Genomic DNA, 115343 nt, shown 5'->3' on the forward strand with positions numbered 1-115343 from the left:
CTTCAAAGACACTGCCTCAAAACAGTTATCCTTAAAGTCTCCCGGGCTTTTATCCCGCCGTGTAGCCAGCTTAGACGGAAAAATTTTTGATCCGCTCATTTAAGACTAGCTTGCTCCTCTCGGACTTGACATTTAAGGACGCTTAAATCGGAACCCTAGAAGCAGTTTCTCTGACCTTAGACGATCTCAATCCAACAAATGGTATCACAGACTACAGAAAGCTGATTTTTCCCGCTTGGATATGGTTTGCTGAATAATTAGGTGGGTATTAAAAACTTTCAGATGCCCCCCTTATTAAGGGGGATTAAGGGGGGATCGAACCTAAAATCCATTTTTAATTTAATTATAACCAGCTACTTATATAATAAAAAGTATCTCCAGAGAATGATTTTTCCTGTCTCTATGCAACACCCCTCTCTGACTCGCTTTGAACCGGCGACTACTCTTGATGAAATCTATTTAACTATATCTCCTGAACCCCTATTAACTCAGAAGGAAATAGATGCTTTTTATCGAGAAGAAATGAATAAGGTGAGAGGGGAAGATAAAATTCAGCGTCTAAAATTAGGGTTAAAACGGGTCATAGATACGCAACAATATTACAAAGCCTGTTTAATGGGACACACGGGGGTAGGCAAATCGACAGAATTAACTCGTTTAATTAATGATCCTGAGATTAAACAGCATTTTGAACCCCTGCGATTTAGTGTTTTAAGTGAACTCGATGCGATTAATTTCAGTCCCCTTGATGTGTTTCTCTTTATGGTGGTAGAAATTGTTGAGAAAACCGCTAAAATTTCTCGACAACCCAGTGATGAAAATTTACAAAAGCTTTGGGATTGGTTTAGTTCTGAAGAATTTACCCGAAAGGAAACCAGAGAAAGTCAAATCAAAACGGAAGCAGGAGCGGGAGTAAAGGAAGATTCTTTCTGGAATAAAATTCTCGGACTTTTTGCCTCTCTCAAGGGAGAATTCCGGTTTGCTTACTCGCGAGAGAAAAAAGTTATTGAATACCGTCTTTCCCGTTCCAGAGATTTAATTAATATTGCTAATCAACTCCTGAAAGAGTGTAATCAGAACTTACAGGAAACTATGCAGAGAAGCTGGTTAATTATTGGAGAGGACTTCGATAAAGCTGGTGTTTCACAAGAAGCGGTCAGGGATTTATTTTTAAACTATTCTAACATTTTCAAAGATTTAGACATTCACATTATTTTTAATATTCCGATTGGATTGTATAATTCATCTCCCGGGATTAACCTCACTTTTGGCCATAATCTCCTAATTCCCGATACTCCAGTTTTTTGCCAAAAAGATCATACTCCTAACCAAAAAGGACGGGAAGCAGTGAGAAAAGTTTTAGAAGCAAGAATTAAATCTAATTTATTTGAAGATGGACAAATAGAGCGGATTATTATTGCCTCTGGTGGCAATATCAGAGATTTATTTTATTTAGTTAGAGAAGCTTCTGATGAGGCAATTCTCAATCAACAAAATCTGATCATGTCTAGTCATATTAGCAGGGCAATTCGCAGTTTAAGAACAGAATATGAAAGACGTTTAGGCCAAAATCCTTATGATATCGATTCTGTTAGTTATGGGGATAAGGTATTATTGTTAAAACGAATTTATGATGCTAATCCAGAAGCACAAATTCCCAATGAGATATTATACGCTTTATTAAATGATCGTGCGATTCAAGAAGTAGATGGAGACGGGGAAAGATGCTTTATGGTGCATCCCCTTGTGGTTGATATTTTAAATGCTCAAGGTCATATTCCTACTGCTCCCGATGGAGGTGTCCCCGGTGGTACATCAAGTTAATCAAACTAATCAATCGGAGTTAGAACCGGGTACTATTTCCCATACAGCAGCTCGTTTGCTATTATGGGGACGAAGACCATCTAGAGGTTTAGCTAGGGTGGAATTTTATGATGAGTTTTCCCGTCAGCAAGTAGTTAGAGAATTAGAGAATAAACTGCAAGAACAAGGCATTATTTTTTATAAAATTGTCTTACCAATATGGGAAAAACCCTCTTTTGTCTTGAACTTCTTGTTAACACAATTGGCAGAATTGGAGTCGGGAGTAGTATCAATTACTGGTTTTGAAACCGCTTTTTCTGATGTTTCCCTAGTAGATGCCTTGCAATTAATTAATTTCAATCGAGAAAATTTAGCTCGCTTTAATCTCCGACAAATTTGGTGGATGAATCATGATTTTACTAACAAAGTTATTCGGTATATGCCAGATTTAAATTCTTGGTTTTTCCTGCGATTACTTTTAACAGAAAATTCAACCCAAGCTACCAAATATAATCAGCTATTTACCGATAAAAATACAGTTCATGATCCCTATAATTTACCAGGAACAGCAGTTAACTTTGTTGGTAGAGAACAGGAATTATCCCGGATTCATCAAGCTTTTCAGCAATCTTCCCTAATTGTTTTAAGTGGGATGGGAGGTTCGGGAAAAACTGAATTAGCTTTACAGTATGCTTGGCAACATAAAGGGGATTATCCTGCGGGTATTTGTTGGATAAATGTCCTTAACAGTGACCCCGGTTTAGCTATTTTATTTTTTGCCAGAGAATACCTGGGTTTAAACATCCCCAATCAGGGAACCTTAAGTGAACGAGTGCGTTACTGTTGGCAAAATTGGCCCGAGGGAAATGCTTTAATTATTTTTGATGATGTGCGTGACTACGACCAAATTAAATCTTATCTACCACCGGGAAAAGAATCTCGTTTTCGGGTTTTGATTACCACTCGCTTTAGTTACTTAGGGGTATCGCTATCAACGATAAACTTAGATGTTCTCACAGCAGCGCAAGCTTTAGATTTACTGCAAACCTACTTAGGAAAAGAACGTCTAACCGCGGAGTTAGAGGCAGCCAAGCAACTTTGTCAGTGTTTAGGATATTTGCCTCTAGGATTACAATTACTAGGCAGTTTTCTGAGACAAGAAACCACTGAAACTTTAGCAAATATCAAGGAAAAATTCCCGAAGAAAGGCTTAAAATATCTCAACTCTGATAAGGAGGAAGTCCGCAGTATTAAAACAATTCTGGAACTCAGTTGGCAACTGTTAGAAACAGAAGAACAAAAATTAGCTCTTTATCTCAGTTTATTTGCTTCGGCACCTTTTCCCAAGCACTTAATCATCAGTTTATTTTCTGATGAAGCTAAAGACGAGATAGAAAAATGGTTAACCGATAGCTTGGTTAAGCTTAATTTGCTGAAATCTTTAGGCAATCAATGGTATCAACTGCATCCCCTCATCCGTCTTTATCTACGGGAAAAATTAGAAGGTTCCGAGATAGCCAATACCGCAAAAAGTCGTTATTGTACGGTGATGACAGATACATCGAGAACAGTCCCCCAAACTCCTACTCTAGATATTATTCAAAATCTGACTCCCTTAATTCCCCATATTGAACAAGCTGTCAGGGAATATCCCCAATATATCGCTGATGAGGATTTAGTTTCGTCCTATACGGGTTTAGCTTGGTACTATAACGGACAAGGATTGTATGCTATTGCTGAACCTTACTGTCAAGCTTGTTTAACCGCAACTCGAACCCGCTTAGGAGAAAATCATCTCGATGTGGCAACTTCCCTCAACAATTTAGCACACTTGTACGAATCCCAAGGCAGGTACACAGAAGCAGAACCTCTCTATCTAGAAGCATTAGATTTGTATAAACGACTCTTAGGAGACAATCATCCCGATGTGGCAACTTCCCTCAACAATTTAGCACTATTGTACTATTCCCAAGGTAGGTACAAAGAAGCGGAACCTCTCTATCTAGAAGCATTAGATTTGTATAAACAACTCTTAGGAGACAATCATCCCCATGTGGCAACTTCCCTCAACAATTTAGCAGCATTGTACGATTCCCAAGGCAGGTACACAGAAGCAGAACCTCTCTATCTAGAAGCATTAGATTTGAGAAAACGACTCTTAGGAGACAATCATCCCGATGTAGCAACTTCCCTCAACAATTTAGCAGCATTGTACGATTCCCAAGGCAGGTACACAGAAGCAGAACCTCTCTATCTAGAAGCATTAGATTTGAGAAAACGACTCTTAGGAGACAATCATCCCTCTGTGGCACTTTCCCTCAACAATTTAGCAGCATTGTACTGTTACCAAGGCAGGTACACAGAAGCAGAACCTCTCTATCTAGAAGCGATTAAGATTGCTACCCAAGTATTAGGGAAAAATCATCCCCATACCCAAACAATTATGGAGAACTATAAAACTATGTTGTCGCAACTCCGGCAGGCAGAATTAAGATGAGTTAGAGTTTAAATGCTTGGGAAAATAGGGCTTGTAGGCGCAGGGATTTTCCATTATGAATATAATATCATGTCAAGGGGCTTTTGTCAAGAGAAAATTTTGACAACATCCAGAAAAACCTAGCCGATTGTAGGGGTAATTCATGAATTACCCCTACACCTATTACCTAGTCCAGTAACCCACCACCTAATCATCGACTATGATGGAATTAATCACTGATAACTGATTACTGATTACTGATTACTGATAAAGCTATGACACTCAAAGAACAACTAATTAAAGAAATCGAGCAGACACCTGACACCCTTTTGACTGAATTACTTGACTTTTTGCTCTTTATCAAAGAACGACATACTGCAATAGAAATTACAGAAGAAGAGCAAGCTAACATAATCGCTTCTGAATCAGCTTATCAAGCAGGAGACTATCTAACCCTCGAAGAATATGAGGCAACTCAAGCGTGAACTACAGAGTTATTATTCCGAAACCCATTCAAAAACAACTAAACAACTCCGGCAAGCAGAATCAGGATGAGTTAGAGTTTAAATGCTTAGGAAAATAGGGCTTGTAGGCGCACGGATTTTCCATTATGAATATAGTATCATGTCAAGGGGCTTTTGTCAAGAGAAAATTTTTCTGATCCGGAAGGAATTCAACCTAGATAGAAACTGAGGATCAGAGCCACTAAAAAAGTCATTAACAGGCATAAAATTCCGAAATAAAGGACGATTTTAGGACGGAAAGCTGATAGGAGGAGGATAAAAGCTTTAATATCAATGAGGGAAGCAACCAGTAAAAAAGCTAGAGTGGAACCCACGGACAGATTAGTAATTAAAGAACCGGGGACAAAAGAGCTAAGACTAGCATTAACAGCGAGAGTGAAACCAAAGAACAACTGCACGAGAATTTGAGTAGCGGGAGTATTCCCCCAGGCAATTAATTGACTCTGAGGTAATAATAGCTGAAAGACACTAGCGATCGCACAGCCAATAATTAATAATCCCCCTAATTCCAGTGCTTCATCGATAAAGTTATCGAGAAATAACTGCACAGAAATTGGCCAAGCTTGCCTATCTCTAGTTTTATACTCATAAACAAGACTGCCGACTCTTTGTAGGGGTTGACTGGCTGCTTCCTCTGGTAAAAAACTCCCGGAAAGAACTAAACTCGATTCTAGGGGAATTTCGCTATCGGTGCGGGGGTTTTCCCGATAGAAACTAAAGAGAGTGCCGATAACAATTGCCATTAACCAGACCGAAAGCGATCGATAGAAGAAAACACTAGAATAGCTGAAAGTCTGCCAAGTTAGCCAAAGAGTGACGATATTTAGGGTAGGTGCAGCGGTGAGAAAGCTAAACACCACCCCCGGGGGTACTCCCTCTAATAAGAATCTTCTAGCGACGGGAATCGTGCCGTATTGTCCGACGGGTAGAATTAATCCGATGGCACTGCCAACGATCGCTCCTAAGACTCGATTACGGGGAAATATCGCCGCTAATCGCTGTTTATTGACGAAAACCAGCAAAAAACTGGAAACGGCTGTCCCCAAAAGTAAAAAGGGAAGCGAGGTCAAGACTAAACTAAGAAAAAAAGTAACAGCGATAGAAATTTGATTCATGAATAGGGTTCAAGATCGGCAGCTATCCTACAAAATAGCAGATAAGGTAAAAAGTAAAAAGAGCGGTTTTAGATGCAACAATAGGTAGCTGGTTATAATTAAATTAAACATGGATTTTAGGTTCGATCCCCCTAGCCCCCCTTGATAAGGGGGGAAGCCAAAGGCGGGGGATCCCCCTTGATAAGGGGGGTGCCGATCCCCCCTTAGTCCCCCTTAATAAGGGGGGCATCTGATAATTTTTAATGCCTACCTACTTAGGTTAGTTTGTTGAAATCAAAAATTAAAAAGAACGTAAAGCGATTAATTGTGCCTCAGCTTTATGAAGGGATTCTAACCATTCTTTTTCGGGATCGCTATCGGCAACTATTCCCGCTCCCACCTGTCCCCAAACGGTGTTAAAATTCCCTTGAGTGGTCATTAATAGGGTACGGATGAGAATATTCAAATCTAAATGACCCCGTAGGTCAATATAGCCACAGGAACCATAGAATAAATTGCGTCGCATCGGTTCCAATTCTTCGATAATTTCTAGACAGCGAACTTTCGGACAACCGGTAATTGTTCCCCCGGGGAAAAGAGCTTTAATTAAATCAATAGCATGATACTTTTTACCTAATTTTCCTTGAACATTACTGACCAAGTGCATAACATGGCTATAACGCTCGATCGTCAGTAATTCATCCACATCAACCGATCCCCATTCACAAACTCTACCCAGATCATTGCGTTCTAGATCCACTAGCATAATATGCTCGGCCCGCTCTTTTTTATTAGTTAATAGTTCCTCGGCTAATTGTCGATCGAGTGCCTCGGTTTTACCCCGGGGACGGGTTCCAGCGATCGGTCTAGTGCTGGCTATTCCCCTTTCTAATTTTACCAATCTTTCGGGAGAACAACTAATCATTTCTCCCCAAGGGGTGCGCCAATAACTAGCGAAAGGAGAAGGGTTTATCTGTTGTAAACTGCGATAAATTTGCCATCCTTTTGCCCTAGTTGTGCTTTGAAATCTTAGGGATAAATTTGCTTGAAAAATATCGCCTTTTCTGATATAATCTAAGGCTTTTTTAACAGCTTTTTCGTAGTCGAGTTGAGAGGTATAAAAGATTAAGGGAGAGGGATGGGGATCGATCAACTCAAAATCGGGGTTAGTGGTTAAAGATTGTTCGTATTTATCTAAATCTTCGGGTTTAGTGGCAGCTAACCAGAGAATTTGTGCTTGGTGATCGAGAATGGCAAAACTATCCGGTTCATACCAATAAGCGACGGGAAAAGGGAGAGTATCAGCTTTCCTGTCCGGTAATTTTTCTATCTCCCAAGCTAAATCGTAGCCTAACCACCCCAACCAACCGCCATGGAAGGGAAGATGATCGGGAAGAACATCCGATCGGGTTTGGGGGAGTAAACTGCTTAAAAAGGGCAAAATTTCCCCTAGTGCGGGGGTCCAAAGCTGACGCGGGGAACCAGCACAAAGAGAGTAACGGGAAAGGGAATTACCCGGATAGGGACTTTCTAGTAAAGTAGCGATCGCATCTTGGCAGAATAAGCAGGCAAAAACCTCGGAACCAGTGCGCTGATGCAGAGGAAGCGATCGCCAATGCCATGCTAAAGGTTTTTGCATCTAAAATTGCGGGCCAAAATAGCTGGGAAATTGGGTATAACTAGGGTTTTGGTGTTAGTTGTGGGGGAGTTGATCTTTCCTATCTGCTAACACCTATTATCTTAGTCCTAAATGTTTGCTGCCTCCTAATTATCCCCGATAATCGAGGTCAATTTCTTTAGAACCACCGCGCTGTAATTGGCCTAATAATTCCCCTAACTGACTCCAAACCAAACCACCAATAAAGATAGTCATCGGGAGAGAGATAGCGTAGGCAACCCAACCATTGAGAATAAATATATCTAATCCCGAGGCCAGGAAAAGACAGATTCCTACACAAATACCAATAAAAGGAATTTGTAAGGCACTGGATTTTAAAAGATTTTGATCGTCTGAACCCTTATTTTTATACCAATTGTTAACCACTTGCTTGAGACTAGCTTCAAAAGCGGCCCCGCAGGTAATACCGATAAATAAACCGGCAAAAACTAGAAAATAGGGCGGTTGGGGCAGAAAATAATAATCCATAGAAAAAGTGATTAAGCGATGATGACCTTAAACACTTTAACGCGAACTGGTTTCTCGCGGAAGGACAGCGGCCACACCTTGGCTGGATAATTCCCGAAAAGCGCTCATGGCCACATCCAAGAGTCGCCGCGGTTGCAATTCTCCTTGAATTAAACCCCAGAGACGTTGCACTTCGGCAGTGTGGAGACGGTCATCTTCCGTTAAAGCTAATAGCAATTGACGACGCAGATAACGACCTTCTTCCGAGAGAAGAAAAGTGATGCCTAATTGCGCTGTGGGCAGTAAATCGAAGTTACTTTCCGAGCGAGCCATTGTAATCATGTTTTCTAGGCGTTGCCATTGGAATTTACCGTTTTTGAACAGTACATCCAGTAAACGCCGCCGCAGTTGGGGCGATTCCCCGGTCAGGAGACGTTTAGCGACGTAGGGATAGGCTACTTGGACGATTTTGAAGTTAGGATCGAGGGTAAGGGCCACCCCTTCTTGGGTGACGAGGGAACGAATAATCAGGGCGAATTTGGCGGGAATCCGGAAGGGATATTGGTACATCAATTCGGAGAAATCATCGGTAATAGTGCGGAAATTGAAGTCACCGACCCTTTGACCGATGGCATTGCCTAAAACCCGTTCTAGAGCCGGAATAATTGGTTTTATATCGGTTTCTGGGGTTAAAAATCCCAGTTTGACAAAGTTGGCGGCCAGGTTTTCGTAGTCTTTGTTAATTAAATCGACGACGCAACTAGCGAGGGTTTCTTTAGTTTCCTCCTCTAACTGGTCCATCATGCCAAAATCGATATAGGCCATGCGACCATCAAAAGTGGCGAAAAGATTACCCGGATGGGGATCAGCGTGGAAAAAGCCGTGTTCGAGGAGTTGCTGTAATCCAGAGGTTACGCCGATTTTAACGATACTATTGGGGTCTAATCCTAAAGCTTTGATATTCTCGGTATCGGTGAGTTTATAGCCATCAATCCATTCCAGGGTGAGGACGCGGCGACCACTATAACGCCAGTAGATACTGGGAACTTTAACTTCGGGGTTATTTTGGAAGTTGGTGGCGAATTTTTCAGCGTTGCGACCTTCGTTTTGATAGTCGATTTCCTCAAAGAGTTTGGTGCCGAATTCATCGACAATCAGGGTGAGGTCGTGGCCGAGATTGAGGGGTAATAAAGGACCGAATTTTTGGGCAGCCCAGCGCATTAGGTATAAATCGAGGCTTAAAAGCGCCCGCAGCCCCGGTCTTTGCACTTTAACGGCTACTTCTTCGCCGGTGGGTAGAATAGCTTTGTAAACCTGTCCTAAACTAGCGGCAGCCACAGGGGTGGGGGATATTTCCCGATAGGCTTTTTCTACAGGCATTCCCAATTCTGTCTCGATAAGGGCAAAAGCGATGTCGTTATCGAAGGGGGGAAGTTGGTCTTGTAGTTTAACTAATTCGTCTAAAAAGTCTTTGCGAACGAGGTCGGGGCGGGTAGAGAGAGCTTGACCGACTTTGATGAAGGTGGGACCCAAACAGGTGAGAATTTGCCTAAGTTCGCTGGCACGCTGGTATTTATTGGCTTCTTCTTGCTTTGTCCATTTGTCCCAGAGGAGACTGAGGAGAAATAATCCTAAAGACCAAGTAATCACGAAAGCGCGACCGAACAATTGCCAAGGTTTGTAACGGTATTGTTGAGCGATCGCTTCTGCACTGTAAGGAGTGAACTGTGTTTCTTCTCGTTTCCGGTCAGTTTGACTGTCTTGATGCCGACTCACTAGCTAATCTCTATATATCTTACGCCACTTTATATTGTAGCTAAGTTCTTGACATCAGTATACAAAACTACACATTATTTAATAATTGTTATAATTTCCTGAGAAATCATAAGTATTTATTGCTGGACTGCCGGGGAAATTCTCGGCTAGTGGATGTCCTCAAGTACCTGATGGATATTTTCAACAAGCTGTTCTATAAAGTTAACGGCATCATTAACCATATTTTCATCGATATTCCAGCGACTGCCGATTCCATAACTCGGGTCTATACTTTAGACGTTCATAATCTGAGATTTATTAAACTTCTGAAATCGTAGAATCAGCAAGGAATCCAGTTCTTTTTTATGGGTTCTTCGTTACTTGGTATGGTTCGATAGGGGGGCATAAATCGACTAAATCCTTATCTGGCAAGAGACTTAATTGATTAGTTCGCTCTAGAGCAAAAACAATTGACAAAAATCGCTAAATGCCTTTCTATATAAGGGTTCCATCCCTTATAACCCCCGTCCATTGCATAACACAAACCGAAGAGCCTTTTTATGTTTCAAATGGGCATCATTCAAACATTCATAAATGGCTGAAGAAAAGTCAGAACAGTTTTCATAATATTTACCATATAAACATTTCTTTTTGAACAATTTCCACAGCCTTTCAATTAAATTTAGATTAGGTGAATAAGACGGCAGATAGAGCAGTTATATTGACAAAGAAAGAGCTAATTCTTCAACAATTTTACATTTTTGATAGCGGGCATTATCTAAGACTAGAGTGATGGGAATCATTAGTTCTAAAGCAGCTATTTTTTCAAGGAGTTCACAGACTTGAGTTGCCGTAATATAAGTGTCATATGTTACCAGAATAACTTCATGAGTTATTGCATTTAATGCTCCTAAAACATTGAAGCGTTTACGCCCGCTCGGTGACTTAACAAAAAGTCTCTCAAAACACCAAACAAAACCGAGAAATGCTCCCATGACGAAGTGAGCGGCATCAACAAAAAAAACAGCCCTTTTTCCTTCTTTAGCCTCATTTAGTCTGGGTTCTAGCTTTTTTTCTTTGTATTCTTCTTGTTCATCTGGGTCAGCTTTAGAAGGAAGAGAACCTATTTTTAAACATTTCATTCCCAAGGATTTTAAGAATTTTCTTACTTGGGTAGGACTTCGTTTTATTCCCGTCAATTCTTCTATCCTATATACAGCTTCATTTATTGTGGCTGGTGGATTTTTCTCGAAGTATTTTTTGAGGGTTTCTTTTTGAGACTCTAATTCACTTTTAGGGCGATAGAAGTTGATTTCTTTTCATTTTTCTATTCCGCCCTCTTGCTCATCTCGAAGATAGGTTAATAAGGTATTTGGCGAGATTCCTGCTAACTGACAAATTTTTTGGTGCGGTATCTTTTGGCTTTTTAACCAGAGAACTTCCATCTTCAGTTGAACCCGGGGATGGGGATGATGAAATCTTTCATAATACAGTGAGTTCTTTTCTTCTTCCGTGAATTCTAGGTTAATCATGTTTTTAATGAGTGCTTTGCTTCTAGTTATGACTCTTAAACTATATTATTGTCCTTGAGTAAAAAATGCAAGTTGTAGCCGTGCAAAGTATATATCAGCTTCATCGGAAATTTTGGGTCTGAAACCCCGTCGTTCTAGGTTGGCTTTACGTTAGAATTAAAAGGCCAGTCTCGAAAACCAAGTGGACGGCGCAGCACCTTGAAAACTCGGCTTAGGGGGTTCCGACCAGAAAAGCTTGGCCGGGTAAAAAGTCGCGCGCAACAAGTACAAGAAGCTATAGGCGGTCAACGTACCGTGGGACACAGGGAATCGGGCTTCTGAAATGGGGCGAAAGTCTGTGGACTCTGTGTAAGACAGTACATGGTTTTTTAACTGTGGTATGCGACGGTGGTGGAAGCAGAAACTTAAATCGTGAGGTTTAGGAATCGCCGCACTTTTAGGGCGGCGAGGATGTCAAGGGCGATTTGGTTCCTTCGATCAACAATTGCGCTAAGTTGGCTTTTAATATCTTTAGCTGGTTTATTTAGTTTGCCGGCCACTTCTTCCCACAATTTCTTGGCTGAAATTAGTCTAATGGCCTCCGCTATCTTGTCCGGTTGTTGATAGCTTTTATAGCTGAGGTTTTCTCTAATTTCATCCTCTAGCCAATAATTACTATTAAGTTTGTTAGTGAGAAGATTTTCAATCATTGGTAGTACCTCGGAAATTGAGCGAGATTCTTGATCAAAAAAAGAACCGTAGTTTTGTTGAATTTCGTTCTCTAACCAAGAGCCAAGGCTCTTCTGGTTTCTGTGTGGAAACGGGGTCTATACTGATAGTTTCTTCAGCAAAATAGTCCTAAAAGTCTTTCCCAGTAAATATTTCACGATTCTATAAGCAAAAATTATCACACAAAGTCGAGAAGAGCCGAGCCAATACTAATAGCTATCAATCGTTGTTGTCGTGCGCCATCCAAGGAGACTTGAAAACGAGAAAAGGCAGAAGGTTCTGAACGTTGACCTCGATAAATTTCCAGCATTCCTAGAGCAACCACTTCGTGAATATAATAATCTAAAGGCAAAATCTCAAAAACCGCTGAGAGGTAAGATGAAAGCCACGGCAGCCTCTGTGGCCTCTCAGCCTATCGCCTGTGGCTGTTAGGTAGTGTCTAGCTAATGACCAACTTCCAGGCTGAGACCGTTCTGGGGAGAGGCCCCCGCTCTGAGCAGCTCCGGCAGATAGGAAACGGTTTTATCCCCCAAACAGCGGGACAGCAAATATTGCCAGAAAGAAACTGCCAACTTCCGGCAAGTCTTTTTCAGTCCCGTAAAGGTATCCCGATCTCGACGGCCATCGTCATGGCGGGTTCCCCCACTAAGCGCCGAGTCACATACTCTCGGATGTCAGATTCAGCCCCCTTGGTATGGAGTGGGACTTGGGCGGCATCTAACACTCGCAGTAACTCCTGTTTGTGAACACAGGACTGTTCCAAGGCGAGATTGAGGCTAACATGATGGGGGTAGCGCCGCCCAAAAATCTGATCAAAGCGCTGGTCGGTAATGATTCGGTAGTAGTGGCGTAGCTCTCTTGCTTACCTGGTATGAATTGTGTAAAATATTTATTAATAAAAATAATTGGAACCCGCTCAGTCTTTAAACCTCTAGCTTGCTCATGACTTTTCTGATAAATATCTTTTTCTGGCTCCTGTCTGGCTTACTCAAATATCAGTCTAGCGCCGAACAAAGTACCCCCCCTAGTTCACCTCTATTCCCCTGTCAAGCGTTGTGGTTCTCACCATACTATCAAGAATGGTTCTATTCCTAAGGGAAAACCCAAACGTCAAGGGAAAGAATGTGGTCGTCAGTTGGTGATCAATCCCACTAATAAAACCGTCTCTGACGAAACCAAACAATTAATTGATCAACTCTTGCTCGAACGAATTTCCTGACGAGGAATTGCTAGAGTAACAGGGGTAAGTTGGTCATGTTTACAAAATTATGTCAACAATAAACTGGCGGCTGTCCCCGGTCAAATCAAGGGTTCGGACAAACCAAAAGGTAAATTGGTTATAGAATGTGATGAGATGTGGTCTTTGGTTTTTTCTAAGACGATAAAGGTTTATATTTGGGGTTCTTCGTTACTTGGTATGATTCGATATGGGGGCATAAATCGACTAAATCCTTATCTGGTAAGAGATTTAATTGATTAGTTCGCTCTAGATCAAAAACAATTGACAAAAATGGCCAAATGCTTTTCTACATAAGGGTTCCATCCCTTATATCCCCCGTCCATTGCATAACACAAACCGAAGAGCCATATTTGGCAGTTAATTGATAGAAATACAAGGGAAATTATTGGTGGCTATGCGCGGAGATAGGAGTCGTCAATCAGCCAAAAAACTTTGGGGCTAGTTTACCCGGTGTTTACCGACAATGCGCGGTTGCTTACACAGACTTTTGGGAGTCCTATAAGACAGTAATTCCTCGTAAACGTCATCGACCGGTCGGAAAAGAAACTGGTCAAACCAATCCTATTGAAAGATTAAATAATACCTTTCGACAAAGGATTTCTCGGTTGGTGAGAGAGAGTCTATCTTTCTCTAAAAAAATGGAGAATCACGTTGGGGAACCCTTTGGTATTTTATCCATGACTACAATGCACAGCAAAGCAAAGGATTAAGCCGCCATCACTACTACCGAATCACCACCCACCTGTTTTTGCTCGGCCACCAGGTTCAGCAACCAGTTGAGCAAGGGGGTGCGTTCGCTTTCAGGGATCTCGATGGGAAGAAGCATATCCTTAAGTTAAAGCAGATTTTCGTCCTCAGTGCAACCTAAGTCGATGCTTTCTCACGAGTGCGGGTTCATTTTCTAGGTTGACTTCGGCTTCCTTACCAGCATTTATTGAGATGTTGCTAATTTTAGTCCCGACGGCAAGACTTTGGTGAGCGGTAGTTATGACAAAACTATCAAACTCTGGAATGTAGAAACAGACTGGGATTTATGGGATTTAGATGCTTTAATGGGGCGTAGTTGCGATTGGGTGCGGGTTTATTTAGAGAATAATATTAATGTCAGCAAGGAAGATAGGCCTTTGTGTGATGGGATTGGTACAAAGAATTAGCCCACCAATTTAATAATAAAGTTGATCTGTTACAGCCGATTGTTAATTTAGGTTTTTTTTCAGAGATAATCGCCACAAACAAAAACATAAATCGTAGTGGATTGTTTCAGCTAATTTGGTGTATTAGAAAAATGCTATAAATTCTATAATCTAAGACTTTAAGCCGAAATCTAGGCTCTTCTAGGTTCTGTGTGAGCATGGTATAATAGTAACACAGAACAGGAGGTGGGTTATGTGGATAAATTTTGATCAACTCCTCGATTTACCAAATGTAACAGTGGTCAATTATCAAAAAATTGCTCAGACAATTTTCCTAAAGCTTGCTCTTTTAAATGAAACAATTGAATGTCCGAATTGCCATCAAACCTTAGACAGAATCAATCAGACAGAGTATAATCTAGTCAGAGACTTGTCAATATTAGGTAATCCAGTATATTTAGAAGTACCACGCCGTCAGTTTCATTGTCAAAAGTGCCAAAAGTATATCAGCGAAAGACTGAGTTTTATGAGATTAAGACAGCATCATACAATTCGCTATGAATCGATGATTTATGAGAGAGTAAAAAATTGTAGCATCGAAGAAATAAGTCGAGAAGAAGGGTTAGGATGGTCAGAAGTTGAGTTAATATTTAATCACTGTGCTAAAGAACTAGAAAAGGAAGAGTGGGAAGCACCAGAACGAATAAGCTTAGATGAATTTAGTAACTTAAAAGGACATAAAGATTTCATCACAACGGTCGTAGATATGGACAAGAAAATTTTACTAGATGTGATTAAAGGACATAAGCAAGAAGAATTAATGGAAGCCTTAAAAGCACAGCCAGACGCAGTTCGGGAGAAAGTGAAAGAAGTGAGCGTCGATATGTGGTCAGGATTTACAGCAGTGATCAAGGAATTATTTCCCAATGCTAAAATCATCTATGACCGTTTTCATGTAATGGCTATCATCAATGACGAGCTTAATAAATTGAGAAAGTTAATGGGGGTGCATGAAAAAGGATTACCTCATTTATTATGGAAGAATAAAGAGGACTTAAAGGACGAGCAAAAACAACAACTAGAAGTTATTCTGAAAGAACATCCATGCTTAGGAATAGCCTGGGAAATGAAAGAAGAAATTAGACAAATTTATCAAAGTAGTAGAACGTTCAGAGGTGCTGAGAGAAAATTGGAAAAATGGATAAGAATAGGCGGGATATTATATGAAAGTAGTGCCAGGATGATCCAGAAGCATTTGCCAGGTATTTGTAATTACTTTGAAAATCAGACAACCAACGGATTAATTGAGGGAATGAATACCAAAATAAAGCTTATTAAAAGAATGAGTTATGGATTTACCAATTTTGAACATCTTCGACTTAAGCTGTTTGCTTGCTTTAATTCATAACAAAAATTAACACACGAAAACCAGAAGAGCCAAATCTATTGCCCTATTTTAGCTGAAACAGTCCAGTAGGGTGCGTTAGCCAAAGCGTAACGCACCAATTTAATAATTAGGGTCTGCTGAAAAAGTTTTTCCTGGGGGTAGGAGTCAGTAGCCGGTCGTCAGTAGCCGGTCGTTTCAGGCTTTGTTGCCCTTGTTTTTTGTACCAATTAATGTACTACAAGAAGGATAATGCAAGGTTTTTGAAAGTCCCAATCCTATTTTCTTGCACTAACATCGGACTTTAACAGGTCAAAAGCTTTATTTTAAAAGGGTTTTACCATTATTCAGCAAGCCCTAATTAAGTTGGTGCGTGGGGCGCGGATTGTTAATTTTGGTTTTTTGTGAAAGATTATCGCCGCAAACACGCACCCTACAAGATCGGCGATCGCACTAGGAGAGCAGTGCGATCGCTTTTTTAATGACTTCGCTGTTTCACTGCAACTGCTATAATTAATAAAATGTCAACAACCCAGAATAGATTAAACGCCAGAAAGATTCCAGAAGGAAAAGTATATGCAAGTGACCTTTGATCTACCTGATGATGTTGCGATACAGCTTCACTCCGTTGAAGATAAGCTACCGCAAATCCTAGCGTTAGGGTTGCGAGAATTTAAGGCTATTACTCAAGAAGGTTTTTCGGGAATAGCTGAAGTCTTGGAATTTTTGGCGAGTCTTCCCAATCCTGAAGCTATTATTGCACTACGTCCCACAGAAGCCTTACAAGCTCAATTATCTCTGCTCTTAGAGAAAAATCGGACAGGGGGTTTGACTCCTGACGAGGAAAAGCTATGGCAACATTATCAATATTTAGAGCATATTGTCAGAATGGCGAAAGCTAGGGCATTTTTGAAGCTTAAGGATTCTCAAACCCCATGAGCAAAACCTATATTCCTGTTGTGCTACGAAGACAGGTTTACGAACGAGCCAAGGGGTGTTGTGAATATTGTCTGATTCCTGATGTAGCTACTTTTGCGCCCCATGAGATTGACCATATTATTGCAGAAAAACATGGTGGACGAACTGAAGCAGAAAATTTAGCCCTATCCTGTACTCTGTGTAACAAGCACAAGGGGAGCGATCTAGCTTCTGTCGATCTAGAAACTGGTAAAATCGTTCCCTTGTACCATCCTCGTCAAGATCGGTGGAATGAACATTTTTACTTCAATGAGGCTGAATTTATGCCTTTAACTGCTGTTGGTCAAGTTACGATTCGATTATTACAGTTAAACCGTAAAGACAGAGTTGAGGAACGTCAGCTATTGCTACAAGTGGGAATCATGGAGTGAGTAGAGAGAGAGAAAAAATAGGTGCTAACTCAAAAAATTCACCAATGAGGTTGCGGGATCGTCTTAAGGTTGTAAGGACGGAAGACAGAAATTCATATTTTGTCCAATGTCCAATTATCCACTCTATCCACGAACAGGAAAACCAACTTGACATCCTCGCCGCCCTAAAAGTGCGGCGATTCCTAAACCTCACGATTTAAGTTTCTGCTTCCACCACCGTCGCATACCACAGTTAAAAAACCATGTACTGTCTTACACAGAGTCCACAGACTTTCGCCCCATTTCAGAAGCCCGATTCCCTGTGTCCCACGGTACGTTGACCGCCTATAGCTTCTTGTACTTGTTGCGCGCGACTTTTTACCCGGCCAAGCTTTTCTGGTCGGAACCCCCTAAGCCGAGTTTTCAAGGTGCTGCGCCGTCCACTTGGTTTTCGAGACTGGCCTTTTAATTCTAACGTAAAGCCAACCTAGAACGGCGGGGTTTCAGACCCAAAATTTCCGATGAGCGGTAGCAAGACGATCCACAACTCCACACCATTCACCCTCAACGTGACCATCATCGGGCGGAATGGCTCCGAACCGTCAAAGGACGGCAACTATGTCAGCGCATCGATCGCGCCCAACGCGAGCTATACGCTTCAATACGGCAACGACCAGAACCCATACATGAATGTCCTGAGGTTCTCGATCTCCGGGCAGGGCATGATGGACGATACACTGTTACAGAAGGTTCAACCGTTGTTAAACGAACTATAAAACTAGAATCAACACAGATAAATGTATTAGTCATTATTTTCTCTATTCATTCACAATTTCTTCCATCAATTGCTGATCTCTTTCTTCTCTCATTTGATGAATAATTTCAGTAACATCGGTTTCAAATGGTTTTCCCTGACGACGTTCATAAATAGCTTTTCGAGTCGCGTCAATTCGTTCTAATGCAATTTACCAAGAGGGGTGATCTTTGAGTTTTTTTCCTAACAATTCCTGTTCTTCTAGGGACAAGGATTGGCTCTTCTCGACTTTGTGTGATAATTTTTGCTTATCTAAGGTTAAATGCTTACTGGGCAAGACTTTTAGGACTATTTTGAAAGAAGAAACTATCAGTATAGACCTCGTTTACACACAGAAACCAGAAGAGCCAAGGATTTAATTGCATTAACTAGAGATTCCACGAGTTCAATATTCATTTTTTTACATCTTTGACCAAAATTATCGGTGTTTATGAAGAGTTACTATAGCCTAGCCTTTGAATTATAACAAAGAGACGCAAACTCCGTCACTTACGTCCCCAATTCATCATCAATCAAAGTTTACCGCTTGGATAACCGAGAAATAACCCGTTTAAAGTCATATCCCCCCGTAAGGAAAATTAACCCGACTTTTTTAACAATTGTCGGCAAAATTTTGCTTGCTTTTTTCACGGCTTTTTGAGATGATATTTTTATAAGACTTTATATACAATCGAGTGTTGGCAACCAAAAAAAATATAAACAGATTCCCATTATAAGAAAATTGTAACCGAAGCCAGCGCCCAAGTCAAGGGATCACTCCTTTTTTTTTGAGAAGTTTTCCAAGAAAAAAATCCAAGAGGCAGCCGGAGATATTCGGTTTTTCTTCACTTTTTGGGCGAAAAAACCCTTTTAGGATGCCTATAATAGGAGATAGAAAGGGTTAAAAACAAAAAAAATGGCGGAGAGAGTCCAGAAAATCCTTGCCCAGTGGGGAATTGCCTCCCGAAGAAGGGCGGAGGAGATGATTGTGGCCGGCCGGGTGAGACGGAATGGCAAAATCGTGCAGTTAGGAGAAAAAGCCGACCCCGAAAAAGATCACCTAGAGATAGACGGAAAAAAAATTGAACCGGGCAATCGTCCCCAAAGATTGTATATACTAATCAACAAACCCATTGGTGTGGTTTCTACCTGTAAGGATCCGCAAAACCGGCCGACGGTGATTGACCTTTTGCCCGACTCCCTCGCCAGCGAGACGGGGTTACATCCCGTAGGAAGGTTGGACATTAACACCACTGGGGCTTTACTCCTCACCAACGACGGTCAACTCACCCTCACCCTCACCCATCCCCGTTATCATTTGCCCAAAACCTATCGGGTTTGGCTAGATGGTGCGATTGATAGACTTGCTCTCCAGCGTTGGCGAGAAGGTATCCTCTTAGGGGGAAAAAAAACCTTACCCGCACAGGTTGAGATACTCAAGCAAACCGACCAAAAAACCCTACTAGAAGTTATTTTAGTGGAGGGAAGAAATCGGCAGATTCGCTCTGTAGCCGAAGAATTAGGTTATCACGTCCTGAAACTTCATCGCAGTGCTATCGGTCGTATTCAACTAAACTCCGGTAATAATTCCCCCTTACCCTTGGGTGATTACCGTTTTTTAACCCTTGATGAACTGAAATATTTAAAGAACCAGATTAACTAAGCTGAAAGTCAGCCCCTAATAGCGATATGTTTCGCCTTCTCCAATCACAACTCGACCCCCAGCATAAACAGCGCACCAAATTACTGGAAATCGGCGTTTATTTGCAAAAAAATCGCCTAGAACAGTCCCTTTCTCTCGAGGAAATTGCCCAGAAAACCTTAATCCCGCGCCATCGTCTAGAAGCGCTGGAAGCGGGGGATTTGGAGTCATTGCCCGAACCGATTTATATTCGTTGGTTAATCAAACAATTTGCTGATAGTCTGTCCCTGGATGGTGAGGCGATTAGTCGGCGTTTTCCCACCAAGGTCAATAACTTTTTCAGGGGAACAAAACCGTCTTTATCGCTGCCGAGTCTTCAAATTCGCCCGATTCATCTCTATTTTCTCTATTTAATCTTAGTTATTGGTTCCGTACAAACCCTATCCCACGTCCTGCAAAAATCGGTACTGCAATCGAATCGCTTACCGCCGCCTTCCTTGCCACAACAGCAAATTGTCCAACCGAAAAGCAATCCCCTTCAACCGGTAGCCAACAAAACCAGCAATAATCAGCAGCTGGTGGTGGGGTAAAACTGGAGGATGACTGCTGGCTGCGGGTGGTGGTGGATGGCAAGACAGAATTTGAGGGTGTACTGCCCCAAGGAAGCCATCGCACTTGGCAAGCAAACCGAGAATTAACCGTGAGGGCGGGTAATGCCGGCGGGGTTTACGTTGCCGTTAATAATGCCCATGCTAAACAACTGGGGCAACCGGGCAAAGTCGAGGAAGTCACCTACCGGGCAAATTGAGCTAATTTATGCAAAAGGTTTTTTCACCCCTCGATCGCCTTCAGGGAGGGTTAATCGGGGCATATATTGGGGAATCCTTGCATAATCAACCCCTAATACCAGCCTTTAACTATGAGGCTACACCAAGCACGACCCTGCTTTTACAAGCTCTGCAATCTCAGGAAGATTTGCCCATTGCGATCGAAGCTAGGCAGCAGTCGGAATCGGCGTTATTATTTGTGCTGTTGCCGGAGATTTTAACCTGGCCTGACCATGGGGAACGTTGGCAAGCTAGATTAAATTTTTGGCTGAAAAAGGGCTTAATTTCCGAGTTAACCCGACAAGAAGCGATAATTTGGGGAGAGGCAGTAGGTCTGTTATTAGAGGGAAAAAGGCCTTTAAATCAGTTAATGGGGCAACTACTAACTATTAACCCCAAGAATAAGCTATTAGAGCAGATTCAGTCAGCTTTAGGACAGAATCATCCCCTAGAGTCCATTTTATCGGCTTGGGCGAAAGATATCTCACCTTTAGGAATTGCCATCGCAGCTTCTCTCTATACTTTTCTGCAAACGACCGAGGATTTCGCCGTGAGCGTGCGTCGCGCTAATTCTAGTCCCTATCAACGGCAATTAACCACCACTTTAGCGGGGATTTGGGCGGGATTGTACAACGGTATCGAGGGGATTCCCCTAGCTTGGCGGCAAAATTTGCCGAAAGAGCCAGTTAAACAGCAATTAATGGATAAAGCTGGGGAAATCTATCGAATTTCTTTGGGTATATCTCCTCATCTTGTCCTATCTCCCCATACTGCCGTCGCTTACGGGGGAACAATCCAACCCCGTCCTAGCTTAAAATTGGTCTCTCAAGATAAGTAGGGTTTGCTGAAAAAGTTTTTCCTGGTGTGGGGTGTGGGGTGTGGGGTGTGGGGTTTTACCCATTTTCACCTGGTCAATTACCTAATTTTCAGGGAAAAAGTCCAGGGATTTTCCCCCCAATCACTCCAATGGTCGGCACTTTTTGAGGTCAAAAAAGTCTAAAAGCCTTATCCAGCAAAGTTTTTAGATTTATTCAGCAAACCCTACTTAGTTTGAAAGATATTTTGCACCATTTTTTTATCTAAACCTGCGGCAATTTTATCTAATTCTGTTATTTCCCCACTGTCTAAACTCCATCCTAAAGCGCCTAAATTATCCTCAGCTTGCCGAACATTTTTAGCTCCGGGTATAGGAATTGTTCCCTTACAGATACACCAATTTAAGGCAACTTGGCTAATAGTTTTATTTTTAGCTTGGGCGATAACTTCTAGGCAACTCATCAGAGGCGAAATAGCGGGAATTAATTGACCAAAAAGGAAGCGACGTAATCCTGGGGGTAAGTTTTTATTATCTCGATATTTCCCGGTTAATAACCCCAAAGCTAAGGGACTATAGGCAATAATTTTAATACCCAATTGCTCACATAGTTCCTTTAATCCCAAGTCAGCGAGAGGATAGGTAGAAAGGAGAGAATACTGTACCTGTAAACTGGTAATAGGAATGCCGCGACTGGCAAACTTTTGATAGGCAGACTTCAATCTTTTCGGTCCAAAATTGGATAAACCCACCCCTTTAACTAACCCCTTTTCCAGACAATCCCCCAATCCGTCTAATAATCCTCCCTCCTGCCATGGCGCATAATTGCCCGTTGACCAGTGCATTTGCACTAAATCCACCGGGCGGCCTAGTCTGGTTGCCGAAGCTTGACAAGCTTTCACCATGGCATGACGGGTTAAACGCCAAGGATAAGGGGCGAGTTTGGTAGCAATACGGATATGATCAGCGTTATAACCGGTATATTCCCCTGTAAAGCGTCCTAATAGCTTCTCACTCTGTCCGTTGAGTTTGCCTGTGCCGTAGGAGTCTCCCGTATCAAATAGGGTGACACCCCGCTCGACGCAGAGATTAAAAACCGCTTGTAACTGGCTATCCATACTCTCATCATAACCCCAGAGAAGACGATTTCCCCAGGCCCAAGTACCGCAGCCCATGGGGGAAGGGATAGAGTTTGATGTGTGACTTTCAAGGGATTCATGGGTTAGTTTCTCTGGGTTTTTTCTCAAGCTTTCAGCAAGATATTTTATACTAAATCTGGTTATTAAAGACTGATTATTTATTCCCATTTTTGCCTTCTGCATGAGTAGAAAACGGGTTTCTCGGAGAAACCCGTTTTCTGTACTAAATCGACTTGGGTTTTTGTTTAACAAATAATCCCCGGAACCAATAGTAAAAACTATCGATATAAGTAAAGATTACCGGCACAACCACCAAAGTTAATAGGGTGGAAGTGGTAAAACCACCAATAACGGCAATCGCCATCGGTGCGCGAATTTCCCCATCTGCACCTAAAGCTAAAGCAATCGGTAACATCCCGGCAATTGTGGAAACGGAGGTCATAATAATTGGTCGTAAACGAGAGACTCCCGAATCAATCACCGCCTTAAATTGCGGTTTCCCTTCCTGAAGACCACTCAAGGCAAAATCTACTAACAGAATCGCATTTTTAGTGACTAATCCCATCAGTAAAACTATGCCAATTAAAGCGTATAAACCTAACTCTTTTTGGGTAATTAAAAGAGCGATTAAAGTACCACCAATCGATAAGGGAAGGGAAGTTAAAATCGCTAAGGGATAGAGGAAATTGTTATACAATAAGACCAGAATCCCATAGATAGAAATAATTGCTAAACTTAACGCCCCCAAAAAACGAGCGAAGATATCGCGCATAATACGAGCATCACCAAAGGGTTCTTCTGTCACCTCTGGGGGTAGGTTTTTCATGATTGGTAAAGCGCGAATTTGTGTCACCGCACTTCCCAACGAAACTCCCTCTAAATTAGCTCCAATATTAACCTGACGTTGACGGTTAAAGCGTTGAATTTCCGCAGGTCCACTACCTAAGCTAATTGTCGCCACCGAGTTAAGCGGTACTAACGTCCCATTACTGCTAGGAACGCGCAAATTTTGCAGAGTTTCTATCTCACTGCGTCCATCATTGGCAATTTTCACCCGGATGGGAATTTGTCGGTCAGCAAGGTTAAATTTAGCTAAATTAAACTCATTATCGCCAATTAAAGCTAAAGATGCAGTACGGGCGATCGCTCTGACTGAGACTCCCTGATCGGCAGCCCGCACGGTATCCGGTTGAATAATGATCTCCGGTTTAACTAAACTTACCCCGGAACTGACCTCGACAAAACCGGGTAAAGCTCGCATTTCTCGCTCTAATTTTTGGGCAGTTTGGGTTAAAATATCGCCATTTTCACTTTTTAAAATAATAGCCACATCCTTAGTGCTTCCTGCTCCCCCCTGCGCCCGAAAAGTCACTCTAGCCCCCGGTATCTTCTGGAAATCCCGACGGGTTTGTTCCTCAAATTGCCGTTGAGTTAGCGATCGCTGTTCCTTAGGAACTAAATTAACATATATTAACCCCGTGTTTACCCGTCCCGAATCTCCCGGAATAGCCAAAACATTAGCGACGGCGGGATTTTTTTGCAGTAAACTATTCACCTGATTAGCCACGGCAACAGTATCATTCAAAGTCGCACCGGGAGCCAATTCTAGGCTTATTGTACTTAATCCAGTATCCCCGGAACTAAATAACCCTTTTGGAATCAAGGGAACTAACTGTAAACTACCGATAAAAAAGGCCAAAGCCGCCAATAAAGTCAGGATTCGATGACGTAAAGCCCAAGTTAACAAACTTTTGTAGGGACGAAAACGGGGGCGCGAGGAAGGATTATTATCACCAGTTTTCAGCTTTTTCGGCTGTAGAATATAGGCACTTAACATCGGGGTGACGGTGACAGCGATCAAACTGGAGAATAGGGTAGAAACCGCCACCGTAACGCCGAAAGGTTGAAAGAATTGGCCCGGCACACCGCCCATAAAAGCAACCGGCAGGAATACTGCTATAATTGCCGCCGCACTGGCTAAAACGGCTAATCCAATCTCTTTTGAGGCATCAAAGGCCGCTTGCAGGGGTTTTTTACCCATAGCTAAATGTTGATCGATGTCCTCCACCATACACACCGCATCATCCACCAGATTACCCAAAGCTAAAGCTAAGGCCAGTAGGGTCATACCGTTAAGGGTATAATTTAGGGACTGCATCACCCAAAAAGTCGGGAAAATCGACAAAGGCAGGGCTAAACCCGTGATAATCGTGGCACGCCAATTGCCTAAAAATAGACCCACCGTGATCACCGTCATGATGCAACCGATGATCAGATCGCTCAGAAGGCTTTCGTAACTAGCACGAATTGAGTCAGCACGGGTAAAAATTAATTGAAATTTAATATCTTCGGGCAGTTTTTTCTTTAAATTCTCGATTTCTTGGCGCACTGCTGTTTCTACCGTCACCAAGGTGCTGCCAGTCCCCCGTAAAATCGAAAAACCCACCACTGGCTGCCCATCTAAGAGGGCCATTTGTCGAGGATCACTGGAACTATCGCTAACTGTCCCTAAATTGCTTAGGGGGACGGTATCACCGTTAGGTAAAGAGATTTGATAATTCCTTAAATCTTCGATCGTTTCAGCGCTGCCGAGGGTGCGGACGGTTTGTTCACTACCACCGATTTCCGATCGCCCCCCGGGTAAATTAATATTAAAACTGCGAATTTGGTCATTAACCGCCGTGGCCGTGATAGCGTAGGCGATCAGACGACTGGGATCTAAATCTACACGCACTTCTCGATCGACTCCCCCAACGCGATCGACTCGTGCTACCCCCGGCACTCCCGTTAAAGCGCGGCCAATTTGACGATCAACTAGATCACTTAATTCGGCGATCGATCTTTTCGGGGAGGAGATGGTATAGTTCATCACCGCACCCCCGGCAAATTCTAAACGTTGGACAATTGGATCATTAGTATCTTGGGGTAAATCCTGCCGAATTTGCGCTATGGCATTGCGTACATCATTGGTAGCGCGATCGCTGTTAGTGCCAAGGATAAAGTTAACGGTGGTGGTGCTGCTGCCCTCGTTAATAGTAGAAGTAATTTGATCGATATTACCCAAAGCAGCCACCGCATCCTCGACTTTTTTGGTGACTTGGGTTTCCAATTCCTCTGGACCGGCGCCGGGTTGATTAACGGTGATAATCACGGCCGGAATGTCGATGTTAGGAGAGCGATCGATCCCTAATCCTAGAAAGGCAATGTATCCCATTACGGCCATAACCAGGGAGATCAGGATCGTCGGAATGGGATTTTTGATAGACCAATTAGAAATATTAAAAGCCATAATTTCAGTTATCAGTTATCAGTTATCAGTTATCAGTGGGTAAGTTATCAGTTATCAGTTTTTGGTTTTTGGTATTTTCTTGGCAGGTTTTTAGAATAGCCCAAAGCATTTTACCAATTTCCTCCGCATCATCATTGATACTTTGAAAGGCTCTTTCCTCTATGTAATTCGTGTCTTTCAATAGAGACAGCCAATACTTTGTTTCTAGACATTCCTTATAAGCTATTGACATTTTAGCTCGAAAATCAGCTTGAGAAATAGCTCCATTAGCTTCGGCAATGTTAGCCCCGATTGAAGTGCCACTCCTTAATAGCTGTTTTGACAAAACATATTCTTGTTTAGTCTCACACAAATATTTATAGCCTTTAACAATCCTAATGGCAAATTTATAAGCTTTATCATAAACTTTACTCTCCATCTGTTTGCCCCGCTACCGATCACTGATTACTGATTACTGATTACTGATTACTGATTACTGATCACTGATTACTGATTACTGATTGCTGTAATTTTGTCGCCATCACCGAGATAGGCTGCCCCTTTGACCACAATGCGATCGCCCGCTCGTAAACCCGTAAGAATTTCCACGCGATTATTCGGCATAATTTGACCTAATTGCACAGTTTTGGCGGTGACAGTGTTATCAGGTTCCACTAAATAAACTAGAGCTTGATTATCTTTTTGAGGTAAAACTGCGGTCATGGGGACGGTTAAACTATTGCTAGTATTCGTCACGATCGCACCTCGTAAAAACATCCCCGGTTTTAACCCTGTATTGTCGGTTAAATCGACTTTAACCGTTGCTTGACGGGATGCCTCATCGACGATGGGATTAATTTCGCGCACCTGTCCCGATAATTTTAAACTGCTATTAGCATCGGAAGTGATAGTAACGGGCGCTCCGACGCGGATTAAGGGCAATTGATTCTCAGGAACCCGTAATCTTAGCTCTAAACGCCCATTTTCGATGATTTTAAAGAGAGCATTTTGACCGTTGGTGGTGTCCCCGATGCGAGCATTTCTTTCGGCAATTTTGCCACTAACCGGAGAAATCAGGCGCGTCTCGTTTAATTGAGCTTTAACAATAGCTAAACGGCTTTGAGCTTCCGTTAATTGGGCTGTAGCTTGGGCGATCACTTCGGGACGGTTGCCCGCTTGCAATTGCGCTAGTTGCTGCTCTGCTTCTCCTAAACGGGATTGGGTCTGTTGTACGATCGCCGCTTTGTTTCTTTCTTCATTGAGGACCTCATCGAGACGATCCCGGGCGATCGCTCCTTCCGCTTCTAAACTTTGGTTTCTCTGGACGCGTTTTTTAGCCAAATCCCAATCCGATTGAGCTTGACTAATTTCAGCCTTTATGCGTTGAATAGTTTGGTTAGCTCTAGCGATCTCCTCTTTACGGCTACCCGCTTGCAATTCTGCCAAACGCGCCCGGGATTGGGCGACATTTGCCTGTGCTTGGGTTAATTGCGCTTGTAGGACGGTATCATCGAGACGAGCGAGAATTTGACCTTGGCTAACGATATCACCCTCATCGACAAAGATTTCTTTGATTTGTAGTCCCGTCGCTTGGGAAAGAATCGGGATTAATTCGTAGGCTGCCACGCTTCCAGTCGCTTTCAGGGTGCGGGCCACGGCAGTGGATTCCACCCTAGTGGTGGTTACTGTTTGTGCTGGTGCCTCATTTTTTGCCGCTACGGGCTGAGTATTGGGGTTTTGGGCTGTTTGGGGTCGATTAGCGAAACGAGTCGCCCCTAGGGTCAATAAAACCCCCAATCCCACGCCGATAAATAAACCCCTTCCTCCCGATAGCCAAGAGTTGGTTTTTGTCGGTTTTGGCGAGTATTCGGGTTCCTCTGGCTCAATTTCGGGTTTAAATGCGATAACTTCGGGAACTAGCGAATTATCGGCTGAATGCTGGTTATTTTCTAGGGTATCTGGCCGCACGGTCTGCCCTCTCGGTAGATTCTGGATAAAATGTTAAGTTTTGTATCCATTTATAATCTAACGGAAAAAGGTCACGGGTGGGGAAAGTGAGAAAGTGGACTTGCTGTGAAAATCCCAAATTGTCGTGGTTGGTGAGGATTCAGTAGGCAGTAGTCAGGAGACTCCGAGACAGTAGGCAGTATTCAGGAGAATTAAGAATGAGTAATAATCAATTAAATGGTTTATTTAGAGATTTTATGCCAGTTAATCTGGCTCTCCCCTACTTGTGGTCATAAGAAAAAGTTTTGACATCCTCACCGCCGTAAAACGGACGGCGATTCCCAAACCTCACGATTTGGGTTTCTGCTTCTTTCCCTTGCGGGGTTCCGCACCTGCCTGAACAGATTTACTCTGTTCTGGTCTTATGGTCGCTCTACAGACTGACACCGCAAGCCCTGATGCCAAAATATTTTTACTCGCGTTAATATCTCGGTCATGGTGAGTCCCACAGTCTGGACAATCCCACTCTCGAATATTTAACGGCATTTTTTCAGCAATATACCCGCAATTACTACATCTTTTAGAGCTAGGAAACCATCTATCTATTTCGATGTAATTTCTGCCGTACCAACGGCATTTATAGGCTAATTGTCGGGTTATTTCTCCCCAACTAACGTCAGATATTGCCTGAGATAATTTCGGGTTTTTGACCAGATTCTTGACGGCTAAATTCTCAACTACAATCGTTTGGTTTTCACGAACTAATTGAGTGGTTAGCTTATGTAAATGGTCTTTTCTGCTATCGGTGATTTGAGCGTGAATCTTGGCTACTTTGATTCTTGCTTTTTCCCGATTTTTTGATCCTTTCTGTTTTCGAGAAAGATTTTTCGCTGCTCTTCGCAGTCTCCGATAATGCTTTTTAAAATGCTTGGGATTAGACACTTTATCGCCATCGCTGGTAATCACGAGGCTACTAATTCCTAAGTCAATTCCGATGGCTTTATCTGTTACTGGTAATGGCTTAATTGTTGGGTCATCAAATCTAATTGAGATATGCCAACGTCCTGAGGGATGTAATCTGACTGTTACTGTACTTGGTTCACATCCGTCTGGTATTTGTCTTGACCATCGAATAGGTAAAGGTTCTGTGCATTTGGCTAAATAGATTTGTTTGTCTTTGAACTTAAAAGCAGATTTGGTAAATTCGGCACTTCCTCCCTGATGTTTTTTCTTAAAGTTGGGATACTTAGTACGACCAGCAAAGAAATTAGTGAAAGCTGTTTGTAAATGTCTTAACCCTTGTTGTAAAGGTACACAGCTAACTTCATTGAGAAAGTTTAATTCTTCTTGTTTTTTCCAATCGGTCAACATTGAAGAAGTTTGAGCGTAGCCTACTCTTTCTTGTCTTTCGTACCAAGCTTGTGTTCGTTCGTGGAGAGCTTTGTTGTAAACTAATCTTACACAGCCCAATGTGCGCCGCAATAGCGACTCTTGTGTTGGTGTGGGGTAAAATCGGTAGCGATAGCTTTTCCATATCCCGCATTCTAGCATATATCGTGTAAATGTGCTAATATTTGACGGTAAAGCCAACCTAGAACGGCGGGGTTTCAGACCCAAAATTTCCGATGAAAAAGTCAGAGATCCAAATTTTCCTAGCTCACGCTAGTGAGGACAAACCAGCAGTTTTGGCACTGCATGACCGCCTTAAGCAAGCGGGATATAAACCTTGGTTAGATAAAAAAGACCTGATTCCGGGTCAAATTTGGCGAGATGAAATTCCGAAGGCGATTAAAGCTAGTCAGATTTTTCTCGCCTGTCTGTCAGCGAAATCGGCTAATAAACAGGGATACATCCAACGGGAGTTGAGGATTGCACTTGATACCTTGGGACAGATGCTACTGGGGACAATTTTTTTTATTCCCATGAGGTTAGAAGAATGCGAAATTCCTGATCTGCGACTTGCAGAAGTTGGCTTGAATCTGCGAGACCTCCACTGGCTTGATTATTGGGAAGAAGACGGATTTGAGCAACTAGAAAGAGCAATTACCTATCAATTCAAGCTTGAACCAGAAGAGCCAAAACAACTGTTATCAGTATTTAACTTTGAGGTGGTGGGAGTAAATGCGAAGGGTGAGCAAATTAGAAAAGAGTCGAAACAGTCCCAATATTTCAGGGAAGATCTGGGCAAAGGCATCACCTTAGAAATGGTCGCCATTCCGGGGGGAACTTTCCTGATGGGAACAGAAGATGAGGAAATCGAAAGACTGGTGAAAAAATTTAATTGGGAAGGATTTAGAAGGGAAAGACCACAACATGAAGTAAATGTCCCACCCTTCTTTATGGGTAAATATCCCATCACCCAGGCTCAGTGGAAAGCGATCGCCTCTCGCACGGATTTAAAAGTTAAACAAGACCTTGATCTCAACCCAGCCTATTTTAAATACCGTCCCCATAGCGATCGCCGTCCCATGGAACAAGTCAACTGGTACGATGCGATCGAGTTCTGTGCGAGATTATCAAAACTAACGGTTCGGGAATACCGACTACCGAGTGAAGCGGAATGGGAATACGCTTGTCGTGCTGGAACCACCACCCCGTTTTACTTTGGGGAAACCATTACGGGGGAATTGGCTAACTACAATGCCACTAATACCTACGCCGATGAACCGAACGGAGAATATCGAAGCGAAACAACTCCCGTGGGACAATTTCCCCCAAACGCCTTTGGACTGTACGATATGCACGGCAATGTCCGGGAGTGGTGCGCCGATACTTGGCACGATAACTATGACGGTGCGCCGACGGATGGCAGTGTCTGGATAGAAAATGGTAATGATAATCGTTCTCCTCTGCGGGGCGGTTCCTGGGGCTACAATCCGAATTACTGCCGTTCCGCGATTCGCTACGACTACTACTTCCGCCGCGTCAACCGCATCAACAATTACGGTTTTCGGGTAGTCTGCATTTTCGGGAGAACTCTCTAACCCTTTTTCCTTTTTCCCCTTTTACCCTCATTCCCTATTTTTTCTTTTCTTTCCCGCCCTTAGGCGGGTCGATTTTGTAGGGGGCGAACTCGACCCATTTGGTCGATTTTTGCTTAACAATTGTCAAGGATTGTTAAGATGCGCTTACCCTGCACTTTTCCCCTAGTTCCCAAAACTAAACTCTAGGAATTTTTAGCCACTGCTAAAGAGGATGAAGTGAGGGCAGAAAAGAATTTAAGAGCATGGTGTCAACAGACTTGCAAAAATTAGGTGGGCATTGCCCACCCTAATCTTAGGATGGCGGTTTGTAGGTAGAAGCAACGGATAATTCTTTTAATTGCTTCGCTGCCACTGTTGAAGGTGCAGAAGTGAGTAAACAACTAGCTTGCTGGGTTTTCGGGAAAGCAATCACATCGCGAATTGATTCTTCTCCTGCTAACAACATCACCAAGCGATCTAAACCGTAGGCGATGCCACCGTGGGGAGGGGTTCCGTATTCAAAAGCTTCTAACAAAAAGCCGAATTTATTATAGGCTTCCTCTGGGGATAGACCGATGGTAGCGAAGACTTTTTCCTGTACTTCCCGTTGATAGATCCGCAAACTGCCGCCACCGATTTCAATACCATTAAAAATCATATCGTAGGCTAGGGCGCGAGCCTGGGCTAGATCGTCTAAATCTTCGGGATTAGGGGCAGTAAAGGGGTGATGCAATGCTTCTAGGCGTTTTTCCTCGGCGTTGTATTCAAACATCGGGAAATCCGTCACCCAGAGGAGGTTGATTTTCTCGGGATCAATTAATCCCAATTGTTCCCCTAAAACTAAGCGTAGGCGGGATAGGGATTTATTGACTGTATCGGTATCTCCTGCCCCAAATAAGAGCAGATGCCCCGGTTTTGCGCCAGTCTTCTCGATTAAAGCCTGTTTTTGTGCCTCTGTCAGGTTATCTTTAATCGCACCGATGGTATCAAAATCGTAGTCCTCGCGCACGCGGATGTAGGCGATTCCCTTCGCACCCGCATCGGTGGCTTCTTTGAATAAATCCCCACCCGGTTTGATTCTGACGTTAGAAATCGCCTCGTTACCGTTGGGAATCGGTAAAACTTTCACCGTCCCACCACTAGCGATCGCACCTGAAAACACCTTAAATCCCGAATCGGCAAAAATCTCCGCCACATTGACCAATTCCAAGCCAAAACGAGTATCGGGGCGATCGACCCCATAGCGATCCATAGCCTCAGCATAGGTTAAACGGGGCAGGGGCAGGCTTATATCGATATTTTTGACTTTTTTGAAGATATGAGCGATTAAAGCCTCATTCAGGGCTAAAATCTCGCTTAAGGAGAGAAAACTCATCTCCATATCCAACTGAGTAAATTCCGGTTGACGATCAGCACGCAGATCTTCATCCCGGAAACAGCGAGCGATTTGATAGTAGCGATCCATTCCCGACACCATTAATAATTGCTTAAATAATTGCGGTGATTGGGGTAAAGCGTACCATTGGCCGGGGTTGACACGGGAAGGAACCAGATAATCCCGCGCTCCTTCGGGAGTTGATCGAGTTAAAATTGGTGTTTCCACTTCGATAAAATGCTGTTCATCTTCGAGAAAACGGCGCATTTCCTTGACAACTTGGTGACGTAGTTGTAAATTCTGACTCATACGCTCCCGGCGTAGGTCTAGATAGCGGTATCGCAAGCGCACATCTTCCCGTACCGATTCACTTTCGGAACTGGAGACGACAAAAGGCAGTTGTTTAGTAACCCCGTTGAGAATCTCGATGCTACTGGCATAAATTTCAATTTCTCCGGTGGCAATGCGGGGGTTAAGGGATTCGGGGGGACGTTGACTGACTGTTCCCGTCACCTTGATGACATACTCGTTTCTGACGGTTTCAGCGATGGGGTAGGAAGCGGGAGTTCGTTGGGGATCACTGACGATCTGGACAATACCACTGCGATCCCGCAGATCAATAAAAATAACGCCACCGTGATCGCGACGGCGATCGACCCAACCGAAGAGGGTGACACTTTTTTCAATTTCGATCGCGCTAAGGTCGCCACAGTAGTGAGTTCGCATAGTCTAACTAGAGAATTACTTATATTACGAATGTAGTATAGAAAGGATGGGGCCAGAAAAAAATCAGACGGCCTTGCTCATTATGCCAGTATTTTGTCGCTCTTGTCCCCTTGTTTAGGGTATTTTTATGGTCTCTTAGTCCTCAGCTATCGGCTTTTCGCGGATCGGCTATAATTAACAAGGATCCTCTAGCAGTTACCGATTGTGAACGATTAAAATCATGAATTCCTTAGAAAAAAAAATGGTGGAACTGTTAAGAGAACTCAGGGAAGATCACCATGTTTCAGGGGTAAAAGCGGAATTCGAGACGGAAGGAACCCGACTGACGGAAGCGATGCGGTTGAAAGAAATTAGTCTGCAAGCGGGGGTGGATTTTAATCTGAAAATCGCCGGTTGCGAAGCGATCAGAGATATCTTTGATGCGGTTAATTTAGGAGTCGATCGCTTGATTGCTCCCATGGTAGAAACAGGCTACGCTTTACAAAAATATCTGCGGGCAGCTAGGAGGGTTTTAGCTGATCAAGGGGTGGAAGATGTGGAGTTATTGGTTAATATTGAAACGATTACTGCCTGTGAGAATTTTCAGGAAATGTTAGCGATTCCAGAGATAAAATCTCTCGATGGTATCGTCATCGGACGGATGGATTTAGCCTGTTCTTTGGGATTAACTCGCCGGGATGTCAATAGCGAGCAAGTTTTGGATCTGGCTTTACCTTTGGCAAAAAAAGCTAAGGCTGCCGGTTTGACTGTGGCTATTGGGGGTGGGGTGTCACTAGATTCTTTACCGTTTTTCAAAATGTTCTGCCAAGGACATTTTGACCGCTTCGAGACGCGCAAAGTTATCTTTAATTGTCCCCAAGCTTTGGATAATTTTAGTTTAGCTTTCCAAAAGGCGATCAAGTTTGAATTACTCTGGCTAGAGAATAAAAAAAATTATTATAGTGCTATTGTTCGTGAAGATGACCAGCGTTTAGAAATCCTCCATAATTTACTTTTTGGTTAAAGATACTGGTCCCTTGATTGATCGTTCAAAACTCGAGCTTCTCTCATCCTAACCAGTAATACTACATCCTGTTTAAAAGGTATAGGGAAGCAGCGGAGCAGGGAGCAGGCTCTCTTATTCTTGGTGTGTTTAAGTATCTAAGCACAATTAATTACACATCTAAGCCACTACTCCGTCAGACTTCTGATGTGAGGAAACAGTGAACTGAAAACTCAAATCCGATCCCTAATAGCTGTATCCCGTCTCGGAGTCTCGGAGTCTCGGAGTCTCGACTAGGAAATTAATTTTGCACGACTACTTAACTTATATGGGAGCGCTCAATCTTTGTGTCCTTCGTGTCTTTGTGGTTCGCACCACACCCCACACCCACCAACAAACTTTTTGCCGCAAACCCTAGATAGTTAACAGTTTCCCACCCCCATTAGCTAATCTGGATACTTTCCTCGCAGCACATCTGGTACATTTTGTCAAAAAAACTTTTTCGTTTTAACATAAGTACACATATTTTTGGCAAAAGATCTTTTTCGTCAGAGGAGCAATTGGCAAGTTTTTCCTGGGGACGAATTAGTCATCCTAGACTGGGTAAGGGTTTCAAGGCACAAAGACTAAAAATGCACAGAGTAACCCAATTATTATATTTTAGCAGCAGGCTGTAACTATTGCAATCTCGTTGACAAATAGGAATTTTTCTCAATTATTTTTTAAGAAAAGTAAAGATTAAGGAATGTAAATTTAAATCTTCTCAAGTATATTGGGATTTTGATAAATTTTGCTTATATAAAGCAGCCCTTAGCATTCAGCTTCTGAGAGCAGTTATCTTATTGGTGAAGTACAAAGTTGTTGTTTTGGGAAGTCTCCGAGCAAGGAGACGATGCCAAATCCAGTTAAGTAGGTAGTCGTTAAAAATTATCAGATGCCCCCCTTATTAAGGGGGGATTAAGGGGGGGACTAAGGGGGGATCGGCACCCCCCTTATCAAGGGGGGCAGGGGGGATCTGAGGCAAAATCTATCTTCAATTTAATTATAACTACTTACTTATAATTCATCTTTAGGAGAAACCCGATATTTTTCAGTGTAATTAGTCAATTTCCTTTTTATTATCAATCTAGCCGAGGGCTGACGGCTAATAGCTTTCTTTTTCCTCCGTTACCAGAGTAATACCCGTCCATTCTCCCTTATCATCATAAGAACGAATTAAGCGCTGTCTTTGAGTAGGAGAAAGTAACCAACCCACCTCTAAAACAAAAGGATGACCGGCAGTAATTTTCAGAGGTGTATTACAGGAGGCTCCATCGGGCAGCAACAGTATTTGAATCGGCAGCGGACCATTTTCAAACAACAATCTTTGTCCCTCGATACGAGCGCTAGAAGTGATTTGATTATCACCAAAAGTCAAAGTTTGCGAGAGATAATTATCCCCCTGACGCTCGATCGATATATGGGTAGAATAGGCAGCAGAATTATAAAAATCCCGTCCCGTTGTCACTGCTTGTCCTCGCCATTGACCCAGTAATTGCTCCACCGTTAACATCGGTCTTTCGGGTGACTGAGAATCAACTAACTTTTCCCGAATTAAAGTCAAGCGATCGAACTCACAGCGTTCATTAAATAACTGGACGATTCTTAATCGTCTTTCCCCAGAGATTAAGCCAAATTCTGCTCCGAATTGTGAGGAAAAACTACTAAAATATAGAGAACCTTGGCAAAAAGCTCCCGTCTGGCTAAATAGAATACCCTGATGGAGAGAACTATACTCTAAAATTAAATCTTCCGGCGCTCGATCGCTGTAGAGACGGCGGATCAATTGACGAATTGATCGATTATTATTAATGCCTTGCAAAGATACCAAAGTCGGGGTATCTTCGATCAAGTCGCCTTGGGGAGACAGACGGGTAAAAGAACCTTGCCATTGACCGAGATTTTTGAGTAAACATTCCCACTGGGAGAGCATAATAATTGAGGTAATTGGGGGAAATAGGACAAAATACATGGGAACAATTCGATTAATGCACGCCAAACTCCATCGAGTGCGCGTCAGCGAGGCTAACGTCGATTATGTCGGCAGTATCACTATCGATCGAGAATTGATTGAGCGGGTCGGTATTTTGCCGCTTGAAGAGGTGGATGTGGTCAATCTTAGCAATGGTAAGCGCTTTTCCACCTACGTTTTTCCCGGCCAAACTGGGGAAATTTGCCCCAACGGTGGTGCGGCTCTGCTCTGTCAACCCGGAGATATTTTGATTATCTATGCCTACGAACAACGTCCGAGGCAAGAAGTTCTCGAAAACGGTCATTTTGCCAAAGTTCTCGTCGCTGATGCTGAAAATCGCTGTCAGCAATTTTTTGAACAGAGCCTAATTCCCCGGGGTGATGGTCGGGGAGTGGAATTCTATAGTCAAGAATGCTGATTCTTGTCCTCAATTTGTTAACTTTCCCGTCATCGGAAATTTTGGGTCTGAAACCCCGCCGTTCTAGGTTGGCTTTACGTTAGAATTAAAAGGCCAGTCTCGAAAACCAAGTGGACGGCGCAGCACCTTGAAAACTCGGCTTAGGGGGTTCCGACCAGAAAAGCTTGGCCGGGTAAAAAGTCGCGCGCAACAAGTACAAGAAGCTATAGGCGGTCAACGTACCGTGGGACACAGGGAATCGGGCTTCTGAAATGGGGCGAAAGTCTGTGGACTCTGTGTAAGACAGTACATGGTTTTTTAACTGTGGTATGCGACGGTGGTGGAAGCAGAAACTTAAATCGTGAGGTTTAGGAATCGCCGCACTTTTAGGGCGGCGAGGATGTCAAAATAAGAATAAGTAATGTAAATTTTCTTAGAATCAGCCCCCATGCGTGTAATTCTCATGACCGGTAAAGGAGGCGTGGGTAAAACCTCCGTCGCCGCCGCTACAGGACTCCGCTGCGCCGAACTTGGCTATAAAACCCTAGTTCTCAGCACCGATCCCGCTCACTCTCTCGCTGACAGTTTCGATCTCGAATTAGGTCACGATCCTCGTTTGGTACGTCCCCATCTTTGGGGGCAGAATTAGACGCACTAATGGAACTAGAAGGCAACTGGGGCGCAGTAAAACGTTACATTACTCAGGTATTGCAAGCTAGGGGTTTAGATGGAGTGCAAGCGGAAGAATTAGCGATTTTACCCGGAATGGATGAGATTTTCGGCTTAGTTCGCATGAAACGCCACTACGATGAGGGTACTTATGATGTGTTGATTATCGATTCCGCACCGACGGGGACAGCTTTACGATTGCTGAGTTTGCCAGAAGTGGGCGGTTGGTACATGAGAAGATTTTACAAACCTTTACAGGGAATGTCGGTGGCATTGCGACCACTGGTGGAACCTTTATTTCGACCGATCGCCGGTTTTTCCCTGCCAGACAAGGAAGTTATGGATGCTCCCTACGAGTTTTATGAGCAGATCGAGGCTTTAGAAAAAGTTTTGACCGATAATACTCAAACCTCGGTACGTTTGGTGACAAACCCCGAAAAAATGGTGATTAAGGAGTCTTTACGCGCCCATGCCTATCTAAGTCTCTATAATGTTTCCACCGATTTGATTATTGCTAATCGGATTATTCCTGACAAAGTAACCGATCCTTTCTTTGCTCGTTGGAAAGAAAATCAACAGGGTTATAAACAGGAAATTTACGATAATTTTCATCCTTTACCGGTTAAGGAAGTTCCTCTCTACTCCGAAGAAATGTGTGGTTTACCCGCTTTAGAAAGACTGAAAGAAACTCTTTTTGCTGGGGAAGATCCGACTAAGGTTTATTACCAAGAAAACACTATTCGGGTAGTTCAACAGGAAAATAACTACAGTCTGGAATTATATTTACCCGGCATACCCAAGGAACAGATACAACTAAATAAAACTGGAGATGAGTTAAATATTCGCATCGGTAATCACCGTCGTAATTTAGTCTTACCCCAAGCTTTGGCAGCCCTGAAACCTTCCGGAGCAAAAATGGAAGATGATTACCTGAAAATCTCTTTTAGCAACGTGGTGAAAGTGTAATTTTCCCAGAGTAGGTGGGAAGCTTTTCAGTGATCAGTGATCAGTAATCAGTGAACTGAAAAATAACATCTGATACTAAATCTGGTTATGAAAGACTGATTATTTATTCCCCTTTTTGCATGAGTGCATGAGTAGAAAACGGGTTTCTCCGAGAAACCCGTTTTCTGTGCGTTACTCAACGGATTTAGTATGATAACTGATAGCTGTCTCCCATCAACCCTCTCGACTGGGAAATTAATTTTGCACGACTACTTAGGGTTTGCGGCAAAAAGTAGGGGCGAAGCATTCGGATAGAAAATCTATGATTTCAGCAATAGGTTATTGCCCGAATGCTTCGCCCTTACAGAACTTGAAAATCTTACAGATGCTTCGCCAAACAGGCCCCAAACCCCTTACCTAGTCCATATTTCACATTTATTCAGCCAACCCTACTGATGATTTTCCCAGAAAAATCAAGAGAGCAGTCTTTTTTCTAACCATGCCAGGACACTTTCAACATCTGCCACTTTTTCTCCTTCAGGTACGGGTGGACGTTGTACCATGACCACAGTTATTCCCAACTCCCTAGCGGCGATAATTTTGGCGTAGGTGGCATCACCGCCGCTGTTTTTACTCACGATCGCCCCAATCTTATATTCTTGTAAAAGAGAGCGCTCTGACTGTAAGGAAAAAGGCCCCCGTTCCAACAATAATTTTCCAATCGGTACGATGGCATCTGCTTCTGGAGGGTCAATCATCCGCATCAAAAACCAGATATTTTTTAGATGTGCATAACTTGCCAGTTCTTGCCGACCAATAGTGAGAAATATCCGCGGTGCTAACCCCGATAAAATACTCGCTGCCGCTTGATTGTTTTCTACTTCCATCCAATTATCTCCAGATACTTTTTCCCAAGCTGGACGACTTAACATTAATCGAGGAATACCACAATCCGAGGCAGCTTGAGCGGCATTAAAAGAAATTTGTGCGGCAAAGGGATGGGTGGCATCAATTAAACAATCAATGCCTTCTTGGCGTAGATAATTGGCTAACCCGGTGGCACCACCAAACCCTCCCCGGCGAGAAGGAGTTGTGAGGGTAATCGGTTCTCTCGTGCGACCGGCAAAGGAAGCGATGGCATCTATCCCCGGAATTGCCGCAATTTTAGCCGCTAATGCCGCCGCTTCCCCCGTTCCCCCTAAAATCAGCACTCTTTTATTTTTAGTCATCCAGCAATTGCCAAAAGGTTAACTAATTTTCCATCTTCCTATCTTGCCTTGCAAAGGAAAGAGATTGTTGGGGTTAGGTCACTCTACTTTTTCCCAAAAACGAGGAATCTGTGCTAAGTTACCAGAACGTTTATTTTCCCAGCAGATGCTCAGAACATAGACCATCAATCAAGACCAATTTAACTCTTTTTGTCGTTAGGACTTCCAAAAGTGACCAAAAACCAGCAAATTCTAGCAAAAATCGGGGGGGGGGTAGCCTTGCTCTCCTTCTTTCCTTGGGTTTAGGGCAACAAGCTTATGCTGTCACCCTCGTTGAGAACTTAAGTGAATCAAATGATGGCATAGGAAGTATAAACTTTAACTTTTGGAATGGATCAAGCTTTACCACTGGTAGTAGCAGTTACAATCTTCAGTCTGCTACTCTTTTGTTCCAACAATTAACCGCCAGTCCCAACTTGTTTGTTCGTCTCTATAGCAACAGCAGTGGAACCCCCGGCACTTTGATAACCAGTTTTACTAACCCGGCTTCCATTACCACCTCTCTCGCCAATAACACCTTTACCCTGGCTACTCCGTACACATTAGCCGCTAATACCACTTACTGGTTAGTCAGTGGTGTTTCAGATAATGTCGGGAATTATCAATGGGTTATACTACATCTTACGCTCAAACAGGACTCCCTGGCTGGACGATTGGTGATGGTTACGTTGAGAGTAACAATCAAGGGGGAGGTTGGACTTCTTTTCCTACTGATGGGCCTTACCAATTTAGCCTTGAGGGGACCGCTACTAACATCCCCGAACCGGGTTCCGTGGTTGCCTTGTTAGGATTGGGAGGATTAGGGTTAGCTTCTAGCCTGAAGAAACGGAAATAGGAACAGTAGGGTGGGGGCGACTCGATTCTCTTGTCTCGTGCCAAGGTTCCACCTGGCAATGGCAAAAGTCAGCGTCTCCCTCCCTTACCTGATAGGTTATAGCATTTTTCTTTATTCGTGGCAGACATCCTACTCCCCTCTCCCACCCCCGACCCCCCCGATGTCGGCGGGGCAGGGGGGTGAGGGCAATTAAGGGACTTGCGCTTTGATAATGTACCTTTTGGGCGAACGTAGTTCGCCCCTACATTGTGGACAAAATCCGTTACTGTAGGGGCGCAAGGCTTGGGCTCTCCGATAGATCAGGTTTGCCGATCACCCTAAGTAGGGGGAGAGCCTTCGAGATGTTAGGGACTTGCGCTTTGATAATGTACCTTTTGGGCGAACGCAGTGCGCCCCTACATTGTGGACAAAATCTGTTACTGTAGGGGCGCAAGGCTTGGGCCCTCCGATAGATCAGGTTTGCCGATCACCCTAAGTAGGGGGAGAGCCTTCGAGATGTTAGGGACTTGCGCTTTGATAATGTACCTTTTGGGCGAACGCAGTGCGCCCCTACATTGTGGACAAAATCCGTTACTGTAGGGGCGCAAGGCTTGGGCCCTCCGATAGATCAGGTTTGCCGATCACCCTAAGTAGGGGGAGAGCCTTCGAGATGTTAGGGACTTGCGCTTTGATAATGTACCTTTTGGGCGACGCAGTGCGCCCCTACATTGTGGACAAAATCCGTTACTGTAGGGGCGCAAGGCTTGGGCCCTCCGATAGATCAGGTTTGCCGATCACCCTAAGTAGGGGGAGAGCCTTCGAGATGTTAGGGACTTGCGCTTTGATAATGTACCTTTTGGGCGACGCAGTGCGCCCCTACATTGTGGACAAAATCCGTTACTGTAGGGGCGCAAGGCTTGCGCCCTCCGATCGATTGGGATATTATTCCCACGCAAGTCCCTTATCGCAACCGAATCGGCGGTTAGGACATTGACAATCTCCGAAACCCTCTCATACTAAATCCTGTCTCCTGTCTCCTAACCCCACCAACAAACTTTTTGCCGCAAACCCTACTTAAGACTTTTGCTATAGTTCTAGAAGAGGGCTAAAAAAATAGCAAACTAAGGAAATTTCTCCTTTGCTAGTTTTGCCGTGAACAACTATGTTAAAAAAAGTCAATTATCTGCGATCGCTATCCTGTTTCCTCGCTATAATCCTCTGGAGTAGTCCTCTCGGGATTAACTCTAGCCTCGCTGTCAATGATAATTGTCAACTCTCCGAATCAGAAATCAAACAACAAGAAAATCTGCGTCAAACTTCCCCCCAAGAATATAACATTTTATTGCAGAAATATGCTGAACAATTGCGCTTTTGTCGTTCCCGACACTGGTTACAGGAACAAGCGATCTGGTTACGTCTTTACTCCTGTGATACCCGTCCTGGATCGATAGAAAGTATCCTCGATCGCATCGTGGCCAAAGGTTATAATATAGTTTATCTGGAAGTTTTTGCCGATGGTCAAGTCTTGTTACCTCCTAACAATAATCCCACGGTTTGGGATAGCGTGATTAAAAATCCCGGTGCTGGAAATGTGGATTTATTAGCACAGGCGATCGAACAGGGACATAAACGCGGTTTAAAGGTGTATGCTTGGTTATTTAGCCTCAATTTTGGCTATGCTTATAGCTTAAAACCCGAGCGACAGGAGGTGTTAGCACGCAATGGTAAAGGACAGGATAGCACCTCTTTTGTCGATGATCAATCCCAAACTTTTGTCGATCCCTACAGCAATCAAGCGCGACAGGATTATTTAATTCTCCTAGAAGCGATTTTACAACGTCGTCCCGATGGAGTTTTATTTGATTATATTCGCTATCCCAGAGGAACTGGAGTCGATTCCGTGGCTGATAATGTCGAAGATTTATGGATTTTTAGTCCCGCATCCCGACAAGCTTTAATTAATCGAGGATTGAATAATAAGGGCAAATTTTTAATTGATCGCTATCTGACTCGTGGTCAAATTTCCCCTGATGATATCGTCGAAGCAGATCGCCTTTATCCCCAAGAAACCGCCCCTCTTTGGCAGGGTAGAATTCCCTTAGAAGAGGAGATGAAACAATCAGTTAAAACTCGTTTTGATCGCCTCAAATTAGAACTTTGGTTCCTGACGGTTGCCCATGCTGCCCAGGGTGTAATTGATTATATTAGTTATTTTTCTGCCCTAGTGGAACGTCAGGGAATTCCGGCTGGGGCAGTGTTTTTTCCCGATGGGAATCGTCTTGTGGGTAATCAAGGTTTCGATTCCCGTTTACAAGCTTGGGATAGTTTTCCCGCTTCCCTAGAATGGCATCCCATGTCCTACGCTAATTGTAACGATACTACCTGTGTGGTTAATCAGATCAAAAGAGTAGTGGCAAGCAGGGGAAATCAAACTCCTGTTATCCCAGCTTTAGCGGGTTTATGGGGACAACCCTATAACAATCGTCCCTCCTTAGAAGTGCAAATGGCAGCGATTCGCCTAGCTTTTCCCAGCATAGATAGTATCAGTCATTTTGCTTTTTCTTGGCAAGAACCACAATTCGATCGAGCCAGAAGATTTTGTCAAATGTAACCCCATTTACACCTCTACTTTTACTTCCTCTGTCTCTGTTTTTTCCTGTGGGGGGGGGACTATCAAAGGCGGCAGTTCCGGTTCGGCGGTGTTGAGAGTCGGTGTAATATCGACGTAGTTAATTACCGCCCCTAAAATTTTCACTTCCGCTTCTGTTAACTGGTCAGTTGCTTCACTCAAGAGACTAGAACGAGTTATGCCCTGGCGCGTTACCAGAATAATCCCGTCCGCTAGTTCTTCTAAGAGAAGAGCATCATTACAGCTAGACAGAGAAGGAGTATCGACAATCACCAGATCGAAACGGCCGCGAGAATCTTTGAGAATTAATTGTAATTCGCTCGATTCAATGATAGCTGCCGCTTGTTTTTGCGGACCGGGACTAGGCAAAATGGAAAGGTTTTCAATATTTGGGGCCAGCCGGATCGATTTACTTTTTGCCCCGTAGTAAAGTAGGGGTTCTCGGAAAGAATTGGGATCGGGAGTGACTCCGATTTCTTCGGCCTTAGAGGGACTTCTCAGATCTCCTTCTACTAACAGAGTCCGTCGGCCCGCTAAAGCGGCGGCGATGGCCAGATTATAGGCAGTGGCGGTTTTCCCCTCTCCGCCAGTAATACTGGTGACAACAACCACTTTCACCGTTTCGCCGCCGCCAACAAGTCGCAGGGTACTGCGTAAACGTTCGTAGTAGGGGAGATAATTGGCATTAGCATCGGCGAGAATCGGCTCGATTTCCTCGCCCTCTAAATTCCGGACAATGGGCAATTGTCCCAAGAGTAGTATATCCCGACTAACCAAAGCTTCCCGCAATTCTTGGGGACTGTGCAGGCGATCATCGATCACTGCTAACAGGAGAATCGTACCCAATCCGGCTAAAGTTCCCAAACCAGCACCCACCAAGAGAATCAAGGTACGATTCTTGCGGTTAAACACCTGTTCGATCGGTTGAGCAACCGGCGGTTGGGCGACGGTGAGACTACCCACGGTTTCCGCTTCTGCGGCCTGAGCATCCACCAGAGCATTGAGAATATTCTCGTAGATACCCCGTTGAAAGGCGACAGCTTGGGTTAAACGAGCTTGCTGTAGCTGTTTATCGGGGAATTTCTCGTATTGGGAGCGTAATTGCTGTTCCTGAGTCACCAAGGACTCTAATTGTTTCATTAAACCCTCGCGCTGGGTTTGCAGGGTGACTAATTGAGCCGCTAGTTGTTGACGGGTGGCATCGAGATTACTTTGCTGACGGATGCGACTGCTGGGAAGATCGGTCAGGATGCCATCTTTTCCGATCACCTCGGCGGCTCTTTTTTGTAAGAGAGATTCGTTAACTTCCTGTTGTTTGCGTAATTTAGCTACGGTGGGATGTTCGGGACGTAAATCCTTCTGTAGTCGCTCCAATTGGGTTTCCGTGTCCAAGATCTGCGCTCGGATACTGGCAATAATCGGGTCGGCACTAAGGGCCGAGGAGGTGTAAGCTTGATCGGGGGTTAAATCGAGTTGTTCACTCAGACTATTAATCTGTCCTTGAATGCCTTGCAGTTCTAGGCGAATTTCTCGCTGTTGCTGTTGACTACTGGTGATAGCGGTGAATAAACTCCCGTCTTGAATCGCCAATAAATCTGAACCCTGGGTACTAATGTAGCGATAAAACTTTTCTTCGGCTCTGGTTAAATCTTTTTGGACTTCGTTAAGTCGGACACTGAGAGCTTCTATGCGGGCCCGTAACTGGGAAGTATTCAGCCAGCGACTGTATTCCACCATTTCCTTCATCAAGGTTTCGAGAATTAACTCCGCCTTGGACTGGGAGTCGGCCGTTAACTCTAAAAGTACCTCTTGGGGTTGGTCGCTATTATTTTTTTGTCCCTCCGCTTCACCGGGGAAGGTTATTTTTAAATCCTGATCGCGAATTTTAACCATCTGTTCCTGATTAAATTGCAATTTTTTGGCCGCATTGACCAATACCCGGGGAGACAGCAGTAAATCGCGATCAATAGCCCGCCCTTGTTCTTGCAGTTGGGTTCCTGTACTGGTAAAAGCCGGCGGCGGCACCCGGTAGGCCAATTGTCCCACCGCCCGATAAAAGGTGGGGGGTTTCTCAGGATCGGGTAGGAAAGCAAAGATCACAGAACCGCCTAAACAGACGAGGAAGACGAATATTCCCACAAATTTGTTCTGATCTAGCGAGATGAGAAATCGTTTAACAATTGGTAGAGCCATAGCTTTTTAATGTATTCCCAGATTCTTTACATTTTAGCGGTCAAGAGTGATTCTCGCCCTTGAAATCCTAGCTTATGAAGTTGTGTTAAGGAGTGAAGGGAGCAAGTTGCCCCTCAATTATTGGAAGTTATTGAATTGATTGCCAAAGTCGAGAATTGTATTGGTAAAACTGGAAATATCCCGGATGGGTTGGGTAATGATATTAAAAGCGGCGAAAATCTCCCCTAACAGGGTGCGGGTGACGATAATTACGTCCTGATCTTCTAAGGGAACATTTTGGGATATATCTCCCCTAACTGCCGCTATCGGACTCAAAGTTTGACTAACAATTCCCCCTTTGGCACTATCAAAACGGAGCAGGGACACTTCATTGACATTAATCCGCAGGCGATCGGAAACCGGTAAACTAGCCACTACATCAAGGAAGCTACTGCCATTAGGAATCGAAACATTTCTCAGGGAAATTCCTGAAGGAATTGAGGGAGCTAAAACCCTGACGGTGATATTCTGCTGGGCGAGGGTGGTTCTAGCCACCAGGGTGCGATTATATCCCGTCTCTTGGCCGACTTCTAACTTGGAAACAATCACGGCATCACCTCCTTGCAAACGCAGATCTGGCAAGCGTTCCCCTTTAATTAAGGGAGTATAAAGGTCAAGTTTCTCCTCTAATACTGTACCATCGACTAAAACCCGACGGACAACGATCGAACGCAGATCGGCTCTGGGGGTGCCGCCACCCGCCGCCAAAAGTACCTGCGCTAGGGGAGTATTAGGAGCAACACTATAAAACCCCGGTCGCTGTACCTCTCCCAGAATGGTTAACTGGACGGGACGGGCAGTGGTTAAAACAGCAATCACTTCCGGTTCCTCCCGCAGGTATTTTCGCCCCAATTCGAGGCGGATCTTAGTTTGCACTTCGTCTAAAGTCAAGCCCAGCACCGGAATACGCCCTAAAATCGGCACCAGAAAATTACCATCGGGATCCACTGGCCCCGTGGAATTAAATTCGGGAAAATCGGGAACCGAGACAGTAATTTGATCGCCGATATCGAGTCGATAGGACTGAATTTGTCGGGATTGGCGATTATTGGGAGAGTAAACCGGTGGACTGTAGCCGGTAGGGGGAATCGTGTTTTCAGGAAAGGTGGGATTAGGCGGTTCGGGGGGCAAAAATTCCAACCCAGTTCCGGGTTGAGTCTGGGGTATGGACAAAGAACCCTGGGCCTTGAGGCTCTCGGAGGGAATTACCCATAAGAACCCTGTCAGACTAAACCCTGATAAGGCTATGGCCCCGGTTCTGAATAAACTAACTGGCAAAAACTTGTTGAGCATTGGTAGAATCATACAGATATATCAATTTATTTTCTGAGAGTTATCTAGTGGGAGAGGAACAAAGAAGCTATTAAGGACTAGAAAAGTGCCTTGAGCTAGTTTTTTTTAAACAGATAGTTGGGAGCAGAAAAACTACTTTTCTTTTTTGGTCTCAGGCAGAGAAGTTAATTGACTTAAGACATTTTGTTCTAAGTAACTTTGAACTTCCTTGGCGAGATTGAGAGCAAAGGGAGTGAGAGTTTGCAGTTCTTTCGTCGGTTCTAAGGGAATCAGCAAGGAAACGGCTATCCAGGGTACTCTCTGTCTTTTTAATTGCGCCCATTGGTCAAGCCAATACCAAACAGAGGGATCGTAATGACCACCACCTAGCCAAGCATACCATTGCACCACGGCAAAGGTATTTTGTGTCCAGGCACGATAGAATCGAGCCTTGGCCTTTCCTCCCGACTGGGTGGGGATTAATAGCTCGGTTGTTTCCCCCTGATTCCAACGACTAATCGAAGTGATATCCGACCATTCTAATCCTGGTTGATTTTTATAGTAGATCTGTGGCTTTAAAAGCACGGTGATCCTCTTGCCCTCAGGAGTTTCCACCACTTGCACCGACCATTTTCCCTCACCGATTTGTCCTTGCTGCTGATCGATGGTTTTCAGGTCAGAGAACTTGATTCCCGATTCTTGTAGAGTCCGCATTTTTTGAATGTTACCGATTCTTGGTTGATCCACCCAAGACCAATGGCCAGAAATTAAATTGGGCAGGATACCGCCTAAAATCAACAGCAGCAGCAAGCACAACAGTAGTGAATAATTACCCGGTAGCTTTTTTTTGATTTTATCTAACACTAAACTTACCTCGGCCGGAATTTTTCGACTAATCATCCTGGTTACCTTCCCCTTGAGCTAGGGACTTTTTCTTAACCGCCTCGCGATACTGCATGATTTGGAAGACCAAAAGGATCAGTAATAACATAAAGACGGAGTATAAATCACCCCCCCAGCCATCGTGGAGTAATTTGAAGTTTTCCTCTTGTCCTGTGCCGTGAAACCAAGCTAAAAGCGCGTTACGAACAATATTAGCCCCGACACTAATTCCAAAGGCACTGAGGAGCATAAAGCGGGTTTTACGACCGTTTTCGATGGTATCAGTCCAATGGAGCAGCAGGAGGGTGACGTAAAGACTGCTAAATAACATTTTCAGCCCCGCACAGTAGGGAGCGACTTCCACCATCCTGCCTTCTACCGCTACATAGATACCGTCAACGGAGACATCTAGGCCCGCTTGCTGGAGAATAAAACCAGCGCAAGCAGCAATAAAAACCTGTAGGGGTAGGGTATAGGGAGCGATCAGGTAGGGTATGGGATTAGGAGTCGCTAAAGCTGTTAAAAGCAGGGGAAATCCCTGTAATTTTAAACCTTCCGTTCCTTTTAACCAGAGACAGATTCCCGCTAAAATAATCGGGAAAGACATACTAACCCAAAGAGAGGAACCGAGGAGATAAAAAATCGCTCCTAGGGTTAACAAAAACGCTCCGAGGGGATGGGAGCGATCTTCGAGGCGTTGCCATTTTTTGCGATTCTGCCAGACAATATAGGCGGCATAGGGAAGGCCGATCAAGCCGTGGCTAAAGTATTCGTGTTCGATGCCGATCGATTTATTCAGCCAACCATCATACCAATGAAAGATCACCGGACCATAGATGACCGCCAAGAAACCGATAATCAGCCAAGATTGCCGATTTTTCTGGGAGACGGGGGATAAGGAAGGACTAATACCCATAGGACAGAGCGATTTAGTGACAAATTCTGAATTTATGTTACCCGATGATCGCAGTGATCTGTTCAACCACGATGTCAATTTGCTCCTCGCTGATACCGGGGTACATGGGCAGAGAGACAATTTCTTCACAGAGAGTCTCTGCATGAGGAAAGTCTCCCTGTTGATAACCCAGGTAGCGATAGGCCGGTTGCAGATGACAAGGAATCGGATAATGAATGCCGGTTTGAATACCGACGGCAGTTAATTGTTCTTGTAGTTGTTGGCGATCAACCGGACAATGGGGGAGTACGCGAATAACGTAGAGATGATAGACATGACCGGTCTCGGTTTCGTCTCGTATGGGTAAAATGCCCTTATCGGCTAAAGGAGCCAAAAGCCGGTCGTATTGTCTTGCCGCTCGCTGACGGGCCCGATTCCAGCCTTCCAGATGGGGTAATTTAACATTTAAAATGGCGGCTTGTATGCTGTCTAAACGACTATTAGTGCCGATATCGGTGTGAAAATACTTGCTCGGTGCGCCATAATTTCTTAAACTACGGGCTTTTTGGCTAATTTCGGGATCATTGCTCACTAACATTCCGCCATTGCCAAAAGCACCTAAATTTTTACTGGGATAAAAACTAAACCCCGCCGCCACACCGACACTGCCGGCGCGATAACCTTCTCTACTGGCTAAATGGGCCTGGGCCGCATCTTCAAAGATAGTCAGATTATGGCTGCGGGCAAAATCCTCTAATTTTTGGGGTGATACCATCTGTCCGTACAGGTGTACGGGTAGAATGGCGCGGGTGTTGGGGGTAATTTTTTGGGCGGCCGCTGCGAGGTCAATTAAGGCCGTATCGAGGTGACAATCAACTAAAACTGGTTTGGCCCCCGCTTGAATAACACCCATGAGGGTAGCGACAAAGGTATTAGCGGGGACTAGCACTTCATCCCCGGCACCGATGCCGTAAGCTTGTAAAGCCAGGGCAAGAGCAGCAGTGCCAGAAGCTACTCCCACAGCATACTCGACTCCGCAAGCTTGGGCAAAGGCGGTTTCAAATTCGGCTAAAGCTTGGCCTAAAACAAAATCTCCTCGGTCGATAACTGTTTGGATTGCCTCGGTAATTTTTGCTTGTAGGGGCCGATTTTGCCAAGTTAAATCAACAAAGGGAACTTTGATTAAATGGGAATTCATCTATTGCTTGTTTAGGGAGATATTATTAATTATCAAGAGACTAGCATAGGTTTGATCAAGTTGTCTAGATTTGTAGGCTCTCTTGTCCTTGTGTTCTTTGTGCCTCTGTGGTTTATCCTTAATCCTTCTGGGATAACCTGAGAAAAAGTATAGGCTAGGCTAGATTCTAACCCAGCTAAACCAAGAGAGCCGATTGGTATTCAGGGGGTTTGGCCTTGACTTGGCCAAAAGAATTAAGTTGACTGCCTAGCTATTTATTTTTGCCGCCAAACTTTGAAGATAATTACTAAGTGGGTGGGTGGAATTAAATATAAGATGAACGTAGGTTGGGCTTCGGCCGTGAGCTTTTGCCGAACGGTTGAAGCATGAAACCCAACGCCTCAAAGGATTTAGTATAAGAAGTTAAGAACGGGAAAAGGCCAAGAGTTTTCCCGGTTTGATAAAAAGAGAGATTAATATTAAATATTTGTAAACTTTTTTGCCTAAGTTACTTTTCTATGGTATGCAAATCTTTACTGCTCCGATTCGGGGGTTTCTTGGGGGGTGTCATCGTTGTTGGTTTTTGGTTCTTGTCCTTTAAAAATCGTGATAGATCGCCAAAAACCCTCTAAAAACTGATTAAAGGTCGTTTCATTGATTTTACCCGTCCAGAACAATAACACAATCACAATAAGAGCAAAGATAAAAATAATTGTCAAAACGCTGGTAATAAACTGTACCACTGGCACAGTATTGGCAAGCACCGCAAAGATAAAAGTAACCACAGCTAAAACCAGCAACAAAGCGAGACTAGGTTTCAGGAGATTGGGAGTTTCTGGCGTTTTGGGACTCATAGGGCGATTTTCTCGGCTTTTGCGGCTACGTTCCTCCCTTTCGTCGAGATGTCTTTCTCTTTCTCTCTTAGATTCCACCCCTTCTAAGATATCGCGGATATTGTATTTGCCGCGCAAACCGGGGAGAGTTGCTTCCACGCTGCCTTGGCGATCGAGTTCTATCAGATGGAGATAATCGACGGGAACTTCTACCCCGGTGGGTTTTTCCCCTTGCAATTCTCGAATCACTAACTTTTCCTGTACGGCTAAATTAGGGATAGTAGCGTGAATTTTCTGAAAATCTGTCTTAATAATAGCTAAAAGCGCATTAGCACGGGAACCCTGGGCTTTTATGCTGATGTAGTTATCTTCCTCGTCGGCACGCACCAAAGCTTTATTAAGATCCATTGTCAGAACCACACCACTACGCCAACGCATGGTTTTATAGATCATCTGGTGATTACGGACGATAAAGCGGGAAATAATGCTACCGGGCAGGATATCATAACGGTACTGGAAGTGTAAAGGTGCGTTTTCGTAGCTATCCACATCCGGTTCATCGATGGGTAGAAGATCGGTGATTAGATAGCGAGCGGGACTGTAACCATCAAGGGGAAAACAGAGTTCAAATTTTCCCATCAAATCCATCAAAAATCCGCGTTTATTTTCGGGATAACGTTGGGGTTGTTTGAGAATATCTTGCAGATCTGGCAGTGAAAGAATGCCCTTTTTTTGCACCATCAAATCGTGATTATTGAGAATATCATAAACACCGTCAGTTACCCATTCCGGGTTCAGGACATTGGTTTCATTCAGTCGCGGATCATCTTGGTAGTTGAGGACAATACCGAGATCGTGGAGAAACTGCACTAAACTTTTTTGATCGCTGGCCTCTTTAATCTCGGCTGTCTGACACATTTCCTGATACTTTTCGTAGGAAATAAAGTCATAACTCTCTTGCATCGTTTCTAGTTGAGTTTTGATCTGAAACCAACTATTAGGCAATAAATCTTTGATATGGGGAATAGCATCGATTTGGGAGGCGATTTCCTGCACAAGTTGCTCGATTCCCACACCGGTTTTACAGGAAGTGGCGATTAGCTTGGTGATTTGGGGATATTTTTTCCGGAGGGTGCGGATCTTAACTTGGGGGGGATTTTCATCGGCACAATTACCCACGATAATCACGGGAGAATTGCCTCCGTAGGTTTCAATGAGTTTTAACCAGTATTCCAGACGGTTTTGCTGTTCATTTTTGCGGTTGTCGAGGACAAGCAGATAAAGACTGCGTTTAGTCAGAAAAAACTGATGGGTGGTTTGCATCACTTTCTGACCGCCAAAATCCCAGATATTGAGGCGAATATCGGGTTTTTGGGGCAGTGGCCACCTTTCAATATTAATGCCGGGGGTCTTGGGTTCTCCGGAATTAAAGGTATTGTGCAGTAACCGCTTTAACAGGGAAGTTTTCCCCACATCCCCCTCCCCCACCAATAAAACTTTAAGCTCATTAAGAGGGCGTTTTTTCCCTTTATCCTTGAGATAATTAAAAATCGCCTGCGGGTTGCCATCATCCAATATTGTTTCACCCCATCCCTGACGAATAATTTCCGGGGGAACGTTGGTAATCGGGTTATTTTCGAGGACTAATCGCTTCAGGTTGACTAGGTGAGCGAGCGCTTCTGGAATCTCCCTGATTTGGTTATTTCTGAGGTCGAGGTCTTGCAGGGAGGTGAGTTGAGCGAGCGCTTCTGGTATCTCCCTGATTTGGTTATTTCTGAGGTCGAGGTCTTGCAGGGAGGTGAGTTGAGCGAGCGCTTCTGGTATCTCCCTGATTTGGTTATTGTAGAGAAAGAGGTGCTGCAGGGAGGTGAGTTGAGCGAGCGCTTTTGGTATCTCCCTGATTTGGTTATTTCTGAGGTCGAGGTCTTGCAGGGAGGTGAGTTGAGCGAGCGCTTTTGGTATCTCCCTGATTTGGTTATTGCTGAGGTGGAGGCTTTGCAGGGAGGTGAGTTGAGCGAGCGCTTCTGGTATCTCCCTGATTTGGTTATTGCTGAGGTTGAGGACTTGCAGGGAGGTGAGTTGAGCGAGCGCTTCTGGTATCTCCCTGATTTGGTTATCGCTGAGGTTGAGGACTTGCAGGGAGGTGAGTTGAGCGAGCGCTTCTGGTATCTCCCTGATTTGGTTATCGCTGAGGAGGAGGAATCGCAGGGAGGTGAGGTAAGCGAGTGCTTCTGGAATCTCGCTGATTTGGTTATTGCTGAGACGGAGGTGCTGCAGGGAGGTGAGTTGAGCGAGCGCTTCTGGAATCTCGCTGATTTGGTTATTTCTGAGGTTGAGGTATTGCAGGGAGGTGAGTTGAGGGATTTCGGGGGGAATTTCTGTTAAGTTTCTGCCAGACAGAGCCAACTCCCCCGCTCTTTCGTCCTTTGCCTGTTGAATTAACTCTAATACTTCCCGTGCTGTCATTGACCATCCCCCCGCTACTATATTTACTCCATTTTGGCAAAAGATCGGGTTAATGCAACTGGTTGAGACCTCATCAGCTTGAGTTGAGTTTCTGGAGAGTGAACTGAAAACTCCCATCTGATGACCGATGACTGGATGACTAAAGTTGAGAATTCCCTTAAGATAAAGTAAATAAGTGTAAAGAAACTGAAAGTTAGCCTACACCCTTGCTGAAAAAATTCTCATTGTCTAGAAGTGCTATGCTCAATCGTTTTTGCCGAGGAATCTCGATCGCTCTTGTCATTGGTGTCATTAGCTGTCTGGGTTGGATTATCTGCCCAAATCAAGCTCTAGCGGTGAATAATCCCGAATTACTGCCCAATGAAACCACTCCGATCGTTGATTTAGCCAATTATCTACCCGCAAAACAGGAAGAGGCATTAATCCGAGATATCGAGACATTTCAAGGGGAAACCGGCTGGAAAATGCGAGTTTTAACCCAATATGACCGCAGCCCCGGCCGAGCAGTGATTAATTTCTGGGGATTGGATGATAAAAGTATTCTCCTAGTGGCCGATGGTCGCGGCGGTAATCTACTATCTTTTAGTATTGGTGATGCCGTCTATGAATTTTTACCCCGCACTTTTTGGATCGAATTACAGGCCCGTTTCGGTAATATGTATTTTGTCCGAGAAAATGGCGAAAATAATGCGATCGTACAATCCTTAGACACGGTAAAAGGTTGTTTAGTTAAAGGTGGTTGTGCGGTAGTCCCCGGTTTACCGAGGGAACAGTGGATCTTAACTTTAATTACCTCAATTGTCGGTGGTTTAGTCTTCGGGTTTGCCGGTATTCCCCGCAAAGAAGGACAGGTTTTCGCTTGGCAATGGGTTTTAATTGTCTCTCCCCTCTGGTTTATCCTCTTTGTTGCTTTTGGCATCGGACCGGTGGTTACTCGCACCAGTGAATTACTGCCCCTTTTCCGCAATTTAATCGGTTTTGCCCTTGGAGTTTTAGTCGCCTATCTTTCCCCTCGTTTTAATTCCCTCAACGCCTCAAAAACCTAAAAATTAGAGGCTTTTCAGTGATCAGTGATCAGTAAACAGTGAAAAGAAAGTAGCGAAGTTTTTACCTATAACTGATACCAAATCCGGTTATTAAGTTGTTGGTTATAATTAAATTAAAAATGAATTTTAGGTTCGATCCCCCTGCCCCCCTTGATAAGGGGGGTGCCGATAGGCGGGGGGATCCCCCTTGATAAGGGGGGTGCCGATCCCCCCTTAGTCCCCCCTTAATAAGGGGGGTGCCGATAGGCGGGGGATCCCCCTTGATAAGGGGGGTGCCGATCCCCCCTTAGTCCCCCCTTGATAAGGGGGGTGCCGATCCCCCCTTAATCCCCCCTTGATAAGGGGGGTGCCGATCCCCCCTTCCCCCCTTGATAAGGGGGGCATCTGATGATTTTTAACGCCTACCTAGTTAAAAACTGATTATTTATTCCCCTTTGCCTCTTGCCTTTTGCCTTTTGCCTTTTGCCTCTCCTCATAACTAGCCTGTACTCAACGGATTTAGTATGATAGCTGACGGCAGCCCCTCATGGTTCGATCGATCTAGCTCTGTTACAATTAGAAAAATTGTGGAGTGAGTGAGATAACGTTTATGTGGGTCAATACTCAAAGTGAGATTATTAGTAAAGTTTTGCCGCCAGCAGTACGTCTGTTCTTAAGAACGCAAGTAGAACAGATAGAAGATTTAGAAATGCAGCTGCAAGGTCATGATCGGCAAATTTTGCGCGGTTATATCCCCGGGGTATTTTTAGCCGTGGGAAAAGCGATTTATCAGGGGTTACATTTAGGTAAAGCGCAATTAAGAGGGGAAAATATTCGTCTTAATATCGGGCAGGTTTTGCGAGGGAAACCCCTAAAAATTTTGGAACCTATTCGGGTTAGCGGTGAGGTGGAAATTAACGAGCAGGATTTAAATAATTCGATCGCCTCGACTATTTTAATTAATGCTTTTGCCGATTTACTAATTTTTTCCCTAGAAAATAACGGAATTGTTAACGCCAGAGAAATTATCTCACAACAGCGTTTTAACTGGAAAAATGTTCTCTTAAATCAGGGTTATTTCTGTCTTCTCGGCCATAGAGAAACGGGTGCAGAAGTAATTTTTAGCGCTGATATTACCTTAAAAGATGCCCGCACTTTAGGGATTAGTCCCCGACAATGGCAAGGTTTAGCCCCAGATTTATCTATTGATTTGCAACCTTTTACCGTCGATTTAGGCAAAGATGTGGAGATTAAATCTTTTATTCTCGAAGATCAAACTCTTTTCTGTCAGGGAAGTTTTTTGATTTTACCTTAACAATAAACGGGATGATTCCGGTGGGTTAACTTGGTTTAACCCACCAATTATTACCCCGGATTCTGTGCGATTAAAATAATTGTTTGCATTAGTCCGACTAGAAGACCGAGAATACCACCGAGATTAACAATTCCCTGTAATTCCTGTTTAACAATGCCTTGAATAGCATTTTCCAGATCAGCAGGGGAAGTAGCATTTACCCGATCGCGGATCACCTGATCGATGTTGAGAATCGGGATAATTTGGGCGACTAATTTCTCTAAATCTTCCTCTAGATAACGCTCTAAAATTAACGCTAACTCTTGACTAATTACCCCTAATGATGTAGTCATTGACCCTGAAGATTGCAGACGATTAATAATTAAATTAGCGATTTGATCCCAGTCGATCGTTTGTCCAAAATCTTGCAGAAATTGTTCGCCACTTTCTTGAATATAAATTCGCACCGTATCCCTGGTGGTTTTACGCAATTGTCTGACGGTGGAGATAGGTAAATTTTGTAAAGAGATACTTTGTAACCAGTTTTTCAGACGATTACGCATCTCTAAAGATAGTAATAATTCTTTGATTCTGGTGTTAGCTAAATCCTTTTCATCAAGGCAAAAAGTGCGTAAGCGGGCCAGGGCATTGCGTAAACCGAATAAATTGGCTACTACCCAATAGGTTCCACTGGTTTTTTCCCGAAATCCTTCATCGATAACTTGAATATTGCGATCGGTTAAAAAATCGATCAAAGCTAGACGGATAACATCAGCAGGTAAGACGGTTTCTAATAGCCAATCGGAGAATTGTCGCGCCTGTTGTTCACTGAGAGAAAATTCCAAGACTAGGCGATCAAAAATTTGATTGATCTGTTTTTCTAAAAAGTCCTGTCGTCGGGCTAAAACTTTTAGTAATCTCGCTAAAGATTCCCCGAATAAATCATGAAGAATTGCCGCCAAAATCTCGGCGGTTTTTGCTTGCCGATCGCCTTTTATTTGTTTTAAAGCTAATTGTAACAGCCAGAGTATCGCCCCCTGTACCCTTTCCGTGTCCAGGAGTCGTTTAGCCAGTTTTTGTAGTTCCTCGGGAGTTAACAGGGAACCCATGATCGTATCCGATACCCGGACAGCTAATCGATCTTGATTGCGAGGAATTAACCCCGGAGTGAAGGGAAGAGGACGCTTACCGATATAAATCGCCTTGTAGGGACGAAATAGCATTTTTATGGCTACATCGTTCGTAAAATAGCCAATAATTGCCCCCGCGATCGGCGGTAATATCCATGTCCAAAGAGTAGGGAGATTCAATTTAGCAGCAAAAAATAAACGGAAATGTCAGTAGGTTATTTCTTCAAGACTAACACTCCCATCAGTCCTGCTAGGAGTGGATAGTGAACAGCGCTGGAAAATCCCGACTGATAGCCTAATTTTACCTGTTCTGGGCCCTGGGGAAAGCGATCGATACTGGGACTAATATAAGCGTACTGGTCAGTTAAACCGTAACGCTCGGCAGCCGGAACGACGATATGATCGAGATACCAGTTTTGGAATAATTTGGCGATGGTTTGGGTGGGTTGATGGAAGTCCAGAATCGCCGCTTTAGCACCCGGTTTCAGGACTCGGTATAATTCCCCCAAAGATTGGGTAATATCCACCACATTGCGTAATCCATAGCCAATAGTGGCACAATCAAAGCTAGAATCGGCAAAGGGTAAATTGAGGGCATCCCCTTCTATCCAGTTAATATTAGTGGCGCTAAAGCGTTGACGGGCGATTTTTAATTGTTGTGGGGAAAAATCTAGTCCGATCACTTGGCCGGTTTTACCCACTTGTTTTGATAATAGGTTAGTTAGGTCGCCGCTGCCACAACAGATATCGAGGGCAAAATCCCCTTTTTCGGGTTGACACCACTTGACTGTCATTAATTTCCAGACGCGGTGTAATCCTAAACTTAATTCTTGATTAAGTCGGTCATATTCGGGAGCGATCTGATCAAAAATTGCTTGTATTTCTGTGGAGTTAGGTGAGGATTGATTGGACATTTTTATAATATGGCATCAGAGAAAATCCCAGATGAAGTTATACCATTCTATCCTAAGTAGCTGGTTATAATTAAATTAAAAATGGATTTTAGGTTCGATCCCCCCTTAATCCCCCCTTGATAAGGGGGGTGCCGATCCCCCTTAATAAGGGGGGCATCGGATAATTTTTAACGCCTACCTACTTAGGTTACGCTTCATCTATCTGATCATCTCCAGGCCGCAGTTCGATCGAGAGGCCTTCCCGGGCCAGAATAGTTTGAGGCAGAATCTTTCTTGCCTCTTCCCCAATGCGATCAAGAAAATCGTCATTATGGGCCGGATCGTGATGAAATAGAACTAACTGCTTAACTTGCGCTGCTTGAGCGATTTTGACTGCTTGCTGCCAAGTGGAATGACCCCAACCCACCTTAGAATACTTAGGATGGTTGTATTCCTCATCGGTGTAGGTAGCATCAATAATCATCACATCCGCTTGCCATGCCAAAGCCAAAACGTTATCATCAAGGCGATCGGGAAAATGTTCGGTATCGGTAATATATGCTGCCGATAAACCCTGCCAATTTACCCGATAACCCACCGCTTCTCCTGGATGATTTAAAGGACGGGTTTCGACGGTGACATCCCCACAGTGGAGGGTTTCGCCCATTTCTAGATTATAAAATTCTAAATCGGCCCGCATAATCTGCAAAGGCACGGGAAAATTAGGATGTAACATCTGATCGTGTAATGTTTGCTTGATGGTTGCTCCGTTGGGGGAGGGAACTGCGTAGATTTTAAAAGTATTGCCCCGGATAAAAGCAGGGATAAAAAAAGGAAAACCCTGAATATGATCCCAATGGGAGTGGCTGAAAAATAAATGGGCTTTCGCTGGACTTTCTGCCATCAAAGACTGTCCTAGTAGGCGTAACCCCGTACCACCGTCAAAAATTAATCTTTCTCTACCGACTTGCATCTCTACACAGGAAGTATTACCACCATAACGAACGGTTTCCGAACCTGGACAGGGAATACTCCCCCTTACTCCCCAAAATTTGATCTGGAAGCAGTTGTAGGGCATATCAGAAGTTTCTCTACTGGTACTGATGGGCTAATAGATCAGATTAGCACTCTTCCACAATTAAGTCTGTGACCTGATGACAAACACGATAATTTATGATAGGGGGAAAGGATTATAGTTTTCGGGAAAGCAAGGTATGGATTTACAGAAATTCTTAGAAAAACTGCCCCAACAGTATCAGGATTGGGGATCGCCTCTAATGTCGCCTATTTCCGAGCAATTAACCCTTTTAAGCGAAAAAACCGCCTCCTATCCCGATCGCAATCTCTTTCCCCTGCTCAATCTCGCCGTTGCCTGTCTGCAACCGGACGAGGTTTACTGTCAAGTGGGTTGTTTTCGTCGCGGTAGTTTAGTCGCCGCTTTCTGCAATAATAGCGATCGCTGCGGTTATGGCGTAGAAGCTTTTTTTAAATACGATCCATCGGGAGAAAAGCTAACTATATTATCTGAGGATTTGGAGGATTTTCAACTATCAGAACAGATATTTTTAAGCGATCAAGAAACGGAAAACTTTTTCGATGATCTGGAAGAATTAAACAGTGAAGAAAAGCTGGGAGTTTATTACTACGATGCCGCCGAAGACTATCGCTCTCTCTTTATCTCCTTACTTTTAGCCAAAAAATTCTGGTCTGATTCCGCTTTAATTATGATCAATAAATGTCAGCATCCTGCTCTCCAACAGGCCATAAAAGATTTTATTAAAACCCATCCCCAAGCCCAGATAATTTTAGATGATCAAGTCGCTAATCACGGTTTGCTTGGTTTGAAAAATATTTGTTTATTAGCTTGGAATGCTCCCCCAGGGATAACAGCGCTAAAATCCCCGAAAAAACTGGTTTTAAATGTGGGTTGTGGCCCCTATAATCCCGAAGCTTTACCCAAACTATTCCGCGATGGTAATTGGCAAGAAATTCGCCTCGATATTAATACTGCTGTTAACCCCGATATTTTAGGAACGATTACCGATTTAAGTGCTGTTCCCGATAACTCCGTCGATGCGGTTTTTTCTAGTCATAATCTAGAACATATTTATCATTACGAAGTTCCCATCGCGCTGGAGGAATTTAAACGCATTCTTAAACCCGAAGGCTTTTTGATGATCGTGGTTCCCGATATGCAAACCGCCGCCGAATTTGTCGCTAGAGGCGATATGGAAAATGAACCTTTATATATTTCTCCCGGTGGTCCTGTGCGGGCTTTATGGATGTTTTACGGCATGGGAACAGAAGTCCCCGGAATGCCCTATATGGCTCATAAAACCGGTTTTACCTCCCAAAATCTCAACCAGAAATTACAAGAAGCAAATTTTGCCAGAGTCGAGGTAATTCGCACGGAATTTGAGTTAGTTGCTTTTGGGTATAAGTGAGGAAAGATTAGCAAAAATTGCCCGCAATTGTGGGGCGATTCTTTCCCTTTGATTGATTAAATAAATACTAACGAGGGTTAAAGATACCCCCGCCCATTGCAATATGCTTAACATCTCACCGAGGAATAAATTCCCGAAAGTGAGGGCAAAAACCGGAGTTAAAAAAGTTAAAGAACTTAAACTGGTTAAATTGCCCTTGGCGGCTAAATAAAAGAATACTCCATAGGCGATTGCACTACCAAAAATAGTGGCATAACTTAAAGCTAACCAACCATTTAAATCTACATTTTGCCATTGATGGGATTCGGTGAAACCTGAAGCTAAAAATAGCGGCAATCCTCCTAAAATCATGTGCCATCCGGTGGCGCTGACGGGATCCGCATGACGACAGACAAACCGGATTAACACTGTTCCCACCGCCATGGATAGGGAAGCCAAAAGCATGAGCATTTCGCCGCTATTTAGTAATTCCTGCCAGCTAAAGTCAATATTTACCGCTTTTTGTCCAAAAAAGTCATAAAACCATTGATCGGGCAAGCCAATTAAACTAATTCCCCCAATTCCTAAACCCAATCCCAACCATCCCCAGACACCGATAACTTCTTTAAATAGCCAACTGGACATTAAAGCCACCGCTAGGGGTTGGGAGTCAATAATTACCGATCCTAACCCTGCCCCGGTGCGATTTAATCCCAATGCCAGAAAACTTTGAAAAAGAGTGCCATCCATGAGAGCAAAAAGGGCAATCCATAACCATGCTTGCAGGGTTTTGGGCTGAGGACGACCTAAAAACCAAGCTACCATTAAAACTAACATTCCGGCGGGAACCAGGCGAATTGCCGCCATAAATAGGGGGGTGGTGTGGGGGATAACACCCTTCATCGCTACCATCGCTGTTCCCCAGAGAAAAAACGGTGAGATAAGTAAGAGGGGCGAGGATTTCTTTAAATCTAGGTTTTCCATAGGTAAGTAGCTGGTTATAATTAAATTAAAAATGGATTTTAGGTTCGATCCCCCCTGCCCCCCTTGATAAGGGGGGAAGCCGAAGGCGGGGGGATCCCCCTTGATAAGGGGGGAAGCCGAAGGCGGGGGATCCCCCTTGATAAGGGGGTGCCGATCCCCCCTTAATCCCCCCTTAATAAGGGGGGTGCCGATCCCCCCTTAATCCCCCCTTAATAAGGGGGGCATCTGATAACTTTTAACGCCTACCTACTTAGCGATCGAGTTTTGTAGATAACAAATTTCTCTAATTGTATAGTAGAGACTGGGGATCAGCCCTTAATTCTCTTGACTTTCTTCTAACTGATTTTCCTCTAAAGCTGTTATTGGTTTTTCTTCCCCGTAACTGATCCAGATCGCAATCATTCCGGCGATAGGAATGGAGAGAAAAACCCCTAATAATCCCGCAATTCTTTCGCCGATAAAGAGAGATAAAAACAAAATTACTGGGTTTAATTCTAGGGCATTGCCCATAACTTTAGGGCGAATAATATTATCTTGAATTTGCACCAAGACAACACAGACAATAAAAGCTTTAACGGCAATTGCTAGTCCCTGGGAGGTAAAAGTCAAGATAGTTACTAACAAAATGCCCAGGGTTGCCCCGATACCCGGGATAGCATCAATAACACCGAGAATACCCGCTAAAATTAGCCCGTATTTGATTCCTAATAGGGAAAAACTCAAGAAACTCGTCACCGATAAAAAGAGCATTAACAACAGTTGCCCGCGAATAAATCCCAGAAAACTTTGTCGAAAAGACTTGGCAAAACGCTCCCGGTATGCTGGGGGGAGAAGTTGCAAAAAACCTCGCCAAAGTTTATCACCATCGATGAGCATATAAACACTGATCACCGCCCCGAAAATGCCCGTAAAGACACTGGAAAAAACTCCCTGTACGAGCGATAAACCTGTGGCTAAACCGGTTTGTAAGCTTCCCACCATTTTATTCAAATCTAACCGATCGAGAAAGTCTTGAAAGGGTAAAAAATCTTTTTGACTAAGGGCATCGGTAAGATTGAATAGTAGTCCTCTCCCCTGATTAACCGCTTCTAATCCTATGCCTGTGACTAATCTAAATAGGAGGATAAAAGCTGCTAGGGTGGTAATAGCAATGGCTAGTCCTCTCGGTAGATAACGGGATAACCAAACCACAGGATAATTTAATAGGGCGGCCAGAATCGCTGAACCAGTAAAAATAGCGATCATCCCGTAGAAATAGTTAATTAAGATAATTAGACTCCAGCCACAGCCAAATAATAATAGATAGCGCACTAGAATCGAGTTATTCAGAGTTTTCCAAAAGGAGCTAGAAGGGGGCATAAATCAAGCCAGAAATAGGATTTTAACATTTAGAATTGTTTTAACAAAGCTTCCCGCATGACCGAGACGGGGACGGGTTGACCTAACCAGATTTCTAGTGCGATCGCTCCCTGATTAACTAACATTTCTAACCCATCAATAATTCTTATCCCTCTAGTCTGGGCTAACCGGAGAAATTTGGTCGGCCGGGGATTATAAATTAGATCGTATACGATCGCCGATGGGGGTAAAAGATCTAATAATTCTAACTCTATTGGGGATTGTTCGCCCTGGGGGGACATTCCGATGGGGGTAGAATTAATCAGGAGTTCTGTGATGGATAGCAGCCCCTCTAATTCGTCCCAGCCATGCACTTCTAGGAGGTCATAGAGGCTGGTATTCGCCCAACTTTCTTTAAAAGGATCTAATTTCTTTTGATTGCGTCCTACCACATGAATTTCGCCACAGCCCAACTGGGCGCAAGCCACCACTACCGCCCGGGCAGCGCCGCCATTGCCCAAAATAACTGGATTCACCTGACTCCAATCTTTGTCAAGGGATTTCAAGGGTGCGAGAAAGCCATCCACATCGGTATTTGTTCCCTGCCAGCCGGTTTCCGTGCGCCAGACGGTATTAACTGCGCCTACTAGCCTGGCTTTCTCGGTAATTTGCGATAATAAGGGAATAATTGCTAATTTATGGGGAATCGTGACGCTAAAACCCTGTAGATCGATGGCGGACAAACCAGCGATCGCATCTGTCAAATTTTCCGGGGCGATCGGGAGGGGAAGATAGACATAATTTAGCCCCAAGGCATCGATAGCGGCATTGTGCATGAGGGGAGAAAGAGTATGGCCGATGGGATCGCCGATTACGCCTAATAACTTGGTTTTTCCGTTAATAATGGTCATAAAAAAGGTGGGCTTTCCCCACCAAAGTTTAATCTTAAGGGTAGCCAATGCTCCCCTTACTATACTATTTCTTGATTTCGCGGGCCATTTTCAGGAAAGGATTGATATTGTCATCGTTAGCGCGACGAACGTTATCATTAGCACCATTAGCCTTACTATTAGCCTCGGAAGTGGCCGATTTTGCCACAATACCGTTATCGGTGACTTTGCTGACTTCCATAGAAGAAATCTGTTTAATCGATTCGCCACCCTTTTTATTCGAGGCAGTTTTCGGGAAAGTACGTCGGATCGTGATCGGTGTCCGCATAAAGTCGATATTACCGAGAGTTTTAGCGTCATCGGGTTCCAAGTAAAAAGCCTCTTTCGGTTCCGGTGCGCTCATATCCATCGGTTCATCGACGTATTTCGTCTTATTGCCAAACAGGCCAAAGAATCCAGCCATTTTCTCGCTCTCCTAAATAAATATATTTACCATAAATTGCTGCTCATTGTTAAATAATATCAATATTTATGACAAAAAGCCAGGTAGGGTGTGCTGAATAAGTCTGTTGGTGGGGTTAGTAGCCGGTCATCAGGAGACAGGAGACAGGAGACTCCGAGACAGGAGACTCCGAGACGGGAGACAGGAGTCAGTATTCAGGAGTCAGTATTCAGGAGTCAGTATTCAGGAGTCAGGAGATTATTTTTATTTATTATCCCCACACCCCACACCCCACACCCTACACCCCACACCCCAATCAACGCTGTTCTAACCTACGACTGGCTAGGGACATAGAATAACAGAAAATCCAGTAAATAAAAGCCAAAAATAGATAAACCTCTGGATAATCGCCGATAAATTTCGGATTAGCCAAAACCGATCCTGCCATACCCAGGAGATCCACCAGTCCCACGATCGCCAGTAGAGAAGTATCCTTAAATAAACTGATAAATTGACCAACAATAGCGGGAATGACCGCTTTTAAAGCTTGGGGTAGAACGATCAATAATAAAACGAAAATCGGTTTTAAACCCAAAGCTCTGGCCGCTTCAATTTGACCTTTGGGAATCGCTTGTAAACCACCCCGGACATTTTCGGCCAGATAGGCTGCTGCAAAAAGGGTAAATCCGGCGATCGCTCTGATCACCCGTTCCGGTCTCGTCCCGGCGGGTAAAATTAAAGGTAACATCACCTGGGCCATGAATAAAATTCCCAACAAAGGTAAACCGCGCAATAATTCGATATAACCAATAGATAGCCAACGAATTGCTGGTAATTCACTCTGTCTCCCTAGGGCCAATAATACTCCCAAGGGGAAAGATAAAATCATACTTGCGATCGCTACTAATAAAGTTAAGATTAAACCACTGAGATCATCGAGGGGAATTGCCTTTAAAAATAATCCCCCCAATAGTAACCAAGCAATTAAAGGTAAAGTCAATAACCAAATCAATCCCCACCAGCGTTGGAGAAAAGCGGGACAATCGGGGAAGCGACCCCGGTTTAATTGCCAAGAAAACAGCGATAAAGCCGCAATTATCGTTAAAATCAGCCAAATTCGCCATATTGACTGCTCTGGATAACGACCGACCACAAATAAACCGAGATTTTCCGTCACTACAGCCCATTTTGCCTGAGTTATCGCCCAATCGAGAAAACTTAAGCCACCCCAGAGGCTGAGAAATAGACCCGCAAGGGTTAAGATGACGTTGTACCAAGTGTTAAAGAGATTTTTTCTTAACCAGAGTCCCATAAAATTCCCTAACCTCCACAGTGGTGATCATTGTACTTTTTCAGTACAATGGTGCTAAGTAGGAAGGCACAATTATTTGTAGGATGGGTTAACGGTAGCGTAACCCATGCGGGCGTTGGGTTTCATGCTTCAACCCAACCTACGTTCATCTTATATTTAATTCCACCCACCCACTTATTAGAAAAATTCAGACTGATTTTCGACCATGAACAGTTGCATTTTAATGGCTAAAATTGTCCGTCGTCCCGAATTACGTTATACCCAAGATAATCAAACTCCCTACGCTCAAATGTTAGTCGAGTTTTCTCCCAATCGTGCCGAGGCAACCCCGGCTAATTTAAGGGCCGTAGCTTGGGGAAATTTGGCCTCAGAAGTCGCTCAGAACTATAATGAAGGCGATCGGGTAATTTTGGAAGGTCGTCTCTCCATGCAGACGATCGATCGTCCCGAAGGTTTTAAGGAAAAACGGGCCGAATTAGTCATTAGTCATCTCTATCATCTTGACGGCAGCATGAGTAGCGGTGAAATGACGGCCCCGACTCCAGAAAAAGTCGTGCCAATCAATACCCACAAATCGAATAAAACCCCGGTGGAAAAACCCGTCGCACCTGTCTCCACTGGGGACTTTGAATACGACGCATCCTATGAACTTTCTAATCCTTCCGCTTGGCAACCCAGCGACACATCGGTGGAGGAAAATTTAGACGATATTCCTTTCTAAGTACCCCGACAGAATTAATGGCTCTTCTCGATTTTGTCTGATAATTTTTGCCTATGGAATCGTGAAATGCTTATCGGGCAAGACTTTAAGCGCTATTTGGCGGATATTCTATCAGTATAGACCTCGTTTCCACACAGAAACCAGAAGAGCCAGTTCTTGCCTTCTAACCCCCTAACTCCCCACCATTGATACTTTTCTTTTGTTGAACGTAGCTCTGAAAATCGGCGAGGGTCAGTTCATCTAACCACTGGTGTCGCTCGGCGGTGTAATCGCCATGGCCGACTTCCAATTGTTGCAGGAAGCGGAGCATTCCCACCACCCCCAAAGAGTCAACTAAAGCTTGATATCCTTGTTTTCTCAGTTCAGCTAATTTCATTGCCATCCTCCTGTAAAGTCGCCATCAACCAAATCACGGGATTCTCTACCGTTACGTTAATTGAATCTCTATATTGTTGAGCTTTTCGCAGCAGCCTGTCATCGGTGGTCAGGAAAATATCAGCGCCCCCCGCTTCAGCAAAAGCCAGATGTAAGGCATCATAAAACTTAAAACCCAGTTGGGAGGTACGAAGTAGGGGCAATTCATGAATTGCCCCTACTGGCGATGGGCCTTTCCCTCGATACCATCCAACGGGCAGCTTCTACAGTAGCTTCTTGCCAAAATTCGGCATCAGTAGCAGCTATATCTGAATAATCGATATCAGAATCTTTCATCTGACCAAGGATCTTTAATTGTTCCTCTCTCGACATACTCATAGTAAATAATCACCTAAGTAGGTAGGCGTTAAAAATCATCAGATCCCCCCGCCTATCGGCACCCCCCTTATCAAGGGGGCAGGGGGGATCGAACCTAAAATCCATTTTTAATTTAATTATAACCAGCTACTTAACAATGTTAGCGAAATTTTGAACCCTATTACCGAATCTGACACACCGCGCCACAATCCCTCACGGAAGGCGATAGGTCGCCTGAGAAGCAGTAAAACAGGGGAAAATACCTGAGACTCCTTCCCCTATGAATCCCTAAGCTAGGGAGAAGAATATAAAGATTTATTAAATTGTAGCTTAGGATACAGTTGTGGGGGGAGTGTGTGCGATCAAACGCCCCCTCGTCCTCTCCCATGTGTCGAGAGATCCGATTCTGATCAATCTGTACCCAACCCATGTCAGAATTTTACGGGTGTAGAACAATAAAAAGTTCAGGTATATACCCCAAAATAGTCCTACTGTTCACTAATTTTACTTTCAGCGAGAATTTCTTGGAGGACGGGGGATAAATTGCTAGTTAAACGGCCGGCTCGAATAAATTCAGCGTAGGTATCAGCTTCGATATCTAGGAGGGTTTCCCGAAGTTGTTCCATTGTTAATAGTTGTAATTGGGGATAACTATCATTGAGAGATTGTATTTCCGCTTCTACAGTCTTTAACTTTTCTTTGACGAGATGCTGCTCATAACTAAAAAATTCGGGGGCAACATCGGGAGATTTATCTAACTTAGAAAGATAGTCTAAAACCCTTTTTAAAGCTACCCGTCGGGCTAAAAGTTCCGCATAGTTTTCTCGAATTGGTTGATCACCGATCAGGTCTAATCTCGATAGGAAAGTTTGAATAGTTAATCCCTGAACCAAAAGGGTAAAGAGAACAACTCCGAAAACTATATCGATGATATCCTGACGATTGGGAAAAATAACTGGCACACTTAAAGCTAGGGCAATAGAAACGGAACCGCGCAAACCTCCCCACCATAAAACCGTTTTTTCCCGCCAATTAATTTTAGTTTCCATCAAGGCATTACTAACAGTTGCCAAGGTAAAAGTAGCCAGAAAACGGGCCGCTACCACGGCGGCGATCGTGATAAAAATTAAATTGAGATTATCGGCTAAACTGGAGAGACGTATCTGATCGCCGATGAGGAGAAAAACGATCGAATTAACAAAAAAAGCGAGAAACTCCCAGAATTCCGTGACTAATAGCCTAGTACGGGGACTCATGCTGATTCTAGAGCCAAAATTACCCAAAATAATCCCCGTAGTCACCACTCCGATTACCCCCGAACCCCCGAACTCCTCGGTTAATAAATAAGCACCGTAAGCGGACACAAGAGTTAAAGACTGTTCCACTAGGGGTAAATCGAGACGTTGAGTCAGATAGGAGATACCAAAACCCACTAAACAACCCACTGCCACCCCGATACCGATAAAAGCGGCAATCCGGCTAATGGTTGTCTCTAAGGATAGACCACTAGCACCGAGGGGAATTTCCACCAAAAGAGCGAAAGCGACCACAGCGACCCCATCATTAAATAAGCTTTCCCCTTCCAAAAGCACGGTGAGTTTTTTACTGGCCCCTAATTCGCGAAAAAGAGCGACAACAGCGACGGGATCCGTAGAAGAAAGGCTTGCACCCACTAATAATGCCGTAAATAGGGGTAAATTAGTCAATTCATCTAGGGTAAAACCAACCCCGAAAATCGAGATAATTACGCCGACAATAGCGAAAAGACTGACGGGAATCCAATTATCCTTCAGATCTCGCCAGCGCGTATTCCAAGCGGCTTCAAATAGCAAAGGGGGCAGAAAAATTTCTAGAATCAGTTCGGGGGATAGGTTCACCAGACGGATATCGATAAAAGCTAAACCTAAACCGACTATCACTAACAATAGGGTGTAAGGAATTTGGCGAAACCAGCTAAAAATCCTCGAAACCGTGGCCACACTCAGGGAAACGGACAAAACAATTAGAAATTGTTCCAAATTTTGCTTAATGACTTCATCAGTAGCGGATTCTAAACTCATTGGGTGGGAGGCAATCGGTGAGCGGACGTGCAAGAAAAGAACAATCTAAATTATTATGACACTTTAGAACCAGTGATTTTTTCTCCTAAACCCAAGTTTTTCTCCTGGCAATTCCTTTTATCTATGTCCTTGACTATGCCTCAGTCTGCCGAGTCCTCCACGGGTGAGGATTTACCCCTAGCTATCTCACCCAGTAACGAGCAGTTAGAGAGTATTAATAGCTATTTAAACCTGATTTTGGCGGCTTTAGTCTCTCTAGCTAATTTAGACTCCGATTCTATCACCCAAGCAGCCCAGGAATTAGCCTTAGAACTGGATACAAGCGATCGCCTAGCTGCCCACTACTGGCAACCCCAGTCAAAACTTTCCCTCGCGGACATCCGTTCTCTAGTTCTCCTCCTCTGTCATCTAGCCCAAAAAAAGCAAGAGTTAATCCGTCGCGCCGTAATTCTTTTGGAACAAGTGGGGACTCAAGGACAAGAACCAGTCAAAACCACGCTTTTGGGCAATTATATCGCTAATTTTCGCTTAAAATACCCAGAAATATCGGAAAATAATCTCAGCGATTCTAGCCTGATTTCCCTAGCCTGGAAATTATTAATCGATTTATTGTTCTACAGCAGCCCCCGCAGTCATCTCCTTCTCTGGCACACCCTTTTGGCAAGTAAAAAGTAAAAAGGCTATCAGTCATCAGTTATCAGTTATCAGTTATCAGTTATCAGTTATCAGTTATCAGTTATCAGTTATCAGTTATCAGTTATCAGTTATCAGTTATCAGTTATCAGTTATCAGTTATCAGTTATCAGTTATCAGTTATCAGTTATCAGTTATCAGTTATCAGTTATCAGTTATCAGTTATCAGTTATCAGTTATCAGTTATCAGTTATCAGTTATCAGTTATCAGTTATCAGTTATCAGTTATCAGTTATCAGTTATCAGTTATCAGTTATCAGTTATCAGTTATCAGTTATCAGTTATCAGTTATCAGTTATCAGTTATCAGTTATCAGTTATCAGTTATCAGTTATCAGTTAAGTACCTAGGCAAAATTATTTACACATGACGATCATTGCCCCGTAAGGGTTTTAGCTCGATCGGGCAGGTAATTAATTTTGCATGACTACTTATCATACCATTTGGCTCTTCTCGACTTTGTGTGATAATTTTTGCTTATGGAATCGTGAAATGCTTATCAGGCAAGACTTTTAGTGCTATTTGGCGGAATAAACTATCAGTATAGACCTCGTTTCCACACAGAAACCAGAAGAGCCACCATTTTTCATAAGTAATGGCAGAGATGGTTAATCGCCCTAACCCCCCACCCCCCCTGCCCCCCCGACATCGGGGGGGTTGGGGGGCAAGGGGGGGTAAGATACCTGCCAAGAATAAAGAAAAATGGTATCAGATGTAAGTTTTCAGTTCACTGTTTACTGATCACTGATCACTGATCACTGATCACTGAAAAAAAAAGCTTCCCAGTTCATAATTCATAATTCATAATTCATAATTTATAATTCCCACCGATAACTAAAAATGAGTAATCTAATTCGCAAATATACACCCCCCACCTGTACCCTAGAAATTTGGGGAAATAGTTCGCCTCTAGCGGTTTGGTTAGGTAAAAATGTCTTAAACGATGCCCACTTTCAATTGCGCTTTGATGATCCTAGATTGAGTGAAGAAAAACAGGTGACGATCAAAGGCGATCGCACACAATTACAACTCCTAGGGGAAATTGTCGCTAATTATGTGCAGAATTTACTCTCTAGTCCCGTTTCTAGCCTCTCTTTCGTGGCTAGTAGTTCCCCCGAAAGTCATCTTCCCTCCTTACCCTCTCTCCATTGTCAGGGACTTCTCCAGCATCAATTATTTTTGGGTTCCCTGCTAACCGATCGAGATAAACAGGAGATTGAATTAACCACATCGCAATTATTCGATCTAGCCAATGCTTTAGGGGAATATAACCATGAAAGCCCCCTAATACCCCCTTTAATTCGCCAGAAAACTCGAAAAAATGCCCTGATCTGGACGGGATTAACCGCCTCAGCCCTAATAACTATCGGGGGAATAGCGATCGCATTTTATCAACAGCAAGAACTAACCAACAATGATTTAACCACCGATCCCAATAGCGCCAGGATTCCCCAACCCTTGCCAACGCTGCCTTTACCCCCCACGGGAACAGCCGCCCCAAACCCGCAGTTACCAGCAAATTTGGGCAATAAAACCCCTTTACCGCCACCGCCGCCCGTGGCAACCGTTCCAGCCCCAGTTCGCCCCTCTAGCGTCCCCCTAGTGATTCCGCCGTCCACTTTACCGCCGCCACCAGTCACAGGTTCGCTTCCCGGCGGCACGGCGATCATAATTGAACCGAATAATCAGAACATCCCGATTACTGCCCCCCCGTCACCAGCGCTCAGGGTACAAATGCACTAGCAAATATTCCCCCTACCACAATGAATCCGACTCCAGCACCGCCAAAATTGCCCAATTTACCGCCTCTAAGCCCTGTTAACCCCGAAAATGTCAATTTAGACCCCAAACCGCCCACAAGTACCGCTAAAGCCCCAGAGACGAACTTACTAGATACAATTCCCCAAGTGGCAGAAACCAGAGAATATTTTCAGTCCCGTTGGCAACCCCCGGAAAGTCTTAAGCATACTCTAGAGTACCGTTTGGTCTTAAATCAGGATGGTTCCCTAAAACAGATTATTCCCCTGGGACAGGCGGCGAAAATCTATCTCGATCGCACTAATATGCCCCTGCTCAATCAACCTTTCGTTTCTCCCCTCGATATCTCTGGTAATCCTCAATTGCGTCTAGTTCTTGGTTCTGATGGTACGGTGCGGACCTTTATGGAACAGCAATAGGCTGTAAGCTGCTCGCGGGTTGAAATTGCTTGTTGAGACGAGGCAACGGGCAAGAGGCAAGACCCCCCAACCCCTCAGGGGGGTAAGATACCTGCCAAGAATAAGGAAAAATGGTATCAGATGCTCTATTAGAGATTAAGAAAAGCCGTCGTAGAACGACGGGGTTTTCAACCCAAATTTTCGCTCAATGTTCCGCTATGGTAAAAGGGTTACGGAGTCCTCCTAGCACCCGCACACCACACGAAAACCGTAGTAGTGGTAGGTGCTGACGCGCCTAGCGAAGAAGCTGCGGAAAGCGGAACGACAGAGACCTGGATTGCCGTACCAAGAACCGCCCCGTAATAGAGAACGATTATTATTCTCAGTAATCCACGCCGACCCGTCCTCTGGCGCTCCGGTATAGCTATCGTGCCAATCGTCCGCGCACCATTCCCAGACTTGCCCGTGCATATCGTAAAGTCCGAAAGCGTTGGGGGGAAACTGCCCGACGGGAGTGGTTTGTTGTCGATAAGTACCCTTTTTACCGTCGGCGTAGGTATAGTTTCCGTGATAGTTCGCTATTTCGGTGGAGAGGGTAGCCCCGAAAGCAAAAGGAGTGGTCGTTCCTGCGCGACAAGCGTATTCCCACTGTGCCTCGCTGGGGAGATGATAATCTTTCTGAGTAAGCTTGGATAGCCGTTTACAGAATTCTACGGCTTGATACCAGTTCACACACTCTACCGGTCGATTATTTCCCTTGAAGTACGAGGGGTCGAGGGATAGGTCGATGTCGATTTTCGCCTGAGATGCGATGATTCGCCATTGCTCTTGGGTAATGGGATATTTGCCCATGTAGAAAGAGGGAACGGTGACTCGATGCTGCGGTTTTTCGTAGTTATGCCCCTCACCATCGGGCGATCCCATGAGGAAAGTACCGCCAGGGATATAGACTATTTCTAGGTCGATATTATTGCCGAGGTTTTCGCTCTTTTGAAAACCTTTTCCCAGGCGAGGTTTGATTATATTCCCTCTGGGATCAACGGTGATGATCTCGAAGGAGAATTCTTTCCCTTTTTCCTCCTCCTGACTACAATCTTCCTCTTCTACTCCCCGCTTATTTTCCTCTCGCTCTTTTTCTTCCTCAAATCGTCTTGCTAATTGCTGTTCGTAGGCTTCTCGAACTTTCTTTTGCTTGGCTTTAAGAAGATCGCTATAGGGTTGAATTAACTCTTTTTCGATCTCGATATTCGGTAAGCGGACTTCGTAGTAGGGATCGAGATTTAGATAATAAATATCGATATAAAAAGCCAAGAGAATTTGGTGAATTTTGATAATTACCGCTCTAATAATCAAGAGGATTTCATCTTCGGTTTTTCCTGCCTTTAATAATTCCCGTTCTACTTCTCGCCAATTCCATTCGATCGGTGAGAAAGACATCGCTTGCTTATCCTGCATTTTCCAAGAGGCAACTCGAAAGGTCACGGCATCCGATCGAATGTCTGTATAGATTATATATACAGGTACGCAGGACAACAAACTATGTAACCGTTCGATTTCGATTTCCTCGATTGGTTGCTTGAAATAATCTCCAAAAAATTTAACGGGATATAGTTGATCATTAACTGAATAGTAATCCGCAAGAAAAGAACTCACCTTTCGCATCTCTAGCTTGAAATCTAACTTCCTCATGGCAGCTAGGGAGCGATCGCTCGCTACACTGGGTAAACAGGCTAATATCAAGAGAGTTTGTTGGTATTTCTTGAGAATCTGCTCGGTTTCAAAGCGACTCAACTGCGATAACCATGTATCTTTGTCCCACTCAGCTTGAATTTCTTGCAGCTTTAACTCAATTTCTTTTTCTTGCTGTTCTCTTAGTAGTTCTTGCCGTAGATAACTCAGGTTACGTTGTTCTTTTTGGATGGCGATTTTGATTTCTTTCAATTCAAGAGAAAGATTTTCTAAACCGATTCTTTCCCTAGGGATTTCATTATCTGTTTCTTGTTGCACCAATTTGCACTTGAATTGGTGCAACGCCAATTCAAGTGCGAATTGGCGTTGTTTTCTTTGCAGTTGTAGGGATTGATTATCGAGTTCCAGCTTTTTTTTGTAGTAAGATAACTCGGCTTTTTTGACTTCGCTATTATTTTCCACTACGGAGGCACCATGACGAGATGCTTGATCATCATTAGATAGAAGGCGCTCCATCAGCTTCAGTGCCACCCGGGAGATACCAACAACAATTTGCTCGATCATTACCGCATCCATTAGACTAACTCCTCATACTGTAGTGTTTTCATGTCCACACCTATCGATGATTACGACTTCTCTGATTGTAATTATTAACTGACTTTTTGGGAAAAAACTTGGCTCTTCTCGACTTTGTGTGATAATTTTTGCTTATGGAATCGTGAAATGCTTATCGGGCAAGACTTTTAGGGCTATTTTGCGGATATTCTATCAGTATAGACCTCGTTTCCACACAGAAACCAGAAGAGCCAAAAACTTGGCTCTTCTCGACTTTGTGTGATAATTTTTGCTTATGGAGTCGTGAAATGCTTATTGGGCAAGACTTTTAGGGCTATTTTGCGGATATTCTATCAGTATAGACCTCGTTTCCACACAGAAACCAGAAGAGCCAAAACTGTATAAGCTGATTCGGACAAAGGACAAAGCGATCGAGAATTTTGATAATGTCTTTGCCAGATAATTGTTTCAGATTAGGCATATTCTGGCTGTCACTCAAATGTAATCTGTAGAGAAGGTTTGCAACTAGATCGAACTCCCTGGGTTCCTCTCTCTCTAAATTCAATAAAATAGCTTCTTGGAGATTATTAAACCACCTCGTCTCAGGTATTTCCCCAGGTAACAATCGAAATTTCCACGCATTCACCTACCTATCCTTGTTGTTCACCAGAACGAATAATTGCGTTAACTTTTGGACTTAATTTTGTCATAATTGCTCATGTTTATTTTTTGCTTATTTAGATTTATGGCAATCGAGCAAGGGACGGGTCATTGATCCATTCTAATTGACTTTTCCCTAAGTAAGTAGTTATCATTGAATTGAAGATAGATTTTGCCTTTGATCCCCCCTTAGTGCTAGGGTCGTTTCATTGTCTCTTATGTCATTCTCTCAAATCTTTATCTGGCAACGTTTTTAGTCGATTTCTCGGAAATACATATCTAAAAATTTTTAAAAACGTCGTGCTTTGCTTACCGCATAAGCGATTAAACGTAGCAAAAAAAAGAATTAGATTCGGAGAATGAATCAGCCCTACCAAGCGTTTAGGTCTAACGACCAGCTTCCAATATGCCCTATCGTAGCTTTTTTGAGTATATTCAATGCCGCCATTTTGTCTCTATCTTCTACATACCCACAGAAACAAACATGGGTTCTAACCGATAGAGATTTTTGGATTAACCGACCACAATTAAAGCACTCTTGACTTGTATAGGCCCGATTAACTGGGGAGCATCTCACCTTTGTAACCCCTAAATCAGGTTTTTATGTCAAGCTATTTTGAAAGCCTTGCTAGAAAACAGTTTTAGGGATAAGTATAATTACTCACTTGCATAAATGAGATGCTCCCTTGCCATTGTTATAGAACCTAAGAATAGCAGTCCAAGTCCGTTCGCAAGCCTGTTGACAAGCTGTAGAGTTAAGGTCTTGAACAAAAGGGTATTCACTCCTTAATTGAGTGACATATTTATATATATCCTTTTGTCCTACACCTTTATTGTCTTCCCAATATCTAAGACATTTATTCCGAACAAACTGTACTGTCTGAATAGCCTCATCAATGGCTTGATATTGAGATGGTTTTCCTTTAAGCTTGTACTCTAAAACAAACATTTTGCGCTATCGAACCAACGATAACCAACTATTCTAGCATACTAAAATTAAATTGACAACTATAGATTAGAGTTATTCTTAGCCGTGCTTCGCTGTTTCTATGTTGGCGGAACTTTTCATCTCCGAGGTAAAACCGAGGGTTCCTTCAAGCCGACATTTAAGGTAAAAACGACGCAATTGAACCTAAGCAAGAGTCAACCATTGTCCCAAAAACCCTATCAAACGAAACCGCCTTAAGAATTGCCCTGGCATCGAAAGCTTTGCCCAGGACTTCGAGCGCCGATCTGTTCGATGCCCTTTACAATTGTCTGGGGGAAGATATCAACGAAACCAACCTTAATCAAATCACTGTCACCAATTTAAAAACCGCCTTCGGTCAAACCTACGAATTAGATGGAGAAGAAGATGGAGAAGATGCCGATGCCAACGATATCGCCCATTTAAAAGAAGCGGTGCGAATTCTCTGGGGTGAAATCGAGGATGACGAGCATCAGCACCCATTGCCTCCTATCGAATTCTACAGTGAAGGGGAAATGCCCCAGTCAATCCGGGTGGCCGTGGCTTCTAATAGCGGTGAAAATCTTGACGGTCATTTTGGTTCCTGTTTGCGCTATCTGGTCTATCAATTAGGGTCTGCTGAAAAAGTTTTTCCTGGGGGTAGGAGTCAGTAGCCGGTCGTCAGGAGTCAGTAGCCGGTCGTTTCAGGCTTTGTTGCCTTGTTTTTTGTACCAAGCGATGTACTACAAGGAGAATAATGCAAGGTTTTTGAGGGTTCCAATCCGATTTTCTAGCACTAACATCGGATTTTAACAGGTCAAAAGCCTTATTTTAAAAGGGTTTTACCATTATTCAGCAAGCTCCAATTATCGGCCACGCAGATGAAGTTAATTGATGTGCGTTCTGCCTTGGCAGCGGCCCTTCAGGAAGATAAAAATGGTTATCGGCTTAGTCTGATCAAAGATTGTCAGGCAATCTTCGTGGTGTCTATCGGCGGACCGGCCGCCGCTAAGATGATTCAAGGTGGTGTTTATCCGGTGAAAAAAGATGCAGGTGGTCAAGCGCGGGAAATTTTGGCGGATTTACAGCGAGTGATTCAAACTTCGCCGCCACCCTGGATGGCCAAAGCTCTCGGCGTGGCTGATGGGCAAAGAGTGAAAAATTACAAGGGTTCTTAATATTAATTAACAATAATCTCGTCGGTGCTGTCGGGTTGGTTTATTTCCGTTAGGGTTTGCCAACCTGATTGCCAGAGATTCGCGTCTTGCAACTGTTTAGCATTAATCCAGAAGCGGACAGTCGGATCGCAGGAAGCGACTAATTCGGCAAAAACCCATTGACCGCGATTTTGACGATTGACCACTTGAAAATGTCGCCAGCCCCATGTTTTTTGTTTTGCCGTCCATTTTGATCCCAAGAGATGGGGATATTTCTGTTTTTTGGGCATAAAAGTTAAGACACCTGAGTTCGGGATAGGCGAAAACCCTTATATTATCCTAGTTTGCCAACCCGATTTTTTTCCGGTAGCCAAGGAGAGGAAAAATGATCGGGGCGCTTAAGTGCGCCCCAGTTTTGGCTAATAACCGCGCCAAACACCAACCAAAACCCCTTGCACCTGTACTTGTTCAGTATTGGCTGTAATTGGTTGATATTTTTGATTGGAGGGTTGGAGAGTGATGATTTCGCCTTCTTGGTAGAAACGTTTTAAAGTAGTGCCGTGGCCTTCGACTCTGGCGGCGACGATTTCCCCATTGGACACCGCTTCATTACCCGTGAGAGAACGCATAATCACCAGATCCCCATCGGCAATATGATCCTCGATCATACTGTCTCCGGAAACGCGCAGAGCATAACAGTCTTGACTGCGTTGCAACAGGTTAGAAAGATCGAGTTTTTCTTCCACATCGGTGAAGGGTTCCACTAAACCACCAGCAGCGATTACACCTAGAACTGGTAAACCTTGCACTGGTTGTTTGAGAATCCGCAGGGTGCGTGCTTTTCCTTCTGTCCAATCAATATAGCCTTTGGTGCGTAAACGTTCTAAACGGCTTTGAATCGGTGCGGGAGAGCGTAAATTCATCGCTCGCATCATTTGCCGGATGGAAGGGGCGTGTTGAGTAGTACGAATATACTCAATCAGCCAGTCGTACAACTCCTGTTGCGCTTGAGTAAGGGATTCGAGGTTAGTCATGATCTATTTTCCTACCCTTGGGTTAAGATAATTTGTACTTTAGTTCATTTGTGTTTAACCTAGTACATCTTAACTTCATCGGCTGACTAAATCAACTGGTTATTAGATCTCTTGCAAAAATCAAAAATTGTCGTGCTTGGTTAGGAGACTCCGAGACAGGAGACTCCGAGACAGGAGACTCCGAGACAGGAGACTCCGAGACAGGGGATTATTTCTATTTATTCTTCCGACACCCCACACCCCACACCCCACACCCTGCCCCCAGGAAAAACTTTTTGCCGCAAACCCTAATTAATAATTCATAATTCCTTCTCCCTGCTAATAGACAGTCTTAATGAGTAATTTAGATAGTCAACAGCTTATCTTCTGACCTAGCACTTTTTTTAAAAAAGTATCATTAATTTTTATCTCAATTCTGAATATTAATTAATCTCAGGGTCGGTTGCGGGCAAACTCAGCAGCGTATTAAGAAAAAATAACGAATTGCTAGAAAGCCGAGAATCTGGATAATGATCGAGGTGGGGACAGAAAAATTGCTCTACTTAAGCCTGTCTGCCGTAAGCGTCCAATAGTAGATAGGGAGTCAAAAGCGACGCTCAAGAAAGTCCTTCGGTTGTCAGGGAAACGAGAGGATATTTAGTGCGAAATTGAGCCGTAAAAAAACTTAAAATCCCGACAAATATCGTAAAAACTAAGGGGAACACATGACCACAAAAACCTATGCAACCATAGATGGTAACGAAGCTGTTGCACGCGTTGCCTATCGTCTCAGTGAAGTGATCGCTATTTATCCTATCACTCCCTCCTCGCCTATGGGTGAATGGTCCGATAGTTGGGCCGCCGAACGCAGAGCTAATCTCTGGGGAACCATTCCTTCCGTAATCGAAATGCAGAGCGAAGGTGGGGCAGCGGGAACCCTGCACGGAGCGCTACAAACAGGCTCTTTAACTACCACTTTCACCTCCTCCCAGGGATTATTATTAATGCTCCCCAACTTCTACAAAATTGCGGGGGAATTAACCTCTTCAGTGGTCCATGTGGCGGCCCGTGCTTTAGCAGCCCAAGGGTTGTCAATTTTTGGGGATCATAGTGATGTTATGTCTGCCAGAAGTACGGGTTGGGCTATGTTAGCGGCTAATTCCGTTCAAGAAGCTCATGATCTGGCAGCAATCGCCACAGCTACCACCCTAGAAACGCGGCTTCCTTTCCTACACTTTTTTGATGGTTTTCGTACCAGTCATGAGGTGCAAAAAGTCGAATTAATTAGCGATGAAATTCTCAAAGAACTGATAGATGAAGACCTAATTATTGCCCATCGTCAAAGAGCTTTAACTCCCGATCAACCGGTGTTACGAGGCACAGCACAAAATCCCGATGTTTATTTCCAGGCAAGGGAAAGCGTCAATCCTTTCTATCATGCTTGTCCCGATATCGCTCAAAAAATTATGGATCGTTTTGCCCAATTAACAGGACGGCAATACCATCTTTATGAATACCACGGTGCGCCCGATGCCGAAAGAGTGATTATTCTAATGGGATCGGGAGGAGAAACCGTCCATGAAACTGTGGATTATCTCAATCAAAATGGGTCTAAAGTTGGGGTTTTAAAAGTTCGTCTTTATCGTCCCTTCGCCGCCGACAAATTACTGGCAGCTTTGCCCACCACAGTGAAAAAAATAGCCGTTTTAGATCGCTGTAAAGAACCCGGCGCCGGGGGCGATCCGCTATATTTAGACGTGGTAAATGCCTTTATGGAAGAGTACGAAGGCAAGCTGCCGAAAATTGTGGGAGGACGCTACGGTTTATCTTCCAAAGAATTTACTCCCGCCATGGTTGCTGGTATATTTGATAACTTAAGTCTCGACAAACCCAAAAATCACTTCACTATTGGTATCGTTGACGATCTCACCTTTTCCAGTCTGGAATATGACCGCAGTTTTTCCACCGAACCAGACAAAGTAGTGCGGGCGGTTTTCTACGGTTTAGGTTCCGATGGTACGGTGGGAGCTAACAAAAATTCAATTAAAATTATCGGTGAAGATACTGATAATTATGCCCAGGGTTATTTCGTCTATGATTCCAAAAAATCTGGGTCTGTCACCGTTTCTCACCTACGCTTTGGACCGGAGCCGATTCGCTCTACCTATTTAATCACCGATGCTAACTTTATCGCCTGTCATCAGTGGGAATTTGTCGAACAATTTGACCTGCTAGAAACCGCTAAACCGAACTCAATTTTCCTCCTCAATAGTCCCTATCTACCGGAGGAGGTATTTAGTCACTTACCGCGCCATCTCCAGCAAACTATCATCGACAAAAATCTGCAAGTTTATACGATTAATGCCACTCAAGTGGCCAAAGAAGCGGGGATGGGCAGCCGGATTAATACCGTGATGCAGGTGTGTTTCTTTGCCCTAGCGGGGGTTTTGTCTCGGGAAGATGCGATCGCACAAATCAAAAAAGCCATCCGCAAGACCTACGGCAAGAAAGGCGAAGAAATCGTGCAGATGAACATCAAGGCTGTGGATTCTGCCCTAGAACACCTCTATCAAGTGCCAATTCCCGCCACTGTCACCCCTGAAGCTTTTGAATTAAGACCCCCAATTCCCGACACTGCACCCGCTTTCGTCCGAGAAGTCCTCGGCAAAATTATCGCCCGTCACGGGGAGGAATTGCCCGTTAGCGCCCTTCCCAACGATGGGACCTATCCCACCGCCACTAGCCAATGGGAAAAACGCAATATTGCCCAAGAAATACCCGTTTGGGATGCAGATGTCTGTGTTCAGTGCGGTAAATGCGTTCTTGTTTGTCCCCACGCCGTTATTCGCTCGAAAGTCTATGATGAGGCCGAATTAGCCACGGCCCCGGAAACCTTTAAAGTCGCTAATGCCAAGGATCACGACTGGAAAGGGCTAAAATTCACCATCCAAGTGGCCGCCGAAGATTGTACCGGTTGCGGTCTCTGCGTTGATGTTTGCCCCGCTAAAAACAAATCGCAACCACGTCTAAGGGCGATTAATATGGCTCCCCAACTGCCGCTGCGGGAACAGGAACGAGTTAACTGGGATTTCTTCCTTAATTTGCCTAATCCAGACCGATTAAGCCTAAATCTCAACAAAATTAACCATCAGCAAATGCAGGAACCTCTCTTTGAGTTTTCCGGTGCTTGTGCTGGTTGTGGTGAGACTCCCTACGTTAAATTAGTCAGTCAGCTATTTGGCGATCGCATGATAGTGGCTAATGCCACCGGTTGTTCATCTATCTACGGAGGTAATTTACCGACAACACCCTGGGCAGTTAATGCCGAAGGTCGCGGGCCGGCCTGGTCGAATTCCCTCTTTGAAGATAATGCCGAATTTGGCTTAGGATTCCGGGTTTCCATCGATAAACAGGCAGAATTTGCCGCCGAACTGTTAGCAACCCTCGCTAGTGAAATCGGAGAAAGTCTAGCGGCAGATATTCTCAATTGTCACCAAGTCGATGAAGCGGAAATTTACGAACAACGGCAACGGGTAGAGGCCTTAAAATCCCGTTTAGGGCAATTAACCCCGACCACGCAGGTGAAAATGTTGTTATCCGTGGCCGATTATCTGGTCAAGAAAAGCGTCTGGATTGTCGGGGGTGACGGTTGGGCCTACGACATCGGTTATGGCGGCTTAGATCACGTTTTAGCTAGTGGTCGCAATGTGAATATTTTGGTCATGGATACGGAAGTTTACTCGAATACGGGCGGCCAGGCCTCGAAAGCTACTCCTCGCGCCGCCGTAGCTAAATTTGCTTCTGGTGGCAAACCAGGACCGAAAAAAGACCTCGGTTTAATGGCCATGACCTACGGTAACGTCTATGTGGCCAGCGTGGCTATGGGGGCAAAAAACGAGCAAACTATCAAAGCTTTCCTAGAAGCGGAAGCTTATAACGGGCCATCGTTAATTATCGCCTATTCTCACTGTATTGCTCACGGGATCAACATGACCACCGCCATGAACCATCAAAAAGAAGTGGTGGAAAGCGGTCGCTGGTTAATGTACCGTTATCATCCCGATTTAGCTAAAGAAGGCAAAAATCCCCTACAATTGGACAGCCGTGCGCCTAAGCTTACCGTAGCGCAAACTCTCTACTCGGAGAATCGCTTTAAGATGTTGGCCACCAGTAAGCCCGAGGAAGCTAAACGTCTGCTCAAAGAAGCACAAGCAGATGTGGATACGCGCTGGCAAATGTATCAGTACTTAGCAGCAAAAGGTACAGGGAGCAAGGAATAGTTATGAATCTACACACTACCTACATGGGTTTACAATTGCGATCGCCGCTAGTCATCGGTGCGGCCGCACCCTTGAGCGAGGATATCGACAATATCAAGAGAATGGAAGACTTTGGGGCCGCTGCCGTGGTTTTACACTCCTTTTTCGAGGAGCAGATTAAACAGGAAAGACTGGCTCTACACCATCATTTTACCCACGGAGCCGAGAGTTTTGCGGAAGCTTTGACTTATTTTCCCGAACCGGAGGTTTTTCACGTTGGTTCCGACGAATATCTCAACCATATTCGCAAAGCCAAAGAAATGGTCGATATTCCCATTATTGCCAGTCTCAACGGTGAGACCTCTGGGGGATGGTTAGAGTATGCCATTCAAATTCAACAAGCGGGCGCTGATGCTTTGGAGTTGAATGTTTATTATGTTCCCAACGACCTGGAATTAACCGGAAATCACGTCGAACAAAACTATATTGATATCCTCAAAATTGTCAAATCGGAGGTATCAATTCCCGTCTCGATGAAGTTAAGTCCCTACTTTAGCAATACGGCCAATATGGCTAAACAATTAGCGGAAGCGGGGGCCGATGGGTTGGTATTATTTAACCGTTTCTATCAGCCAGATATCGACTTAGACACCTTAGATGTTCACCCCAATATTATCCTCAGTAATCCCCAAGCAATGCGTTTACCCCTGCGCTGGATTGCCATGCTTTATGGTCGTGTACCGACGGATTTTGCCGCTACCAGTGGTATTCATAACGCCCTCGACGTGATCAAAATGATGATGGTGGGGGCAAAAGCGACCATGTTAGTTAGTGTTTTATTACGCCACGGTTTGGAGGAAATTACCAAGATCGAACAGGGTTTATTGCATTGGTTGGAGGAAAATGAATACGAATCGATCGAGCAGTTAATTGGCAGTATGAGTCAAATGAATTGCCCAGATCCGAGTGCTTTTGAACGGGTACAGTATATGAAAGCTCTGCAAAGTTACGAACCTGTTTGGAAACGTTTTCAAACCACCAGTAAATAAAAGTGGGAAGCTTTTTTCAGTGATCAGTAAACAGTAATCAGTAATCAGTAATCAGTGAACTGAAAACTTAAGTAGGTAGGCGTTAAAAATTATCAGACACCCCCCTTATCAAGGGGGATCGGCACCCCCCTTATCAAGGGGGGACTAAGGGGGGATCGGCACCCCCCTTATCAAGGGGGGACTAAGGGGGGATCGGCACCCCCCTTATCAAGGGGGGACTAAGGGGGGATCGGCACCCCCCTTATCAAGGGGGGACTAAGGGGGATCGGCACCCCCCTTATCAAGGGGGGACTAAGGGGGGATCAAACCTAAAATCCATTTTTAATTTAATTATAACCAGCTACTTAACTGAAAACTGAAAACTTACATCTGATAACTGATAACTGATAACTGATAACTGACAAAAAAATCCTGGAGGATATAACCATGAACGAGAATCAAAACAAAAAAATTGGTATTCTGACCAGTGGTGGCGATTGCCCAGGGTTAAATGCGGTAATTCGTGCCGTGGTGAAAGCATCAAAACTAAAGGGTTGGGATGTGTACGGCATTCCCTACGGGACCGACGGTTTTATGCAGATTGCCGAGGGAAAATATCACCCCCAAGATTTGATCCTGACTCACCATGGCTATAACCTACCCGGAGTCTTGAAAGGATTAGACGTTTTGCAGTTTCTTAGTGGTAGTGTTTTGGGTTCTTTGAGCAAGGGACATCCTGAAAACCCAGAAATTGCTGCGAAAATCCTGCAAGGATACGAAATGCTGGGATTAGATGCCCTGATCGTCGTCGGGGGCGATGGGAGCGTCGATATCATCTACGATCTCGCCCAGAAGGGCAATTGGAATATTATCGCAGTTCCCAAAACCATCGATAATGATGTTCCCTATACGGAATGGTCCGTCGGTTTTACCACTGCCGTGGATATCGTCACCCAAGCTTTGTATGATCTCACCTTTACCGCCGCTAGTCACGAAAGGGTGATGATTGTGCAGGTGATGGGTAGAGATGCCGGTCATTTAGCCCTTCATGCGGGGATTGCTGGGGGTGCCGATGCGATTTTTATTCCCGAATTAACCCCGGCTCTCACTCCCGAAATTATCGACGGTTGTTGTCGTCATTTGGCACAATTACGCGCCCAAGGTCGTAAATTCGCTCTCATTGTCATTTCTGAAGGAGTTAAAAACGAAGATAACCAAAAAGAGAAGTATATTGGCGATTATTTAGAAAAATTAATAGTTGACAAAACTCGCTCTTTGTGCGTTACCGATCCCGTCTTCTGTTATCTCAATTCCATGGATGTGCGGGCCATGTCTTTGGGACACCTGCAAAGAAGTCGTCCTCCTTTGGCCATGGATCGACTGTTAGCCACGGCTTTCGGCATTAAGGCCGTAGAATTAATCGAACAGGGAAAACTCGATCGCGTGGTGATTTGGCGCGGGGGACAAGTGCGTAGTCTGCCCCTGAAACCGGTGATCAAAATTATCAAACAATGTCATCAAGAGCATCGCTGTGCCTATCCCGTGGATCCTGATGGTTTTATCGTGAAAACAGCCCGTTCTTTGGGAATTTACCTAGGGGAAAATACCACAACCGAGACGGCAGTGGTTCCGGAAGCTGTGGAGGTGTTGGTTTAGTTATAATAAAGCGAGAAGGGTTGCTAATACTTTCTCGCTTTATTAATTGGTTAAAATTAGGCATTTCTAAACGCTACAATTACGGTAGATACTGACAGCTACTGTCGCAATAAAGAAACTTTTTAAAAGAGTGTAATTAGGGCTTGCTGAATAAATGTGAAATATAGACGAGGTAAGGGTTTTAGGGGCCTATTTTGCGAAACAGGTGCAAGATTTTGAGAGAATCGTGGTTGAAAACCTTACATCTTCGGGGCGAAGCATTCGGGCATAACCTATCGCTGAAACCGTAGATTTCCTATCCGAATGCTTCGCCCGTACTTTTTCAGCCAGCCCTAATTAAGTAGCTGGTTATAATTAAATTTAAAATGGATTTTAGGTTCGATCCCCCCTGCCCCCCTTGATAAGGGGGGTGCCGATAGGCGGGGGGATCTGACAACTTTTAACGCCTACCTACTTAATTTTCTGAGCATAAACTTTTATTATCGGCCCGCGTCCTGTAGGGGCGAAGCATTCGGGCAATAACCTATCGGTGAAACCAGAGATTTTCTATCCGAATGCTTCGCCCGTACTTTTTGCCGCAAACCCTACATAAAGACTTCTACCATCAGTGATGAGGTTATAAGATTGAACTATTGGACAAGCTTCAATGAGATGTCTAATCTCTTAAAAATAGTCATTAATCAACAAATTCTATCTCCTCAATTTCTTCTTTGTCTTGCAGTAAAGCTTCTAGCATCCAAGCTTCTCCCATCCATTCATCAAAGTCTAAGGTATGCTGCAATTCATTGTTTTCAAATCGTCTGAGAAATTCTTGTGTCTGCATTTGATACTTAAGTAGGTAGGCGTTAAAAATCATCAGATGCCCCCCTTATTAAGGGGGGATTAAGGGGGATCCCCCCGCCTATCGGCACCCCCCTTATCAAGGGGGATCCCCCCGCCTATCGGCACCCCCCTTATCAAGGGGGATCCCCCCGCCTATCGGCACCCCCTTATCAAGGGGGATCCCCCCGCCTATCGGCACCCCCCTTATCAAGGGGGATCCCCCCGCCTATCGGCACCCCCCTTATCAAGGGGGATCCCCCCGCCTATCGGCACCCCCCTTATCAAGGGGGGCAGGGGGGATCGAACCTAAAATCCATTTTTAATTTAATTATAACCAGCTACTTATTTTCAAACAGAGTTATTCGTTCTTGGGTGCGCTTAATTCCTTCTTGAAGTTCTTGCAGTCTTTCGGTTAATGCGTCTTCAATAAATTTTTTTAAGGAGTTTAGATGTTTAGAACTCAGTTTTACTTCAGCCATAATGCTTCCGAGTTGATAATCGCTGCTGTTTGCCATTCGTCAGTCCATCCTAATTCTAGTTCATCTACTGCTAAAAAAGCTTGGGCGAGTTCTTCTGCTTCTTGTTGTTGTCGCCATTGTTGTAAAATTGAGGCGATGAAAATGCTTTTATCTTCTACTTTCTGGTCTAGGTAATTAACCAGTTCATCAGGTAAAGAAATGGAGATTTTAGCCATTGTTATCTCTTTAGCTATTTGATTCTAATATAGACTATTTTGATTGAGCTAAAATAACAGAATTAAGGGGGAAAGATTCAGTTTCTAAAGGAGTTAAATCAACAATTTGACTAGCTTGATCAATATCAATTCCAACTAATTTTCCTTCGCTATCAAAATCTAAAACAATATCAGGGGCGATTTCTTGAGAATCGGTGCTTGTTTTTTCTGATAGGCTAATGTATAGAGAATCGGTTTCAGGATAATAACTAAATTTCATTTTTTACTCCTTAAAGTTACGATCTGGGAAGGCGTTATAAATGGTTTCTCCATCATCTAGAGTGACAACTCGCAAGTATTTTCCTAATTCGGGAATGTATAACCAATGACGAATGCGTCCATTTGGTTCTATTTCTCGTCTAACTGGATTCTGAATAGCCTGTTGACACCATTCTCGCTTAAGATAGGGTCTTTTGACCAAGACTTGTTCTTCAAAGTAGCGGGTAGTTTTCATTCATCATTTTTCTGATCGATTCCTTCTATCATAATTTTAACGAAATTTAGATAAATTTCCCCAGATACTAAATTCTCCCCCCTTTTTAAGGGGGCAGGGGGGGATCAAATCCCATCACACAAACCCCTATCCTCCTCCCTGACACCAGAATTAGGATTGTGCAAATAAACCCGCACCCAATCGCAACTACGCTCCATTAAAGCATCTAAATTCAATAAATTCGAGTCTGTTTCTACCTTCCAGAGTTTGATAGTGTTGTCCCAACTACCGCTCACCAAAGTCTCGCCGTTGGGACTAAAATTAACGCTTCTGACACGGCTATCATGCCCATGGAGGGTGCGGATTTCTTGGCCTGTTTCTACATCCCAGAGTTTGATAGTTTTGTCATCACTACCGCTCACCAAAGTCTTGCCGTTAGGACTAAAATTAACGCTTCTGACAGGGCCATCATGCCCCTCGAAGGTGTGGATTTCTTTGCCTGTTTTTACATCCCAGAGTTTGATAGTTTTGTCATAACTACCGCTCACCAAAGTCTCGCCGTTGGGACTAAAATTAACGCTTCTGACAGGACCATCATGCCCCTTGAAGGCATAGGAGGTGTGGATTTCTTTGCCTGTTTTTACATCCCAGAGTTTGATAGTTTTGTCATTACTACCGCTCACCAAAGTCTTGCCGTCGGGACTAAAATTAACGCTTCTGACACGGTCATGATGCCCCTGGAAGCCATGGAAGGTGGGGATTTCCTTGCCTGTTTTTACATTCCAGAGTTTGATAGTCCCGTCCCAACTACCGCTCACCAAAGTCTCGCCGTTGGGACTAAAATTAACGCTTCTGACAAGGTCATCATGCTCCTTGAGGGTGTGGATTTTTTCGCCTGTTTTTACATCCCAGAGTATGATAGTTTTGTCATCACTACCGCTCACCAATGTCTTGCCGTCGCGACTAAAATTAACGCTTCTGACAGGGTAATTATGCCCCTTGAGGGTGCGGATTTCTTCGCCTGTTTTTACATCCCAGAGCTTGATAGTCCCGTCATCACTACTGCTCACCAAAGTCTTGCCCTCGTCAGGACTAAACTCAACGCTATTGACAAGGTCATCATGCCCCTTGAGGGTTTGGACTATTTCTACATTCCAGAGTTTGATAGTCCCGTCATCACTACCGCTCACCAAAGTCTTGCCCTCGTCAGGACTAAAATTAACGCTCCAGACAGGGCCTTCATGCCCCTTGAGGGTGAGGATTTCTTGGCCTGTTGACTCATTCCAGAGTTTGATGGTGTTGTCCCAACTACCGCTCACCAAAGTCTTGCCGTCGTGACTAAAATTAACGCTTCTGACACGGCTATTATGCCCTTGAGGGTGCGGATTTCTTGGGGTTTTTCTACATTCCAGAGTTTGATAGTCTTGTCACCACTACCGCTCACCAAAGTCTTACCGTCGTGACTAAAATTAACGCTATAGACAGGGCCATTATGCCCCTGGAAGGTGTGGAGTTTTTCGCCTGTTTCTACATCCCAGAGTATGATAGTCTTGTCACCACTACCGCTCACCAAAGTATTGCCGTCGCGACTAAAATTAACGCTATAGACAGGGCCACCATGCCCCTCGAAGGTGTGGAGTTTTTCGCCTGTTTCTACATCCCAGAGTATGATAGTCCCGTCATCACTACCGCTTACCAAAGTCTTGCCGTCGGGACTAAAATTAACGCTATTGACCCAGTTATCATGCCCCTTGAGGGTGCGGATTTCTTGGCCTGTTTCTACATTCCAGAGTTTGATAGTCTTGTCCTCACTACCGCTCACCAAAGTCTTGCCGTCGGGACTAAAATTAACGCTTTGGACAGGGCTATCATGCCCTTCTAAGCGATTGCGTTCACTTTTCCAGTAGAGAAGTGCTTGTAAGGTATTCATCACCTCCTTGTCATATTTGTGTTGCTTTTGCAGGGTTTTTCCTGCTTTAATCGCTTCAACGAAAGCATCTAAGTCTTTTCCTTGAACAAACAAAGACCAGGAAGAAAACCCGCGAGCATTTGCTAGATTGAGTTCAGCTTGTCGCGTTTTTTGCCAAGCCATTAAACCCAAGCCCGTACTAACCACCACCGCTACCAAAGAACCCACCGCAATCCTTCGCGCTGTTCTAATTTTTTCATTTTTTTGACGTTCCGATTGACTAATACTCGCCTTAATAAACTCTATCGCCACAGGATCTAAATTAGGCAGAGAATTATTCTTTTGAAACTCAACAATTTTAGCCAACTTAGAACCGCCCCAAAGCTCACTACTCGCTTTTACTGCATCTTGCTTCTGTAAATCATCCCACTGTTTTGCATCAGCATATAAACGACTTCTCAGAACAATTATCTCCTCCTTTTCCCTAATTAAATCCTGTAACACTTGCCAACACCGCAACAATTCTTCATGTGCCACCTCAACCGTTGCTTTCCCGTCTTCTCCCTTACTCACCAAAAGACGATTATCTATCAATTGATAGAGAACCTCTCTTTGCATTTCCTCCTGTTCAAAACTCGATTTATCCGCCCTTCTGCTAACCGCTTTTTCCCCTTCTAAACTAATTAACTCTAGAAAAATTTCCTCTGCTGCTTTCCGTTGCTGTTCATTAAATTGACCATAAATTTTATCCGCTTGTTTTTCTAGCGCACCCGTTACCCCACCAATCTCTTGATAAGTCTTAATATTTAAAATCCGCTCTTGAATATGATTTTTTTGCCACAATAAATCTAACGTATATTGTAACAGAGGTAAAGAGCCAGCCTGTTCATAAAAATCGGCAATAATTTGATTAATTAATCCCTGTTCAAAAATTACCCCATTTCTCGCCGCCGGTTCAGCAATAGCTAATCTTAACTGACTTTCATCCATATCCGTTAACATCTTGCTATACTGATCATGGATTTTTCCTAAACTGGGATAAGGACTTAATTTATCTAAAAAATCCGCCCTTATCGTCATCACAATTTTGACTAAACTATCATTATTTTCAATTAATTTAATCAAACTTTTAATAAAAATATCTCTTTCCGTCTTCGGTGTACGAGTAAATAATTCCTCAAATTGATCAATAAAAATAAACCATAAATCAGAATTATTTTTTAATCCTTCAACCACCTTAATTAAAGTCTCTTCCTTAACAGCTTGTGCTAATTTCGCTTGGGATTGTGTATATCTATTTGCCAAAAGACAACCATAGAAAGACTCAAAAGGATTAACATCAGGAACAAAAGTTAAATTAACCAATTTATTCGCGCCAAAATCATCCTTTAACTTAGGAATTAAACCCGCTTGCACGAGAGAAGATTTACCGCTTCCTGACGCACCTAAAAGCAATAAAACATTCTTTTGCTTTAAATAATCGGTTAACTCAATAATCCAATTATCTCGCCCAAAAAACCTATCCTTGTCATCTACTTCAAACTTCCTTAAACCCAAATAAGGTGAACCCGTAATTAAGGGTTGAGACTGAATCTCAACTCCTGACTTTTGGGTAATAATATATTGATTGATTACACCCCCACTAATATCACCCGCAATTCCCTTAAATTCACCATCACCGCTAAGACCTTTAACATCACCCCCTATTTCTGAATAATAACTTTTATCAGTCATTTTTGCTACCCCAAAATTATTCTTTTAAAGTTAACTTTAAATTGCAGTTTTAGAATTAGCACTCTTTAAGGACTTCCTACTAAACCAAACAATTTAGCCAAACCGCCTAAAATCGTTACAATTAAAGCAACTAAAATCCCTCGACTGACAAACTCTTGATTCTCTAAGCGCTTTTCCACGCCATCAATTTTTCCCTCTAGACGCTTCTCGACACCATCAATTTTTTCCTCCAGACGCTTCTCGACACCATCAATTTTTTCCTCCAGACGCTTCTCGACACCATCAATTTTTTCCTCCAGACGCTTCTCGACACCATCAATTTTTCCCTCCAGACGCTTAATTTCACCTTTAACTTCACTAAGTTCAATCTTAATATCAGTAACATCTTTTTGAAGATTATCTAACTTTTGATTGATTTGAATTAGAAAATCTTTAAGTTCTACCTCAACAGTAATTGACATAAATTTCCCTCTTAAATAATCCTCAACTAATTAATATTCTGACTAATATTTCCACCACTAATATCTCCTGCAATTCCCTTAAAAGTATCATCTCCCACCATTACTTTAATATCACCACCAACATTAATATTATACTTACCTGCGGCAAATTCTTCAGGTTTTAATTGCTTGAGTAATGCTTCTGCTGTCTTAATAACCTCTGCATCTCTATCAATTTTTGCTTCAAGTAACTCTTCTTTGAGCAGTGTTTTTACCCCCTCTGAATCTGGTTTTTTCTCATGTTTATCGACGATATCACTATCATCTGTTTTCCCTTTTTCTGCAAATTTCTTCTTAATCAACGCTTTTAAACTCTCATAAGCATCCTTAACCGCTGTTCCTGCCGTATCCTTAGCAGCAGCAACCGCACCAGCAGCCAACGCAGCTAGAATTAGAGAAATTGGTTCCATTGCCTGAGACTCCAAATTAGATATTGCTGACTCAATTTTAGATCAAAGCAAAGTATCTGACGCAATTATGGCGCAGGTATTGGGCGCGGATGGCTTGCTGAAAAGCTAATTCATTCAGTTGATTACGCTTCTGGGGACATTGGGAAGACGGGATCGAAGGTTCTTGATAGGGGGCAACTAATTTATTTTCGCTTTTACCAAGGGGTAAAGTTTTAATTCCACACTGGGGAACTACTTCCGGTGCAGAAGCATAGTAAATTCCTCCCGGATTTTGGGAAACTTTTCTGAGAGCGGAAGTTGTACTGTAAATGTACTGAATATTACTCCCAAAATCGGCTTTTTCTAAAACCTGATCGATAAAAAATTCCACGGTTCCCCCATCTTCCTTGCGTCGGGAATAGGGAATAATGGCTAAATTAGGCCCGCCCACTTGCCGCCAATTGCTAATTTTTCCTGTATAAATATCTTTTAACTGGGTAATTGTTAGACCGGAAACTGGTAAATCGGGATGAACTGCGATCGCAATTCCATCGATAGCCACAGGAACCTCTTTTAAAGTCAATCCCCGTTGTTGAGCGCGTTGTATTTCCTCATCTTTGAGCGCTCGAGATGCTTGGGAAAAAGCCAATTGATTCTCGATTAACATCCGAATAGTTACTAATTCTGTACGCAAATATTGCATCTAGAATTAGCTTTGTACGCTTTGACCCGTACTGGGTTAACTACGAACCTCTCTATCGGATTCCCGCTAAAGGCGGCCTCTCCGACTACCTTTCTTCCAATATTTAAGGAACCATTAAGTAGTCATGCAAAATTAATTACCTGCCTGATCGAGCTAAAACCCTTACGGGGCAATGATCGTCATGTGTAAATAATTTTGCCTAGGTACTTAATATCTGCTCCATAGAAATAACCCGACGAGCTTCTGAATAGTCCTCTTTTAATTCTCTTGCCTAAATAGCTTTTTTGCTTTTGAATAGACTCTAAGTCCAAGAAACTACATTTAGAGGTATAGCTTTCATTAGTTGTTTTGACCTCTATTCCTACTAAATTTGCTTTATAGGTAAGTTGTTCGATAAACCTTGAATGAGGAATATTTATGAATGACTGGTTATTTCTATCTCCAATATTAAGGTTTTGTTTCCAGCCTTGATTATGACCAATAACTAAAAGGTTAATTTGATGAGCTAGTAATTTATCAATAATATATTTACTAGCGGTGTGGAGGTAATAATCCACCTTACAATTACGCTTTAAAGTTAAACCTTGTATTCTTTTACTGGTCTTCTGGAGACTGGGTAATTCCGATTTGAGTTTAGCTAGTGTCTTGTTGTACTTTTGATTGCAGGATTTTAAGGCTTTTCCACATACTAAAGTTGGCTGAAATTCGGGAATATTAGAGGTAACAGCAGCTAGGTTATTTAAGCCTAAATCGATAAAAGCATATCTTTCTCCCTCTTGACTTGATGAGGATGGTTGTTCATAGACAATTTCTAAACAATAAGCACCCAATTTAGGAATAATCCTGACCTCTAAGACTTCCTTTAAATTAGTTTTAAATTCTAAATTAGTCCCTGATAGCTTGATTAAACCTTGCTTCAACGCTTTTTTAGAAATGGCTTGATAGTTATAAGTTAAAACGTTTCTACCTTTTTCCTTGTCTTTGTATCTTGGCAACTTAGGCTCTCCTGTAAATTTATCTGGCGATTTTTTGTATTGTTCTTTCGCTTTTTGGTAGGATTTAAAGGTTTTTTCTACTTGCTTTAATACTAACTGACTTACTTTGGCGGGTAAGGCTTGATAATCTGGACTCATTTTTAAGGCATGATGTAACTCATTCATTGTTAAAAATGGTTGATGTGAAAAGAAACCTTGACGGTTTAAATAAACAGCACAATTATACAGATTCTTCGATAAAAATCCTAATTTATCAATTACTGAATAATTTTTGTGATTAAATTTAATTAGATGTTTTTGAACTAATTTCATCATTCTCCTCAAGGCATTTAATTAAACATTCTGTCTTTCTATTTCGTCGTCTTAATGAGTATAATCGAGCGCAAAATGAGTTAATTATGCTCACGAAGTCTTGCATTAAATCGTCTTTTCTTTCTTCTGCTAGATTAACGACCTCTAGATCTCTATTTGTTTGAGTTAAAAGAACTTTCAGATAATTAAACCCTACTCTGCTTAAACGATCTTTATGTTCTACGACAATCAAATTATAATCAGTTTGTTCTAGAAGTTTTAATAATAGCTTTCGATGATCATTGACTCCACTTCCTACTTCTTTAACTACTCGAACAATTTGATAGCCTTTCGCCATACAATAAGCTTCCAATCTTTTTGCCTGAGTCTCTAAGTTAGATTGATTTTCTGAACTAGAAACTCGCGCATAAATAGCTACTTTATTTTCACCGCAAGAACGGTCATCTTCAAAAATAATAATTGTTCCTGTAGGAAGACGTTCTCCTTGTAACTGCCCTCGATTCCACATTCTCCAAGCAGTGTCATAACTGATCCCTTTTTTCTTAGCATAATCTGATAGTTTCATGTGAACTGCAACGTAAACTTGTACTAACCATATTAGCAGTTGTTTGCAGTCATTTGCATATATTTTTTACAAAACTTTACAATACCGCTGCCGGTGCCGGGGGTTCCCGTAGTGGGATCGGTATAGACGAGGCGAAATTTCGGCCAGACTTGCTGGATAATAAAGTCCACTTCCTTGCGAATCGGGGCCCAAGTGGTACTTCCCCCGTAGTTAAATAATCCTTTCGGGACATTTGTAACTGCACCTAAAGTTTCAGAAATTTGATTATTCGAGGAGGAAGAAGAATTAGATCGATCATTGAGATTGGGAAAGGTTTTGTTGAGCAACCACCAAGCAATTCCTCCTAAAAGTGCCGATGTCACCATAACCGTCAACAGCAGCGGAAGAATTTCATTTTTCTGGGACATAAAATCAGGATCACGATTCGGACTACTTTAATGATAATCCCAGCTTTTTTTAATGACCCTAACTTTTACAATTCTTTCGGGTTGTGCCAAGGGTTAAGGATCAACCATAGAGACACGAACAACAGAAAGCAGAGCGCAGAACACCTTCCAACAGCAAAAAACTTGAACAACAAAAACTAGAACAGCAAGGGATGGAGGCAACCCCATCCCCAAACTAGACAATTATGCTATGGGACTTGCGCTTTGATAATATACCTTTTGGGCGAACGCAGTTCGCCCCTACATTGTGGACAAAATCCGTTACTGTAGGGGCGCAAAGCTTGCGCCCTCCGAGCGATTGGGATATTATTCCCACGCAAGTCCCTATTCTTTTTTATACATCACCTCCACCACGGTATGTACGTTACCTCTGGGATGAAAATCCCCCTTAACTTTCATCTGCAAGGGTTCGCAAGCGGCCACCAAATCATCTAAAATTTGGTTAATTGCTTCTTCGTGGGAAATATAACGATCGCGATAACTATTAATATAAAGTTTAATCGCCTTTAATTCCATCACCTTTTGATCGGGAACGTAGCTAAGATAAATAGTGGCAAAATCGGGATAACCGGAAAAGGGACATTTACAGGTATATTCCGGCAGAGTGATCTGAATATCGTAATTTCTGCCGGGACGTGGATTAGGGAAAGTAATTAATGTTCCTTCGGCAATTTCTCTTTCCCCGTACTTAACTTCAATTTTTTCGGAAGACTGAACCATGTTTTTTTCCTAACTAGACACTGTTTTCTATCATAGCTGGAATATTCTCTCAAGAGGTGTTACCGAATCAAGAGATGAATAGTAAGTAGCTGGTTATAATTAAATTAAAAATGGATTTTAGGTTCGATCCCCCCTAGCCCCCCTTGATAAGGGGGGAAGCCGAAGGCGGGGGGATCCCCCTTGATAAGGGGGGTGCCGATCCCCCCTTAGTCCCCCCTTAATAAGGGGGGTGCCGATCCCCCCTTAGTCCCCCTTGATAAGGGGGGGATCTGACAACTTTTAACGCCTACCTACTTAACTCCTGCATCCTCTTGACAAATTAGCTTAGTCCAGGAATGCCGAGAAGACAGTTGAGACTGAAAATCAGCCAAGCCCAATTTTCAGGTAAAAAATGCTCTATGATTAACCCTAAAGATACTGTAAAACTGGTTTCATGCTCTCCGAGATTAAAAACATAGCCGAGAGTCTCGCACCCCGATTAGTGGAGATTCGCCGCCACATTCATGCGAATCCAGAGTTAAGTGGGCAAGAATATCAAACGGCCGCCTATATTGCCGGAGTTTTGTCTTCCTGTGGTCTATCGGTGCAGGAAGCGGTGGGAAAAACGGGAGTTAAGGGAGAATTGGCGGGAAAAGGCAGTGATCGAAGGATTTTAGCTATCCGCGCCGATATGGATGCCCTACCGATCCAAGAAAGAACCGATTTAGACTTTGCTTCCCGCAAACCCGGGATTATGCACGCCTGCGGTCACGATGTTCATGCTACCGTCGGTTTAGGGGTGGCGATGGTGCTTTCCCGTCTCTCGGAACCCTTGGGGGGAAAAATACGCTTTCTCTTTCAACCAGCAGAGGAAATCGCCCAGGGGGCCAATTGGATGATCCGGGAGGGGGTGATGCGGGATGTCAGCGCCGTTTTGGGGCTGCACGTTTTCCCCTCGATTCCGGCCCGATCGATCGGAGTTCGTTACGGGGCCTTAACTGCAGCTGCCGACGATCTGGAGATTTTTATTCAAGGGGAATCCGGCCACGGGGCCCGGCCCCACGAGGCGATCGATGCTATCTGGATCGCTTCGCAAGTAATCACCACTTTACAACAGGCAATTAGTCGGACTCAAAACCCTTTGCGTCCCATTGTCCTCACCATCGGGCAGATTAGCGGTGGTCGCGCCCCCAATGTCATCGCCGATCAGGTACGCATGGCGGGAACCGTGCGATCGCTACACCCAGAAACCCACGCCCATCTCCCGGAATGGATCGAGAGTTTGGTCACGAATGTCTGTAGCACATATAACGCTAAATGTCAAGTAAAATATCGCCGGGGCGTGCCATCGGTGCAAAATGACCAATTTTTAACCCGGTTAGTCGAAGAAGCTGGTTTAGAAGCTTGGGGAAGGGATCGGGTTTTAATTCTCTCGGAACCCTCCATGGGGGCCGAGGATTTTTCCCTTTATTTGCAACAGGCCCCGGGGACAATGTTCCGTCTGGGAGTGGGTTCTACTAACCTCCTCAATCCCCCCCTTCACCATCCGGAATTTTTAGTGGATGAGTCGGCAATTCTGACGGGAGTGATTACTTTAGCCTACGCGGCCTATAAATATTGGCAAAGAGAAGATTAAACCAGTTTTTAACCGTAATTTTATGGAAATTTGGGAAGATTTAGCCATTATAGCTTGGACAGAATTGCTGCTGGATAGTTATGAACAGTTAATCGGGCGATCGCTTTTACCCTGGATCGGTACTGGCAAAGAACAGAGTAAAATGCTCTTTTATGCCCCTTTTGTGCTAGTTTCCCACGGTACACAAACTAATCCGATCTTCAATTATGGTAATCGCTGCGCCCTCGATCTCTGGGGTTTAACTTGGCCAGAATTATTAGCAACTCCCTCGCGAGCGACGGTACAGGGGGAGGAAACCGCCCAAGAACGCCAAAAAATGCTAGATTTAGTCAAAAAACAAGGCTATATCAACGATTATCACGGGGTAAGGATCACGAAAAACGGTCAACTATTTCGCATCGAAAAAGCGATCGTTTGGAATATCATCGATCGTGATGGCATTTACTGCGGACAGGCTGCCACCTTTGCCGATTGGATTTTTCTCTGATTTATCGCCCCAATATGACCAACTCAGACCGAATTATTGTTCCTCTCGATGTGCCGGATTTAGAATCAGCGATCGCACTGCTTGATCTGTTGCCGGAAGTCAATTTTTGGAAAGTGGGACTAGAATTATTTGTCAGTAGCGGTGCAGAAATTCTAGGGATTCTGCAAGAAAGACAAAAAAAGAGCTTTCTCGATCTAAAATTTCATGATATTCCCAATACGGTCGCTGGGGCCTGTCGTTCCGCCAGTCGCTATCGAGTGGATTTACTTACCCTCCACGCAACAGCCGGACGGCAAGCAATGACGGCAGCTAAGGCGGCAATCTCTGACCTGCTATCGCCGCCAAAACTTCTCGCTATCACCGTTTTAACCAGCCTTAACGCCCGCGAATTAGCCCTCGACCTCAAAATTCCCCTAGAACTATCGGAATATGCCTTAAATCTGGCATTATTGGCCAAGGAATCAGGAATTGATGGGGCGGTTTGTTCTCCCCAAGAAGTGGCGCAATTGCGGCGCGTCTGTGGAGAGGATTTTCTCTTAGTTTGCCCCGGAGTTCGTCCCTCCTGGTCAAGCAAAGGGGATCAAAGTCGGGTGATGACTCCGGCCCAAGCGCTTAAAGCTGGGGCTGATTATCTAGTAATTGGACGACCGATCACTGGTGCCGAGGAGCCAAAGGTAGCATGGGCAAAAATTTGTCAAGAATTAGCCGACATTTAGCTGTATTGCTGGTTATGTTCGGGATTAACTTGCCAGCAGTTAGTCGTCCTCTTTCTAGCTGTCCGGAGGATTTAAATCTTTTAGTCGATCGCCTCTTGTCAGATTTACCCAGTTATGCTAATCGAGTTATTAGCCGCTCCCAAATCGACCAAAAATTATCTACACCGGTTTTTGTGATTATTGCCGGTCGTCCTGAATTTGCACCCCTACCTTTAACTGCCAGTCAATATTCTGGTCAAATTGCCGATGACACTCAACAGGTTTTTTTTACGACTTTAGAGCGTCAGTATAGCAAAAATCGCTCTGTCAGCCTCCAGAATTATCACTGGTTATTTTTAACTAAAACTGGGGAAGGATGGCGATTAGTGACGGTTTACAGTCAATTAGCTGCCCTTGAACCCGCTCAAGTCCCCTTACCTCCCCTAGAAACCAGTCAAGGCACCATCGGCCAAGCGGTGCGTCTCTGGCTGCGGGACTGCGAAGCGGCTGCATTGCGCTAAATTCGCTCGGCCAACACGAAGCGATCGAAACCTGCTAGGTCGTTAATAATCTGAATTTGTCGATAATTGCCCTGATTTTCCAGCATTTGCGCTACTTTTTCCCCTTGACCGGCTCTCATTTCCACTAGCCAAAGGCCTCCCGATCGCAGATAATCGGGAGCAGTGGCCACTAGATAACGCAGCGCGGTCAATCCGTCTTCACCTCCATCGAGGGCCAAACGGGGTTCATGTTCCCGCACTTCAATTTGTAAGTCGAGGATTTCTGCACTGGGAATATAGGGAGGATTGGACAGCATACCCCTAATCTGTCCTTTCCACTTCTCTAGGGGGATCCACCAAGAACCCTGTTTTAAGATAATTCTGTCGGCAAAACCGGTATTGATGATATTTTCTTTGGCGATCGCTAAAGCCGTTTGACTGTAATCGATAGCATATATTTCTGCTTTTGTCAAGATACTGGCTAAACCAATAGCGATCGCACCGCTACCGGTTCCCAGATCTACCCAGATTCCCCCGTCGTCTCCTCTGACGGTTTCTCCAACAATATCGATTAATAACTCGGTTTCGGGACGAGGAATTAAGACCCCCGGGGAGACTTTCAGGGTAAAATTACGCCAGACCACCGATTCGAGCAAATACTGTAAGGGAACCCTTGCTTGCAGGCGTTTTTGCCAGCGTTTAGTAATTTCCGACCAGGAATAACTCAAGGGGATTTTTTCTCGTTCGCGAAAGGATTGTAAGCGCAGGGAAAGAGTATCTAAATCTGTCACTGCTTGCAGAAAAATATCCACTTCCTTGGCCGATATTTGCGCTTGCGCTAAATCAGCGATCGCCTGTTGGCGCCATTGACTTAATTCTTGACCGGAAATACTAGCACTCACAAGGCTTAACGATTGGGGGCGGGGCGATTATTGGTATTATTATTAGGGCGTGGCTGATTTGCCGGGGGTTGGTTGGGAGCATTTTGGTTAATATTTGCTCGGATAAAATTAAGCATTTCTTGGCTAGGAAAGAGGATAATTTTAGTAAAAAATTCATCGTTGCTTTGTTGTAGGCTGGCGATGACAGTTTCTAGGGGAACAACATCAATTTTTACCGTGGCCGCTTCTGCGGGATTATCTTTTTTGTATTGTTCTACCATTTGCAAAGCGGTGGCTTTTTCAAAGAATAAAGGAATAACATCCTGATTATCGGGCCTGATCATCAGAAAACTACCCTCTTTTCTCGCTTTCAGCACAAATAAAGGTACACCACCTTGATACTGTTGACCTCTTTCACTGAGCAGTTTTTTCGCCGATTCTACTTCCGACTCTTTGGGAACAAAATAGATCATTAAACGATTTTGTTCGGTTTGACTGGCTTGCATTTTATAGACATCTGCCAAGGAAAAAGGCTGAACTTTACCTTTACTAGCTACTTCAGGATTCTCTTTTTTCAGTCGTTCAAAAAAGTTCTGTGCGTCCTGCTGACTGATAAAAACTGGCGTGAATTTCTGTTCTTTTTCTACGACAATTAGGGGACCTCCTTGATCATCGGCAATAGCGAAGACAGGTACAGACTGCAAGGTTTTGACGATTTGTTCTTCCGGTAAAGCGAGTGCTTTAGAGTAGCTGCCCAGCAGCGAAGTCAACATTGTCGTTCCTACTAAACCAAGGGTTGCCGTCCAACGAATGAGAGATTTCATCAAAATAATTACCTCGTTATTACTATTAACCAATATTTGCCGTTAATCTGAACTATATAGTCTATTTGACTCCTGCGATCAGGAGTTTTTTGATGAATAACAAGCCCCGAAAGTTCCCTTTATTGGCTTGCTTCTGAACCATCATAGCTAAAAAGCTCCATATTTGGTGAGATGTGGTCGCAGCGGCGGCCAGGAAATAGGGGCAATTTATGGGCTGATCTGGGGAATAATAGGGATTAATTGGATTTTTTAAGCTATATTTTCAAAAAAATCGCTTTAGCTACGGTTTAAGCTTCCTTTTGCCTTAATAAGCACCAACTTGAGATCAAAAGGCATCCTCTTGTCTGAATCAGTTAGTCAACCGGCCACCTCTTGATCTTGGCACTGCTAATGACTTTCTGAGAAATCGCGCGGATGGGCGATCGCTAACCGCAGCCATTGATAGGAAACTAGATTTAAAATCAGTCCGATGATCAATAAAATTGCCATGAGAGCGATTTGATACCAGGCGATCGGTCTGACCAGAAGATCGGCGATCAGATGGGCTAAATTCAAGACAGAATAGAGAATTGTCAGCCAGAAATGGGCCTTTCTCAAGGAGCGACTTTCGCTAAAATTGACCCCGATAATCGCTAACATTGGCAGCAAAAAAAAGAGCAACATTCCCCAGAAAATCGGATCGAGATTGCTGGTTTGATGACTCTCGACGATCGATTGACCATGGAAAAGCGGCATTAAACCCAGTTGGGTGTGAAATAGAGTTCCCAAGAGGAATGTTGTCCAGAGAGCGGCAATTTTTTCGGGATATTTCGCTGTTTTCACGGTAATTATCCTCTTAATCGGTTAGTATAAAAGGTCGGGCTAGGTGAGAAAGTATTCTTAAATTTTTCCTAGTCACTTATCTAAGTAGGTAGGCGTTAAAAATTATCAGATGCCCCCCTTATCAAGGGGGGATTAAGGGGGATCGGCACCCCCCTTATCAAGGGGGGATTAAGGGGGGATCGGCACCCCCCTTATCAAGGGGGATTAAGGGGGGATCGGCACCCCCCTTATCAAGGGGGATTAAGGGGGGATCCCCCCTTATCAAGCAGGGGGGATCGAACCTAAAATCCATTTTTAATTTAATTATAACTAGCTACTTATACATTCTAAAAAAAGTTTCTGTATTTAAAATTACTTTTTACAAAAAAACACAAAATAAGACCTCTTATAAAAATCAAAAATTTTTGTTATGGTCAGGAGTCAGGAGATAGGAGATAGGAGATAGGAGTCAGGAGACGGGAGACGGGAGATTATTTTTATTTATTCTCCCCACACCCCACACCCCACACCCTCTTTCAAGTCAGGAGCCAGTAGTCAGGAGAATTAGGAATGAATAATAAATAATCAATTAAATGCCCTATTTAGGGATTTGGCTCTTCTGGTTTCTGTGTGGAAACGAGGTCTATACTGATGGTTTCTTCGTCAAAATAGCCCTAAAAGTCTTGCCCGATAAGCATTTCACAATTCCATAAGCAAAAATTATCACACAAAGTCGAGAAGAGCCGGGATTTTATGCAGTTTTATGTCTATTTTTGTCATTTTTGAACTCTCAAAAATTAATTAGGCAAGAAGTCTATGTGGTAAATTTGGCCAATTCTCAATCTAAAAATGTTATGACCACAACCACTTGCGAGAGTAACTCGATCTATCCCGTGCGTTGGCAAGATAATAAAGTCTGGCTGATCGATCAAACCCGTTTACCCATGGAGTATGGGGAAGTTGAGATCACCAGCAGTGAAGCCATGGCCCGGGCGATCGAAACGATGATTGTCCGCGGCGCTCCGGCGATCGGGGTGGCGGCTGCCTATGGTATGGTTTTAGGAGCGCAGGAAATTAAAACCGACCAGAAAGAGGAATTTCTGGCTGATTTAACTAGAATAGCCGATCGATTAGCCCAAACCCGGCCGACGGCGGTGAATTTATTCTGGGCGATCGAGCGAATGTTAAAAGTGGCCAGGGAAAGTGGCCCAGAAGTGGCAGTAATTACCAAAAATCTCCTTGAAACTGCCCAAAATATCCAAAAAGAAGACGTGGAAACCTGTCGGGCGATCGGTCACCATGGTTTATTGGCGCTGCCGGAGCAACCGGAAAAACTGACAATTTTAACCCACTGTAATACTGGTTCCCTAGCCACGGCCGGTTATGGTACTGCTTTAGGGGTAATTCGTTCCGCTTGGACAGCAGGGAGATTAATACAAGTGTATGCAGACGAAACCCGGCCGCGGCTGCAAGGGGCAAAATTAACCGCCTGGGAATGTCTGCGGGAGGGAATTCCCGTCACCGTGATCACCGATAGCATGGCGGCCCACTGTATGCAGCAAAAACTGATCGATGCGGTGATCGTTGGGGCCGATCGCATTGCGGCCAATGGGGACACGGCTAACAAAATCGGCACCTATTCCCTTGCGGTGGTGGCAAAAGCTCATCATCTGCCTTTTTATGTGGCCGCGCCGCTATCGACGGTGGATTTTTCCCTTAAGGATGGTACGGGGATACCGATCGAACAGCGCGATCGTGCCGAAATTTATCAGGTGGGGACAACTACCCTTTGCCCTAGAGATGTTAACTTTTATAACCCCGCTTTCGATGTTACTCCCGCCGCTTTAATTACCGCTATCATTACCGAAAAAGGAGCGGTAACACCGGCTGAATTAATTTTTTTACAGGATTCCTAGAGGGTAAGCTTTTTCCCTACTGACACCATTTTTATTTGTTTATATCCATTGGCACAGTGGGGAAAAATTCCGCCTCAATCCCATTGGAGGTGACGGCCAAGGGCGAAAAATAGACAAAAACTACCTCTATCCATAAACTAAAGGACTAGAGTAATTTTGAGAAACTATCTAGTTATCAATAGAATAGTTTGAATTAATGATTGATTACTTAAATCAAGAAACCATAAATTATTTATTAGTTTTAGATTATTTTTTTGTTAATATAGGCTAAAAAATTAATGGCTCTTCTAGGTTCTGTGTGATAAGTTTAATTGACATAGGATCGATCGATCTTTGTGTCCTTTGTGTCTTTGTGGTTCGTTCCACCCCCTCGCTAGGAGAAATGTATCTTAGAATACATTTTACCCACCAAAGCTGGGAGAGCCAATTAATTAAACCAGAGCTTGGTTCTATTCTAGGAAAATCCAAGCAGCTCAAAGATGTATTCTTCTTAAAATTATCTTGGCTCTTCTCGACTTTGTGTAATAATTTTTGCCGATGAAATTCTGAAATGTTTACTGGGAAAGACTTTTAGGGCTATTTTTGTGAATAAATAAACTATCATTATAGGCCTCGTTTCCACACAGAAACCAGAAAAGCCAAATCCTTGCATAATCGAGATTTGTATGATATTATGAATAAATAATTAAAACAGAAAATTCTGGTTAATTTGGGTAGATTTGAGTATATTTTAGGGGAGGCTAAGTATATTTGCCATCTCTGCTTTTAGTAAGTATCAATAAAATCAACCGGAAAAAGGGGATTGCCGAATGAAGAATAAGAAAGCGGAATTCAGAGAAGGAGGAAGGGAGTGAAGTCAATGTTAAGGAGCGGCTCTAATAATCGAAAAGCCAAAATTATCAAATCATCACTTACTTCGGCGAAACTGGTCAAAAAATATGGATAAAGTCCGGGTTATCGTTGTAGAAGATCACGATTTAACCCGCATGGGCTTAGTGGTGGCTCTCCAGCATCGGGAAGGTATTCAAGTGGTAGGGGAAGCGATCAGTGGATTACAGGGACTGAAACTGCTAGAGGAGACTAAACCCGATGTAGCGATCATCGATATAGGTTTGCCTATGATCGATGGGATCGAGTTAGTGCGACGCTTCCAACAAAATCGGGGCGAAGACCCCCTGGCCACGAAAATCCTCATGCTAACCATGCACAAAACCCAAGAACAGGTTTTAGCGGCTTTTAGTGCTGGGGCTGATTCCTACTGTATGAAGGATATTAGCATTGATAAGTTAATCGAGGCGATTGATTCCACCCACGAAGGCAATCATTGGCTTGACCCTGCGATCGCCAATATTGTTCTGCAACAAGTGCGCCAAAATGTTCCCGTCGGTGGGGCTGCCGGGGCGAAAACAGTGGCAATTCACGGCGTTGACCGGGAATGTCGTCAATTATTGGAAAATGCGCCCCTAACGGAACGAGAGCTAGAAATTCTAGCTCTGATTGTCGCGGGTTGTAGTAATGCTAAGATTGCCGGCCGACTCTATATCACCATCGGCACGGTGAAAACCCATGTCCGCAATATCTTAAATAAACTCTCGGTCGATGATCGCACTCAAGCGGCAGTGCTGGCCCTGCGATCGGGATTAGTGGGTTAAAAAACCAGCATCCTACCTCGGTAGGATGCTGACTCAGTCAAAACTAGAAACTAGACTGACGCTGCCACTTTTGCTTCAGCGGCCATTAGTTTTTCGTAGGTTTCACGCATTTTGAGACCGACTAACACCTGGAATAAACCCGTACCATTGGTAGAACCGGGATAATCCTTGTGTTTGAGCAGTAATTCGGTCATTTCACCGTAGTATTTAGTGCCGGTTTTGCTCAAATGGCTTTCGATGTAGATCATTTCTTCCAGGTTATCGAATTGACCATCTAGTTCCAGAATCGACACTTCATTTCCCAAGAAGCCATCCGGACCATAGTAGAGTTTAATACCGGGATAAGTGCAGGTCAATTTACGACCACAGGGCCGCCAATCGATGGTGGAACCTTCATCAAACAGATACGCAGGTTCAAAGTTTTCTACCCCTTCTTTCTGGATTAAACGGACCCGCAGTAATTTACTTTCGTGATCTTCAAGTAATTTGGTGGGCAGCACTTGAATCACCACGTCAGCGTACTGTCTTTGGGGGTCGATATAGGCACTGAAATCTGGTTTTCTAGAATTAATGGCCGCCATCACATCATCATAGGTGTGACCGCGCTCGGCCATATCCCGTTGAATTTTCCAGTTAACTTTGACTTCATCGCTAATATCGAGATAAACGCTGAAATCTAATAGGGACCGGACTCGTTCATCATATAGGGGGTGTAGTCCCTCGATCACGATTACCTTATTCGGTTCGATGATTTCGGGGGGATCGATCATCCCCGTTTCATGATTATAAATAGGTTTATTAATGGCTTGACCTCCCTTAAGAGCTTTAATCTGCTCATACATCAGGTCAAAGTTATTCGCTTTCGGATTGAGTGCGGTGACACCCACCTCTTTTCTCTGTTTGCGATCGAGGCAATGGTAGTCATCTAAACAGATCACTGTCATAAACTCGGCCCCGAATAAATCGGTCAAACGACGTAAAAAAGTAGATTTCCCACAGCCGGAGTCCCCAGCTACACCGATTAGAACCACGCGCTCTGGCTTATTGGCCATAGTTTCCCTCTAAATACACGACTAATTGTTAACCCATAGTAGTAATTAAACCAGACTCTGGATCCAGCAGCACCCCGCCGCCACAAATTTCTGCTGCTGACAGGTTCGGCAAGAGTCTCACGCTAGATTGAGTAGGTATTTGATCCTAGATTCTCTGTTCAGATCATACCGGAATCAGTGACCAAAATCAGTTATCAGTAATCAGTTATCAGTAAACAGTGATCAGTGAAAGGACAGCACTGTTAATGCTATTTCATCCTCCTCACTTAATACCCCTGACTAAAAACCCAGAGCTGATAACTGGTAACTGATCACTGATCACTGATTACTGACAGGCTGTGGTGGATGTGGAGAAATTTAGTCATTTCCTCCACTGCTAGAGGGCCACTGATGCGATTGCCTTGCATTCTCTCGCAACCTAATTCTTGCAGGATTTCTAATTGTTGTTGGGTTTCTACTCCCTTGGCGATCACTATTAAGTTAAAACTTTTCGCTATCGCCAACAATGACGAGATAAAACGGGTATCTTGGGGATTATTACTCAGGTTTTTCGTTAAAGATTGCTCTATTTTCAGTTTTTTCACGGGAAATTGACCGAGATAGGCGATCGACGCGTAACCGCTGCCAAAATCATCAAGGGTAATACCAATACCCAATTCCTGCAAATCCCCAAGAATTCGACCAGTTTCGCTGCTATTTTCTAGTAAACTTGTTTCGGTTATTTCCATCTCCAGAAAGAAAGTCCCGATTTTGGTTTCAGTCAAGACTTCTTTGAGGATGGTGAGCAACTGGGGATCCCGCAATTGGTGCGGGGACAGATTGATCGAGATGGGAGTGTATAATAATCCTCGCTGCTGCCATATTTGTGCTTGTTGACAGGCATTTTTCAGCACCCAACGATTAAGCTCAAGGATTAACTCGCTTTCTTGGATTAAGGGTAAGAAACGATTAGGAGCGATTAATCCGAATTGAGGGTGTAACCAGCGCAATAATACCTCTAACCCTTCCACTTGTCCCTGAGTCATATTAACTTGCGGTTGATAGTAAAGAGCTAATTCATTATTTCTGATTGCCTGATAGAGAAAATATTCAACTTTAGAACTACGAGTATTTTTAGGGTGAACATTAACTGACTCTATCCTGGAGTTATTATTGATATTATTCTTGACCGCTACTAAATTTTCCTCCAGTTTCTGTAAAATTATTTTTCTGTCTGTGCCGACGGGGGGACAGATAACTGAACCTAAATTTAATCGCACGGCTAGGGAGTGATTTTCGATTTCGTAATTATTTTCTAGGGTTTTAATAATTCTTTGACTAACTTTTTCCAGATCATTAGCATTATTAATTTGTGGCAGCAGGATAATAAATTCGTCCCCTCCCCAACGAGCGACTATATCCCCCGATCTCAAATTTTTTCTTAACCGTTCACTGACGATTTTTAAGAGCTTATCTCCCAGTCGATAACCTAGTCGATTATTGACATTTCTTAGCCGCTCTACATCCACTAATAACAGACCGAGCAGTTGATTACTTTTCTGGGCATTATTAATAGCATTTGACAGATATTCATTAAAGAGAGAACGGTTAGGCAAATTCGTGAGAGGATCTAGGAAAGATTCCTCTTGAGTCCTGTTATCAAAACTAATGGTCTGGGATGGGGAATGATGGAGAATTAGGGTACTTTTCGTGTGGAAGTTATCCCGGCTATAATTTGCTTCATTTTCCGTCAGATCCACTCGTACCTGTCCTGAACTTTTAACTGGTGCTTGCTCTATTTTTTCTTGACTGGCTATTAAATGAAAACTGGCATTTATATCACAGCCAAAGTTAATTAAATCACCATCTTTTAATTCATGAACCAAGCATTTAGATCCATTGACATAAATACCATTATGACTTTTATTCCCCTCTAAATCACCATCAAGAATCCAATAGGAAAAATTTTGGCGATCAATACTCTTTTTAATTAAAGTCGCATGATAACGAGACGCGTATTTGGAGCGAAGAACAATTTGATTATCGGACTTACGGCCGAGAGAATATTTCATGTCTTCTAGGGTAATTGTTCTTCTCCCTTGAGGATCTTCCACAATGAGGAGATAACGGGAATTGGATGAACCATTAATCATTTTTTCGGTACCTCGACAAAATATAAGTTAATATGCTCCCTCAAAAAGTCATGGCTTATTCGTCTTTGACTTAATTTATTTTCTCAATAAAGTGTTGGGTGTGATTCGGAACAGTTCCTTAACGGCAATTGCGTCACATCTTCTGGTTTCAAGGCCTGAGTAACCCAAAATCTTTGTACCTGTTCAAATTCTGTACTAGGCCGATTATAGTCGATAACATGGCTAAATGCTCGGTTTTTGATGGTAAAGATTGGATAAAGGTTCGATCTTCAAGCTGTCGAGGGGATATTTATAAATATAACTTAAGAAGGAATAGTCAGCATCAAAATTATCTCAAACTAACTGTACCCCTAATTCCTTGGCTTAAAGCTGACCCCGCTTTTAGGGGGTCTTAACGAGTAATTTAGATAGTCAACAGCTTACCGACAATCAGCAATTATCAGTCATCCTTAAACTGGTACAAATGTATGAAAAATCCCTTGTAAGCATCCCACTTGCAAAGCTAATGCTTTCCAGCGTTTGGGGGGTAGAATCCCCCAAGAGTCAAAGATTAAGTGATAAAATCGGAAATAACAGCCAATTTTAGCTGAGGGTTTTCCCGGAAAAATCCCAACCTAGTAAATTTATACAAATGAGATGCAACCGATAGGAGTTCTCGCTATGGATAGCAATCGATTAATCGAAGAATTAAAAAATCCTGACTTTTATCCTCATTCTGTCAAAATTCCCGTTGAAATTATCCAAACCCATGCTTCAATTATCTTCTTGACAGGAGATTATGCCTATAAAGTCAAGAAACCAGTTAATTATAAGTTTTTAGATTTCTCCACTTTAGAAAAGAGAAAGTATTATCTAGAACAGGAACTAGAGTTAAATAAAAAAGTCGCCGATAATATCTATCTAGAAGTTTTGTCAATTAATGATCAACAGGGTAGCATAAGTTTAAATGGAGAAGGAAAAGCGATCGAATACATTTTAAAAATGAATCAGTTTCCCCAAGAATGTTTACTGAGTAAAGTTTTTGAACGGGGAGAACTAACGGAAAAAGCTATAAAATCTTTGGCTGAAAAAGTGGCAGGATTTCATCGACAAGCTGTGACTAATTCCTATATTACTCAATTTGGCAATTTAGAAGTTATTAAACAGGCTTTTGATGAAAACTACCAACAAACCGAGAAATATATTAATTTTGTCCAAACCCAAAAACAATACGATGAAACGAAAGCTTATACAGATAAATTCTTCGCAGAACACGGAGATTGGTTAGAAGAAAGACAAATAAAAGGGATGATTCGCGAATGTCACGGTGACTTACATTTAAATAATATCTGTCAGTGGCAGGGAGAAATACAATTATTTGATCGCATAGAATTTAATGAATCTTTTCGCTTCGTTGATGTCATGTATGATATTGCTTTTACAGTCATGGATTTAACCGCTAGGGGGAGAGGAGATTTCGCTAATTTATTGGTGAATACTTATTTAGAACAAACCGCCGACTGGGAGGGTTTAAAAGTCTTGCCTCTCTACCTGACTAGACAAGCATATGTGAGGGCAAAAGTCAATAGTTTTTTGCTTGATGGTGACAGTTTTTCCGAGAAAATTAAAGCCAATGCACAGGATTATTATCAATTAGCTTGGCAGTACACCCAACCGCAGAAACCGAGATTAATTCTGATGTCGGGATTTTCTGCATCGGGTAAAAGTACCATAGGGAAAGTAATTGCTAAAAATCTTAATGCTATTCAGATTCGTTCCGATGCAGTTCGCAAACATTTGGCTGGAATTGACTTAAATCAAACAGGAAGTCTAGACATATATAGTCTCGAAATGAGTCAAAAAACCTTCGCTAGACTGGCGGAATTAGCCCGAATTTTAATAGCTTTAGGTTATCCGGTTATTCTCGATGCACGCTACGATAAATATGCTTGGCGAGAACCCTTATTAACCTATGCCCAAAATTTACAGATTCCTTTTCATATTGTCCATTGTCACGCACCTATAGAAGTTTTAAAACAACGGATTGCCGCTAGAAAAGGCGATATTTCTGATGCTACTATCGAGGTTTTAAATGCCCAAATTGAGAAAACAGAACCTTTTAATGAAAGGGAACAACCCTATCTAATTTCCCTAGACACTACTAATCCCGATTGGCCAGAATTTTTAGAGAGTCAATTAGGTAAATAGGTTGAGATGAAGCAACGATATAGCCATTCTTATAAAGCAGCAAGAAGGAGAAGCGATTATGGAAACTGTAGTGTTAAATATCGATGCAGTTAATCTGACCGATGAACAATTTTATCATCTCTGTCAGGCTAATCAAACATGGAATTTAGAACGTAATCAAAAAGGAGAATTATTAATTATGCCTCCCGTGGGTGGAAATACTGGTAAACAAGAAGCTAATTTGATTGTTAAAGTTGGGGTATGGAACGAGCAAACTCAACTTGGTGAGGTGTTTAGTTCTTCGACAATTTTTCGTTTACCAAATGGAGGATATCGTTCTCCTGATGTTGCTTGGATAAAACGGGAGAGATGGGAAGCTTTGAGCGCAGAAGAGCGAGAAAAGTTCCCACCTTTGTGTCCTGATTTTGTGATTGAATTACGTTCTCGTACCGATTCCTTAACCTCTTTACGCGACAAGATGCGCGAATATTTAGCCAGTGGTTTACGTTTGGGTTGGTTGATTAATCCTCAACAGCAGCAGGTGGAAATCTACCGACTAAATAGCGATGGGGAAATTATTAATTTACCTGCTATTTTATCCGGGGAAGATGTCTTACCCGGGTTTGTTTTGAATTTAACTTAGGAAGGATTACAGGGAATAACAAAGGGAATGACACCGAATCAGGCTATCTCTATTTTGTCAAGACATTTCCAGAAAAGCGATCGATTGTCAGCTTGACGGTGTATAATCTCTCAAAAGCCAGCATCAAGCTACAAAGTTCTCAATATCCCCCAAAAAAACCATCAGGATTTCAGGAACAGATGCTCTGGCTTCTTCTTCAAGGAAAGAAGAAACTCTCAGCCATAACATTGATATTCGTCAATAATGTCCCCTAAAATTTTCAATCATCACTTTACTCCTCTTAAATCCCTCTCTCTGGGATTATTTCTCCTGCAAGCTTTCACTCCCCTTACCCTAGCTGCCCCCCCGCGAGAACTGGATAAAACCGTCGGCTGTGATATTCTGGTGGTGGGTGGTGGTTTAGCCGGTGCCGGTGCGGCCTACGAAGCTTTATTATTAGGAAAAACCGTCTGTTTAACCGAGATTACCGACTGGGTGGGGGGACAGATATCTTCTCAGGGAACCTCCGCATTAGATGAAAGACGGACACAAAGAGAAAAATTATTTTTCCCGAAAGGTTATCTAGAATTTAGGGAAAGAATTAGAAAGCATTACGGGAAACGCAACCCCGGAGAATGTTGGGTAAGCGGGTCTTGTTTTTTGCCTTTTGATGGACATAAATTATTATTTCAACAGTTAGAAGACGCTGCCAAAAAAGGCAAAGGAACCCTGAAATGGTTTCCCTCCACGGTAGTCAAAGAATTAAATATTGAAACTTTACCCAATCGCGGCACTGGTCAACAGATTACCAGTGTAATTGCTATTCAACATAGTCCCGCAAAAGGTACTCCTCCCCTAAATACCGAGTTTTTATCGCAAAAAATGGAGGATATCTATCGCTACGAAAATTCTCCCCGTTTTGATAAGAAAATCCTCCGTTTTGTCCCCAAATCCTCCCAACCGAATCAATTAGCAGATTGGTATGTGATTGAAGCGACCGAAACCGGGGAAATAATCGGATTATCAGATATTCCCTACCGTTTAGGTGTCGATAAGCGCAGTTATCTCGAACCTTCTTCCTCTAGCGTCACTGGAGACCCCTACTGTACCCAAGGCTTTACCTATACCTTCGCCATGGAGGAAACAGAAAAACCACAAACCCACGAGAAACCCGTTTATTATGAACGCTATGCCCCCTATTTTAGCTATGAATTGCCGCGATTAGCCGATTTTGACCTCGTTTTCACCTATCGTCGTATTTGGAGTCCACAACTGGGTAAAGAGAAAACCTTTGGGGGAATTACTTTTACCGAACCCGTCCCGGGGGATATCTCCATGCAGAATTGGACTTGGGGAAATGATTACCGTCCGGGGACTGCTAAGGATAACTTTATCTACACCCGTGAACAGTTGCAAGAGTTAGGACAGTTATCTCCGGGGGGATGGATGGGAGGATTACGCACCGAAACCCTCGCGAGGGGCGAAGAACACGCCATTTCCTACTATTATTGGTTAGTAGAAGGAACCACCGATTCCCAGTTAGGAGACGGGGTAAAAGTTCCCCATTTGAATAACCGTTATCTGTCCGGTTTTGATTCTCCCATGGGAACTGCCCACGGTTTGTCAAAATATCCCTATATTCGGGAAGCAAGACGGATTATCGGTCGTCCTTCCCTGACTTTCCCCGCTGGTTTTACCGTCACAGAAATCGATATTTCCCGACAAAATTTTCAAAGTGATTTCTATCGTCAAAATCTTTCTCCGGCAGAATATCGGCGCTTAATTGCCACCTTGGCAGGATTAGAGGGATTTTCCGTACTTGATGGCACATTATCCCCCGATCAGGCCGTTAAACGCAAGCGCTCTACCATTTACCCCGATTCCGTCGGTATCGGTCACTATGCGATTGATTTTCATCCCTGCATGACGGAACATCCCCCCGAAAAACCGGGTAATACAGAAAAAGCAGGAGAAAGACAGGGACAGGGCCAAGCTTATCCTTTTGAGATACCTTTAAGGGCTATAATTCCCCAAAAAATCGATAATTTACTGATAGCGGGTAAAAGTATCGCTCTCAGTCATATTGCCGCGGCCGCCTATCGTGTCCATTCCTTCGAGTGGTCCTCTGGGGTAGCTGCTGGCATCACGGCAGTGTATGCTTTAGATAATAATGTACTGCCCTATCAATTAGTAGAAAGTGATTTTCTCATCGGGAATAAACAATTGCGAGAATTACGGCAAAAAATCGACGCAAGTGGTAATCCAACTGTGTTCCCCGATGCCTCAATTTTCCGGTCGATGGATGATTGGTATTAATTAGGGTTTGCTGAAAAAACTTTTTCAGCAGACCCTAGGTACTGCTCATCCATGTCTCTCAGATTGCCCGATTTCGTCCCCCCCCTCAACGGTTACGACTGTTTTGGGTTGAGAATACTATTAATAATCAGAGCGTTTTTGGGAAGATAAGGAGGATCAATCATTTCACGATGAATACCAGTGGCATAATGATTGATTCTTTCCCCTTTTGTTGCTTGTGTCCAATCATCTTGAGCTTCATAGTTTCCCTCAGCACGAATCAAATGAATAGTCCCTTGAATTTGTACATTTTTTAAGTCAGAATTCCAAAGAAAATTAAAGTATTCCCACACTTGATTATAAGTGCGATTGCGGAGTTTTTGATTCTCTAAAAAGTAACCTCTTAATTCCTGACGTTTGGGATTTAATAAGAAAGCATCAACCCCTTCTTGAATCTCTGACATATCAGCTTTTTTAGCCTCACGTCCTCCTCTGTAAGTATCCAGTAAAATGACATCAGAAACAACTCTCCCTCGACTTTCTAATTGTTGCGCCATTAACATCGCTAAAAATCCGCCGGCGGAATGTCCCATTAATTTTATATCTTGATTCTGAGCCAAATCCTCAATTAATTCAGCGTATTTTTCTAACATTAATTCATCGCTAATATACCGGAAAGTATAAATAGCATAATTCGTTAGATACTCTGCTAAATTGGCATAAGCAGCAGCGAAACCAAGGGCGGGGGGAAATAAAAAGACGGCCTTTTCTTGCTCCTTATTAAACACCACATAAGGGCGTTCTTTCGGTTGAATATTCATCTCTTGAGCATAGATAATATAATCGCTTAATTCGGCTACTGTTGGCTTTTCATAAATCATTGATAAAGGAATTTCTATGGCCATTTTTTCATAAATTAAAGCCATAAGATTCATAGCTTGTAAGGAATGACCCCCCAACTCAAAGAAGTTATCATTAACCCCTATCTTGCCAGCTTGTAGAAGTTGTTGCCAAAGGCTTACTAAGATAGTTTCCGTTGAATTGCGGGGGGCTAAATAGGGTGATTCAACTAGAGAAGTCTCATCCGGTATAGGCAATTTATGAACGTCTATTTTCCCATTAGGATTTAAGGGAAAATCCGACAACATGACAAAGGCAGAAGGGATCATGTAAACGGGTAATTTCTGCTGTAAGAAACGACGCAAATCCTGGGAAGTTAATAAAGTATCTTTTCTGATTACATAAGCAACTAACCGTTGATTATATAAGGTATCTTCCCGCATAATCACAACAGTTTGTTCAACGTTGGGATGAGTTTCTAAAACTGTCTGAATTTCTCCTAATTCAATGCGTAAACCTCTCAGCTTGACTTGATTATCAATCCGTCCTAAATATTCAATGTTTCCATCAGGAAGATAGCGAGCTAAATCCCCGGTTTTATATAATTTCCCCTGAGCAAAAGGATGAGGAATAAATTTTTCAGCCGTTAATTCAGGTTGGTTGAGGTATCCACGCGCTAAACCCATTCCACCAATATGTAATTCTCCAGCAACACCAATAGGAACCGGTTGGAGATAACTGTCGAGGATATAAACTTGGGCATTAGCAATGGGACGTCCAATAGGAATTAACTGGGAATTTGGCTGACAGCACCAGACAGTAGCATCAACGGCGGCTTCTGTTGGTCCATAAGCGTTATATAATTCACAGTTTAACTGCTGAAAAAATCGTTGATTGAGTTCATAAGATAAGGCTTCTCCCCCGGCAATTACTCGTTTTAAACAGTGGCAATCTTTGCTCTTGGGATGTTGCAGAAAAACTCGCAATATTGAGGGAACACAAGTGAAATAAGTTACCTGTTCTTGCACAATTAAATCTATTAAATAATCTATATCTTTATACCCGTCAGGTTTAGCCACGACTAGGGTAGCACCAGATGTTAAAGATGAGAAAACTTCCCAAACTGAAACATCAAAACTAAAGGGAGTAATTTGGAGAATGCGATCTTCAGAGTTAAGATTATAATTGTCAATATTGTATTTTAGAGTATTGCAAATTCCTTGATGAATATTCATCACACCTTTAGGTTTTCCTGTTGAACCCGAAGTGTATATAACATAAGCTAAATTTTCTGGTTTAACTGGAGAGGTCAAATTCTCTTGACTATAATTAGCTATCTTTAACCAATCTGTATCTAAACACAGTATTTCGGCTTGATTTTCGGGCAGAAATTGAACTAAAGATTGCTGAGTTAACAACAGAGAAATCGCCGAATCAGATATCATATAATCCAAGCGCTCAGGGGATAATTAGGATCCAAAGGAACATAAGCTCCCCCGGCTTTAATAATTCCCAATATTCCGATGATCATCTCAAAAGAACGCTCAATAAAAATCCCCACTAATACTTCTGAAGTTACGCCTTTTTCTTTTAAATAGTGACCGACTTGATTAGCTCGATTATTTAACTCTCGATAGGTCAATTTTTCGCCGTCAAAAATAAGAGCTATTGCCTCGGGATTATCTCTAACTTTTTCTTCAAATAACTGGTGCAAACACTGTTGAGAATAAGCGACTTCGGTTTGATTCCACTCTATTAGTAATTGATGCTGTTCTTCAGGGGTTAATAAATTAATCTCAGATAATTTACAATCGGGATTCTGAATTACACTTTTAATAATTTGTAAAAAGTGACCGTTCATTCTGGCGATGGTTTCAGGCAAAAATAAATCTGGCTCATATTCGATCACTAATGTAAGATTATGACTATCTTCAAAGAAGCTCCAAGTCATATCAAATTGAGCCATGCGTGGTTTTAAGGGATAAGGTTGATGTTCCAAACCAGGAATTTTTAAGACAGTTTTGCTTTCTTTACCCAGTAGAGAAAACATGACATCAAATAAGGGATTTCTGGACAAATCACGTTCTAAATTGAGAGCGGATACTAATTTATCAAAAGGATAATCACGATATTCATAAGCATCAAGACAGGTGTTAGTTACTTCCCCTAAGACTTGCTTAAAAGTTACTCCCTCTGGTAATAAAGATCTCAAAGCCAAGGTGTTAACATAAAACCCGATCTGGTTTTCTAAATCAGGATGATTTCGTGCTGAAATAGGGATACCAACTACTAAATCACGCTGGCCGGTGTGGCGGTAGAGTAATATTTTAAAGAAGGTCAGTAGGGTAATAAATAGAGTCGTATTATTTTGAGTGGCAAAGGTTTGTAATTGTTGGCTAAGACTCTCACTAAATTGATAAGTGTAGGAAGCCGCTTGAGAAGATTTTACTTGAGGTCGAGGGAAGTCTATCGGTAAGTTTAAGATAGGGGGATGTTCGGCAAAAACCTCACACCAATACTCATGTTGTTCTCTAACTTCTTCACTTTCTAACCACTGATTTTGCCAGGCCGCATAATCTTTATACTGTAGGGTAAGAGGGGGTAATTCAGCTTTTTTTTGTTGAGTATAAGCAGAGTATAATATAAAGAACTCTTGAAAGATAATATCAAGTGATTGTGCATCTCCAATAATATGATGGACAGTCAAACCAAAGATAAATTCTTCTGAATTAATCTGCACCAATAAGACTCGAATAAGGGGCAGCTTTTCTAAACTAAAAGGTAAATTTGCCGACTCTTGAATTAAATCATCTGCCAAGAGTTCAGCATCTTTTTCTCCTCTTAAATCTTTAAAAATGATTAACTGTTCTGTGGGTATTTCCTCATGAATAACTTGCTTAATATTGCCCCCAACACTGGTAAAAGTGGTTCTGAGAATTTCATGACGGTTCACCAGTTCTTGAAAGGCTGCTGTTAATATAGAAACATCTAACTTGCCATTAATTCTCATGGCAAGCCTAATATTATAAGCACTAGAAGATTCGCTGATATGCTGCAAAATCCAAAGCCTTCTTTGACCGTGAGAGACTTGGTAATATTTTTGTTTTTCCAGTGGGTTAATTGAGTCAGATTGTGGTAAGTTGATCATCGTTTTTGTCGGGATTGAATTAATACAGCTTGTTCTTTTAAAGTATTATGGGTAAAAATTTCCCGTAATCGGAGAGAAACTCCAAATTGATTACGGATTTGTGACACTAAGCGCATCGCCTTTAGACTGTTTCCTCCTAGTTCAAAAAATGACTGATTACTGTTACTAACTTCTGCTTCTAATAACTCACCCCAAAGGGAAGCTAATAAAGCTTCTTGTGGATTAAAATCTGGGACTTGGTTAGTTGAGTCAGTAATATTTTCTTCGGGTTTTGGCAAAGCTAGACGATGAATTTTTCCATTGGGTAACAAGGGAAAAGCTTCTAACCGCATT

At 43.4% G+C, this 115343-nt stretch carries 87 protein-coding genes, 13 pseudogenes and 1 riboswitch (1 of these 101 only partly in view); of the genes and pseudogenes, 41 read left to right on the forward strand and 59 right to left on the reverse strand.

The annotated features are described in order from the left end of the window. Nucleotides 1-36: 36 nt before the first annotated feature. Nucleotides 37-170, reverse strand: a riboswitch (guanidine-I (ykkC/yxkD leader). Between the two features lie 232 nt (nt 171-402). The 3 genes from VL20_RS22410 to VL20_RS22420 all read left to right on the forward strand — a co-directional run bounded on the left by VL20_RS22410 (nt 403) and on the right by VL20_RS22420 (nt 4764). Continuing rightward, nucleotides 403-1824, forward strand: coding sequence for a hypothetical protein (locus tag VL20_RS22410; protein ID WP_052278548.1), 1422 nt, complete (start codon nt 403-405; stop codon nt 1822-1824). Further along, a complete protein-coding gene (locus VL20_RS22415; RefSeq protein ID WP_052277858.1) occupies nt 1793-4300 on the forward strand; it encodes a tetratricopeptide repeat protein in 2508 nt (835 codons plus the stop codon). The genes VL20_RS22410 and VL20_RS22415 overlap by 32 nt, the downstream gene beginning before the upstream one ends. 254 nt (nt 4301-4554) lie before the next feature. After that, nucleotides 4555-4764, forward strand: a complete 210-nt coding sequence (locus VL20_RS22420; protein ID WP_002760925.1) for a hypothetical protein — start codon at nt 4555-4557, stop codon at nt 4762-4764. A 188-nt stretch (nt 4765-4952) separates the two neighbouring features. Here the strand turns inward: VL20_RS22420 and VL20_RS22425 are convergent, their stop codons facing one another. From VL20_RS22425 to VL20_RS31335, 8 genes and pseudogenes are all read right to left on the reverse strand, one after another. After that, a complete protein-coding gene (locus tag VL20_RS22425; RefSeq protein ID WP_052277859.1) occupies nt 4953-5918 on the reverse strand; it encodes a permease in 966 nt (321 codons plus the stop codon). Nucleotides 5919-6198: 280 nt separating this feature from the next. After that, entirely contained in the window at nt 6199-7536 is a 1338-nt protein-coding gene (locus VL20_RS22430; RefSeq protein WP_052277860.1) for an anthranilate synthase component I, read from the reverse strand. Nucleotides 7537-7665: 129 nt separating this feature from the next. Next, on the reverse strand, nt 7666-8043 hold the full coding sequence (locus tag VL20_RS22435; RefSeq protein ID WP_052277861.1) for a hypothetical protein: 378 nt from the start codon (nt 8041-8043) through the stop codon (nt 7666-7668). A gap of 36 nt (nt 8044-8079) precedes the next feature. Continuing rightward, nucleotides 8080-9798 carry an ABC1 kinase family protein gene (locus VL20_RS22440; RefSeq protein ID WP_002788657.1) on the reverse strand — a complete coding sequence of 573 codons (1719 nt, stop codon included), beginning with the start codon at nt 9796-9798 and terminating at the stop codon, nt 8080-8082. A 494-nt stretch (nt 9799-10292) separates the two neighbouring features. Continuing rightward, nucleotides 10293-11309, reverse strand: a pseudogene (locus VL20_RS30070) (IS630 family transposase). A gap of 404 nt (nt 11310-11713) precedes the next feature. Continuing rightward, complete coding sequence (locus VL20_RS22455) at nt 11714-11998, reverse strand: hypothetical protein (protein ID WP_249265013.1); 285 nt, start codon at nt 11996-11998, stop codon at nt 11714-11716. Between the two features lie 197 nt (nt 11999-12195). Next, nucleotides 12196-12369 (reverse strand): hypothetical protein, encoded by a 174-nt coding sequence (locus VL20_RS31330; RefSeq protein ID WP_004161782.1) that lies wholly within the window; start codon nt 12367-12369, stop codon nt 12196-12198. 237 nt (nt 12370-12606) lie between these two features. Next, nucleotides 12607-12780, reverse strand: coding sequence for a hypothetical protein (locus VL20_RS31335; RefSeq protein WP_004161781.1), 174 nt, complete (start codon nt 12778-12780; stop codon nt 12607-12609). A 179-nt stretch (nt 12781-12959) separates the two neighbouring features. Between VL20_RS31335 and VL20_RS30075 the strand changes: the two are divergent. From VL20_RS30075 to VL20_RS22495, 10 genes and pseudogenes are all read left to right on the forward strand, one after another. Further along, nucleotides 12960-13416 (forward strand): annotated as a pseudogene (locus tag VL20_RS30075) (ISNCY family transposase); the annotation flags it as partial. Nucleotides 13417-13590: 174 nt separating this feature from the next. Next, nucleotides 13591-13948 (forward strand): annotated as a pseudogene (locus VL20_RS30080) (IS1 family transposase); the annotation flags it as partial. Nucleotides 13949-14228: 280 nt separating this feature from the next. Continuing rightward, the gene (locus tag VL20_RS22465) at nt 14229-14411 is read left to right on the forward strand and encodes a hypothetical protein (protein WP_369800417.1); all 183 of its coding nucleotides are present in this window, start codon (nt 14229-14231) and stop codon (nt 14409-14411) included. Nucleotides 14412-14643: 232 nt separating this feature from the next. Continuing rightward, on the forward strand, nt 14644-15798 hold the full coding sequence (locus tag VL20_RS22470) for an ISL3 family transposase (protein ID WP_052275466.1): 1155 nt from the start codon (nt 14644-14646) through the stop codon (nt 15796-15798). A 552-nt stretch (nt 15799-16350) separates the two neighbouring features. Further along, nucleotides 16351-16713, forward strand: coding sequence for a hypothetical protein (locus VL20_RS22475; RefSeq protein WP_002788656.1), 363 nt, complete (start codon nt 16351-16353; stop codon nt 16711-16713). Beyond that, nucleotides 16710-17123: an HNH endonuclease gene (locus tag VL20_RS22480; RefSeq protein ID WP_002788655.1), complete on the forward strand. Its 414-nt coding sequence runs from the start codon at nt 16710-16712 to the stop codon at nt 17121-17123. Before VL20_RS22475 ends, VL20_RS22480 begins: the two co-directional genes overlap by 4 nt. A 500-nt stretch (nt 17124-17623) precedes the next feature. Further along, nucleotides 17624-17878, forward strand: coding sequence for a hypothetical protein (locus VL20_RS31340; RefSeq protein WP_158499378.1), 255 nt, complete (start codon nt 17624-17626; stop codon nt 17876-17878). Between the two features lie 933 nt (nt 17879-18811). Further along, nucleotides 18812-19558 (forward strand): pseudouridine synthase, encoded by a 747-nt coding sequence (locus VL20_RS22485; protein WP_052277865.1) that lies wholly within the window; start codon nt 18812-18814, stop codon nt 19556-19558. Between the two features lie 26 nt (nt 19559-19584). Continuing rightward, nucleotides 19585-20345 (forward strand): annotated as a pseudogene (locus VL20_RS22490) (helix-turn-helix domain-containing protein). 8 nt (nt 20346-20353) lie between these two features. Further along, nucleotides 20354-21202, forward strand: coding sequence for an ADP-ribosylglycohydrolase family protein (locus VL20_RS22495; protein ID WP_052277866.1), 849 nt, complete (start codon nt 20354-20356; stop codon nt 21200-21202). A 203-nt stretch (nt 21203-21405) separates the two neighbouring features. Here VL20_RS22495 and VL20_RS22500 read toward each other — a convergent pair whose 3' ends face one another. The 5 genes from VL20_RS22500 to VL20_RS22520 form a co-directional block, all read right to left on the reverse strand. Next, nucleotides 21406-22353, reverse strand: coding sequence for an aldo/keto reductase (locus VL20_RS22500; protein ID WP_052278549.1), 948 nt, complete (start codon nt 22351-22353; stop codon nt 21406-21408). 187 nt (nt 22354-22540) lie between these two features. After that, nucleotides 22541-25606: an efflux RND transporter permease subunit gene (locus VL20_RS22505; RefSeq protein ID WP_052277867.1), complete on the reverse strand. Its 3066-nt coding sequence runs from the start codon at nt 25604-25606 to the stop codon at nt 22541-22543. 25 nt (nt 25607-25631) lie between these two features. After that, nucleotides 25632-26024 (reverse strand): four helix bundle protein, encoded by a 393-nt coding sequence (locus VL20_RS22510; RefSeq protein ID WP_052277868.1) that lies wholly within the window; start codon nt 26022-26024, stop codon nt 25632-25634. A gap of 68 nt (nt 26025-26092) precedes the next feature. Further along, complete coding sequence (locus VL20_RS22515) at nt 26093-27553, reverse strand: efflux RND transporter periplasmic adaptor subunit (protein ID WP_052277869.1); 1461 nt, start codon at nt 27551-27553, stop codon at nt 26093-26095. A 327-nt stretch (nt 27554-27880) separates the two neighbouring features. Continuing rightward, nucleotides 27881-29083, reverse strand: coding sequence for an RNA-guided endonuclease InsQ/TnpB family protein (locus tag VL20_RS22520; protein ID WP_369800418.1), 1203 nt, complete (start codon nt 29081-29083; stop codon nt 27881-27883). Nucleotides 29084-29157: 74 nt separating this feature from the next. Between VL20_RS22520 and VL20_RS22525 the strand changes: the two genes are divergently transcribed. Continuing rightward, nucleotides 29158-30516 carry an SUMF1/EgtB/PvdO family nonheme iron enzyme gene (locus tag VL20_RS22525; RefSeq protein ID WP_052277870.1) on the forward strand — a complete coding sequence of 453 codons (1359 nt, stop codon included), beginning with the start codon at nt 29158-29160 and terminating at the stop codon, nt 30514-30516. Nucleotides 30517-30669: 153 nt separating this feature from the next. Continuing rightward, nucleotides 30670-30786: pseudogene (locus VL20_RS33900) on the forward strand (Uma2 family endonuclease); the annotation flags it as partial. A gap of 22 nt (nt 30787-30808) precedes the next feature. Here VL20_RS33900 and aspS read toward each other — a convergent pair. Continuing rightward, the gene (aspS, locus tag VL20_RS22530) at nt 30809-32596 is read right to left on the reverse strand and encodes an aspartate--tRNA ligase (protein WP_052277871.1); all 1788 of its coding nucleotides are present in this window, start codon (nt 32594-32596) and stop codon (nt 30809-30811) included. Nucleotides 32597-32816: 220 nt separating this feature from the next. Between aspS and VL20_RS22535 the strand changes: the two genes are divergently transcribed. Further along, nucleotides 32817-33599 carry an aldolase/citrate lyase family protein gene (locus VL20_RS22535; protein WP_052277872.1) on the forward strand — a complete coding sequence of 261 codons (783 nt, stop codon included), beginning with the start codon at nt 32817-32819 and terminating at the stop codon, nt 33597-33599. A 1123-nt stretch (nt 33600-34722) separates the two neighbouring features. Here the strand turns inward: VL20_RS22535 and VL20_RS22540 are convergent. Further along, entirely contained in the window at nt 34723-35550 is an 828-nt protein-coding gene (locus VL20_RS22540) for a DUF3598 family protein (RefSeq protein WP_052278551.1), read from the reverse strand. Between the two features lie 37 nt (nt 35551-35587). Between VL20_RS22540 and panD the strand changes: the two genes are divergently transcribed. Together panD and VL20_RS22550 are read left to right on the forward strand one after the other, a co-directional pair. Next, a complete protein-coding gene (gene panD, locus VL20_RS22545; protein ID WP_052277873.1) occupies nt 35588-36007 on the forward strand; it encodes an aspartate 1-decarboxylase in 420 nt (139 codons plus the stop codon). A gap of 427 nt (nt 36008-36434) precedes the next feature. Next, nucleotides 36435-37621 (forward strand): annotated as a pseudogene (locus tag VL20_RS22550) (TRC40/GET3/ArsA family transport-energizing ATPase). 452 nt (nt 37622-38073) lie between these two features. Here the strand turns inward: VL20_RS22550 and VL20_RS22555 are convergent. Further along, a complete protein-coding gene (locus VL20_RS22555) occupies nt 38074-38829 on the reverse strand; it encodes a cobalt-precorrin-6A reductase (RefSeq protein ID WP_052277874.1) in 756 nt (251 codons plus the stop codon). Nucleotides 38830-38939: 110 nt separating this feature from the next. On the opposite strand from VL20_RS22555, the pseudogene VL20_RS33200 reads away from it, so the two are divergent. From VL20_RS33200 to VL20_RS22565, 3 genes and pseudogenes are all read left to right on the forward strand, one after another. After that, a pseudogene (locus VL20_RS33200) lies at nt 38940-39422 on the forward strand (choice-of-anchor R domain-containing protein); the annotation flags it as partial. 50 nt (nt 39423-39472) lie between these two features. Beyond that, nucleotides 39473-39703, forward strand: coding sequence for a PEP-CTERM sorting domain-containing protein (locus tag VL20_RS33205; RefSeq protein WP_284525891.1), 231 nt, complete (start codon nt 39473-39475; stop codon nt 39701-39703). Nucleotides 39704-40844: 1141 nt separating this feature from the next. Beyond that, on the forward strand, nt 40845-42293 hold the full coding sequence (locus VL20_RS22565) for a family 10 glycosylhydrolase (RefSeq protein WP_052277875.1): 1449 nt from the start codon (nt 40845-40847) through the stop codon (nt 42291-42293). Between the two features lie 6 nt (nt 42294-42299). Here the strand turns inward: VL20_RS22565 and VL20_RS22570 are convergent, their stop codons facing one another. From VL20_RS22570 to VL20_RS22595, 6 genes are all read right to left on the reverse strand, one after another. Further along, nucleotides 42300-44504: a GumC family protein gene (locus VL20_RS22570; protein WP_052277876.1), complete on the reverse strand. Its 2205-nt coding sequence runs from the start codon at nt 44502-44504 to the stop codon at nt 42300-42302. A 117-nt stretch (nt 44505-44621) separates the two neighbouring features. After that, a complete protein-coding gene (locus tag VL20_RS22575) occupies nt 44622-45836 on the reverse strand; it encodes a polysaccharide biosynthesis/export family protein (RefSeq protein ID WP_052277877.1) in 1215 nt (404 codons plus the stop codon). 132 nt (nt 45837-45968) lie between these two features. Further along, nucleotides 45969-46715 carry a cyanoexosortase B system-associated protein gene (locus VL20_RS22580; protein ID WP_052277878.1) on the reverse strand — a complete coding sequence of 249 codons (747 nt, stop codon included), beginning with the start codon at nt 46713-46715 and terminating at the stop codon, nt 45969-45971. Continuing rightward, a complete protein-coding gene (gene crtB, locus VL20_RS22585) occupies nt 46708-47613 on the reverse strand; it encodes a cyanoexosortase B (RefSeq protein ID WP_052277879.1) in 906 nt (301 codons plus the stop codon). Before crtB ends, VL20_RS22580 begins: the two co-directional genes overlap by 8 nt. A 37-nt stretch (nt 47614-47650) precedes the next feature. Further along, entirely contained in the window at nt 47651-48790 is a 1140-nt protein-coding gene (locus VL20_RS22590) for a DegT/DnrJ/EryC1/StrS family aminotransferase (RefSeq protein ID WP_052277880.1), read from the reverse strand. Nucleotides 48791-49302: 512 nt separating this feature from the next. Beyond that, nucleotides 49303-52068 carry a leucine-rich repeat domain-containing protein gene (locus VL20_RS22595; RefSeq protein ID WP_052277881.1) on the reverse strand — a complete coding sequence of 922 codons (2766 nt, stop codon included), beginning with the start codon at nt 52066-52068 and terminating at the stop codon, nt 49303-49305. A 239-nt stretch (nt 52069-52307) separates the two neighbouring features. On the opposite strand from VL20_RS22595, the gene VL20_RS22600 reads away from it, so the two are divergent. Then, nucleotides 52308-53114 (forward strand): TPM domain-containing protein, encoded by an 807-nt coding sequence (locus VL20_RS22600; protein WP_052277882.1) that lies wholly within the window; start codon nt 52308-52310, stop codon nt 53112-53114. Nucleotides 53115-53703: 589 nt separating this feature from the next. Then, the gene (locus tag VL20_RS22605) at nt 53704-54408 is read left to right on the forward strand and encodes an LmeA family phospholipid-binding protein (RefSeq protein WP_052277883.1); all 705 of its coding nucleotides are present in this window, start codon (nt 53704-53706) and stop codon (nt 54406-54408) included. Nucleotides 54409-54458: 50 nt separating this feature from the next. Here VL20_RS22605 and VL20_RS22610 read toward each other — a convergent pair whose 3' ends face one another. The 3 genes from VL20_RS22610 to VL20_RS22620 form a co-directional block, all read right to left on the reverse strand. Beyond that, nucleotides 54459-55610, reverse strand: coding sequence for a DUF445 domain-containing protein (locus VL20_RS22610; protein ID WP_284526186.1), 1152 nt, complete (start codon nt 55608-55610; stop codon nt 54459-54461). A gap of 122 nt (nt 55611-55732) precedes the next feature. Further along, nucleotides 55733-56431, reverse strand: coding sequence for a bifunctional demethylmenaquinone methyltransferase/2-methoxy-6-polyprenyl-1,4-benzoquinol methylase UbiE (ubiE, locus tag VL20_RS22615; protein WP_052277885.1), 699 nt, complete (start codon nt 56429-56431; stop codon nt 55733-55735). Nucleotides 56432-56618: 187 nt separating this feature from the next. Continuing rightward, entirely contained in the window at nt 56619-57488 is an 870-nt protein-coding gene (locus tag VL20_RS22620; protein WP_052277886.1) for an MBL fold metallo-hydrolase, read from the reverse strand. A gap of 136 nt (nt 57489-57624) precedes the next feature. On the opposite strand from VL20_RS22620, the gene VL20_RS22625 reads away from it, so the two are divergent. Then, nucleotides 57625-58854, forward strand: a complete 1230-nt coding sequence (locus tag VL20_RS22625) for a class I SAM-dependent methyltransferase (RefSeq protein WP_052277887.1) — start codon at nt 57625-57627, stop codon at nt 58852-58854. On the opposite strand, the gene VL20_RS22630 is transcribed toward VL20_RS22625, so the two are convergent. The 5 genes from VL20_RS22630 to VL20_RS22650 all read right to left on the reverse strand — a co-directional run bounded on the left by VL20_RS22630 (nt 58831) and on the right by VL20_RS22650 (nt 63799). Further along, nucleotides 58831-59817, reverse strand: coding sequence for a DMT family transporter (locus VL20_RS22630; protein WP_052277888.1), 987 nt, complete (start codon nt 59815-59817; stop codon nt 58831-58833). The genes VL20_RS22625 and VL20_RS22630 overlap by 24 nt on opposite strands. Nucleotides 59818-60132: 315 nt before the next feature. Beyond that, nucleotides 60133-61176 carry an AI-2E family transporter gene (locus VL20_RS22635; protein ID WP_052277889.1) on the reverse strand — a complete coding sequence of 348 codons (1044 nt, stop codon included), beginning with the start codon at nt 61174-61176 and terminating at the stop codon, nt 60133-60135. Nucleotides 61177-61205: 29 nt separating this feature from the next. Beyond that, entirely contained in the window at nt 61206-62066 is an 861-nt protein-coding gene (locus VL20_RS22640) for a shikimate dehydrogenase (protein WP_052278552.1), read from the reverse strand. Between the two features lie 64 nt (nt 62067-62130). Next, nucleotides 62131-62508: a hypothetical protein gene (locus VL20_RS22645; RefSeq protein ID WP_052277890.1), complete on the reverse strand. Its 378-nt coding sequence runs from the start codon at nt 62506-62508 to the stop codon at nt 62131-62133. Between the two features lie 295 nt (nt 62509-62803). Then, on the reverse strand, nt 62804-63799 hold the full coding sequence (locus VL20_RS22650) for an amino acid ABC transporter permease (RefSeq protein WP_052277891.1): 996 nt from the start codon (nt 63797-63799) through the stop codon (nt 62804-62806). Between the two features lie 205 nt (nt 63800-64004). Between VL20_RS22650 and VL20_RS22655 the strand changes: the two genes are divergently transcribed. Further along, nucleotides 64005-64520, forward strand: a complete 516-nt coding sequence (locus VL20_RS22655) for a single-stranded DNA-binding protein (RefSeq protein WP_052277892.1) — start codon at nt 64005-64007, stop codon at nt 64518-64520. Nucleotides 64521-64683: 163 nt separating this feature from the next. Here the strand turns inward: VL20_RS22655 and VL20_RS22660 are convergent, their stop codons facing one another. The 4 genes from VL20_RS22660 to VL20_RS22670 form a co-directional block, all read right to left on the reverse strand. After that, the gene (locus VL20_RS22660; protein ID WP_002758270.1) at nt 64684-64896 is read right to left on the reverse strand and encodes a hypothetical protein; all 213 of its coding nucleotides are present in this window, start codon (nt 64894-64896) and stop codon (nt 64684-64686) included. Next, nucleotides 64883-65098, reverse strand: coding sequence for a PIN domain-containing protein (locus VL20_RS22665; RefSeq protein WP_002758272.1), 216 nt, complete (start codon nt 65096-65098; stop codon nt 64883-64885). The genes VL20_RS22660 and VL20_RS22665 overlap by 14 nt, the downstream gene beginning before the upstream one ends. 1 nt (nt 65099) lies before the next feature. Continuing rightward, a complete protein-coding gene (locus VL20_RS31910; RefSeq protein ID WP_167341563.1) occupies nt 65100-65273 on the reverse strand; it encodes a hypothetical protein in 174 nt (57 codons plus the stop codon). A gap of 467 nt (nt 65274-65740) precedes the next feature. Next, a complete protein-coding gene (locus VL20_RS22670; RefSeq protein ID WP_052277893.1) occupies nt 65741-67312 on the reverse strand; it encodes a Na+/H+ antiporter in 1572 nt (523 codons plus the stop codon). A 135-nt stretch (nt 67313-67447) separates the two neighbouring features. Here VL20_RS22670 and VL20_RS22675 point away from each other — a divergent pair, with 135 nt between their 5' ends. Further along, nucleotides 67448-67987: a DUF3038 domain-containing protein gene (locus VL20_RS22675; protein ID WP_052278553.1), complete on the forward strand. Its 540-nt coding sequence runs from the start codon at nt 67448-67450 to the stop codon at nt 67985-67987. A gap of 857 nt (nt 67988-68844) precedes the next feature. After that, nucleotides 68845-70181, forward strand: a pseudogene (locus tag VL20_RS22680) (DUF4335 domain-containing protein). Between the two features lie 222 nt (nt 70182-70403). Here VL20_RS22680 and VL20_RS22685 read toward each other — a convergent pair. The 3 genes and pseudogenes from VL20_RS22685 to VL20_RS22695 all read right to left on the reverse strand — a co-directional run. Next, nucleotides 70404-72425, reverse strand: coding sequence for a formylglycine-generating enzyme family protein (locus VL20_RS22685; RefSeq protein WP_052277894.1), 2022 nt, complete (start codon nt 72423-72425; stop codon nt 70404-70406). A 1009-nt stretch (nt 72426-73434) separates the two neighbouring features. Beyond that, nucleotides 73435-73641 (reverse strand): zinc ribbon domain-containing protein, encoded by a 207-nt coding sequence (locus tag VL20_RS30145; RefSeq protein WP_369800419.1) that lies wholly within the window; start codon nt 73639-73641, stop codon nt 73435-73437. Nucleotides 73642-73749: 108 nt separating this feature from the next. After that, nucleotides 73750-74013: pseudogene (locus VL20_RS22695) on the reverse strand (transposase); the annotation flags it as partial. Nucleotides 74014-74273: 260 nt separating this feature from the next. Here VL20_RS22695 and VL20_RS22700 point away from each other — a divergent pair. Together VL20_RS22700 and VL20_RS22705 are read left to right on the forward strand one after the other, a co-directional pair. Further along, complete coding sequence (locus tag VL20_RS22700; protein WP_004161768.1) at nt 74274-74684, forward strand: dinitrogenase iron-molybdenum cofactor N-terminal domain-containing protein; 411 nt, start codon at nt 74274-74276, stop codon at nt 74682-74684. 207 nt (nt 74685-74891) lie between these two features. Beyond that, nucleotides 74892-75188: a NifB/NifX family molybdenum-iron cluster-binding protein gene (locus tag VL20_RS22705; protein ID WP_004161767.1), complete on the forward strand. Its 297-nt coding sequence runs from the start codon at nt 74892-74894 to the stop codon at nt 75186-75188. 2 nt (nt 75189-75190) lie between these two features. Here VL20_RS22705 and VL20_RS22710 read toward each other — a convergent pair whose 3' ends face one another. Together VL20_RS22710 and lexA are read right to left on the reverse strand one after the other, a co-directional pair. Continuing rightward, nucleotides 75191-75457 (reverse strand): TIGR02450 family Trp-rich protein, encoded by a 267-nt coding sequence (locus VL20_RS22710; RefSeq protein ID WP_002797022.1) that lies wholly within the window; start codon nt 75455-75457, stop codon nt 75191-75193. A gap of 129 nt (nt 75458-75586) precedes the next feature. Further along, complete coding sequence (gene lexA / locus VL20_RS22715; RefSeq protein ID WP_052277896.1) at nt 75587-76201, reverse strand: transcriptional repressor LexA; 615 nt, start codon at nt 76199-76201, stop codon at nt 75587-75589. Between the two features lie 704 nt (nt 76202-76905). Here lexA and nifJ point away from each other — a divergent pair. The 3 genes from nifJ to VL20_RS22730 all read left to right on the forward strand — a co-directional run bounded on the left by nifJ (nt 76906) and on the right by VL20_RS22730 (nt 83123). Further along, complete coding sequence (gene nifJ, locus VL20_RS22720; RefSeq protein ID WP_052277897.1) at nt 76906-80460, forward strand: pyruvate:ferredoxin (flavodoxin) oxidoreductase; 3555 nt, start codon at nt 76906-76908, stop codon at nt 80458-80460. A 2-nt stretch (nt 80461-80462) separates the two neighbouring features. Next, on the forward strand, nt 80463-81488 hold the full coding sequence (locus VL20_RS22725; RefSeq protein WP_052277898.1) for a dihydroorotate dehydrogenase-like protein: 1026 nt from the start codon (nt 80463-80465) through the stop codon (nt 81486-81488). 426 nt (nt 81489-81914) lie between these two features. Further along, a complete protein-coding gene (locus VL20_RS22730) occupies nt 81915-83123 on the forward strand; it encodes an ATP-dependent 6-phosphofructokinase (RefSeq protein ID WP_052277899.1) in 1209 nt (402 codons plus the stop codon). Between the two features lie 676 nt (nt 83124-83799). On the opposite strand, the gene VL20_RS22735 is transcribed toward VL20_RS22730, so the two are convergent. The 13 genes and pseudogenes from VL20_RS22735 to queF form a co-directional block, all read right to left on the reverse strand. Continuing rightward, the gene (locus VL20_RS22735) at nt 83800-83946 is read right to left on the reverse strand and encodes a hypothetical protein (RefSeq protein WP_004161760.1); all 147 of its coding nucleotides are present in this window, start codon (nt 83944-83946) and stop codon (nt 83800-83802) included. A gap of 337 nt (nt 83947-84283) precedes the next feature. After that, nucleotides 84284-84424 carry a hypothetical protein gene (locus tag VL20_RS31505; protein WP_162490494.1) on the reverse strand — a complete coding sequence of 47 codons (141 nt, stop codon included), beginning with the start codon at nt 84422-84424 and terminating at the stop codon, nt 84284-84286. After that, nucleotides 84412-84639 carry a hypothetical protein gene (locus tag VL20_RS22740; RefSeq protein ID WP_052277900.1) on the reverse strand — a complete coding sequence of 76 codons (228 nt, stop codon included), beginning with the start codon at nt 84637-84639 and terminating at the stop codon, nt 84412-84414. The genes VL20_RS31505 and VL20_RS22740 overlap by 13 nt, the downstream gene beginning before the upstream one ends. A 34-nt stretch (nt 84640-84673) precedes the next feature. Further along, entirely contained in the window at nt 84674-84898 is a 225-nt protein-coding gene (locus VL20_RS22745; protein ID WP_052277901.1) for a DUF2283 domain-containing protein, read from the reverse strand. A gap of 3 nt (nt 84899-84901) precedes the next feature. Continuing rightward, a complete protein-coding gene (locus VL20_RS22750; RefSeq protein ID WP_052277902.1) occupies nt 84902-85132 on the reverse strand; it encodes a hypothetical protein in 231 nt (76 codons plus the stop codon). A 104-nt stretch (nt 85133-85236) separates the two neighbouring features. After that, nucleotides 85237-88754: pseudogene (locus VL20_RS22760) on the reverse strand (nSTAND1 domain-containing NTPase). 65 nt (nt 88755-88819) lie between these two features. Then, nucleotides 88820-89215, reverse strand: coding sequence for a DUF4164 family protein (locus VL20_RS22765; protein ID WP_052277903.1), 396 nt, complete (start codon nt 89213-89215; stop codon nt 88820-88822). Between the two features lie 26 nt (nt 89216-89241). Continuing rightward, entirely contained in the window at nt 89242-89664 is a 423-nt protein-coding gene (locus VL20_RS22770) for a hypothetical protein (RefSeq protein WP_052277904.1), read from the reverse strand. Nucleotides 89665-89758: 94 nt separating this feature from the next. Continuing rightward, nucleotides 89759-90316, reverse strand: a pseudogene (locus tag VL20_RS22775) (substrate-binding domain-containing protein); the annotation flags it as partial. A 5-nt stretch (nt 90317-90321) separates the two neighbouring features. Next, nucleotides 90322-91653: pseudogene (locus VL20_RS22780) on the reverse strand (RNA-guided endonuclease InsQ/TnpB family protein). After that, a complete protein-coding gene (locus VL20_RS22785; RefSeq protein WP_052277905.1) occupies nt 91625-92218 on the reverse strand; it encodes an IS607 family transposase in 594 nt (197 codons plus the stop codon). Before VL20_RS22785 ends, VL20_RS22780 begins: the two are co-directional and overlap by 29 nt. Nucleotides 92219-92250: 32 nt before the next feature. Beyond that, nucleotides 92251-92625, reverse strand: a complete 375-nt coding sequence (locus VL20_RS22790) for a hypothetical protein (RefSeq protein WP_052277906.1) — start codon at nt 92623-92625, stop codon at nt 92251-92253. Nucleotides 92626-92988: 363 nt separating this feature from the next. Next, complete coding sequence (gene queF, locus VL20_RS22795) at nt 92989-93384, reverse strand: preQ(1) synthase (protein WP_002740916.1); 396 nt, start codon at nt 93382-93384, stop codon at nt 92989-92991. A gap of 433 nt (nt 93385-93817) precedes the next feature. On the opposite strand from queF, the gene VL20_RS22800 reads away from it, so the two are divergent. Genes VL20_RS22800 through VL20_RS22815 form a run of 4 tightly spaced genes read left to right on the forward strand, consistent with a single transcriptional unit; the run spans nt 93818 to nt 96702 of the window. Next, complete coding sequence (locus VL20_RS22800) at nt 93818-94999, forward strand: M20 family metallopeptidase (protein WP_052277907.1); 1182 nt, start codon at nt 93818-93820, stop codon at nt 94997-94999. Between the two features lie 22 nt (nt 95000-95021). Next, nucleotides 95022-95486, forward strand: coding sequence for an MEKHLA domain-containing protein (locus VL20_RS22805; RefSeq protein ID WP_052277908.1), 465 nt, complete (start codon nt 95022-95024; stop codon nt 95484-95486). Between the two features lie 14 nt (nt 95487-95500). Beyond that, on the forward strand, nt 95501-96202 hold the full coding sequence (gene pyrF / locus VL20_RS22810) for an orotidine-5'-phosphate decarboxylase (protein WP_052278555.1): 702 nt from the start codon (nt 95501-95503) through the stop codon (nt 96200-96202). After that, nucleotides 96166-96702: a hypothetical protein gene (locus VL20_RS22815; protein WP_052277909.1), complete on the forward strand. Its 537-nt coding sequence runs from the start codon at nt 96166-96168 to the stop codon at nt 96700-96702. The genes pyrF and VL20_RS22815 overlap by 37 nt, the downstream gene beginning before the upstream one ends. Here VL20_RS22815 and prmC read toward each other — a convergent pair. The 3 genes from prmC to VL20_RS22830 form a co-directional block, all read right to left on the reverse strand. Further along, the gene (gene prmC / locus VL20_RS22820; RefSeq protein WP_052277910.1) at nt 96699-97583 is read right to left on the reverse strand and encodes a peptide chain release factor N(5)-glutamine methyltransferase; all 885 of its coding nucleotides are present in this window, start codon (nt 97581-97583) and stop codon (nt 96699-96701) included. The two genes, VL20_RS22815 and prmC, sit on opposite strands and share 4 nt — an antisense overlap. Before the next feature lie 5 nt (nt 97584-97588). Beyond that, nucleotides 97589-98386: a Tic22 family protein gene (locus VL20_RS22825; RefSeq protein ID WP_052277911.1), complete on the reverse strand. Its 798-nt coding sequence runs from the start codon at nt 98384-98386 to the stop codon at nt 97589-97591. 387 nt (nt 98387-98773) lie between these two features. Continuing rightward, entirely contained in the window at nt 98774-99208 is a 435-nt protein-coding gene (locus VL20_RS22830; RefSeq protein ID WP_052277912.1) for a hypothetical protein, read from the reverse strand. An 833-nt stretch (nt 99209-100041) separates the two neighbouring features. Between VL20_RS22830 and mtnA the strand changes: the two genes are divergently transcribed. Next, a complete protein-coding gene (gene mtnA / locus VL20_RS22835) occupies nt 100042-101103 on the forward strand; it encodes an S-methyl-5-thioribose-1-phosphate isomerase (protein ID WP_052278556.1) in 1062 nt (353 codons plus the stop codon). Nucleotides 101104-102041: 938 nt separating this feature from the next. Then, the gene (locus VL20_RS22840; RefSeq protein ID WP_052277913.1) at nt 102042-102755 is read left to right on the forward strand and encodes a response regulator; all 714 of its coding nucleotides are present in this window, start codon (nt 102042-102044) and stop codon (nt 102753-102755) included. 50 nt (nt 102756-102805) lie between these two features. Here VL20_RS22840 and VL20_RS22845 read toward each other — a convergent pair whose 3' ends face one another. Together VL20_RS22845 and VL20_RS22850 are read right to left on the reverse strand one after the other, a co-directional pair. Beyond that, the gene (locus VL20_RS22845; protein WP_002740086.1) at nt 102806-103807 is read right to left on the reverse strand and encodes a phosphoribulokinase; all 1002 of its coding nucleotides are present in this window, start codon (nt 103805-103807) and stop codon (nt 102806-102808) included. 311 nt (nt 103808-104118) lie between these two features. Then, nucleotides 104119-105939 carry an EAL domain-containing protein gene (locus VL20_RS22850; protein ID WP_052277914.1) on the reverse strand — a complete coding sequence of 607 codons (1821 nt, stop codon included), beginning with the start codon at nt 105937-105939 and terminating at the stop codon, nt 104119-104121. Between the two features lie 660 nt (nt 105940-106599). Here VL20_RS22850 and VL20_RS22855 point away from each other — a divergent pair. From VL20_RS22855 to VL20_RS22865, 3 genes are all read left to right on the forward strand, one after another. Beyond that, a complete protein-coding gene (locus VL20_RS22855; RefSeq protein WP_052278557.1) occupies nt 106600-108126 on the forward strand; it encodes a bifunctional aminoglycoside phosphotransferase/ATP-binding protein in 1527 nt (508 codons plus the stop codon). Between the two features lie 58 nt (nt 108127-108184). Beyond that, complete coding sequence (locus tag VL20_RS22860) at nt 108185-108748, forward strand: Uma2 family endonuclease (protein ID WP_052277915.1); 564 nt, start codon at nt 108185-108187, stop codon at nt 108746-108748. A gap of 243 nt (nt 108749-108991) precedes the next feature. Then, nucleotides 108992-111043: an FAD-dependent oxidoreductase gene (locus VL20_RS22865; protein ID WP_052277916.1), complete on the forward strand. Its 2052-nt coding sequence runs from the start codon at nt 108992-108994 to the stop codon at nt 111041-111043. Between the two features lie 92 nt (nt 111044-111135). Here the strand turns inward: VL20_RS22865 and VL20_RS33905 are convergent. Together VL20_RS33905 and VL20_RS22875 are read right to left on the reverse strand one after the other, a co-directional pair. Continuing rightward, nucleotides 111136-115010: pseudogene (locus tag VL20_RS33905) on the reverse strand (non-ribosomal peptide synthetase). Next, nucleotides 115007-115343 carry the 3' end of a non-ribosomal peptide synthetase gene (locus VL20_RS22875; protein WP_052277917.1) on the reverse strand. 6044 nt of this gene lie beyond the right edge of the window, so 337 of the gene's 6381 nt are visible here — the last part of the coding sequence; its start codon lies beyond the right edge, outside the window; the stop codon is at nt 115007-115009. Before VL20_RS22875 ends, VL20_RS33905 begins: the two are co-directional and overlap by 4 nt.

It is taken from the genome of Microcystis panniformis FACHB-1757 (genome assembly GCF_001264245.1).
Taxonomy (GTDB): Bacteria; Cyanobacteriota; Cyanobacteriia; order Cyanobacteriales; family Microcystaceae; genus Microcystis; species Microcystis panniformis.

Excerpts from the sequence above, each read along its gene's own strand:
- VL20_RS22740 (WP_052277900.1), bottom strand. The coding sequence starts at position 84,639 with ATGGCTAAAATCTCCATTTCTTTACCTGATGAACTGGTTAATTACCTA.
- VL20_RS31910 (WP_167341563.1), bottom strand. The coding sequence starts at position 65,273 with ATGAGTATGTCGAGAGAGGAACAATTAAAGATCCTTGGTCAGATGAAA.
- VL20_RS22475 (WP_002788656.1), top strand. The coding sequence starts at position 16,351 with ATGCAAGTGACCTTTGATCTACCTGATGATGTTGCGATACAGCTTCAC.
- VL20_RS22805 (WP_052277908.1), top strand. The coding sequence starts at position 95,022 with ATGGAAATTTGGGAAGATTTAGCCATTATAGCTTGGACAGAATTGCTG.
- VL20_RS22495 (WP_052277866.1), top strand. The coding sequence starts at position 20,354 with ATGCAAAAGGTTTTTTCACCCCTCGATCGCCTTCAGGGAGGGTTAATC.
- VL20_RS22470 (WP_052275466.1), top strand. The coding sequence starts at position 14,644 with ATGTGGATAAATTTTGATCAACTCCTCGATTTACCAAATGTAACAGTG.
- VL20_RS22645 (WP_052277890.1), bottom strand. The coding sequence starts at position 62,508 with ATGGCTGGATTCTTTGGCCTGTTTGGCAATAAGACGAAATACGTCGAT.
- VL20_RS22725 (WP_052277898.1), top strand. The coding sequence starts at position 80,463 with ATGAATCTACACACTACCTACATGGGTTTACAATTGCGATCGCCGCTA.
- VL20_RS33205 (WP_284525891.1), top strand. The coding sequence starts at position 39,473 with ATGGGTTATACTACATCTTACGCTCAAACAGGACTCCCTGGCTGGACG.
- VL20_RS22435 (WP_052277861.1), bottom strand. The coding sequence starts at position 8,043 with ATGGATTATTATTTTCTGCCCCAACCGCCCTATTTTCTAGTTTTTGCC.
- VL20_RS22410 (WP_052278548.1), top strand. The coding sequence starts at position 403 with ATGCAACACCCCTCTCTGACTCGCTTTGAACCGGCGACTACTCTTGAT.
- VL20_RS22785 (WP_052277905.1), bottom strand. The coding sequence starts at position 92,218 with ATGAAACTATCAGATTATGCTAAGAAAAAAGGGATCAGTTATGACACT.
- VL20_RS22840 (WP_052277913.1), top strand. The coding sequence starts at position 102,042 with ATGGATAAAGTCCGGGTTATCGTTGTAGAAGATCACGATTTAACCCGC.
- VL20_RS22500 (WP_052278549.1), bottom strand. The coding sequence starts at position 22,353 with ATGGGCTGCGGTACTTGGGCCTGGGGAAATCGTCTTCTCTGGGGTTAT.
- pyrF (WP_052278555.1), top strand. The coding sequence starts at position 95,501 with ATGACCAACTCAGACCGAATTATTGTTCCTCTCGATGTGCCGGATTTA.
- VL20_RS22430 (WP_052277860.1), bottom strand. The coding sequence starts at position 7,536 with ATGCAAAAACCTTTAGCATGGCATTGGCGATCGCTTCCTCTGCATCAG.
- VL20_RS22520 (WP_369800418.1), bottom strand. The coding sequence starts at position 29,083 with ATGCTAGAATGCGGGATATGGAAAAGCTATCGCTACCGATTTTACCCC.
- VL20_RS22850 (WP_052277914.1), bottom strand. The coding sequence starts at position 105,939 with ATGATTAATGGTTCATCCAATTCCCGTTATCTCCTCATTGTGGAAGAT.
- VL20_RS22610 (WP_284526186.1), bottom strand. The coding sequence starts at position 55,610 with ATGCTATTTCGTCCCTACAAGGCGATTTATATCGGTAAGCGTCCTCTT.
- VL20_RS22455 (WP_249265013.1), bottom strand. The coding sequence starts at position 11,998 with ATGATTGAAAATCTTCTCACTAACAAACTTAATAGTAATTATTGGCTA.
- VL20_RS22420 (WP_002760925.1), top strand. The coding sequence starts at position 4,555 with ATGACACTCAAAGAACAACTAATTAAAGAAATCGAGCAGACACCTGAC.
- VL20_RS22735 (WP_004161760.1), bottom strand. The coding sequence starts at position 83,946 with ATGCAGACACAAGAATTTCTCAGACGATTTGAAAACAATGAATTGCAG.
- VL20_RS22415 (WP_052277858.1), top strand. The coding sequence starts at position 1,793 with ATGGAGGTGTCCCCGGTGGTACATCAAGTTAATCAAACTAATCAATCG.
- VL20_RS22620 (WP_052277886.1), bottom strand. The coding sequence starts at position 57,488 with ATGCCCTACAACTGCTTCCAGATCAAATTTTGGGGAGTAAGGGGGAGT.
- VL20_RS22770 (WP_052277904.1), bottom strand. The coding sequence starts at position 89,664 with ATGGAACCAATTTCTCTAATTCTAGCTGCGTTGGCTGCTGGTGCGGTT.
- VL20_RS22605 (WP_052277883.1), top strand. The coding sequence starts at position 53,704 with ATGTGGGTCAATACTCAAAGTGAGATTATTAGTAAAGTTTTGCCGCCA.
- VL20_RS22480 (WP_002788655.1), top strand. The coding sequence starts at position 16,710 with ATGAGCAAAACCTATATTCCTGTTGTGCTACGAAGACAGGTTTACGAA.
- VL20_RS22600 (WP_052277882.1), top strand. The coding sequence starts at position 52,308 with ATGCTCAATCGTTTTTGCCGAGGAATCTCGATCGCTCTTGTCATTGGT.
- VL20_RS22565 (WP_052277875.1), top strand. The coding sequence starts at position 40,845 with ATGTTAAAAAAAGTCAATTATCTGCGATCGCTATCCTGTTTCCTCGCT.
- nifJ (WP_052277897.1), top strand. The coding sequence starts at position 76,906 with ATGACCACAAAAACCTATGCAACCATAGATGGTAACGAAGCTGTTGCA.
- VL20_RS22825 (WP_052277911.1), bottom strand. The coding sequence starts at position 98,386 with ATGAAATCTCTCATTCGTTGGACGGCAACCCTTGGTTTAGTAGGAACG.
- VL20_RS22865 (WP_052277916.1), top strand. The coding sequence starts at position 108,992 with ATGTCCCCTAAAATTTTCAATCATCACTTTACTCCTCTTAAATCCCTC.
- VL20_RS22705 (WP_004161767.1), top strand. The coding sequence starts at position 74,892 with ATGAAGTTAATTGATGTGCGTTCTGCCTTGGCAGCGGCCCTTCAGGAA.
- VL20_RS22510 (WP_052277868.1), bottom strand. The coding sequence starts at position 26,024 with ATGGAGAGTAAAGTTTATGATAAAGCTTATAAATTTGCCATTAGGATT.
- VL20_RS22555 (WP_052277874.1), bottom strand. The coding sequence starts at position 38,829 with ATGACTAAAAATAAAAGAGTGCTGATTTTAGGGGGAACGGGGGAAGCG.
- VL20_RS22635 (WP_052277889.1), bottom strand. The coding sequence starts at position 61,176 with ATGCCCCCTTCTAGCTCCTTTTGGAAAACTCTGAATAACTCGATTCTA.
- VL20_RS22650 (WP_052277891.1), bottom strand. The coding sequence starts at position 63,799 with ATGGGACTCTGGTTAAGAAAAAATCTCTTTAACACTTGGTACAACGTC.
- VL20_RS22625 (WP_052277887.1), top strand. The coding sequence starts at position 57,625 with ATGGATTTACAGAAATTCTTAGAAAAACTGCCCCAACAGTATCAGGAT.
- VL20_RS22535 (WP_052277872.1), top strand. The coding sequence starts at position 32,817 with ATGAATTCCTTAGAAAAAAAAATGGTGGAACTGTTAAGAGAACTCAGG.
- VL20_RS22570 (WP_052277876.1), bottom strand. The coding sequence starts at position 44,504 with ATGGCTCTACCAATTGTTAAACGATTTCTCATCTCGCTAGATCAGAAC.
- VL20_RS22425 (WP_052277859.1), bottom strand. The coding sequence starts at position 5,918 with ATGAATCAAATTTCTATCGCTGTTACTTTTTTTCTTAGTTTAGTCTTG.
- VL20_RS31340 (WP_158499378.1), top strand. The coding sequence starts at position 17,624 with ATGAGCGGTAGCAAGACGATCCACAACTCCACACCATTCACCCTCAAC.
- VL20_RS22670 (WP_052277893.1), bottom strand. The coding sequence starts at position 67,312 with ATGAGTTTAGAATCCGCTACTGATGAAGTCATTAAGCAAAATTTGGAA.
- VL20_RS22675 (WP_052278553.1), top strand. The coding sequence starts at position 67,448 with ATGCCTCAGTCTGCCGAGTCCTCCACGGGTGAGGATTTACCCCTAGCT.
- VL20_RS22730 (WP_052277899.1), top strand. The coding sequence starts at position 81,915 with ATGAACGAGAATCAAAACAAAAAAATTGGTATTCTGACCAGTGGTGGC.
- VL20_RS22860 (WP_052277915.1), top strand. The coding sequence starts at position 108,185 with ATGGAAACTGTAGTGTTAAATATCGATGCAGTTAATCTGACCGATGAA.
- aspS (WP_052277871.1), bottom strand. The coding sequence starts at position 32,596 with ATGCGAACTCACTACTGTGGCGACCTTAGCGCGATCGAAATTGAAAAA.
- VL20_RS22855 (WP_052278557.1), top strand. The coding sequence starts at position 106,600 with ATGGATAGCAATCGATTAATCGAAGAATTAAAAAATCCTGACTTTTAT.
- panD (WP_052277873.1), top strand. The coding sequence starts at position 35,588 with ATGGGAACAATTCGATTAATGCACGCCAAACTCCATCGAGTGCGCGTC.
- VL20_RS22525 (WP_052277870.1), top strand. The coding sequence starts at position 29,158 with ATGAAAAAGTCAGAGATCCAAATTTTCCTAGCTCACGCTAGTGAGGAC.
- VL20_RS22745 (WP_052277901.1), bottom strand. The coding sequence starts at position 84,898 with ATGAAATTTAGTTATTATCCTGAAACCGATTCTCTATACATTAGCCTA.
- VL20_RS22765 (WP_052277903.1), bottom strand. The coding sequence starts at position 89,215 with ATGTCAATTACTGTTGAGGTAGAACTTAAAGATTTTCTAATTCAAATC.
- VL20_RS22580 (WP_052277878.1), bottom strand. The coding sequence starts at position 46,715 with ATGATTAGTCGAAAAATTCCGGCCGAGGTAAGTTTAGTGTTAGATAAA.
- VL20_RS22815 (WP_052277909.1), top strand. The coding sequence starts at position 96,166 with ATGGGCAAAAATTTGTCAAGAATTAGCCGACATTTAGCTGTATTGCTG.
- VL20_RS22595 (WP_052277881.1), bottom strand. The coding sequence starts at position 52,068 with ATGACAGCACGGGAAGTATTAGAGTTAATTCAACAGGCAAAGGACGAA.
- crtB (WP_052277879.1), bottom strand. The coding sequence starts at position 47,613 with ATGGGTATTAGTCCTTCCTTATCCCCCGTCTCCCAGAAAAATCGGCAA.
- VL20_RS22575 (WP_052277877.1), bottom strand. The coding sequence starts at position 45,836 with ATGCTCAACAAGTTTTTGCCAGTTAGTTTATTCAGAACCGGGGCCATA.
- lexA (WP_052277896.1), bottom strand. The coding sequence starts at position 76,201 with ATGACTAACCTCGAATCCCTTACTCAAGCGCAACAGGAGTTGTACGAC.
- VL20_RS22590 (WP_052277880.1), bottom strand. The coding sequence starts at position 48,790 with ATGAATTCCCATTTAATCAAAGTTCCCTTTGTTGATTTAACTTGGCAA.
- VL20_RS22685 (WP_052277894.1), bottom strand. The coding sequence starts at position 72,425 with ATGGATGCGGTAATGATCGAGCAAATTGTTGTTGGTATCTCCCGGGTG.
- VL20_RS22800 (WP_052277907.1), top strand. The coding sequence starts at position 93,818 with ATGCTCTCCGAGATTAAAAACATAGCCGAGAGTCTCGCACCCCGATTA.
- VL20_RS22485 (WP_052277865.1), top strand. The coding sequence starts at position 18,812 with ATGGCGGAGAGAGTCCAGAAAATCCTTGCCCAGTGGGGAATTGCCTCC.
- VL20_RS22505 (WP_052277867.1), bottom strand. The coding sequence starts at position 25,606 with ATGGCTTTTAATATTTCTAATTGGTCTATCAAAAATCCCATTCCGACG.
- VL20_RS22660 (WP_002758270.1), bottom strand. The coding sequence starts at position 64,896 with ATGAAATTAGCTGAACTGAGAAAACAAGGATATCAAGCTTTAGTTGAC.
- queF (WP_002740916.1), bottom strand. The coding sequence starts at position 93,384 with ATGGTTCAGTCTTCCGAAAAAATTGAAGTTAAGTACGGGGAAAGAGAA.
- VL20_RS22540 (WP_052278551.1), bottom strand. The coding sequence starts at position 35,550 with ATGCTCTCCCAGTGGGAATGTTTACTCAAAAATCTCGGTCAATGGCAA.
- VL20_RS22655 (WP_052277892.1), top strand. The coding sequence starts at position 64,005 with ATGAACAGTTGCATTTTAATGGCTAAAATTGTCCGTCGTCCCGAATTA.
- ubiE (WP_052277885.1), bottom strand. The coding sequence starts at position 56,431 with ATGTCCAATCAATCCTCACCTAACTCCACAGAAATACAAGCAATTTTT.
- VL20_RS31505 (WP_162490494.1), bottom strand. The coding sequence starts at position 84,424 with ATGGCTGAAGTAAAACTGAGTTCTAAACATCTAAACTCCTTAAAAAAA.
- VL20_RS22750 (WP_052277902.1), bottom strand. The coding sequence starts at position 85,132 with ATGAAAACTACCCGCTACTTTGAAGAACAAGTCTTGGTCAAAAGACCC.
- VL20_RS22630 (WP_052277888.1), bottom strand. The coding sequence starts at position 59,817 with ATGGAAAACCTAGATTTAAAGAAATCCTCGCCCCTCTTACTTATCTCA.
- VL20_RS22640 (WP_052278552.1), bottom strand. The coding sequence starts at position 62,066 with ATGACCATTATTAACGGAAAAACCAAGTTATTAGGCGTAATCGGCGAT.
- mtnA (WP_052278556.1), top strand. The coding sequence starts at position 100,042 with ATGACCACAACCACTTGCGAGAGTAACTCGATCTATCCCGTGCGTTGG.
- VL20_RS22710 (WP_002797022.1), bottom strand. The coding sequence starts at position 75,457 with ATGCCCAAAAAACAGAAATATCCCCATCTCTTGGGATCAAAATGGACG.
- VL20_RS22845 (WP_002740086.1), bottom strand. The coding sequence starts at position 103,807 with ATGGCCAATAAGCCAGAGCGCGTGGTTCTAATCGGTGTAGCTGGGGAC.
- VL20_RS22790 (WP_052277906.1), bottom strand. The coding sequence starts at position 92,625 with ATGTCCCAGAAAAATGAAATTCTTCCGCTGCTGTTGACGGTTATGGTG.